Genomic DNA, 115343 nt, shown 5'->3' with positions numbered 1-115343 from the left:
CGCCAACACTGGTCAAAAGGATGATAGGAATGGCTTGCCTTTTAAGAATCTTCATGATTTGGATCAACCGAGGCGTCTCTCCTGAGTATGAAATGATGATAGCACAGCTATTTTTCTTCGCCAAATAAGCGTTGAACATAACTTCACCTTGTAATTGATGAATCCGAACATCTTTTTGAATTCGAGACATTTGCAGTGCAAATTCTTGAGCATTCAAGAGATTGTTGCTGACAGCAAAGATATGGGTGGTCTCGGCTTGAGACAGTGTTTTGATACAGGCTGATAAGGTTTCTTGTTTATTTAAGGAGAGGGTATCGTCAATGGCTTCTTTTTTCAGGCTAGCTAGCCTTGCGAGAATGGTTCCAACATCATCCTTAGACTCAAAGGGGAGATTAGCATCGATTCCTTTTTGGTGTTGATCTAGGTAGGCCAATTCCTCCAGAAAGGCTTCTTTAAAGTCCACCCAACCTGTAAAGTCCATTTTTTTAGCAAAGCGTACCAAAGCTGATTTGGATGCAAAGACTGCCTCTGCAATATCAGCTGTGGATTTCTTTCGAATGGCATATTTTTCTCTCATAAGATAGTCAGCAAGCACCTTCTCGTTGGGTGAGAAGGGGTATAGCTCCATTTTTTCAATTAAAAACACGATGACGCTCCCTGAAACGATGTTTTAATATTTTATCTGAATTGGTAGCAAATCATAAAATACCAGACCAAATTTGATAAATCTCTTTTATGTCATTATAGCAAATGGTAGAATATATTCAATCAGAGAAGTTTGGTTCAAATAAATCGTTGAAATATGAGAGGAATGCCATGCTCTTTATAAGAGACAAGGTATCTATGCCTTTGTTAAACTGTTCAGAGGCATTGCATCTCAGACTCATCATCCTCATCTACTGTCAGCTTTCCTTAGGGAGGAATTCTGCCAGGATGGATACTTTCATTTTTGTAAAAAATAAACATACATAAAGGAGAACGTTTATGACATTTCCGAAGAATTTTTTGTGGGGTGGAGCTTTGGCTGCCCACCAATTTGAGGGTGGAGTCTTGGAAACTTCTAAGGGTCTATCTGTAGCCGATGTCATGACTGCTGGTGCCCACGGTGTGCCCCGTGTTATTACAGATGGTGTGGTAGAGGGAAATTATTACCCGAACCATGTGGGGATTGATTTTTACCACCGCTATAAGGAAGACATAGCCATGTTTGCGGACCTTGGTTTTAAATGTTTCCGAACTTCTATCGCCTGGTCACGGATTTTCCCGACAGGATTTGAAGCAGAGCCAAATGAAGAGGGTTTGCAGTTCTATGATGATGTCTTTGATGAGCTTTTGAAATATGGTATCGAGCCTGTCATCACCCTATCACACTTTGAGATGCCTTATGAGCTAGCCAAGAAAAATGGTGGTTTCATGAGTCGTGATACGGTTGATGCCTTCGTCAAGTTTGCAGAAGTTGTCTTCAAGCGTTATAAAAATAAGGTCAAATACTGGATGACCTTTAATGAAATTAACAATCAGATGAACTATTCCAATGACATCTTTGGCTGGACCAACTCTGGTGCACATTTCGGAGACTATGACAATCCAGAAGAGGCCATGTACATCTGTGGTCATCATACCTTGGTTGCATCTGCTCTAGCCGTTAAGATTGGTAAGGCTATCAATCCAGACTTCAAAATTGGTAATATGATTGCTATGGTGCCGATTTATCCTTACTCTTGCCGTCCAGAAGATGTTCTTTTGGCCAATCAAGCCATGCACGATCGCTGGTTCTTCTGTGATGTGCAGGTACGTGGTCACTACCCAGCCTATGCCCTCAAAATGTTTGAGCGCAAAGGATTTAAGATTCCAATTACGGAAGAAGACCAGCAAATCTTGGCAGAGGGGACTGTGGATTACATCGGCTTTAGCTACTACATGAGTAATGTGGTGGATTCGCAAGCCTTCCGTGATGTGTCAGAAGTCATTGAAGCCTCCAGTCCTTATTCTGTAAAAAATCCTTATATCAAGGAATCTGACTGGGGTTGGGCCATTGACCCTGTTGGTCTCCGTTATGCTTTAAATGCCTTCTATGAGCGCTATGAGTTGCCACTCTTTATCGTAGAAAATGGCTTTGGTGCCATCGATGTCAAGGAGGAAGATGGCTCAGTCCACGACCAATACCGCATCGACTACCTGCGTAGCCATATTCAAGAAATGGAAAAAGCCATCAATGAGGACGGCGTCGAGCTTTGGGGCTATACTCCTTGGGGTTGTATCGACTGTGTATCCTTTACGACTGGCGAGATGAAGAAGCGCTACGGCTTTATCTATGTGGACCGTGACAATGAAGGTAATGGTACGCTGGAGCGTTCTAAGAAAGACTCTTACGATTGGTACAAGCAGGTTACTGCTTCAAATGGAGCTATTCTCTAAGACAATTTGGTCATCAAAGTGAACTTTTCTAAGCTTGCTTTGATGAATTCTTGTTCAAGCTTCGATTTTTTGTTCATAACTACATTGATTGTTTATGGCATAGAGATGAACAACAAAAAGCAGTATTATTGAGAAAAAGAAGCCGCTTTGTCGGCTTTCTTTGCTATTCTAAATGAATAGGGGAGAAAAGGTCTGTCACACCATCGATCAGATTATTTCTTATTTTGGAATGCCAGATCATGTGCACTATGATGTCCGACAATTACTGGGACCAAATAGGAGGAACGCCTACTTTTATTTAGCTTTTTATTATGCTATCACCAAGGACCGGCAAGAAGAAGATTTGAAAAAGTTCTATATGCCAAATCAGCTGGATTTCGGGCGAGATTTGCCAGAGCATTATGGTGTCTTGACCTATCTAGATGACCAAGGTATTTATCATGAAGAAAAGGTTGTGTCGGAAGTGGGAGATTATAGTCGAGTGTATCAAGCCATCCATGATTCTATCATCCGCGGCGCTGAAAAAATGATAAAAGATGAAGAGACCATCCGTCAGATAGAAATTCTGGAAGAAGGTATTCGTCGTATGAAAGAAAGTCAAGCATAATATTTTCTGATGAGGCTCCCTTTGAGGAGCTTTTTTCGAATAATCAAGTAGGAGGATATTATGGTTGAAGAATTGATTCGTTTATTTAAAAAATACAAGTTGACAATGTCGGTTATTTCGGCTTTGATTCTACTTCTTGGAACCTTCTTTTTCTTGCAGAAAAAACCAGAGGAGATTGCAGATTTTCCAGAGTTGTCGACCACGACAGTAACAGAAAAAAATCTCGAAGAAACTACCGTTGAAAGTCCAGAAGTCATCCAGATTGTAGTCGATGTCAAGGGGGCGGTTAAAAACGAGGGACTCTATGAATTGGATGCGTCGGCCCGCGTTCATGATGCGATTCAGGCGGCTGGTGGTTTCTCCGAACAAGCTGATAAAAAATCGGTCAATCTAGCTCAGAAACTGAATGATGAAGCAGTAGTCTATGTAGCCAGTCAGGGAGAAAATGTCAGTGTCATTCAGGCTGTCACAAGCAACTCAGCTACTGAAGGCACAAGTGGTGATGCTACAAAAAAAATCAATCTTAACACTGCAACGGTCGCAGACTTGACCACCATTTCTGGTATCGGGGAAAAGAGGGCCAATGACATTTTGGCCTATCGAGATAGTAATGGCGGTTTCAGCTCCGTTGATGACCTCAACAATGTTTCTGGCATCGGCGACAAGACATTAGAAAATATTCGTCCTTATGTCACAGTGGATTAAGAAAAGTCCTATTCCAGCTATTCAGTTGGCCATTCTGGTCTTAGCTAGTTATTTCCTTATCTACCGCCTATCAGTCTTGACAGGGCTCATCTTTTTTTTCTTATGGTTTCGATTGTTTCATCAGTATGGGAAAAAAGTAGCACTGAAAATACTGCCGATCTTACTGATGTTTCTAGTACTTTTTGTGGGCCATGTCATCAAAACTAGATTGGATGAGAAGAGTATACCATCCAACATTTCCAAGTTGGAGCTCATTCCAGACAGCCTTCGTATCAAGGGAGATAGGCTATCCTTTCAGGCTACATCAGATGGTAGAAAGTATCAGGCCTTTTATCAGCTTAAAAGTCAGGAAGAGCAGAACTATTTTCAAAAAATGGATGACTTGGTCGTATTGACTGTGAAAGCGGAAGTGAGCCAAGCTGAGACAGCTCGAAACTTCAACGGTTTTGACTATCGAGCTTATTTGCAGACAAGAGAAATTTATGCCTTAGTGGAGATTTCTGACATCCTATCGATTCAGGTCCGTCAGAGTAGGTATCCTATGGACTGGATTTTGCTAGCTAGACGCAAGTCACTTTTATATATTGCCAATACTTTTCCTGCCCCCATGCGGCATTATATGAGCGGTTTACTTTTTGGAGAGTTGGATACGGATTTTGAGGAGATGGAGGATATTTATTCCAGTTTGGGGATTATTCATCTCTTTGCTCTGTCAGGTATGCAGGTTGGTTTTTTTATTGACAAGCTACGTTATCTCTTGCTTCGCTTTGGCCTCAAGCGGGAAACGGTGGATAAGATCCAAATTCTGTTTTCCATCTTTTACGCTGGTATGACAGGTTTGTCTATTTCGGTCATTCGCTCCTTGGTCCAGAAGATTCTGGGCAACATGGGCTTACGGGGACTGGACAATATGGCCATGACCCTAGCTGTTTGCTATGTCCTTATGCCACATTTTCTTCTGTCAGCTGGCGGTATGCTCAGTTTTGCCTATGCCTTTTTACTGTCGGTCTTTGACTTTGAAAAACTGACAATGAGCAAGAGGATTCTGGTTGAAAGTTTGGCTATTTCTTTTGGAATTTTCCCCGTTCTGATTTTTTATTTTTATAGTTTTCAACCCTTATCTATTCTCTTGACTCTTGCTTTTTCTATCATTTTTGATGTGGTATTGTTACCTCTCTTATCTGTCCTCTTTCTCCTTTCGCCCATCGTGGCAGTGACTCAGGTCAATGTTCTTTTTGTGTGGCTGGAAAAAGTGATTGTCTGGATTTCAGACAGAAGCAATTTTTCGCTGGTTTTTGGTAAACCAGAAGCTGTCGTTTTGTTAGGGTTGATGGTGATTTTTGCACTTATCTATGATTTTTTTCATCGAAAGAAGATAGTTATTGGCTTATCTTGTCTGTCGATTTTGTTACTCTTTTTGACCAAGCAGCCTCTGACCAATGAGGTGACGGTGGTGGATGTAGGACAGGGAGATAGCATCCTCTTGCGGGATGCACAAGGCAAGACCATCCTTATTGATGTCGGAGGTCGGCCTGAATTCGGAGCCAAGGAACAATGGCAGAAACGAAGGTATGAGGCCAATGCCAAACGAACTCTGATTCCCTATCTCAAAAGCCGTGGTATAGGCAAGATTGACCAATTGGTCCTGACCCACACCGATACGGACCATGTCGGTGATATGGAGGTTGTGGCGCGTGAAATCCATATTGGAGAAATCCTAGTTAGCCCAGGTAGTCTGACCGATAGAACTTTTGTCCAACGGCTCAGGGACTTGCGAGTGCCTGTTAGGGCCATACAGGCAGGTGAACAGTTAACCATTATGGGCAGTCGACTCCATGTCCTTTATCCTTTTGGTCCTGGCGATGGGGGAAACAATGATTCCATCATCCTCTATGGCCAACTCCTCAACAAAAACTTTCTCTTTACAGGTGACTTAGAGGAAGCAGGCGAGGAAGCCTTGATAGTCACTTATCCCAAACTACCTGTCGATGTCCTCAAGGCGGGACACCATGGATCAAAGGGCTCTTCCACTGAAGTTTTTTTGGACCATATCCAACCCAAACTAGCCCTCTTATCAGCTGGACGTGGCAATCGATACAAACACCCTCATCAGGAAACGCTGGATCGCTTGAGTGAGCGCAAGATTGCCAGTCTTAGAACAGATCAGCAAGGCGCAATACGATTTATAGGTTGGAAGAACTGGAGAGTAGAGACTGTGAAGTGAGGTTACCAATTTTCATTTTGGAAAAAATCTGCTATGCTAGAAATAAATACAGCAAGGAGACCCTCTATGCAAACTGTTTTTGAATATGAAAAGATTGGTAAAAAGGGAAAAATCGAGAACTTTGTTCTTTTATCAACTTCGCCACGTCGCAAAGATTTATTGGCCTTTTTAAAGCCTATTATCACGAGGGTGGAGGTGGATGAGCGTTCTTTGGAAGAGCGTTATATGGAAACTTTCAAGCAGGATGATTTCCTGACACGGGCTGCCAAGGTTTGCTGCGAGATCTCCAAGGCCAAATCAGATCAGATACTAGATGAAGATACCCTCTACATTTCTGCGGACACCATCGTCGTGGCTGATAACCAGATTTTCAACAAACCAGAGAATCCGACAGAAGCCAAAGAAATGCTTTTATCTTATTTTGGTAAAAGCCACTATGTCGTGACCTCTGTTTGCTTGCGGATGCGAGGATATCTGGAAGTCTTCTACACTGTGGCTCAGATTGATTTTGTTGATTTTTACCCAGAGCTAGCCCAGGTGGTAGATGATTACATCACGTTCAAGCAACCTCTGGACAAGGCTGGCGCCTATGGTTTTCAAGAATTGGACCCCCGCCTCATTAGATCTGTTACAGGCGATATCCATACCATCATTGGTCTTCCCGTTGCTGAAGTTTCAGAGAGAATCTTCAGAAAACAGTAGAGAGCTTGCATTTCGCAAGCTCTCTTTTAGTGTAGTTTGAATTTAGCATACAGATAGGCCATGCCTGACATGGTCAGGATTCCCAATCCAATGACTGCAAAGGTTAGGATGTGGATAGAAAAAGACAAAGTTGTCATCAGTGTTGTAGCCAAAGGCATGAAGAGAACAGCTACAGTAAAAATAGAACTGAAAACTCGGCCTAATAATTCATTTGGTACTTTCTTTTGAACCATGGAAAAGAAATGAATATTAAAAATAGTCAGGAAAAACTCGAAAATAAGATTGCCAGATGTGATAAGGATGACTGGCAGGCCAAAGAATGACAGTGGAGTGATAAGAGTTAATCCAACACCACTTAGCGCCAGCGATAGGAGAATGCTGAAATGGGAATGCTTGAAAAGGTGTTTGGCAAAAACGGCTCCTAAGATAGAACCTGTTGCTCCCATGGATAAGAGCATGGCATAGCTAGAATTATCTGCAAAGAGTTGATTGCTAAAAGGCAGAAGGTAATTAAAGGCTGCGATAAAAAAATTGACTAAGGCTGCGATAGCTAGCAAAAAGAAGACCTCTTTTTCATGAAGAATAAAGTCCAACCCTACCTTGATATCCCTGAAAATAGTCGAAATACTAGCCGGTTCTTTTTGAACACTAACATGTTGCTCTTCTTGTCGGATAGAAAAAAGTAGAATAAAGGATAGGAAGAAGGTTAGACTATCCAGTAGTAAGGTTGGTTTGAGTCCAAAACGATCGACAAATAAAAAAGCCAGAAGTGGTGATGATATGCTGATAACCCGTGAAATGATTTCCAGTTTGGCATTAAAATCTACTAAAGACTCCTTGTCAACCAAGGTCACTACATAGGATCGAAATGATGTCCCTGAGAAGACATGGGAGATTGCTAGGACAGCATTGACAGTGATAAGTCCATACAGCATCATCTGGTCTGTTCCGATTAAGGCTAAAAGTAAACACATGAAGCCTCCTATAAAGTCTGTCAACAGCAAAATTTTTCGTCGCTTAAAACGATCTGCCACAGCTCCACCAATGGGATTGAGTAGAAGGGAGATCAGGTTTTCAGCTAGCTGGTAATATCCCAGATAGTGCTGTCCCATGGCTCCGAGACTGACAATCCAACTACTATTCCCATAATCATAGACGACATTCCCAATTTTATTGACCGCTCGACTAGTTAGCAGTTTGATTTCATTTTTTTTCATAAAAAACCTCCAAGATTTGATGAAATATAGGATACATCAAATTCTTAAAGATTTATAAAGTTTTGCAAATATGCTTTTATTTAACAAATTTTTCAAAATCTATTTTGAAGTTTTTGGCGATATGGGGCGAATCCAGCCAGTCACAGATTTGGATAGCTTGTTTCATCTCATCAATACCAGTCAAGATCTGTCCTGACTTGTAGGCCTGCAGGCCTTTGAGAAAGAGGAAGATGGTCTTTTCATAGAGTTTCGTTTCATTCTTGATAAGTTTTTGTACTTCCTGTTGGTAATAGTCTGCTACTTCCAGAGCATTGCGGTGGAGACAAGTTTCCCATATATTGAGCATGGTCATGAGAACTAGATGGCGATGAGTGGCAATTTCTTTGTAAAAATGTCTACGTTTGAGAATTTCCTGTCCCATCAAATGAAGAAGCGGAATTTCAATGAAGAGGTAGAGATTCCCAATCAGAATCAGTTCATAAATATTCCAATCGTCAGTAGCAAATAGGTAGTCGATCACCAGCTCTAAATCTTCCTTTGGGAAGGGAATGGTATCATCACATTTGCAGATGAAACCTTGCAGTAAAATACTGTTGAGCTGGTAGCGTTGGCGGTCAGGATATTCCTTGAACTTTTGATTTTCTTCCGCCTGCATCTGACGAAAGCCTTCAATATCACGAAGGTATTCCAAGTCAATGAGCTTACTCATAAAGGCAATCTGCTCTGAATGTTGGTATCCAGAAAGGGCATCCATAAATTCCTTGACTTCCACATGGATGTTTTCAAGGGCAACTAAAAATTTTGAAATCGAAAGTTCTGACTCACCTCTCTCAAAACGGGATAACTGAGATAGAGAAACCTGGTGATTGGCTACTTGTTTGAGAGGGATATGGCGGTTTTTCCGCAAAATTTTAAAGGTTTGACCAAGATGTTTACTATTCATAAATTGATTATAGCATAGTCAGCAAAAAGCAGGAGATATTCCCATATACGGGAAATGAAAAACTTAGAAAATAACAAAATAGTCTTTTTTCAAGACCCTATCTTATGGTATAATGGTACAGATCATGTTAAAAGGATGGTAAAATGAAAAAGTTTCTCTTAAGTTTGTCTAGTATTCTTCTGGTTTTGTTTGGTGGTAGTTGGTCAGTGGTAGCAGAGGATGATTTGTTGACGATGGCACAAAAAGCAGGCTATCCAGCAACAGCAGATATGCTTCCAAAGGCTTCTATCGTGATTGATGCGGATTCTGGTCAGGTTCTTTGGGGTGAAAATATTGACTTGAAATGGGATCCAGCTAGTACGACCAAAACTATGGTCATCTATTTGACCTTTGAAGCAATCAGTCAAGGAAAGATTTCACTGGATACAGAAGTAGTAGCGACAGAGACAGATCAAGCTATCGCAGGTATTTATGCCCTCAGTAATAACAAGATTGTAGCTGGTGAGACCTATACTGTGAGTGAGCTTTTGACCATGACGCTCGTTCCTTCTTCCAATGTTGCAACCCTAATGTTGGCTAATTTAATCCACGATGGAGATGCTGCATCTTTCTTGCAACTGATGAATGATACAGCTAAGGGCCTCGGCATGAGTAATACTCATTTTTATAATGCAACGGGTGCTGTATTTGGAGCCTTTGAAGGTTACTATTCACCAGCTGGTTCAGATCCAACAGCCAGCAATGAAGTAACAGCGAAAGATTTGGCCATTTTAGCCTATCATCTCATCAAGAAACATCCAGAAGTTTTGGAATTTACAAAAGATACTGAGGTTACTGTTAAGGCTGGAACTCTTCTTGAAGAAACCTTTAAAGCCTATAATTACTCCTTGCCAGGAGGCAAGTATGGTATTGAAGGTGTAGATGGCCTCAAAACTGGTTCTAGTCCTCAGGCTGGTTTCAATTCAATCATAACGGCTAAACGTGGAGATACTCGCTTGATTACAGTTGTGTTGGGTGTAGGAAACTGGGCAGACCAAGATGGAGAATACTACCGTCATTATTTTGTCAATACGCTCTTAGAGCATACCTTTGCGAACTATCAACGTCAAGTAGTAGCTCCCGCGGGCAAACAAGAAATCGATGGGCAAAAGTGGACTACAGAACAAGACCTTTATGCTATGGTCAAAGATGGCATTATTCCTCAACTGACAGTGGCCAATGACCGTTTACAAGTGGCTGGCAGTATTGATCCCATGAGTGGGGTTCTTGTCAAGACAGGGTTTACTGCTACCGATCACTCTAGCGGTCTCCTTATTCCTAAAGGTTCTGATCATTCTAAAAAGACTTCTTTCTTTTCAAGTGTTCCCATGATAATCTACCTCCTCGTGCCAGTCCTTCTTGTACTGGTGATTGGAGCGGTCATCCTAAGCCGTGGTGGTCAAAGAAGAGTAAATCATAGAACAGAAGCTACCGGGACATACAGTCGCAGTCGTCGTAGACGCAAATAAGAAATTCAACTGCTAGAAATTTTCTAGCAGTTTTTCTGCGCAAACATGGTATAATAGGCCTATGTTAGCAATCGAAGAAATTCAAAAACTAAAAAAGGACCAATTGGGTTTAGTCACAGTCTTATCAGGCGAGGATACTGGTCAATACCAGATAGCTAAAGAAGTTTTGTTAGAACAAATTGGCTTTGAATCGGCTGATTTGAACTTTGCCTATTTTGATATGTCAGAGGTAGACTATGCTCAGGTCGATTTGGATCTAGTATCTCTTCCCTTTTTTGCGGATGAAAAAATTGTCATTCTAGATTATTTTTCGGATCTTTCAACAGATAAAAAACGGTATTTAACTGATGAAGAACTCAAGCAATTTGAAGCATATTTGTCCAATCCTAGTGAGACGACCCGCTTGATTATCTTGGTTCCAGGTAAGCTAGATAGCAAGCGTCGACTGGTCAAACTTCTCAAACGTGATGCACTCAATCTGGAGACCAATTCCCTCAAGGAAGCGGATATCCGTCTTTATTTCAAGAAAGTCTTAGCTCAAGAAGGATTGCAGATGGGAGATGCGGCCTATGAGGAACTTTTGCTCAAATCGAATTTTGACTTTTCTGAGATGACCAAGAATCTAGCCTTTCTCAAATCATACAAAGCATCTGGTCAGATCGAGATGCAGGATGTTGAAGTGGCTATTCCAAAGTCCTTGCAAGATAATGTCTTTGACCTCTCTAAGCTAATCTTGTCTGGTCAGATAGATGCAGCCAATAGTTTGGTGCGTGACTTGAGGCTTCAGGGCGAGGACGAGATTAAGCTTATTGCCATCCTTTTGACTCAGTTTCGAATGTTTTTACAGGTCAAAGTTCTCTACAGTCAAGGACGGTCGGAAAGTCAGATTGTCACTGATTTATCGGATATCCTAGGACGAAAGGTCAATCCCTATCAGGTGAAGTTTGCCCTAAGGGATTCGAGAAACCTTCCTCTTTCTTATCTCAAAAAAATAGTTTCACTACTGATTGAAACAGATTACCAAATCAAGACAGGGCGTATGGACAAGGCTTATCTCTTTGATGTAGCCTTGCTCAAGATGGTCAGTTTTCTATAAGACAAAAAACTTGAAATCGGTTTTATTTTCAGATAGAATATAGGAAAACAAAGGAAAAGAGGGACTACTAATGGCAATTATTTTACCAGAACTTCCATATGCTTATGATGCACTTGAGCCACATATTGATGCGGAGACTATGACACTTCACCATGACAAGCACCATGCAGCCTATGTTGCAAATGCCAATGCAGCATTGGAAAAACACCCTGAAATTGGTGAGGACTTGGAAAGCCTCTTGGCTGATGTGGAAAAAATTCCAACTGATATTCGTCAAGCCTTGATTAACAATGGTGGCGGTCACCTTAATCATGCCCTTTTCTGGGAATTGCTTTCAACTGAACAATCTGAAATTTCTCCTGAGTTGGCAGCGGACATCGATGCAACATTTGGTTCGTTTGAAGCCTTTAAGGATGCCTTTACAGCAGCAGCAACGACTCGTTTTGGCTCAGGATGGGCTTGGCTGGTTGTCAACAAGGAAGGTCAATTGGAAGTCATCTCAACAGCTAACCAAGATTCACCACTTATGCAAGGTTTGAAACCAATTTTAGCCTTAGATGTATGGGAACACGCTTACTATCTCAACTACCGCAACGTTCGTCCAAACTACATCAAAGCCTTCTTTGAAATCATTAACTGGAATAAGGTAAACGAGCTTTATGCAGCAGCAAAATAAAAATAGAAAGGTCTGATTTGTCAGGCCTTTTTCTGTGTAGAAAAGGGGCTATCATTCAGAAATGCCGAACAACAATAAAATATATTTGGATTTTCATTGAATTCTTCCACAAATAAGATAGAATAGAACTATGCGGAGATTAAAAAAGAAAAAAGAAAGAAATAAACAGTATCTTTATAGTCTAGGAATGATTGCCCTGCTGGCAGTTCCTTTTTTAGTCTATTTTGTAGCTAGGTCCTTATATGGCAGTCAAAATGTGGAAGACAAGCCTTCCAAGTCGTCTACTGTAGCCAAGAAGATGTCCGATATTAGCCCAGAAAAGGCAGAAATCTCACCTTCTCTTCCCAAAGAACTCCTTAAGTCGGAAGAGGCAAAACAAGCTGTAATGGAGGCCGATCGGCCTTCGATGGAAGCCATGGGTTTAGCCTATGACTATGCTCATATGAGTCTAGTGCAGGTTGTGGAAGCCTATCTAGCAGATGCTGGCATCGACCCATCACAAGTAGCTTTTTCTTATAAAAATCCAGCTACCGGTCACACATTTTCTATAAATGAAACCCAGCCGATGACAGCTGGTTCTACCTACAAGTTGCCTCTCAACATGCTGGTAGTGGATGCGGTCGTTGAAGGACAATTTACCTTGACAGAACGATTTGATATTACTAAAACAGATTATGAATATAAGTTTGAACATGATGCCTATGTCAATCAATTTGGTGGAGCGATGACCATACCTGATATGCAGGAATATTCTCTAGTTTATTCAGAAAATACACCTGCTTATGCCTTAGCAGAGCGTCTGGGTGGTCTAGACGCAGCTTTTGCTATGATGGACAAGTATGGTCAATCCAAGGGAGAAATTCCGACTATTCGGAGCGAGGACAATAAAACCACAACAGATTTTTACATCCAGGTATTAGAACATCTCTATCGCAATCAAGAAAAGTATGCGGACATCATCTACTATATGGACATGTCGTTTCCTGGGAAATACTATGAGACTTATCTGACTCATCTGCGTGTAGTGCAAAAACCTGGCTATGTCGGTGAGGCTCTCAATGTAGATGCTATGGTCTTTGAGGAGAGTCCCTATCTGATTGCTCTTTATACCCGCTATCTGGGCGGTTCAACCGAGTATAGTAATGAGGTCAATGGTTATGGTTATATGCAGCTAACAGGCTTGACCTATGTCATTAATCAGTGGCATCGAGTCAATGAAAATGGCTTGGCCTAGCTATGGCAAATATCGAATATCCATTTCCCAGTTCTTGCTGGGAATTTTTTTAGTCTAAAACAGTTTTTCCTTGTGATTTATGGAGCATTGATTTACAATATAGAAAAGCGCTTACATTGTTTTAGAAAAAGGAGGTTGCCTATGAAAATGTTTCTCTATCTGATTGCTAGTCTACTCTTGTTAACGGCTTGCAGTAGCCCAGCAAAGACAAGTCAGTCATCGTCCTCCACTACGGAACAGAGTCAGGAAAGCAAGTCTTTGGACAAAGCCTATCAAGACATTGTTTCGCAGTATGAAAAAGCTATTCAGGTGACGGATGTTAAGGAATCTGATTTTCCACTGGTCAACCCAGTTAGTCTGGATATGGCTCAGCGCTATAGTGGAGAGGGGAATGTCCAGATGACCTCCAAAGTGCTTGATTTGAACCAGGACAAGCAAGATGAGCTGTTGATTGGAACAACAAGCCCAACAGGAGACGGTGATCTGACTGTTTATGTGGCTATTTATGGTCTAGTTGATGGAAAGGTTGTTGACTTGACCAAGGATATTTTAAAAAAGGACAGCGATTCCTTCCTTGCGCTCTATAAAAATAATCGCCTTCGTCTGGATCAGGCTAGTTATGATGGTAAAATGGTCAATGCTGTTTATGAATTGACTGCATCAGGTTTTAAGGAGTTGCTTTATCTGACATTGGATGCGAATCAGTCTTCTGATGTTGACGATATCTTGATTACGGACCGCGATGGTAAGATTTATCGGAAAACAGAAGTGGAGCCTAAGTTAGCTGAAGTCATTGAGCATCCCTTGGATGAACAGTTGGTGGATTAGGTAATAAAATGAAGGAGTGAAGGGCTTCTTCATTTTTTATGGAAAGTCTTGTGGGTTCCAGCAACCGTTTTCCTTTTTGGACTAGTATGATATAATAATATAAAAAGGAAATGAGATGAGGAGGAGTGATGATTAGCAAGGAACAGTACTATTTTCTAAGAAACCAGTCTGCCTTTTGCCAATTTACGATTGAGCAGTTCGACCAATTGGCACAAGCGGCTCGTTTTCGGAAAATTCCCAAGGATCAGCTCTTTTTCTTTGCTGGCGATCGCAGGGAATATCTCTTTGTTCTGCAAAAGGGGTATGCTAGGATTGAGCAATTTGACCAAACAGATACCTATTCCTATTTAGATTATATTCGAGAAGGAACGGCCTTTCCTTTTGGGGGGATGTTTGTCGATCCTCTCTATCATTATTCGGCTATAGCAGTGACAGATCTTTCCTATATCATGGTTCCTATGGATCTGTACGAATCGCTCTCTAAAAAAAATAGTAACCAGATGCTTTTTCTGAATCAAAAATTGACACGAATTTTAAAATTTCAGGAGCTTCGACTGCGCAATGCGATGATTTCTTCTGCCAGTGAGCGAGTAGTCCAAGTCTTGGCTCTCCTTTACTGGGATTTGTGCCAACAAGATCAACTGACGGCTATTCCTTTTTGTATTCATATTCAGGAGATTTCTCGTCTGGCAGCAACAACCAGAGAGACAACAAGTCATGTCCTTAAAAAGTTAAGACAGGATAAGCGGATTAACTATTCTCATAAAAAATTGACCTTTTTGGATATCGACTTTTTCTTAGAAAATCTAACAGAGGCCCACTGAGGGTCTTTTAAAATTTTTTTACTAAAATAATAAAAAAATATTTATTCGTAAAATGGCTATAACCTACAAAATATTTATAGAAAGCGCTTAAATATCAATAAATATTTATTTCTCGGGTGTAAAATGTGAAATTTTTGGCATAACAGATGTCGATTTTTTCATGAAAGGGATTTCATAGAATGATATACTAAGTTCAAGAATAAGAGGTAGGTTTCCTACTCCAAAGAAAAATTAAGGAGGTATTGTGATGTCACAACATCCAATTCAAGTCTTTTCAGAAATCGGCAAACTAAAAAAAGTTATGCTGCATCGTCCGGGCAAAGAAATTGAAAACTTGATGCCTGACTATCTTGAACGTCTCTTGTTTGATGACATTCCATTTTTGGAAGAAGCACAAAGAGAGCATGATGCTTTTGCTCAGGCTTTACGTGATGAAGGAGTTGAAGTACTGTACTTAGAGAAACTAGCAGCTGAATCCCTCACCACTCCTGAAATTCGAGAAGCTTTCGTTGATGAATATCTATCAGAAGCAAATATTCGTGGTCGTGCAACCAAGAAAGCTATTCGTAAGCTCTTGTTAGAAATCGAAGACAATCAAGAAATGATTGAGAAAACAATGGCTGGTGTACAAAAGAGTGAAATTCCAGCAATTTCAGAGCAGGAAAAAGGTTTGACAGACTTGGTGGAATCCAGTTATCCATTCGCCATTGATCCAATGCCGAATCTCTACTTTACACGAGATCCATTTGCTACCGTCGGAAATGCAGTTTCCCTCAACCGGATGTATGCAGAAACCCGTAACCGCGAAACAATCTATGGCAAATATATCTTTAAATACCATCCAGACTATGCTGGCAAAGTTCCTTTGGTCTATGATCGTGATGAAACCACTCGCATTGAAGGTGGTGATGAGCTGATTTTGTCAAAAGATGTGTTGGCTGTAGGAATTTCTCAACGGACAGATGCAGCGTCTATTGAAAAGCTTTTGGTCAATATTTTCGAAAAAAATATCGGTTTCAAAAAAGTTTTGGCTTTCGAATTTGCAAACAATCGTAAATTCATGCACCTAGACACTGTCTTTACCATGGTGGATTATGACAAATTCACTATTCATCCAGAAATTGAAAGTGGTCTGCGTGTCTTCTCAGTGACCTATGAAAATCAAGAATTGCGCATTGTGGAAGAACTTGGTGATTTAGCAGAGCTATTGGCAGCTAACCTCGGTTTGGAAAAAGTTGAGCTTATCCGATGCGGTGGTGACAATATTGTTGCTTCTGGTCGGGAGCAGTGGAATGACGGTTCCAACACCTTGACTATCTCACCTGGTGTGGTAGTTGTTTACAAACGAAATACCATCACGAACGCTATTTTGGAATCCAAAGGATTGCGTTTGATTAAGATTGATGGTAGTGAATTGGTTCGTGGCCGTGGTGGACCACGTTGCATGTCCATGCCGTTTGAGCGTGAAGAAATTTAAGAAAAAGAAAGAGGAGAAAATAATGACACAAGTATTTCAGGGACGTAGTTTTCTTGCAGAAAAAGATTTTAGCCGAGCTGAATTAGAATACCTGATTGATTTTTCAGCTCATTTGAAAGATTTGAAAAAACGTGGTGTTCCTCACCACTACTTAGAAGGCAAAAATATCGCTCTTCTTTTTGAAAAAACATCAACCAGAACACGGGCTGCTTTCACAACTGCTGCGATTGATTTGGGAGCTCATCCAGAATACCTTGGAGCTAACGATATTCAGCTTGGTAAGAAAGAATCTACCGAAGATACTGCAAAAGTGTTGGGTCGCATGTTTGATGGAATTGAGTTTCGTGGTTTTAGCCAACGCATGGTAGAAGAATTGGCAGAACATTCAGGTGTACCTGTGTGGAATGGCTTGACTGATGAATGGCATCCAACTCAAATGCTAGCAGACTATCTGACTGTCAAGGAAAACTTTGGTAAGTTAGAAGGATTAACTCTTGTCTACTGTGGTGATGGTCGCAATAACGTAGCCAACTCACTCTTAGTTACAGGTGCAATCTTGGGTGTCAATGTTCATATCTTCTCACCAAAAGAACTCTTCCCAGCAGATGATATTGTAGCTTTGGCTGAAGGCTATGCTAAAGAATCAGGTGCTCATGTCCTCATCACTGACAATGCTGATGAAGCTGTGAAAGGCGCAGATGTACTTTACACAGACGTTTGGGTATCGATGGGAGAAGAAGATAAATTTGAAGAACGTGTGAAAATGCTGACACCATTCCAAGTCAATATGGATTTGGTTAAGAAAGCTGGAAATGACAACTTGATTTTCCTTCACTGCTTGCCTGCCTTCCATGATACCAATACAGTTTATGGTAAAGATGTTGCAGAAAAATTTGGTGTTGAAGAAATGGAAGTAACAGACGAAGTATTCCGCAGTAAGTATGCTCGTCACTTTGACCAAGCTGAAAACCGCATGCACACCATCAAAGCTGTCATGGCAGCGACATTAGGCAATCTCTTTATTCCAAAAGTTTAAACTCTTTGAAAAGATACTATTTCTTTGAGTTCGATATTCGCTCCTTTTATAAGTTTGTGAGGGCTGAGCCAAAACACTTGGCCGGCCCTCCATTTTTTGAGTAAAGATAGAATGAGAAAAAAAGATAGAAAAAGAAGGTAGGAAGTATGTCCAATCGTAAAATTGTAGTAGCTTTGGGTGGCAATGCCATCCTCTCCTCGGATCCATCCGCAAAAGCCCAAAAGGCAGCCTTGGTAGAAACAGCCAAGCATCTGGTCAAACTGATTAAAAATGGAGATGATTTGATTATCACCCATGGTAATGGTCCACAGGTTGGTAACTTGCTCTTGCAAAATTTGGCTGCGGATTCTGAAAAAAATCCAGCCTTTCCATTGGACTCACTCGTAGCTATGACAGAAGGCTCTATCGGCTTCTGGTTGAAAAATGCTCTCGAAAATGAATTGGTAAAAGAGGGAATTGATAAGGAAGTCGCTTCTCTCGTAACTCAAGTTATCGTGGATAAGGACGATGCAGCCTTTGAAAACCTCAGCAAGCCAATCGGTCCATTTTATACAGAAGAAGAAGCTAAGATTGAAAGTGAAAAAACAGGAGCGACCTTTAAAGAAGATGCTGGCCGTGGCTGGCGTAAGGTAGTTGCTTCTCCAAAACCAATTGGTATCAAGGAAATAGGTACTATCCGCAATCTTCTTCATTCCGGTACTATCGTAGTAGCGGCTGGAGGCGGTGGTATCCCTGTTTTCCAAGAAGCAGATGGTACCTTGACAGGTGTGGAAGCTGTGATCGACAAAGATTTCGCTTCTCAAACTCTAGCTGAGTTGGTGGATGCTGATCTCTTTATCGTCTTGACAGGTGTAGACTATGTTTACATCAATTATAATAAGCCAAATCAACAGAAGTTGGAAACCGTCACAGTGTCTGAATTGAAAGACTATATTCAGCAGAATCAATTTGCTCCAGGCTCTATGTTACCAAAAGTTGAGGCTGCGATGGCCTTTGTCAACCACAAGTCAGACTCACAGGCAGTTATTACATCGCTTGAAAATTTGGGTGCCTTGATTGAATCCAATAGCGGAACAATTATTGTAAAAGAGTAAGAGCTTTCGCTTCACTATTATTTATTTTCGGAGAAAAGTTTGTTTCTGTGGTAGGAAATAGAAACAACAATACATTTAGGAGGTTTTATTATGGACCAAAAAACAAAAAAAGGCTTTAAATTGCCTTCGTCTTATACTATATTGATGCTTATTATTGCCTTTATGGCAGTGATGACATGGGTTATCCCAGCTGGACAATACCAAGTTGATGATGCTGGGAATTTAATAGCTGGTACTTATGAAAAAGTATCACAAAACCCACAAGGTATCTACGATGTCTTTATGGCGCCAGTCCGTGCGATGCTAGGTCATGGTGCGACAGATGCAGCGATTAGTGTGGCATTCTTTATCATCATGGTTGGTGCCTTCTTGGGCGTTGTAAATGAAACAGGTGCACTTGATGTAGGAATTGCTTCTATCGTAAAAAGATTCAAGGGTCGTGAAAAATGGTTGATTTATGTCCTCATGTTCCTCTTTGCCCTAGGTGGTTCTACCTATGGTATGGGTGAGGAAACCATGGCTTTCTTCCCACTCATTGTACCTGTTATGATGGCAGTGGGATATGACAGTATTACTGGTGTAGCTATTATCTTGCTTGGTTCTCAAATCGGATGTTTGGCTTCAACAGTAAACCCATTTGCGACAGTAGTGGCTTCTGATGCGGCTGGTGTCAGTGTGGCAGATGGTATGGTTTGGCGCTTGGTCTTCTTTGTTGTAATATTAGCAATGGGAATGGCCTATGTCGCTAGCTATGCTGAAAAAGTTAAAAAAGATCCAACTAAATCCTTGGTATACAAACAACGTGAAGCGGATATGGAGCACTTTAATGTAGCTGCAACTCAGGAAGTAAAAGCAGAATTGTCACCAGCACAAAAACGTGTCCTTTGGGTCTTTGTGTTAACCTTTGTTCTCATGATTTGTAGTTTCATTCCATGGGAAGACTTAGGTATTACAGTATTCGCCCAGTTTAACGAAGCTATCTTGGGTATTCCAGTTGTAGGAAATATTATTGGTTCATCTACTGCTGCACTAGGTACTTGGTACTTCCCAGAAGGTGCGATGCTCTTTGGTATTGCAGCGATTGTAATCGGCTTGGTATATGGCATGAGCGAAGAGCGTCTAGTGAAATCCTTCATGTTTGGTGCAGCTGATATCTTTAGCGTAGCGTTGATTTGTGCTATTGCGCGTGGTATTCAAGTTATCATGAATGATGGTATGATTACAGCAACCATTCTTCATATGGGTGAAGAAGGATTGAAAGGTCTCTCTTCTCAAGTATTTATCGTATTAACCTATCTCTTCTACTTGCCAATGTCCTTCTTGATCCCATCAACCTCAGGACTTGCTGGAGCATCTATGGGTATCATGGCTCCTCTTGGCGAATTTGTTAACGTACCAGCTAGCTTGGTTATCACAGCCTTTCAAGCAGCGTCTGGTCTCTTGAACTTGGTAGCTCCAACATCAGGTATTGTTATGGGTGCTTTGGCACTTGGTCGTGTTGAGATTGGTACTTGGTACAAGTTTGTAGGTAAATTGATTGTAGGCATTCTGCTTGCTTCTATTGCTATCTTGGTCATTGCAACATTCTTCTAAGAAATAGCTGTAAAGAAGTGATTCCTTTTTGAAAAGGAGAAACGATGATGGTAAAAACATTTATCACAGAGGAACACAAAAGGGATTGTGTGGCAGCCATTCAAGAGTTGGTCTCCTTTCCTTCTGTATTGAATGAAAATCAGGGGGTGACCCCTTTTGGACAAGCTATTCAAGATGTTCTGGAACATACTTTAAAATTGACAGAAAAACTTGGTTTTTCAACTTATTTGGATCCAGAAGGTTACTATGGATACGCAGAAATTGGTCAGGGAGAGAGATTGCTAGCTGTTCTCTGTCATTTGGATGTGGTCCCAGCTGGTGATTTGGCCAACTGGGAGACCCCTCCCTTTGAAGCAGTTATCAAGGATGGACACTTACATGGCCGAGGAGTTCAGGATGATAAAGGGCCTTCTATGATGGCGCTCTTTGCCCTCAAAGCTTTACTTGATGCTGGTCTAAGTCTCCGTAAAAGGGTGCGTTTCATTTTTGGAACGGATGAAGAAACACTCTGGCGTTGCATGGGTCGCTACAATCAACTAGAAGAAGTAGCGGACATGGGATTTGCGCCTGATTCAAGTTTTCCATTGACTTATGCAGAAAAAGGTCTTTTGCAAGCCAAACTTATTGGAATAGGTGATAAGGAGCTAAAACTAGAAGCAGGTCAGGCTTACAATGTCGTTCCTGCCAAGGCTAGCTACCAAGGGCCACTTTTGGCAGATATACAAGTGGAGCTTGAGAAGCTTGGCTTTGATTACGAATTAGCAGATGATTCCTTGACAGTATTAGGGCTTTCTCGCCATGCAAAGGATGCTGCTAAAGGTGTCAATGCTATTGTCCGTTTAACCAAGGCTTTGAGAAAATACTCTGATCATCCAACCCTACGCTTTATTGCAGATGTTGTGGGAGAAGATGCGACGGGCTCTAGTCTTTTTGGTCCTATCACAGACGAACCTTCAGGTGATTTGAGCTTCAATATTGCCGGTCTGACTCTCAACCAAGATTTTTCTGAAATTCGGTTAGATATTCGGATTCCAGTTTTAGCCAACAAAGAAGAACTGGTGCAACAGCTGTCCAAGAAAGCAGAAGCTTATCATCTCCATTATGAAGAATTTGACTACTTAGCTTCCCTTTATGTTCCACTAGATAGTGAGTTGGTTTCAACCTTGATGAGTGTTTATCAAGACAAAACTGGGGATATGACTCCAGCTAAATCATCAGGTGGTGCCACCTTTGCTAGAACCATGCCCAACTGTGTAGCCTTTGGTGCTTGCTTCCCAGGCTCTCTCCAAACTGAGCATCAGGAAAACGAACGGATTTCCCTAGATGATCTTTACAAGGCTATGGACATTTATGCAGAGGCTCTCTATCGTTTAGCAGTTGTAGAATAACTAAATGCAAGCCTGTTATCGGACTGAAAGAATCTCAGGCTGATAGAGGCTTTTTAAACTATTATCACAAATAGGAGGATCTATATGAGAAAAAAATGTTTAGCACTTTTTCTATTGATGTGTGCCAGTCTATTTGTTCTTGAGCCAACTGTCATGGCTTGTACAGGCTTCATCATTGGGAAAGACTTGACTCAGGATGGTTCCTGGCTTTATGGACGTACAGAAGATTTGGAACCAGATCATAATAAAACCTTTGTTGTCTACCCTCGGACTGACAATCCAGAAGGTGCAACATGGAAGGATCAGTCAAATGGATTTGAATATCCCCTTCCAGCAACTTCTCACAAATATACAGCTGTTCCAGATGTGACACCTGAGTACGGTGTATACGATGAGGCTGGTTTCAATGAGCATGGACTATCTATTTCAGCTACCGTTTCAGCTACTGCCAATGATAAGATTTTGGAACTAGACCCTTATGTTGAAAATGGACTAGCAGAGTCTTCAATGACTAGCGTTGTCTTGCAAAATGCAAAAACAGCGCGTGAGGGAGTTGATTTACTAGGAAAAATCGTAACTGAAAAAGGTTCGGCAGAAGGAAATATCGTGATTCTAGCTGATAAGGAAGGAATCTGGTATATGGAAATCCTATCTGGCCACCAGTATGTAGCGATTAAGTTCCCAGCAGATAAATTCGCTGTTTTTCCAAATACCTTCTACCTAGGTCATGTAGATTTTACAGATACTAATAATGTTATCGCATCTAGTGGAGTGATGGATTTGGCTAAAAAAGCTGGAACCTATCAGGAAGTAGATGGAGCCTTCCACGTTGCACAATCCTATAATCCACCTCAATCAGATGGCAATCGTTCCCGTTATTTCTCAGGTGTAAAGGCACTCAAACCAGATGCCGATATCACCTATGAGGACGAATATTATGAACTATTGCATTCAAGTGATAAAAAATATAGCCTAGCAGATGCGATGGCCCTTCAACGGAATCGCTTTGAAGGTTTGGATTTAAAACCTCTTGACCAAATGGAATTGGATGGAAAAGGCAAACCAGATGGTAAGAAAGCTGTCGATGGCTATGCTTATCCTATCTCCAATCAGAATGTCATGGAAGCTCATATCTTCCAACTAAAAGACAATCTACCAAAGGAAATAGGTGGAGGTATTATGTGGCTGGCTATGGGTAGCCCACGCAATGCTCCATATTTACCTTACTATGGTAATATTACAGATACTTATAAAGCTTATCAAGATAAGAGTACAGAGTATAGCCCTGATTCTTGGTACTGGGTCATCTCCCATATCAATGACATGGTAGCTCAGCATCCAGAAGAATTTGGAACAGAGGTTATCGATGAAGTGAAAAGTTTGGAGGCTGAGTGGATGAAGCAGCAAGAAACTGTGGACGAGGAAATGATCAGTTTAGTTGCCAGTGATCCAGAAAAAGCAAGCCAAAAAGCAACACAAGATAGCATGAAACGGGCAGAAGAAACCTTTGCTCGTCTCAAAGAAATTGAAGCTTCCTTGGAAGAAAGAGTAGAAGCATTATCAGCAGATGATAAATCAGATGATAAAAAAGCTGATACAACTACTTCCTCCAGCAATAACCTCCTTATTTTTGGATTGGGGGCAATCGTTGTCCTTGGTTTAGCAGGTTTTATTTATTCCCAAAAGAAATCAAAAGCTGACCAATAATCACCCCATGACTCACATTTCGCAAAACCAGTAGGAATGAGAATATTGCCTAGAGTGTCCTACCCACTCTAGGCTTTGTGCTATACTAAGATTAAAAGAATAGACAAAGGAGGAATTGTATGGAATGGACCATCAAGTCATTTAACGAACTAGGTATAGATGAGCTTTATACTATTTTATATCTTAGAACAGCGATCTTTGTTGTGGAGCAAGAATGCCCCTATCAAGAAGTGGATCATAAGGATCAGGTGTCTTATCATCTGTTCGGTCAAGACAATGGAGAAATTGTCGCCTATGCTCGGATTTTGCCTGCAGGAATTAGTTTTCCAGAAGCTTCTATTGGCCGAGTCTTAGTGGCTAAATCCCATCGGGGTCAAGGATTGGCCCAACAACTCATGGCCCGCTCCCTGGCCTTTTTGGTGGAAGAACAAGGAGAAAAACGAATCCAATTATCTGGTCAAACTTATCTGGAAGATTTTTACAAATCCTTTGGCTTCCAACCTGTATCAGAAATGTATTTGGAGGACAATATCCCACATAAAGATATGCTTTTGGAAATAAAAGATTAATCAAACAAAATGAAACACATCCTGCGGGGTGTGTTTTTTTGTAAATAGATGTGTATGATTCCTAGGAGGGGAAGAAAAAGGTTGAGGAAAACAGTCATAGTTAAACAGAATTTTTAGGTTGAAATCAGTATTTTGCCTATCTTACAAAACTGTAAGTTGACAGCTTATCCTTGTAAGGTTACCAAGTCATGTTTTCGTTATACTAAGAGTATAAAGAAATTCAGACAACTTTGGATAAAGTAGAAGGAGGGAAGTTCATGAGAGTATTCAAAAGTATCTTGGCCATTCTGGTTTTGGGAACAATGGCTATCATCAGTGTTCTCGTCTATCTGTTTTCACAACTCGTTATAAAAGGAGGTTTTGATCATGTCAAGTCTTAATCTATATAGCCTTGTGACTATCTTCTTACTCTTTGTCGGTGGCATAGCTAGTCTAGCGTTCTGGTATTGGATAGGAAGAAGACCTCTTAAACAACCTGCGTTGTCTGGCCAACCCACTATGGCAAAACCATATTTTAAGTTATAATAAAAACAGGAGTTTAACATGTTATTAGAAATCAATCATTTGGAAAAAGTTTACCGCACTCGCTTTTCAAAAGAAGTGACCAATGCCCTACAAGATGTCGATTTTAAGGTAGATAAGGGTGAGTTTATTGCCATCATGGGAGAATCTGGTTCTGGTAAAACAACCCTTCTCAATATTTTGGCAACCTTGGACAAACCCAGCAATGGTTCAGTCATTTTGGATGGAAAAGACATTACGAAGATCAAGGAAAAGGATCTAGCAAGCTTTCGTCTGAAAAACTTGGGATTTGTTTTCCAGGACTTCAATCTCCTTGATACCCTCAATGTCCGAGACAATATCTTTTTACCGTTGGTGCTGGATCGAAAAAAATATCAGGAAATGGAAAGTCGACTGACAAGTGTTGCCAAGAAGTTGCGGATTGAAAACTTGCTCAATAAGCGCCCGTTCGAGTTGTCAGGTGGACAAAAGCAGCGCGTGGCCATTGCCCGTAGTCTGATTACCCACCCTCAAATCCTACTAGCAGATGAACCGACTGCAGCTCTCGATTATCGAAATTCAGAAGATTTACTTAACCTCTTTGAGGATATCAATCTGGATGGACAAACGATTCTCATGGTAACTCACTCTGCTAATGCAGCCAGTCATGCCAATCGTGTTCTCTTTATTAAGGATGGTCGGATTTTCCACCAGCTTTACCGTGGAAATAAGTCCAATGGTGAGTTTAGTAAGGATATCTCTCTTAGCATGAGTGCCTTGTTGGGAGGTGAATAGGATGTTTTATCTCAAACTCGCTTGGAACAATATCAAAACAGCCAAAAAAGATTATGCTCCTTTTGTCCTCGCCAGCTTTATCCTTTATAGTTTGACTTGTTCGATTTTGCTAATCTTACTTAGTCCATTGCGCGAGGGAATGAGCACTGGTGCCATGGTCTTACCCCTTGGTTTGTTCGTACTAGCTATCTTGTCTCTGATTATGGAGATTTATAGCTACAGGGTCCTGCTCAAGCAACGCAGTCGTGAGTTCGGTCTCTACAATATTTTGGGGATGAATAAGCAGCAAGTGGGCTTTGTATCCACTCTGGAATTAACCCTTATCTTTCTTATCCTGATTGTATTGGGTTCTGCTTTTTCATCTATTTTTGCGAATTTTCTATATTTGATTTTTGTCAATGTCATTAACTATGATCAGTTGATTCTGACCATATCACCCTTAGCTTTTATCCTTAATGCTTTGATTTTTTCTGGGATTTTCCTAGTGCTTGCCTTAGTTGGCCTGCATCAGGTTGGAAAAACCTCACCTTTGAGTCTCTTTAGGAGTCAAGAAAAAGGTGAAAAAGAGCCACGAGGTAATCTCGTTCTCGCTTTTCTTAGTCTAATCTTTATTGGAGGAGGCTATGGCATTTCTATCTATTCAAAAGATTTATCCGCTATCACAGTGCTCCTTTATTTCTTTATCGCTGTTTTACTAGTGATTATGGGGACCTATCTTTTTTACGTTAGCTTTATAGCTTGGTATTTGAAGAAACGACGTTCCAATAAGAATTATTTTTACCAGCCCAAGCATTTTATAACGACATCCCAGATGATTTTCCGTATGAAGCAGCATGCTACAGGTTTGGCTAGTATTACTCTTTTAGCAGTCATGGCTTTTGTGTCAATTGGAACAACCTCGGCTCTTTATTTAAATACGCAAAATCATGCGGATCTAAACTTTCCGATGAATACAAAACTCACTGGGATGACAGAAAGTTTTGCTACAGGAAGTCAACAGGTTGAAGACTATCTGCACCAGCAATTAGGAGCGGATCATGAACTGTATGGCTATACGACTAGCCTTATCAATTTACCACTTGATTTAGTAGATGAAATCACTGTTACCAAGGAATCCATGCCAACGGTAAATCTTGATTCCGGTTTTGTCTATATCATCACCCAAGATGATTTCCGAGGATTGGGTAACGAGCTTCCTCAGTTGCAGGACAACCAAGTCGCTTTTTACAAGCAAAAAGGGAACAGTCATTTTAAGCGGATGAATATTCTAGGAAAAGAATTCCAGGTAATCGAAAACCTTAAGTCAGTTCGCATGCCTGAAATTGATATTACCTACAATGGAGCAGCTCTGGTTGTGGCTAATGCCCAAGTAGCAGATGATTTGCGAATGGCTTTTTCTGAAACGATGGGTGAACATGTGACTTTCGCTCCGACAAGTTTTACCATCAACATTGATTTGACGGAGGCAGAGCAAGAAAAATTAGGTGTGACCCACAATAACCTCCTCAGCGATGAATCGGGAATGGAGATTGGTTTTGTCCAACTTCGTCAGGGCTTTTTCGAAGAAGCCTATGCCATGTATGGTGGTCTTCTCTTCACAGGTGTTCTCCTAGGTCTCAGTTTTCTACTCGGAGCAGCACTCATCATCTATTACAAGCAATATTCTGAAGGACAGGAGGATAAAAAATCCTATAAGATTCTGCAGGAAGTCGGAATGTCAAAAGAACAGGTCAAAAAGACTATCTCTTCTCAAACATTATTGGTCTTCTTTATGCCCTTGGGAATTGCAGCCCTCCATTATCTAGTTGCTATTCCTATGCTAAGACAGATGCTTCTTTTCTTTGGTGTATCTAGTAGTAACCTTGTCTATCTGGTAGCAGGGGGAACTATGGTTGTGATTAGTATTTTGTACTACGGCATTTACCGTTTGACTAGCCGGGCTTATTACCGGATGATTGAGCGCTAATAGTTTCCAAGAACATAAAATACTTATTTTCTAACTCCAAGTAGCGATTTTCGCTACTTTTTTTGATAAAATAAGAGTATGAAAAAAGAGATAATCTATATTGTGGAGGATGACCAGACCATCGTCAACCTCTTGAAAAATCATCTTAGTCATTCTTATCAAGTGGTCAGTGTGACCAATTTCAGGGCTGTAGCCCAAGAAGTGGCAGAGCTCAAGCCAGCAGTTATTCTCATGGATATCACTCTACCTTATTTTAATGGTTTTTACTGGACGACAGAAATCCGTAAGCAGCTGACAGTGCCTATCATTTTTATTTCTTCTAGTGATGATGAGATGGATGCGGTGATGGCCCTCAATATGGGAGGTGATGACTTTATTTCCAAACCTTTTTCCCTCCCACTTTTGGATGCTAAGATTGCCGCTTTTTTGCGCCGGAGTCATCAGTTTAGTCAGGACGATTTTCAGTTGGATCATTTTACTCTGACCCGAGATGGTATGTTGTCAAATGGGTCCGAACAAATTTCCTTAACACCGACAGAAAACAAGATTTTGATGGTTCTCTTTAGTCACCATAATCAAGTAGTATCTAAGGAAGAGCTACTTGAGAGATTATGGGAAAATGAGAGTTTCATTGACCAAAACACTCTTAATGTCAATATGACTCGTCTGCGCAAGAAAATTTTACCGTTGGGTTTTGATCGTATTCATACAGTGAGAGGAGTTGGTTATTTACTGAAATGATTGGAGCATATTTTAAAGAATATGGCAGGTGGTATCTGCTCTATGTCTGCATGTCAGCCCTCTATTTTCTCAGTTTTTTCCTTTTTCATTTACCGGCAGCTTATTTTTTGACTAGTCTGAGTTTCAATCTATCCTTGTTGTTAGGGGCGACTATTTGGTTTTACCTTGATTTTCGAAGAAAGATGCGTCTATGGCAAGACATTATATCACTAGAAGAGTTGGAGGGTCTAAATTCACCTTCGGAGTTAGCTTTTCGTTCTGTTCTAGAAGAGATACAAATCAATGAGGCAGAGCGTTTATTAGACTTAAAAAGTCAGAATCAAGATTTGCAGGACTTGGTCAAGATGTGGAGTCACCAGATGAAGGTTCCCTTATCAGCCCTCTCACTGATGGCCCAGACGGACCAACTTGAACGACAGGAAGTCCGTCAGCAATTACTGCGTGTGGAAAATTATCTAGATACCTTACTAACCTATCTTAAGTTTTCGGATAAGAAGGATGATTTTCGCTTTGAGTTTTGCTCAGTCCGGGAAATTGTATCGGAACTGGTCAAGAAATATCGTATCTCCTTTCTCACTAAAGGCTTGTCAGTGAATCTAACAGGTGACTGGCAACTCAAATCCGATAAAAAATGGCTTTCTTTTGCCATATCTCAAGTTTTAGACAATGCCATCAAGTATTCTAGAGAAGGGGGGAGCATCCATATTCAGTTGGATGAGAAAGGATTGACCATTTCGGATACAGGAATCGGGATTTTACCAGAAGATCTGCCTCGGCTCTTTGAAGAAGGTTTCACTGGCTATAATGGCCATGAACATAAGAAAGCAACAGGTCTCGGTCTTTACATGACCAAGCAAGTCCTAGATAAGCTGGATTTGGCTATCAGTGTGGACAGTGAGGTCGAACAAGGGACCCAAGTTTCGATTTATAAACAAAAAAGAGACTGACAGCCATTCACTATATAGAACAATACTTGACAAACAAGTATTCAAAAAGGCCTGGAACCATGTTTCTAAGAAATAGTGGTTCCAAGCCTTTTATCATTTATGACCTTCTTTTCTAGCATCAATAGGAAATTATGTTACCGTTTGCTAAAGAAGAAGGGTGGTGTGAATTGTTTGAGGGTTTCAAAGCAGTCTAGGGCTGCCTCCTTATCTTCGCAGATAATCAGGCAGACATCGTCTCCGCAGACAGTTGCGACAACCTGTGGGATTTCTAGGGCATCTAGGATGGATCCAAAAGACTGAGCCAGACCAGGTAGGGTTTTGAGAACGACTTGGTGTTGGACGGGCTTGAGCATGACTAGGGCATCTTCCATGTAGAAGCGTAGGCGTTTCTCCCAGCGTGAAGGAGCGATGCTGTTGATGACATAGTAGCTAGTACCAGCCTCACTAATCTTGACCAGATTAAGCAGTTTAATATCCCGGGACAGGGTAGACTGGGTCACTTCAACCCCATTGAGTTGGAGCAATTCCTGTAGCTCTTGTTGGGTATGGATTTTATTTTCCATGACCAGCGAGCGGATAAGTTGGTGACGGCTTTCAATTTTATTCATAGTTTAACCTTCTAAGAAAGAAACATGGCATCGCCAAAGCTGAAGAAGCGGTAACGTTCTTCCACAGCATGACGGTAGGCTTCTAAGACGAATTCACGCCCGGCAAAGGCAGCTACAAGCATGACGAGGGTTGATTTGGGTAGATGAAAGTTAGTAGAAAAAGCATCCACTACTTTGAACTCATAACCTGGCTTGATAAAGATATTGGTCCAGCCGCTATCGGCTTCTAGTTGACCATCAAATTTATTGCCAATGGTCTCTAAGGTGCGGATAGAAGTCGTACCGACAGCTACCACTCGTCCTCCATTTTTCTTGACGTGGTTGAGGGTATCGGCAGCTTCTTGGCTGAGTTGGTAATATTCAGAATGCATCTCATGTTCCTCCACATTGTCTACTGACACAGGGCGGAAGGTTCCTAGGCCGACATGAAGGGTTAAGTAAACCAAATGAACTCCTTTGGCTTCGATTTGCTCCAACAACTCTTTTGTGAAATGAAGGCCGGCAGTCGGAGCAGCGGCAGAGCCGTTTTCTTTAGCGTAGACAGTCTGGTATCGCTCGCGGTCCTCTAGCTTTTCATGAATGTAGGGTGGCAAAGGCATCTCGCCTAGACTTTCCAAGACTTCAAGAAAAATTCCATCATAGCTAAATTCAACAATTCTTCCGCCATGCTCTAGTTCCTCTAAAACAGTAGCCATGAGACGACCATCTCCAAAGGAAATCCTGGCACCAACACGTAGGCGCTTAGCAGGTTTGGCTAAGACTTCCCACTGATCAGCTTGGGTATTTTTCAACAGAAGCAATTCTACATGTCCATGTGTGTCTGGTTTTTCGCCATAGAGACGAGCAGGTAATACTCGGGTGTTATTCATGACCAGTGCATCACCGGGCTTTAGCTGGTCCAAGATAGCATCGAAATGGCTGTCTGTCAGAGTCTTTTGTTTTTTGTCCAAGATGAGTAGGCGGGAGGAATCACGTACTTCCAAAGGGGTTTGAGCAATCAGCTCTTCAGGTAAATCAAAGTCAAAATCTGTAGTATTCATAGTTGTCCTTAGTGAGAAAAAATAATAAATAAAAAGTAAATGAGTAGAGCAAAGGGAGTGGCCATAAGAAGACCTCCGATAAGGGTCAGGGTGTACTTGAGGCCTTTTTGACTGCGGAGAAAGTAGGCACTCAGACACAGTCCAAAACCGATAAAAAACAGAATCAATAATTGGTACAACATGCTTTTATTATACCATACTTTTTCTTGGCATTAGGGGAAAGGGGTTGACAAAAATTGGTATATACCATATAATGAATATGACAACTCTAGGAGGACAACAATATGAAAATCATAACTGTAAAAGATGCCCAAGCGGGTGGAAAAGTAGCCTTTGAAATTCTGTCAGAAAAGCTGGCAGCTGGTGCCAAGGTTCTTGGTCTAGCTACTGGTAGCACCCCTATTCCACTCTACCAAGAGATTGTCAAGAGTAATCTTGATTTTTCCGATGTAACCAGCGTAAATCTGGATGAATATGTGGGTTTACCGGTGGAAAATGAGCAGAGCTATGATTATTTTATGAGAGAGCATTTATTTAATGCCAAGCCTTTCAAGCAGAGTTTTTTGCCAAATGGTTTAGCGGAGGATTTGCAGGAAGAGATCAAACGCTATGACGCAGTTATTGATAGCCATCCTGTTGACCTGCAGATTTTGGGGATTGGTCGCAATGGTCATATTGGCTTTAACGAGCCAGGAACATCCTTTGATATTACTACTCATGTTGTAGACTTGGCTCAGGATACCATTCAAGCCAATAGTCGCTTCTTTGATACTATTGATGATGTGCCAAAACAAGCTATTTCCATGGGGATTGCTTCTATCATGAACTCCAAAACCATTCTCTTGTTGGCTTTTGGAGAGGAGAAGTCCGATGCAATAGCCCAGATGGTCAATGGTCCTATTACAGAAGAACTGCCAGCTAGCGTATTGCAACAGCATGCTGATGTTATCGTTATCGCTGATGAAGCTGCTGCTTCAAAACTATAACCTCCCCTCCTTTGAACCCTGATTGCCTCGGGGTTCTTTTTCTTTTTATGATACAATAAAGACATGAGACTAGATAATGCAATCATCAGTACTGGCTTGGCCAGTCGCAAACAAGTGAGACGCTTATTGCGAAGCAAACAAATCACAGTTGATGGGCAAACTGTCACAAAGCCGGGCTTAATTATTGATAGCCATCTACAGGATATTCGAGTAGCAGGAGAGAGGTTGCGGACAGAAAAGGAACGGTATTTTATTCTTAATAAACCAGCTGGTGTTCTATCTGCTTGTGTTGATCATCAGCATCAGACGGTTTTGGATCTGTTGCAAGAAACAGATAGAGTTGCTGGTGTGTATCCTATCGGACGATTGGACCGAGATACCGAGGGACTACTCCTCCTGACTAATAATGGACCACTTGGATTTCGTATGTTGCATCCTAAGCATCATGTGAACAAAGTCTACTACGTAGAGGTGAATGATGTTTTAGATTCTGATGCACCAGACTTTTTTCAACAAGGAGTGACTTTTTTAGATGGAACGACTTGCAAACCTGCCCAGCTGGAAGTTCTCTCGCGTCAAAAAGGTCATAGTAAGGCACGCATCACTATTTCAGAAGGGAAGTTTCATCAGGTTAAAAAGATGTTTTTAGCCTACGGAGTCAAGGTTACGTATCTCAAACGAATCTCATTTGGAGGCTTTATCTTAGAAGATTCTCTATCATCAGGAACTTATCGGGAGCTAACAGATGATGAGATTCCGATTTTGATGACGTATTTTGATTAGGAGATAGAAAGAGCCCAGTTGGTACTCAACTGGGCTGTGTTTGTTTCAAAAGATAGAGGAAGTAGGGAGCTCCGATAAGGGAGACGATAATACCGGTTGGGATCCCAGTTCCTACTAGGAGTACACGACCGATAGTATCTGCTAAGAGTAGGAGGCTACTACCAATTAGCATACTAGCTGGGAGACTAATTCGGTGGTCATTACCTAACCAATGACGAGTGATATGCCCTGCAATCAGACCGACAAAAGTGATGTTTCCAACTAAGACGACACTCAATGCTGCAAGAGCAGTCGCCAACATTAGGACAATCATTCGCTCCTTTTGTAGCTGAAGTCCAAGAGCCATGGCTGTTTGGTCATTTAGATTCATGATATTGAGAGCACGACTGCGACTAAACGAAAGTACCCAAATCAAAACCAGAAGAGGAGCATAGATAGCTAAAGTTGTCCAGTCACCACCATTGACCCTACCACTGAGCCACTGTACTATATACTCCATTTTGAAGTCGTTCAAGCGACTGATGATACTGACCATGATTCCAGCAAGCATACTGGAAATCCCTACGCCTGTGATAATCAATCGGGTTGGGTGGATACCATAATGCTTCTTTTTTGCAATGAGGTAAACTATTAAAGTGGTCAAAGCTCCACCCAGCATAGCAAAGAGGGGCATAAAGGCCAAGAGAGTAGGATGGATATGATTAGATAAGCCAACTAGAATGGCCACTGCCAATCCAGCACCAGTATTGATCCCCAAGATGCCTGAATCTGCTAGAGGATTGCGCGTCAGAGTTTGTAAGAGAAAGCCAGCTAGAGCTAGAGAAGCCCCACCAACAACTGTCGCTAAAATACGTGGCAAACGAATCTGACTGACAATGAATAAAGTAGATTGATTCGAACGTCCTGCTACCATATCTAGAATATCTAAAAAAGAGGAATGAGAATAACCAGTAGATAGAGAAAGTGTCCCACCAACTAAGAGTAGAATAATCAGAAAAGAGAAGATACCTAGGAAATGCTTCTTCTTCATCATATGTGTTCCCCCTTTCGGATGAGCCAGAGGAAGCAGGGTAGACCAATGATACTGATGATGGCACTGATAGGAGTTTCTACCGGTGGATTGATAATCCGACAAATCAAGTCTACCCAGAGAAGGAAGCTAGCTCCTGCAAAAGCTGTTAGAGGGAGAAGTAGCCGATAGTTTTTTCCAATAAACATACGAATAAAGTGAGGGATAATCAGACCGACAAATGAAAGCGATCCTACTAAGGCTACTGCCGCAGCTGATTGTAAAAGAACAATTCCTAGCAAAACTAGCGTCATCAACAGGGTTCTTTGTCCCAAGTTCTTTGCCACTGTTTCATTGAGATTGAGAATGGTCAACTGATGAGCAAATATTTGGGCTAAAATGAGACCTAGTATGATAAAAGGAGAAATAATAGTTATCATTTTCCAGTTGACTTGTACTAGTCCTCCCGCCTGCCAGCCGATGACTGTAGTCGATAGGTCAAAGTAGATGGTTATAGCCTGACCAATGGCTGAAAAAAGGGTAGCAACCATAGCACCAGATAGGATTAAACGCAGCTGATGATAGCCCTTTTGAGATTGGTATGAGAGACCAAAAACGAGAATAGCTGATAGAAAAGAGCCGAGTAGACAGATCAACAAAATCTGACTGTAATGCAAATTTCCCACAGTGGCATAAGCCAAGATGAGAGCCAGACCTGCTCCCGCATTGATACCTAGCAAGCCAGGATCAGCAATAGCATTGCGCGTGATACCTTGCATCATAGCCCCAGCTTGGGCCATAGAAGCTCCAATCATGATGGCAGCTATTATTCTAGGAAAACGAAGATCGAAGATAACATCTTGGACCGCAGAATCTCTCAATGGGTGCTGAAGTACAGTCATGAGTTGTTCATGGCTATAAGAGACAGCACCAAACCGCAGGCCCAAGTAGCAGCCCAGCAGAAAGAATGAGGCGATGGTTAAAAAAACAAGCCAAATTTTCTTTGGCTTCGTTAATCGATAAAGAAGAAGTTCTTCTTGGTTCATGTGTTTATTTCCTTTTTACTTGACCTCTTTTACAGCCTTAATAAAGGCTTCAATTTGTTGGTCTAGGGACATAGGGTCAGAGAAGTAGAAAAGGTTATAGTCTACTTCGATGATATGGTTCGCTTGAACAGCAGGTAAATTCTTCCAGATGTCACTTTCTTTAAGGGAAGCAGCAGCCTCTGTCGTTTTCGAATTCACATTGACTAGAGCATAGTCTCCAATATAATCAGGCAAGGCTTCTTGTGATACACCAAACCAGCCATCTTTACTGATGATATCTTCTTGAACCTTGGCAGGAGCTGCAAAGCCAAGTGATTTGTAGACCAACTCTCCACCGCGACCAAAGTTATCACCGTACAGATAGATATTCTTATCAAAGAAATCCATCACAGTGAAAGTTGTCTTTTCATCGATAAGTCCGCTTAGCTCATTCTTAGCCAAATCTACTTTTTCTTCCCACTGACTTAACCATGCTTGAGCTTCTTTTTCTTTACCAAAGATTTGTCCCAAATCGCTCAGCATTTGTAGGTAGTCACTCTTGCCATAAGTAATCTCAATGACAGGAGCAATTTTTTTCAAGGTCTCCAAGTTCTCATCGCCTGCAAAAACTAGAATCAGATCTGGTTCTTGAGCTGCGATAGCCTCAGTATCAGCAGTAGTCAGTTGTATAGCATCTTTAAGTTTGTTGCCAAAAGCAGGGCTATCCTTTTCCAAATCTAGGCTATAGCTAGCTACATCAATTCCCAACTGTAGCAAATAACCAGTGTAAGAATAGGTAAAATTAACAACTTTTTTAGGGTTTTTCGGAATATCACCATGATAAGCGATGCCTTCTATCGTGGGCATGCTCGATAGCTCCGCTTTTTTTGCGCTTTGTCCAGCTGAGCAAGCTACTAAAAAGACAACGGCAACGAATAAACTGAGTGATGTTAGAAACTTTTTCATTTTTTCTCCTTTTACTGTAATAAATCATAGGTGAGCAAAATGGGGTAATCTTTTCCCGGAGCCTGTACCAGTTGCCCCTCAATATCAAAGATTTCCTTGAGGATGTCGGCTGTCATAATATCAGAAACAGACCCATGATGATAAATCTGCCCCTTTTTCATGGCAATCATATAATCTGAAAAACGAGCTGACAAATTGACATCATGTAGCACCATAACAATGGTTTTCTGTTTAGTCTCATTTAAATGTTTCAAGAGTTCTAAGACTTCTAACTGGTGGTTGAGGTCTAAGTAGGTGGTTGGTTCATCCAGAAAAATGATATCTGTATCTTGAGCCAAAGCCATGGCAATCCAGACTCGCTGCCTCTGTCCGCCGGACAAGTCATCCACAGGTAGCCGAGCATAAGATGTAGTTTGAGTCACTTCCATAGCCCAGTTGATTTTTTCTCGGTCCTGATTGGAGAGATGTCCCAAGCCATTTTGATGAGGAAAGCGACCGTAGGATACCAACTCATAGACGGAAATCCCTTCGGTTGCTTCTAAGACTTGGGGAAGAAGAGCCAACTTTTTAGCCACCTTTTTGGTAGGGAGTTGGTTGATAGCTAGGCCATCCAAGTAGACCATTCCCTTTTGAATAGGAAGAATCCTTGTTAAGGCTTTGAGTAAAGTCGACTTACCACAACCGTTAGAACCAATAATCGTAGTAATTTTTCCCTTGGGAATCGTTGTCGACAGTTCATCAATAATAGTCTGGCTCTCATAAGCGACTCGAATGGCTTCAGCTCGAATGGATGTCACAAAAGTCCTCCTTTCCTATCGATACACAATCCATAGGATGTGTCTAACTTCTAGAGTTTTCAATTATTATTATATCAAAACTTTCTCATAAAACAATAGTTTTCTGACAATTTGGCAAAAATTAAAACCAGGAAAACCTGGTTCAAACTTATAAATAAAGGGAAGCTACTTGACGATCTCCCGGATAAGCTACCTTTTCATCGTGAACGATTTGATAGGCATCAGCACCTTTTCCAGCAATGATGACTGCATCAGAAGGTGCAGTAGTCAAGGATAAGGCCTTCCTGATTGCTTGTTCTCGATCGACAATGATTGTCAACTGGCGGTCAACATAAGAAGCGATTTCCTCAGCAATGTGCTGTGGATCTTCACGGTTTGGGTCATCTGCAGTCAAAATTACCTGCAAGTCAGGCCTATTTTGAATGACACGACCAAAATCAGCTCGCCGGCTCTCTGCCTTATTGCCAGTTGATCCAAGAACGAGAATATTCTTTCCTGTTTGATGCTCGGATACGACGGACAACAGTTTCTCTAGGCTGTCCCCGTTATGAGCGTAATCCACAAAGACCTTGGCCCCATTTTTCTGGGTCAATACTTCCATGCGACCCGGTACAGAAGTCTGGGCAATACCTGCCTGAATATCTGTATGACTAGCTCCTAGACGGAGACAAGCAAGTCCTGCTGCTGTAGCATTTTCCTGATTGAAATACCCAATCAGCTGAATATCATAATGACCGGCCATTTTTCCAGATACCTCAAAAGAAAAAGCACGACTGGAGAGAATCTCATTTTCCGTATGGGTCCCATAAAAATCATGGTCTTTTTGAGCAACCTGCTCCGCCACGACCTCGAAGTTATCCATACCTGCATTGACTATGACAGCTTGACTATTGTCCATCAAGAGTCTTTTATGATAGAAATAATCTTCGAAATTAGGGTGTTCTATCGGTCCGATATGATCAGGGCTGATATTGAGAAAGACACCAACATCAAAAGTTAAGCCATAGACTCGCTTGACTAGGTAAGCTTGGCTGGAGACTTCCATGATGAGATGGGTCATGCCATTCCCTACAGCCTCCGCCATCATCTTGAAGAGGTCTAGACTTTCAGGTGTGGTCAAATTGGATTTGAAAAAGGTCTGACCATCTAGGGTAGTATTCATAGTGGATAGCATAGCTGGTTTGTGGCTTTGTTTTAATATATGGTAGGCAAAATAAGCAGCCGTTGTCTTGCCCTTGGTTCCTGTAAAAGCTAGGAGTTTTAGTTTTCGTTCAGGGTGATCGTAAAATTCCATAGCAATTAGGCTCATGGCTTGCTTGACATCCTTCACTAAAATTACTGGGATACCCACCTGATAGTCGATTTGACTAACATAGACCTGTAAGCCAGTAGCCACTGCCTTTTCTAAAAACTCTTTTTTAAAGGCTGCCCCCTTGACGAAAAAGAGTGTATCAGAGGTAGCTTGACGGCTATCATAGCTGATGTGTCTAAAACTGAGCTTGCTAAGGCCTCCAGCTTCGTTCAAGAGATTATCATCTTCCCTTAAAATACTTAATACAGTTTCTATTTTTATCATATCTCTATTGTAAACCGATTAGAACAGAATGACAAGTGAAAATAGCCATTTATCATCTGACTGATAGACTATAACTAAGATTCTCTTTTGAAAATTATATAGGAAAAAGCAAAGAAAAGACTTTGGAAAAATGATAAAATGAAAGAAATACTATGGAGGATGAGATATGTCAGATTACAAATTGGATACAATTCTAGCCCATGCCGGTATTAATACGGATGAAAAAACAGGTGCTTTGATTGCTCCTATCTACCTATCAACTACCTACCAGCATCCAGAGTTTGGTCAATCAACTGGTTTTGACTATACGCGAACCAGAAATCCGACCCGTCTGACTTTGGAAAAGACTCTAGCCAAGATTGAAAAGGCTGACTACGCCCTAGTCACAAGTTCTGGTATGGCTGCTCTTGTCCTCTTATTCAATAGTTTTCCAGAAAAATCTAAGATTGTTGCTACTCGTGATCTTTACGGAGGGTCTTTTCGCTGGTTCAACGAGCAGGAAAAAAAGGGGCGCTATTTCTTCACCTATCCCCATACTGAGGAAGCACTACTAGCAGCTATCACAGATGAAATAGACTATGTCTTCATCGAAACCCCCACCAACCCTCTGATGGTGGAGTTTGACATTGCCAAGATTGCAGATAAGGCCCACGCTCATGGGGCAAAACTTATTGTAGACAATACCTTCTATAGCCCGATTTATCAAAATCCCATTTCTTTAGGAGCAGACATTGTTTTGCATTCGGCAACCAAGTATCTTTCTGGGCACAATGATGTACTGGCCGGCGTTCTCATAACCAATGATCAAGCCATCTACGATAAGCTTTTCTACGACCAAAATACGACAGGTCCAAGCTTGTCTCCATTAGATAGTTATCTTCTGATGCGCGGACTCAAAACCTTGTCTCTACGTATGGGGCGCTCCACGCAAAATGCGCTACAAATTGTCCGTTTCCTCAACGAACACTCGGCTGTCAAGGAAGTGTTTTATACAGGAAAGGGTGGCATGATTTCCTTTAAGGTAGTGGATGCAAGCAAGATCCCTTTCATCATCAATAAGCTAAAAGTCTTCACCTTTGCAGAAAGTCTGGGTGGAGTGGAATCCCTTATTACTTATCCGTCTACTCAGACTCATCTAGATATTCCCGCAGTCATTCGACAATCGTATGGCTTGACTGATGATCTATTGCGATTGTCCATTGGTATCGAAGATGTGAGTGATTTAATAGTTGATTTACAGAGAGCTTTGGAGGTGTAACATGACTCAATATGATTTTACCACTCGGCCCCATCGTCTGGGTCAAGGGAGCCTAAAGTGGCAGACTAGCAAAGAAGACCCAGAGCTTCTACAGATGTGGGTGGCAGATATGGATTTTGTACCACATCCCGATATTCAAGCAGCTTTGCTAGCTTATGTCCAAGACCATGTCTATGGTTATGCCACAGCGAGCCATAGCCTTTATCAGTCCATTATTGACTGGGAGAAAAATCAGCATGGCTATACCATCAATAAGGAAGCGATTGTCCTGATTGAGGGAGTCGTACCAGCTATTTCAGTAGCCATTCAAGCTCTAACCAAGGAAGGGGATGCCATTCTTATCAATACACCAGTCTATCCGCCCTTTGCTCGTACGGTTCGTCTTCAAAAGAGAAAACTTGTCAGCAATTCTTTGCAAGAAAAGGATGGACAATTTGTCATTAATCTTGAACAGTTAGAGAAAGATATTGTAGAACATCAGGTTAAGCTTTATATTTTATGTAGTCCTCACAATCCAGGAGGTCGTGTTTGGACCAAGGATGAACTCTTAAAAATTGGTCGTATTTGTCAAAAATATGGTGTTATCCTAGTTTCGGATGAAATCCACCAAGATCTAGCTCTCTTTGGCAACAAGCACCATAGTTTCAACACGCTTTCTCCAGATTTCAAGGATTTTACTATTATCCTCACTTCAGCCACCAAGACTTTTAATATTGCAGGGACTAAAAATAGCTTTGCGATTATTGAAAATCCGAATCTACGCAAGGCTTTCAGCCAACAACAGTTAGCCGATAACCATTCTGAAATTCCAACGGTTGGTCTCATTGCAACAGAAGCAGCTCTTCGACATGGCAAGGAGTGGTTGTGCCAACTCAAGCAAGTTTTAGAAGAAAATATCAACTACACAGTAGATTTTTTGACAGAACACACCAACATTAAGGTGATGAAACCCCAAGGTACCTATCTGGTTTGGCTGGATTTTTCTGCCTATGGACTGAGCCATAAGCAAATCCAAGAAAAACTCATCAAGGAGGCCAAAGTGGTTCTCAATGACGGTGCTAGCTTTGGTAAGGAGGGGCTTTTTCATGCCCGTTTCAATACCGCGGCACCATTGTCTACAGTACAAGAAGCTTGTCAGCGAATAGCACGTGTATTTGGAAAATAAGAAGAAAAGATTGAGACACTCAGCGGTCTCAATCTTTTTAAAATCCTTTTTCATTATAAAACTTTGAGTGTAAGAGATAAGGTGGCTGGTAGGTCTCTATCAGCTCTAACAAGAAAGGGCCTAGACAGTCATCTTCGGGTGTTACCTGAGAGATGAGTAGCTTGTAGCGCTCTTTTTCTGAATCAGTTGCCCTTTTTTTAAAATAGCCCCACATGTGTTGGTAGCTAGTAGTCAAGGTTGCCTTGCTAGGACGAATGGTTCCTGCTTCATCAAGAAGTTGTTGGTAGCGCTGTGTTTTTTCTTCTGACCAATCATTACCCTTAAAGAGTAGACGTAGCGCATTGTAGTGAGCCTGTGAGTGCCCCATCACCCAATACTTATGATAAGCCCAATCTTTTTGAAGATTTCGCATTGTAGTTCTCCTTTACCTTTTCATTATCTCATATATCCATGATATAATAAACCAAAAGGAGAACGCTATGACAGAAAAAGAAAAAATGTTAGCTGGTCAGCTGTATGACGCGTCAGATCCAGAATTAGTCACCTTACGACAGCAAGCCCGTATCTATCGTGAAAAAGTCAATCAGGAGATGGATAGTACCAAGCGCAGTCAGCTCATGAAAGAATGGCTGGGAAAAACAGGAGACCAGATCTATATCGAGACACCCGTTACTCTGGACTACGGATGCCATATCTCAGTGGGAGAAAAGTTTTTTGCTAACTTTAACTGGACAGTTCTGGATACCTGCCCAGTTACCATTGGTGACAATGCTATGCTGGGACCAAATGTCCAATTTTATACTGCCCTCCATCCGATTAGGGCCGAAGAGAGGATTGCTGGTCCAGAATACGGAGCTCCCATTACCATTGGAGACAATGTCTGGATTGGTGGCGGTGCTATGATTTTGGCAGGAGTCACTCTGGGCAATAACGTTGTGGTCGGTGCCGGATCTGTCGTCACTAAGTCTTTTGGCGATAATGTGGTTATTGCCGGCAATCCTGCACGGATTATTAAGGAAATAGAATAAAAGATATTTTCACAAGCAATTTTTCTATTTTTCTGGTAAAATAGAGAAAATTAATTAAGAGAGGTTTCATCATGGGAAAATTCCAAGTCATTTCACATCCACTCATTCAGCATAAATTGTCCATTTTACGTCGCAAAGATACTTCAACCAAAGATTTTCGCGAGTTGGTGGACGAGATTGCTCTTCTCATGGGCTATGAAGTCTTACGTGATTTACCGCTTGAAGATGTAGAAATCGAAACACCAATTACCAAAACTGTGCAAAAACAAATTGCTGGTAAAAAATTGGCTATCGTTCCTATCCTTCGTGCGGGTATCGGCCTTGTAGATGGACTGTTGAGCTTGGTGCCTTCTGCTAAGGTTGGCCATATTGGTATGTACCGTGACGAAGAAACATTGACACCAGTGGAATACTTGGTCAAATTGCCAGATGATATTGACCGTCGTCATATCTTTGTAGTGGACCCTATGTTGGCGACAGGGGGGTCAGCTATCTTGGCTATCGATTCTTTGAAAAAACGTGGTGCTTCAAATATCAAGTTTGTAGCTCTCGTTTCTGCACCAGAAGGGGTCAAAGCTTTACAAGAAGCTCACCCAGACATTGATATCTACACAGCTGCCCTAGATGACCACCTCAATGAGCAAGGTTACATTGTACCAGGTCTTGGTGATGCAGGAGATCGCCTCTTTGGAACCAAATAAAGAAAAGATAGAGGAGCTTTCGAGCTACCTCTTTCTATTTGAACTTTTTATTTGACCTTTTTTGACCAAAACACTATAATAGATTCAGTAGAAAAAATCAAATGAAATGGAGACTCTTATGATTCCAGTAGTTATTGAACAAACTAGTCGAGGCGAGCGTTCTTACGATATTTACTCTCGCCTATTAAAGGACCGTATCGTGATGTTGACAGGTCCTGTTGAAGACAACATGGCTAACTCTATCATCGCTCAATTACTTTTCTTAGACGCCCAAGATCCGACCAAAGACATCTACCTCTATGTCAACACACCTGGTGGCTCTGTTTCTGCAGGTTTAGCGATCGTTGATACTATGAACTTTATCAAGGCAGATGTGCAAACCATCGTTATGGGAACAGCAGCATCTATGGGAACGATTATTGCTTCCTCTGGTGCTAAGGGCAAACGTTTCATGTTGCCAAATGCAGAATACATGATTCACCAACCGATGGGTGGTACAGGTGGTGGCACCCAGCAGACTGATATGGCTATTGCAGCAGAACACTTGCTCAAAACCCGTAACAAGTTAGAGCAAATCCTGGCAGATAATTCTGGCAAGACAGTCAAACAAGTTCACAAAGATGCGGAACGTGATTATTGGATGACTGCTGAAGAAACTCTAGCCTATGGATTTATCGATAAAATCATGGATCCAAATAAGAAGTAAGTATGAAGAGAGCCCCTAAGGCTCTCTTTTTTTACTATAAAGCTATCAACATGACTCAAAATTTGCTATAATGGAAAAAGAAAAAATCTTGAGATGAAAGAGAAAAACTATGTTTGAGAAAAAAGAACGTCTCTGTTTGACAATTTACCTACACTATAATCGCGATGCCCGAAAGTTAAATAAATACGGGGATATGATTTACCATTCTCGCCGTATGCGTTATGTCCTTCTTTATGTGGACCAACCACAGAGTACAGATATTATGAGCAACCTGAAAAAAGAGCGTTTTGTAAAGGATGTTGTCCCTTCCTATATGAAGGATATTGACCAAAATTTTGTAGGTAGCTTATGGCGTGAAGCTGAAAAAGAGATTTACTGAAAAAAAGTAATTCTTTTTTGTTGACAATTTTCAGATAATTCAGTATATTACTAACATATCATTTTTTTAGTTTGTTTTAAGGAGATATTATGAAACATAAAAAAATCGCACTCGCCATTGTTAGTATGGCCTCAGCAGCTCTTTTAGCAGCCTGTGGATCAGCTCCAGTAAGTAATGGTTCAGCAGCAACTGGGAATGAAATTGGTAAAACCATCAAACTTGGCTACAACTTAGAATTATCCGGACCTGTAGCGGCTTACGGTCAAGCAGAGAAAAACGGTGCCGACCTAGCGGTAGAGGAAATCAATGCAGCCGGCGGTGTTGATGGTAAGAAAATCGAAGTTGTTTCAAAAGACAACAAGTCAGACAACTCTGAGGCAGCGACCGTTTCAACAAACCTTGGAACGGAAGAGAAAGTTGCAGCCATCATTGGCCCAGCGACCTCTGGTGCTGTAGCAGCTGCTACACCAAGTGCAACTCAGGCAGGTGTTCCATTGATTACACCTTCTGGAACACAAGATGACTTGACAGTGAAAAATGGGCAAGTAGAAGAGTTTATCTTCCGTTCAACCTTCCAAGATAGCTTCCAAGGCCAAGTACTTGCAACCTATGTCAGCGATAGTCTGTCTGCTAAGAAAGTCGTTCTGTACTCAGATAACTCAAGTGAATATGCAAAAGGAATCACAAAATCCTTCAAAGAAGCATATAAAGGCGACATCGTAGTAGAAGAAACATATCAATCTGGTGATAAAGATTTCCAAGCTGCCTTGACGAAGCTCAAAGATAAGGAATTTGATGTTATTGTTATCCCAGGTTATTACACTGAAGCTGGCTTGATTACCAAGCAAGCACGTGAAATGGGTCTGGATAAGCCAATCCTAGGTCCTGATGGTTTTGCAGATGCTAAGTTTATCGAAGGTGCTGGTGCAAAGAACGCTTCAAATGTTTATTATGTATCAGGTTACTCAACAAAAGTAGCTTTGTCAGAAAAAGCTACAGCCTTTGTTGAAGCTTATACCAAGAAGTATGGTGAAGAACCAAACATGTTTGCTGCCCTGTCTTACGATGCAGTTTACATGGCAGCAGCAGCAGCTAAGGATGCAAAAACTTCAAAAGATGTTGCTGCCAACCTTGCTAACTTGAAAGATTTCGAAGGTGTGACTGGTCCAATCTCTATCGATAAAGACCACAACCCTGTTAAATCTGCTATTATCGTGAAACTGGACAATGGACAGGAAGTTTCAGCAGAAGCTGTTACTGCAAAATAAATTTTAACATCTACATGAAATGAATCTGGGGAGGCAGATACCTTCCCAGATATTATTATGTTATAGAAAGTTTGGTGATTTTATGCTCCAACAGTTGGTGAATGGTCTCATTTTAGGGAGTGTCTATGCTTTGATTGCTCTAGGTTATACCATGGTTTATGGTATTATCAAGTTGATTAACTTTGCCCACGGAGACCTTTATATGATGGGGGCTTTTATTGGTTATTATTTAATCAATAACTTCCAACTCAATTTCTTTGTCGCTCTGATTTTAACGATGATTTTGACAGCGTGTCTAGGTGTGTTGATTGAATTTTTGGCCTATCGTCCACTTCGTCATTCTACGAAAATTGCAGCATTGATTACTGCTATCGGAGTATCCTTCTTCCTTGAGTATGGTATGGTATACCTATTTGGTGCTAATACCCGTGCCTTTCCTCAAGCTCTTGAAACCGTCAAATACAATCTTGGTCCCATTACAGTAACAAATGTTCAGCTTACTATTCTAGGGGTTTCTATTTTCCTAATGGTTGCTCTTCAGTTTATCGTTCAAAAAACAAAGATGGGGAAAGCCATGCGGGCAGTATCGGTTGATAGTGATGCAGCTCAGCTCATGGGAATCAATGTAAATTCGACCATCAGCTTTACCTTTGCCTTAGGGTCAGCCTTGGCAGGTGCAGCTGGTGTTCTGATTGGTCTTTACTACAATTCGGTTGAACCCCTTATGGGGATGGCGCCAGGTATTAAGGCCTTTGTCGCTGCAGTATTGGGTGGTATCGGTATTATTCCTGGTGCAGCTCTAGGTGGCTTTATCATCGGTCTTTTGGAAACATTGGCCGTTACTATTGGCCTCTCTAGCTACCGAGATGCGGTCGTTTACGGAATTTTGATTGTTATCCTTCTAGTTCGACCAGCCGGTATTTTAGGTAAAAATGTAAAGGAGAAAGTGTAAGCATATGAAACATAATATGAAATCCATTTTAGCTTGGCTTGCTCTAGTCCTTATTGTTTTTGGTATTTTATCCACTCTAATCAACTCAGGTATGATTGGCCTCTACTATGTCCAAATCCTGATGGGGATTGGGATTGCCATTATCATGGCCCTAGGAACGAACTTGATTCTTGGTTTTTCAGGTCAATTTTCTCTAGGTCAGGCCGGTTTTATGGCTATCGGAGCTTATGCAACAGCTATCATGACCAAATCCAATCCAACTTACGGTGGTTTCTATCTCTCCATTATTGTTGGTTGCTTGGTAGCAGCTTTGGTCGCTCTGGTGGTTGGGATTCCGACTCTTCGTCTCAAGGGAGATTACTTGGCTATTGCAACTCTGGGTGTTTCTGAAATCATCCGTATTGCTATTATCAATGGTGGAGACTTGACCAATGGCGCAGCTGGTTTGACGGGTATTTTACCTTATACAACCTGGAGTCTCGTTTTCTTCTTTGTTGTGGCAATAACCATTTTGCTTCTCAATTTTTTACGCAGTTCTTTTGGTCGTCAGGTCATTGCTGTGCGTGAAAATGAAATTGCAGCTGAATCCATGGGTGTTAATACTACTCAAATCAAGGTAACTGTTTTTGTTATTGGAGCTATTGTGTCGAGTATCGCAGGTTCTCTTTATGTAGGTTATATTGGAACTGTTGTACCAAAAGATTTTACGATTATGCGCTCGATTGATTATCTGATTATCGCTGTGTTGGGTGGTTTGGGCTCTATGACTGGAACGATTTTGGCAGCTATTGCCCTAGGTTTCCTCAATATGTTCCTACAAAATTTTTCAGATCTACGAATGATTATCTATTCTCTGGCCCTCATTTTGGTCATGGTCTTCCGCCCGGGTGGACTTTTGGGGACCTGGGAGTTGACTTTCTCATCATTCTTTAAGAAAAAAATGAAGGAGGGCAAGTAATGGCACTTCTTGAAGTAAAAAAATTGACCAAACACTTTGGTGGTTTGACTGCTGTTGGTGATGTCACAATGGAACTCCATGAAGGAGAGTTGGTCGGCTTGATTGGACCAAATGGTGCAGGTAAGACAACCCTTTTCAATCTTTTGACGGGTGTTTATGAGCCTAGTGAAGGGACTGTCACTCTGGATAGTAATCTTCTCAATGGCAAGGCACCTTACAAGATTGCCTCGCTTGGACTGTCTCGTACTTTCCAAAATATCCGTCTATTTAAGGATATGACAGTGTTGGAAAATGTACTAGTAGGATTTGCCAATTGGCACAAAAACCATCTCTTTGCATCTTTTTTCCGACTACCAACATTTTATCAGAGTGAAGCTGACTTAAAAGCTAAAGCTTTGGAGTTGTTGGCTATTTTCAATCTAGAAAAGGATGCAGACACCCTCGCTAAGAATCTTCCTTATGGCCAACAACGCCGTTTGGAAATCGTTCGGGCTTTAGCCACTGAACCTAAAATTCTCTTCTTAGATGAACCAGCAGCGGGCATGAATCCTCAAGAAACAGCTGAGTTGACTCAGTTGATTCGCCAAATTAAGCAACAATTTAACATTACCATCATGTTGATTGAACATGATATGAGTTTGGTCATGGATGTCACTGAACGAATCTATGTCTTAGAGTATGGTCGCTTGATTGCCCATGGTACTCCAGAAGAGATAAAAAATAATAAACGGGTCATTGAAGCCTATCTTGGAGGTGAAGCCTAATGACAAGTATGTTAAAAGTGGATGATTTGTCCGTTCATTATGGCATCATCCAAGCTGTGAAAAATGTTTCTTTTGAGGTCAATGAAGGAGAAGTTGTTTCCCTTATCGGGGCCAATGGTGCTGGAAAGACATCTATTCTTCGAACTATTTCTGGCTTGGTCCGCCCAAGTGGTGGTAAAATAGAGTTTCTTGGTCAAGAAATTCAAAAAGCCCCTGCTCGAAAGATTGTGGCTAGTGGATTATCTCAAGTACCGGAAGGGCGTCATGTCTTTTCAGGTCTGACTGTGATGGAAAACTTGGAAATGGGAGCCTTTCTTCACAGGAATCGCGATGAGAATCAAAAAAACCTTAAACGGGTGTTTGAACGATTCCCACGTCTAGAAGAGCGCAAGAATCAGGATGCTGCAACGCTTTCAGGTGGTGAGCAGCAGATGTTGGCTATGGGTCGTGCGTTGATGAGTAAGCCAAAACTCTTACTCTTGGATGAGCCCTCTATGGGCTTGGCTCCAATTTTTATTCAGGAAATTTTTGACATCATTCAAGATATCCAAAAGCAAGGTACAACCGTGCTCTTGATTGAGCAAAATGCCAAGAAAGCTCTCTCTATCGCAGACCGTGGCTACGTCCTTGAAACAGGAAAAATCGTTCTCTCAGGTACAGGGCAAGAGCTCCTTGAATCTGATGAAGTCAGAAAAGCTTACCTAGGTGGATAATTAAAAACTTATTGATGAATTAGAAACTGCCACAAGGCAGTTTTCTTTATCTCTTCTGTAGCTAGTCGAAATCAAAAATGGTGGGATATGTTTAAGCGTTTTGCTTTATAAAGAAGATTAAAAAACTTTTACATGCTTTCATTCTTTTTTTGGAAGCATTTTCAGATAAATATGTTATAATAATAGTATTAAATATAGGAGGCAGATGGATGGCAGTTAAAGATTTTATGACCCGCAAGGTTGTGTATATTTCACCAGATACGACGATAGCTCATGCGGCGGATATCATGCGAGAGCAGGACTTGCATCGTTTGCCAGTCATTGAAAATGATAAGTTAGTGGGATTGGTGACAGAAGGAACGATAGCAGAGGCTAGTCCTTCAAAGGCGACCAGTTTGTCGATTTATGAAATGAATTATTTGCTCAATAAGACCAAGGTAAAGGATGTTATGATTCGCGATGTCATCACAGTTTCTCAGTTTGCCAGTCTTGAAGATGCGGTTTATCTCATGTTCAAAAATAAGGTTGGGATTTTACCTGTAATAGATTTTGGGCAGCTATTTGGTGTTATCACAGATCGTGATGTTTTTAAGGCTTTCCTCCATATTTCAGGGTATGGGGAAAATGGAGTCCGCGTTCGTTGCTTAGTTAAGGACGAGGTGGGTATCCTCAGTAAGGTTCTCCAGATTATCACTAATCAAGGCTGTAATGTAGCACATACGGTACAAATTGAAGCTGAGCCTGGTTTTGCAATCATTGAAGTTCAAATTGATGGACAGGTAAATATGGAAGATTTACAAGAAAAGTTAGAAGTAGCAGGTATTGAGGTAGAAAGTATTCTCCCAACAGTGGCTAAGAAAATTTAAAAGACTTGGATATTATCCAAGTCTTTTTAGTTCTCAATAGGTTGTTTATTTTTGTCTAGAGTAAAACCTTCACCGAGAACCTCATGGGCATCGGTGATTGTAATGAAAGCGTGGGGGTCGATACGGTGGATCAGGTCCTTGGTTTCTTGGAGTTGACTTTTATAGATTACTGAATAGATCATATTGACATCAGCTCTAGTATAAAAGCCTTGGGCCTTGATAAGTGTGACACCACGCTCGATTTGACTATCAATAGCTGTAGCAATTTCTTCAGATTTTTGGCTAATAATCATCAGTCCTTTACTACCATATCCACCATCACTGATGATATCAATGACCCGTGAAGCAACAGTTACCTGCAGCATAGTGTAGAGTACAACCCGCAAGTCTTGGGAAACGATAGCTGTCAGTACCAAGACTAGGATGTCAATAGCCAAAATGATTTGACCGATACTATAGTGAGTGTACTGGTGTCCAATACGAGCGACAATATCACTCCCACCTGTTGTACCTCCAGCTTTGAAGATGATGCCTAGGCCCATTCCAGATAGGATACCCGCAAACATGGATACAATCATCAGGTCATGGTCTAGGTCAATCACCAAGGGTACTCTTTCAAAAATGGCCAGCCAGAAAGTCACTGCAAAAGTCCCCAAAAGGCTGAGATGCAGCATGCGTTTTCCTAAAATCTTCCATCCCAAGATAAACAGCGGAATGTTGATAATGATATTCATCACCCAGGGCTGAATTTTAAATAGGTAATAGAGAATGAGGGTCAGACCAGTTGCCCCACCTTCATAGAGTCCATTAGGCATAACCAAATAATTCAGTCCAAATGAAAATAAACCAGCTCCTATGATAATCATAAGAATATTCTTTAAGCGCATCAATTCTCTCCTTGAAAATTTCTCTTAAACATTCTAACACAGTCAGAAGAGAAAATAAAATAAAGGGTGCTTTTTTACCCAGTTTTTGGTAAAATGAAGGGAAGTATGAGAAATGAGGAATGACATGAAAAAGGGACTCTTTATCAGTTTTGAAGGACCAGACGGAGCTGGAAAAACATCGGTTTTGCAGGGGCTATTGCCTAAGTTGGCTACATTTGGAATGGATTTGGAGACGACACGGGAGCCTGGTGGAGTAGCTATTGCAGAGAGTATTCGCTCCCTTATATTGAATCCTGAAAATACAACCATGGACGATAAGACAGAGTTGCTCCTTTACATAGCAGCACGTCGTCAGCATCTGAAAGAGAGGATTTTGCCAGCCTTGGAAGATGGAAAGTTGTTATTAGTAGACCGCTTCATCGACTCTTCTGTTGCCTATCAAGGATTTGGTCGTGGTCTTAATGTGGAAGATATCAACTGGCTCAATACTTACGCGACTGACGGCTTGGTGCCTGATTTGACTCTTTACTTTGATATCGAAGTTGAAGAGGGCTTGGCTCGTATTGCAAAAAATCGTCACCATGATGTGGACCGCCTTGATATGGAGACGGTTGACATGCATGAGCGCGTTCGTCAGGGCTACCTCTCCATGTTGGATCGGTATCCTGATCGTATTGTCAAGGTAGATGCTAGCCAAGAATTGGAACTTGTCATCGCAGATGCTTTAGCTATCATTACTGAGCGATTTTTTAAGAACTAAGAAAAGATGAATTATCAAGTACTACAAGAATTACAACCGACTGTTTTTAGTCGATTTAAGAAAATCTTAGCCCAGAATAAGTTGGCACATGCCTATCTGTTTTCAGGTGATGCTGCTAGTTTTGATATGGCTATCTTTCTCAGTCAGGCCCGTTTTTGTGAGAATGAGCAAGCTGGTTTACCTTGCGGCATTTGCCGAAATTGCCGTCTGATTGCTCAGGAAGAATTTTCTGATGTATCCATCATTCGTCCCAGAGGTAACCTGATTAAGATAGAAACGGTGCGTGAGCTAGTCAGGGATTTTTCCCAATCAGGCTTTGAATCCTCTAAGCAGGTCTTTATTATTTGCGATGCAGAAAAAATGCATGTCAATGCTGCCAATTCACTACTTAAAGTTATTGAGGAACCGCAGTCAGATGTAACAGTATTTCTTCTTACCAATCACGAGGAGGCTATGTTATCTACTATCAAAAGTCGGACTCAGATAGTGCATTTTCCAAAGAATAGGGAGGTGCTAAGTCGGCAACTGGAGAAAGAAGGTATCCTCAAGTCTCATGCCCAGATTTTGGTTGACTTGGTATCGAGCAAAGAGGCAGCAGTGGAGCTCCTAAAAACTAAGTCTTTTCAAGAATTATTGACCTTGGGTCCCAAGTTTCTGGCAGCTCTCTTGGTAGAAACAGAACGGGCCTACCTGATGGTGCCCCAGTTGGTCAACTTAACCACTGAGAAAGCAGAACAGGAACGTTTGTTGGACTTGCTGACACTTCTTTTGGCCGCAAAAAAAGAAGAGCCAAAAGCCTTGCAGAGATTGGAAGATTTGTTAGAGGTGAGGCAGATGTGGCAAAGCAATGTCAGTTTGCAAAATGCTCTTGAGTACATGATTTTAAAAGAGAAATGAGATAAAAGAGATGGATAAGAGAGAAATTTTTGATGCACTAGATGGCTTCTCGCAAAATTTGTTGATGACTTTGGCAGAAGTGGATGCTATCAAGAAGCATTTACAAGGGGTTATTGATGAAAATACGGCTCTGCGTCTTGAAAATTCGAAATTACGAGATCGTTTATCGCGAGAGGAAAAAGAGGATGCTAAAACATCCAACTATGGTAAGGAAAATCTGGAAAATATTTATGAAGATGGTTTTCATATCTGTACTTTTTCCTATGGTCAGCGTCGTGATAATGACGAACCCTGCATGTTTTGCCTAGAATTATTGAATCGAGATTAGAATGCACGTACAAAAATCATTTAAGGGAGAGATAAAGACAGGTACCCTTTACTTAGTTGCAACTCCCATAGGCAATTTACAAGATATGACTTTTCGCGCGATAGATATTCTGAAGTCAGTAGATGCTATCTGTGCGGAAGATACGCGCAATACAGGTTTGTTGTTGAAGCACTTTAACATTGATACGAAGCAGATTTCCTTCCATGAGCACAATGCTTTTGAAAAAATTCCTGGTTTGATTGACCTCTTACTCTCAGGACAGTCCTTAGCTCAGGTATCGGATGCAGGTTTGCCATCTATTTCTGACCCCGGCCATGATTTGGTCAAGGCTGCTATTGCGTCAGGTATCCCTGTAGTATCAACACCTGGAGCTTCGGCTGGTATTACAGCTTTGATTGCATCAGGGTTAGCGGCTCAGCCTCATGTTTTCTATGGTTTTCTCCCTCGAAAGGCAGGTCAGCAAAGAGAGTTTTTTGAGAGTAAGAAAAGTTATCCAGAAACGCAAATTTTTTATGAATCCCCTTATCGGGTAGCAGATACGCTGAAGAATATGTTACCTGTTTATGGAGATCGTCAGGTAGTAGTGGTGAGGGAGTTGACCAAGCTTTATGAGGAATACCAACGAGGTCTAATTTCAGAAATTTTGGCCTATATCGCTGACCACCCACTCAAGGGAGAATGCCTCATTATTGTATCCGGTTTTGATGGGCAGTCTTCCATTGAAGAGCATGTAAATCAGAATCCGTTGGATCGAGTACAAGAACTTCTTGATGCAGGCTATAAGCCCAATCAGGCTATCAAAAAAGTAGCCAAGGAGAGCGGTCTCAATCGTCAAGAATTATATAATGCTTATCACGGACTGGGATGAGAAACCAGTTGGTTAAGTGACAGTATATCATAAAAATGATGCTCTATTCGGGCATCATTTTTATCTCATAATCTTCGTTCCATGCACAATATTGGTACCTGTTAGACTAGCGAGTTTTTGACAGTTATCAGCCGTGACACCACCGCCAATCATGATTTCGATGCGACCTGCGGCATAATCAATTAAGTCTTTGATATGATTGACATTATCAAAGATATCGTGCCGCTCAGCTGATCCATGCAGGAGAATGCGAACAAAACCATAGTCAATCAACTGGTCCATGGCTGCCTTTTGTTGGTCTGCTGGAATCAAGTCAAAAGCCATGTGAAAGACTAGCGGGAGGCCCTGAGTGGCAGGTAGAAGCTGTTCGATAGCTTCTGTATCTAGTTGGTTATCTGGAGTCAGAAGTCCCAAAACCAAGCTATCCGATTCTAATTCTACAGCCCTTAAAATATCTTCTTCCATGGCACGTAGTTCAATATCGTTGTACACAAAGTTGCCCCCTCGTGGGCGAATCATAGTAGCTAGACTAATCCCTTTATCATGTAGATAGCTGGCTGCTTCTTTGAGAACTCCATAGGATGGCGTAGTGCCACCAGCCGCTAAGTTATCGCACAGTTCTACGCGGCTAATTTCTGGAGCAGTAAGACTGGCTAGATCGGTTAGATTTTCAGCACAAAATTCTTTGATTAACATGATGTACCCCTTTTTTTCTTTTATTATATCATGGAAAATCTTACTTGCAAAATCTGTCAAAACTATGTCCTAATCTATGGTAAATAGTTGCGAAAGTTTTTGTAAACAGATACAATAAACAGGGAATGAATGGAGAGCAGAAAATATGCAGGATTTAACACAAGGTAAACCACTTAAGGTCATATTGCAGTTTACACTTCCATTGGTGATTGGAAGTTTTTTTCAGCTGGCCTATAATTTTGCAGATGCCATGATTGTAGGACAAACTCTAGGACAGTCAGCATTTGCCAGCGTTGGAGCAACAGGGAGCATTATCTTTTTAATTCTAGGCTTTGCCCAAGGGATGACAACTGGGCTTTCTATCATTATTTCTCAGCGTTTTGGGGCAGATGACGCAGAAGGGATAGGGCGGAGTTTTATCCATGGTCTTTTTTACTCTCTTTTGATAAGTCTGGTCTTGAGTGTCTCCTCCCTACTTTTCTTGCGGACCTTACTTGAAGTCATGCAGATGCCATCAGAGCTAATTGATAGTTCTCAACGGTTTCTGACTGCTATTTTTGGGGGAATGGTGTTTACGGTTCTTTATAATTATTTTTCCAGTGCCATTAGGGCTTTAGGAGATTCCAAGACTCCCCTTTATGCGTTGATTGTAGCTAGTATCATCAATGTTCTGCTGGATTTTTTCTTTATTTTAAATCTAAAAATGGGGGTATTCGGAGCTGGGCTTGCAACCATCATTGCTCAGGCTTTTTCTGTCCTTTATTTGGGGCTGTATAGTCAGCAGAAAATCCCTTATTTCAAACTCTACAAGAGTCGTCTTCATCTGGATAAAAAAGAACTATGGGTCCATGCCAAACTTGCTTTTCCCATGGGATTTCAGGCCAGTATCATTGCTATTGGAGCTATCACTTTACAGGTTGTTCTCAACCAGCTCGGAACAGATGCAATCGCAGCTCAGTCTATCGCTAGTAAAACAGACCAGTTAGCTATGCTACCAATGGTTAATCTTGGGCTTGCTATTTCTACTTTTACTGCTCAGAATTATGGAGCAAGGAAAGTTCGTCGTTTATTAGAGGGATTAAAGCAGACCTTGGTATTGACAGTTGTATGGGCTCTTTTCTTTGCAGGGATTTTGATTGTCTTCCATACTCAATTTTCAACCCTCTTTTTGATGAAGCCCTCTCAGCAGGTGCTTGATTTAGCGCTTGTTTACTATATCATCAACGGTCTTTGTTATTGGATCTTATCTATTCTCTTTGTGACGAGGTCCTTTATCCAAGGACTGGGAAATGGCTTTATACCGACCTTGGCTGGTTTTGCAGAGTTGATCATGCGGGCTTTTGTAGCCATCGTAGGTGCTCACTTGTATGGTTATGCAGGTGTCGCAGCAGCTAATCCAGCAGCTTGGATTGGGAGTGTTGCTATTTTGATACCTAGTTTGTTGATTTTTATCCGCTCGATGAAAAAAGATGGGTAATAAACTATTTATACATGCTAAAAATGACGGTGATAGACTTTATCCCGTCTTTCTTTTGGTGAAATGTTCGCTATAAACATGTAAATAATTTTTAAATTAGGTCAACGTTCGTTTTTTAATCTAGATAAGTCGGCTAATGACACTCAATCTTTACAAAATTCAGAAAATTATGCTATAATTCACTTAAACTATTTTGGAGGTGTCACTGATGACAATTTATAATTTTTCAGCAGGTCCTGCTACCTTGCCTAAAGCTGTGCTAGAAACAGCTCGTGATGAAATGCTGGATTACCAAGGTTCTGGCATGTCCGTGCTGGAAATGTCCCATCGCTCTCCAGAATTTGACAAGATCATCAAGGATGCAGAAAAAACGTTACGTGAATTGATGGCCATTCCAGAGAATTACAAGGTTCTCTTTTTGCAAGGCGGAGCTTCCTTGCAATTTACCATGGTGCCACTGAATCTGGCACAAGGGAAAAAAGCCTATTATTTGGTGGCTGGCTCCTGGGGTAAAAAAGCTTATACAGAAGCAGTTAAGTTGTCCGAGACGGTTCCTTTTGAACCGATTCTTCTAGCTTCTTCAGAAGAAACAGTTTACGACCATATTCCTTCCTTTGACCCGTCTACCATTGACCCAGAAGCGGCCTATGTTCATCTGACGACAAATAATACCATTGAAGGAACAGCCATCTATGATTTGCCAGATACTAATGGCGTGCCAATCGTAGCAGATATGTCTTCAAATATCTTGGCAGCTCGTTATAATGTAGAAGATTTTGCTCTTATCTATGCTGGTGCGCAGAAAAATATCGGACCAGCGGGTGTGACTGTTGTGATTATCCGTGAGGACTTTCTCAATGATCAGCCTCAATTATCTGCTATGTTGGATTACCGTATCCATGCTGATAATGATTCCCTCTACAATACTCCTCCAGCATACAATATTTATATTTCAAAACTTGTCTTTGACTGGGTTAAAAATGATATTGGTGGTGTAGACAAGATGGCAGCAATGGAACGTGAAAAATCAGGTCTGCTCTATGATTTTATTGAACAATCTAATTTTTATACTAGTCCTGTAAAATTTGCTAAAGATCGCTCTGTTTGCAACATTCCCTTTGTTACACCAAGTAAGGATTTGGATGCTAAGTTTGTTAAAGAAGCAGATGAGATTGGTTTTAAAAATATCAAAGGTCACCGCTCAGTAGGTGGCATGCGGGCTAGTCTCTACAATGCCTTCCCGATTCAGGGAGTCCTAGATCTCATTGACTTCATGAAGAAGTTTGAAGCAGAAAATAAATCATAACATCTTGATTAGAAAGGTATGCAATGGAAATTCGTCTCGCACATCCCAATGAAGTGGGACAAATCACATGTATCTTGGAGGAAGCTAAGGCATTCTTAGCAGATTCTGGTTCTAATCAGTGGCAGGGAGAAAATGGTTATCCTAATCAGGATGATGTCATTGACGACATTCTAGAAAATCGGGCTTATGTTGGTCTAGTGGATGGGAAAATTGTCGCTTATACAGCTGTCTATCTAGGGAATCAACCCGAGTACAGTGCAATTTATGATGGCAAGTGGAAACATGACAATTACCTCTATGTGACTTTCCATCGGATTGCTATAGCAGCGGAGTTTCGTGGTCAGAAGTTGATTCAGACCTTTCTCCAAGGATTGATTGAGGGTCACAAGGGACCAGATTTTCGCTGTGATACACATGAGAAAAATCAAGTCATGCAACATATTTTGGAAAAGTTGGGCTTTGTGTATTGTGGCAAGGTTCCGATTGATGGAGAACGTCTAGCTTATCAGAAAATCAAGCATCAGTCTGAAACCAGTCTCTATCAAGAAATTTAGTAGATTTTAGCATTATTTTTTCAAAAGATATAGAAAGGGGCGGCAGGGCTGCCTTTGTGTACAATATGGTATATAGTGTAAAAACCTTTAATAATATTAACCAGATCGGCTTGAAGGAGCTGGGCAATCAGTTTCAAATAGATGGGGATAAGGCAGACAATCCAGATGCCTACATTATCCGGAGCCAAAATTTGCATGGAGTAGATTTTCCTGCAAACTTGAAAGCCATTGCGCGTGCCGGTGCAGGAACCAATAATATTCCAATTGATGCTGCATCTGCTGCTGGAGTTGTTGTTTTCAATACTCCAGGTGCTAATGCTAATGCCGTAAAAGAAGCTGTGATTACCTCTATCTTGTTGTCAGCGCGTGATTATTTTGCAGCAGCTAACTGGGCTAGTACCCTTTCGGGCGAGGATGTTCCCAAGCAGATTGAGGCAGGAAAATCACAATTTGCAGGGACAGAGATTTCTGGCAAGACCCTCGGTGTGATTGGTCTAGGTGCTATTGGTGCTCGAATTGCAAATGATGCTCGTCGTTTGGGTATGCATGTACTGGGTTATGACCCTTATGTTTCTATTGAGGCAGCGTGGAGTATTTCAAGCCATGTCAAGCGGGTCAATGATTTGAAAGAAATCTTTGCCACTTGTGATTACATTACTGTACATGTACCTCTGACACCAGATACAAAAGAGACCTTTAATGCGGAAGCATTTGCACTCATGCCAAAGGGAACAACCTTGATTAACTTTGCTCGAGCAGAGCTGGTAGACAATGAAGCTCTCTTTGACGCCATTGAAGCAGGAGTGATTAAGCGCTATGTGACAGATTTTGGTACAGAGGAATTGCTCAATAAGAAAGGTATTACAGTCTTCCCACACGTAGGTGGTTCAACAGAGGAAGCAGAGTTGAATTGTGCTATTATGGCCAGTCAAACGATTCGTCGTTTTTTAAAGACAGGGGAAATTACCAACTCCGTCAATTTTCCCAACATGCATCAGGTCTTAGATGCACCTTACCGCATTACTCTCATCAATAAGAATGTACCCAATATCGTGGCGGCTATTTCCACGGCTGTCTCCGATTTGGATATCAATATCGCTAATATCTTGAACCGTTCTAAAGGGGACTATGCTTATACCCTTCTTGATTTAGATGAAACGGACCGAACAAAAATTGATCAGCTTGTTCGGCTATTTGACAGTAGCGATCAGATTGTCAAGGTTCGTCTCATTACTGGTAAACAATAAGAAAGATAGGTCGGTCGAGTAGATTGACCTTTTTCATGGAGGAAGGCATGGGAGAAGTTTTATATTGTCAGCAGTATGTTAGTCCGCTAGGTACGATACATCTCGTTACAGATCAAGATTCCCTTCTGGGTGCTTGGTTTGAAGGACAAAAATATGAAAAAAGAGGCTTTGAAAAAGCTACTTTTCTAACTGAACATCAGCCAGTTTTAGAGGAAGCGTTCCGTTGGCTGGATGCTTATTTTTCAGGCCAGAAATTACTGATAATTCCGCCACTAGCTCCGAGGGGAACGACTTTTCAAAAGCGGGTCTGGCAAGAACTGTTAAAAATTCCGTTTGGTCAAACTAGCACCTATGGCCAGCTGGCTAAGGATTTGCGCTGTCTATCGGCACAGGCGGTGGGTGGAGCTGTTGGAAAAAATCCCCTATCTATCTTTATCCCCTGTCATCGTATCCTAGGAGTAGATGGTAGTCTGACAGGCTATGCCGGAGGACTGGAGCGAAAAAGTTGGTTGTTAGATCATGAAAGAAAAAGGAGAAAATAAATGTATACTTTCTATGAATATCCAAAGTGTAGCACCTGTAAACAAGCCAAGGCAGAGTTGAAAGACTTGGGTCTGGACTTTGAGGCTATTGATATCAAGACCAATCCCCCTCAAGTTGAAATACTGCGTGACTTGATGGAAAAATCGAATCTGGATTTGAAAAAGTTTTTTAACACCTCGGGGAATTCCTACCGAGCTCTAGGATTGAAAGATAAGTTTGATCAGTTGACGGTTGACGAGGCTTTGGCACTTTTATCAGCGGATGGCATGTTGATCAAACGTCCTATCCTAATCAAGGATGGCAAAATCTTACAAATTGGTTACCGCACAGCTTATAAAGATTTAAAGTTATAGTCTTTTACTCAAAAGTAAAATACAGGCTGATGATTCAGACCTGTATTTTTAATTTTTTATTTAAAATGAAAACTCAAGACTACAGTGGTCAAACTCTTGAGCCAGAAGGTCGGCAAATTCACTTTTCTTGGAGGCTAGAGTATCAACTAGCTGCAAATCTTCTGGTGTTAGTATGTGGATTTTAACTTTGATATACATACCTTGTTTGAAAATGAGGATATCCAACTTGTCTGCTTGGGAATTGAGGACCTGATGGAAAATCTCTAAAACGGTATCATAGATATCGTCGCTTTGAACAGTTGAGCGAGCAAATTCTTTAAAGGAATAAGAAAGAACTGTGAGGGGATCTTTTAGAGAAATAGCAACTAAAACTAGGGTGATAAAGAAGTCTCCTGTGTAATGGAGAAATCCTAGTGGACCGTTGATATCGACTAATGATAGGGCAATAATAGCGACCCCAACACCAGCAGAAATAAGACCATCGATATAATTTCCGCGACTTTCTGCTGCTAACATAGTGCTCATATTATTGATTTTTTTATTTTGAGCACTGTTATAGGTGCCGAGTCCAAAACAGAGGATAACCATAGCAATAGTATAGGGGAGGACAGGTCCTGTAACCATGGCTTGTCCCTCATTGTGAATAAAGTAGGCATAAGCTGAAGCACTTGTTTCCAACAAGGTAATAATTAAAAGTAGTAGGGTTGCAATTGATTTTAGAATACCATAGAGGGGCTCTAAAAAGTACATGCCATTTGGGAAACTCTCTGTTGTCCGATGACTATTTCTAGAAATAAAGAGAGCAGCTAATGAAGAAACAAAAGCAATGAGGGAAAAAACACCATCCAGTAGGAGGGCGTTTAGGTTGGTGACGATGTAGATTAGTAGCCCAGATATACCAATGATGAAATTCACAGCAACAGATACAATGAGCGACTGACGTTCGATAATTTTTCTATTCATCTTTCCTCCTGAAACAATTTATATTTATATTATACCAGAAAATGACATCGTTTTCAAATTGCCCATCCATGGCCATAGTATGTAAGAGACTGGATCAAAAACATCTCAATAGCGTACTAGCTATTGAGATGATGAATAGGATTATAGATTGATTTCTAAGACAATAGGAGTATGGTCTTGGCGACTGCCAGAATCGATCATGTCTGACTTGCTGACCTTGTCAGCCAAGCGTTCAGAAGTGAGCCAGTAGTCAATTCTCCAGCCTGTATTGTTGATTTTACTCGTTTTGCTCCGTTGTGCCCACCAAGTATAAGCATGTGGAACATCTCCGTGCAGGTGGCGGAAGGTATCTGTGAAGCCTTTTGCTAAGAGATTGGTGAATCCTTGGCGTTCCTCATCTGTGAAGCCTGGTGACTGGCGGTTGCTAGCTGGGTTGGCCAAGTCGATTTCCTTGTGGGCAACATTGTAATCACCTGTGGCAAGAACTGGTTTTTGACTGTCCAACTGAGCCAAGTAGAGGGCATATTTTTCATCCCAGCCTTGGCGTTCGGCGAGGCGTTTGAGCCCATCGCCAGCATTTGGGGTGTAAACTTGGGTGACAAAAAAATGTTCAAATTCTAAGGTGATGATACGGCCTTCGCTATCCATAGTAGATGGTGCACCAATCTCTGGATAGGTAATCTGTGGTTCTGGTAAGGTCTTCTTATAGAGAAACATGGTTCCAGCATAGCCCTTACGAGCTGGTTCGACAGATGAGCGCCAAGTTGTGAGGTAATCAGGGAAGTAGCTATGAAGAACTTCCAGATGTTTTTTGGTCGGACCAGTAGCAGATAACTTGGTCTCTTGAATGGCAATAATATCTGCATCTTCAGCAACCAAGGTATCAATCACTGCACGGGATAAAAGGGCACGTGGAGATTCGCTGGTTAAGGCAGCGTTGAGAGAATCAATGTTCCAAGAAATGAGTTTCATGTAGTAGTAGTAACCTTTCCTATTCGTTCTTATAACTCTATTTTATCAAAAATATAGTCCCTTCGCGACTTTGGGGTTTTAAATCTATTTAGAAAAAAATCTAAATAGCTCTTGAAAGATATGTCAAGAAATGGTAGAATCTATTTAGAAAGTTATCTAAATAGAAACAGGTGAGAGCAATGAGTACAATAAGAAACTATATCCTTCTTAGTTATGGTTTGACTTGGTGGATCTGGCTGGTCATCTGGTTGTTTGGTATTCAGTTGGGCGAGCCAATCAGTCAAATCGGTACGGTTGTGGCTATGTGGATACCTGCCCTATCTTACTTTATTGTAAAAAAATGGCAACCTGAGCAATATCAATTGAGGGCAGATTTCAGACTACATTTTAAGAAAAATTGGAAATATTACCTCCTAGCCATGTGGGGACCAACTATCCTAACATGTTTCGGTGCGAGTCTTTATTTTTTGATTTTTAAAAACCAGTTCAGCCTTCATTTTAAAGGTTTAGAACAAATGTTGCCGAATACTGGACAAAAACTTATTGCTGTCCCTTTAAAAGTAGTAGCTATGGTACAAATCATTTCATCTATGACGTTCGCCCCCTTATTAAACACCTTCTTTGCTTTGGGTGAAGAAATCGGCTGGCGAGGCTATTTGTATCCAGCGCTGAGAACAAAGTTTCCTACTTTGCAGAGTCATCTCCTCACAGGTATCATCTGGAGTTTTTGGCACTTTCCGCTCAACCTTCAGGGCTACAATTTTGGTTTGGCTTATTGGGGAGCACCTTGGCTTGGACTTGTAGCTATGTTTGTTTTTTGTTTCAGCATTGGAGTGTTTCTAAGTTTTGTAATGGAAAAGACGGGCTCCCTTTGGGCGCCTGCTCTCCTGCATGGTGCTGTTAATGCTAGTGCAGGTATTGGGATTTTATTTCAAGTACCATCTGACCAAGCACTAGCAATGAGGTTTCTTGGCCCTTCTCCAGTCGGACTATTGGCGGGATTGCCTATCTTGATGGTGGCATTTCTCATTCTCTTTAAAAGAAAGGACAGTCAACGATGACTTTTGCTGATACCTTCAAGGCCTTGTCGCATCCTGTACGACGAGAGATACTGAATTTGCTTAAAAATAGTCGAATGTCAGCGGGTGAGATTGCTGGTCAGTTTGAGATGACAGCCGCCACCATTTCTCATCATCTTAGTATTTTAAAGAAGGCTGAGTTGATTATGGAAACAAGGGAAAAAAATTATATCTATTATGATTTAAACGCCTCAGTTTTAGAGGAGATAATGGTCTGGTTTGCAGATCTACGAGGTAGCAATGATGAAAAAAATAAATGTTAAATTACTGGTCTTCACATCTGTGTTGACGCTTGTACCCATGCTAATAGGAGCTATTCTCTTTAAGGAATTACCAGCAACCTTACCTAGTCATTTTGGTCTAGATGGTCAGGCTGATGGTTTTTCTAACAAGGGGGAAGTGGTCTTTCTGTTTCCACTACTGATGTTGCTGATTCATATCTTTACGATTGTTGTCACCACTTTGGATCCGAAAGCTCGCAATGTACACACCAAGATGAAGCAGTTGGTATATTGGATTATTCCGATTATCAACGGTCTTGTCCAACTATCTATCTATGGGGTGGCTTTTGGATTTATCAGTAACACCACTCGTATCGGACTGGGGATAATGGGAAGTGTTTTTCTCATTGTAGGCAATTACCTACCTAAGACCAAGCAAAACTATACCATCGGTCTTCGTCTACCTTGGACTTTGGACAATGAAGAAAATTGGAATAAAACCCATCGTCTGGCGGGGAAACTCTGGGTTATAGGGGGTATTGTGATTATTTTTAATAGCTTTTTTGCTGGTCCTATCGTCTATATATCTCTTGGAGTCTTATTCATCATGACTTTGGCACCAGTCGTTTATTCATACTGGATTAGCCGTTTGGAATAAAGATGTAGCGAGAAGATAAAGTTCTCGCTTTTTTTATTGGAAGAAGCAGTTCTATGATATAATAGGATATAGTTCATATAGTGATGGATTAGAAGGAGGTTTTTCATGAAAAAGATGATTAGGCGATTTTTGGTGCTATTATGGTTTGTGGCAATGGTCAGTAGCTACTGGGTATTTTTACCGCCTCTCAATCCGTTGGATGTAGGCTTTTGGATGTTTGTCTTAGAGGGGTTGATTCTCGTTTTCTTTGCTGTTTTCATCCTTGCTATGGCAGACTCGGTGGAGGGCCAAACTGGTAGCACATTTCGTGGTCGTAAAGAAGTTACGCCCTTGAAAGTGGTTGATGCACAGAACATCAGACGTTTGGGTGGAGGAATCTTGTTGATTCTTGTCTTATTATTTGGATTGAACCTGCTTAATTCGCGTATCTTTCGTGCTAAGAGCTACGCGAATGTTATCTCGGTCAAAGAAGCAGATTTTAACAAGGATTTCCCAGAGACAAATATTTCCACTCTAGCTCTTTTGGACCGGGCTTCAGCAGAAAAAATCGGTGATACCTATTTGGGTACGATTGATAAGGTTTCTCAATTTGGGATTTCTAATGATTACCGCCAGATTACCATTGGCCAGCAACCGTATCGAGTTTCTCCACTTGAGTACAAAAACTTCTGGAAATGGTTGTCGAATCGGAAAGATGGGATTAGCTATTATGTTAAGGTCAACCAAACTACGGGCAAGGCTGAATTGGTCCGTCTATCTGAGCCGATGAAGTATTCTGATTCAGAGTTTTTATTCCGTGATACTCTTCGATACTTGCGCTTTCAGTATCCTTTTACTATTTTTGGCGATCCTTCTTTTGAAGTTGATGACGAAGGCAATCCTTATTATGTAGCGACCATTTATCAGCCAAAATTCATGCTGGCATCCAAGGATCCTGTCGGTGTTATCTTGCTCAATGCCGCTACTGGCGAGACCAAGGAATATGCTTTAGATGATATTCCTGAATGGGTAGACCGTGTCTTTTCTGCCAACAATGTCATCACTCGTGTTGACGATTATTATACCTATCAAGATGGTTTCTGGAATACAGTTTTTAGCCAGACAGGTGTTAAGAAAACAACTGACAGCTATAATTATATTTCCATCGGTTCAGATATCTACCTTTATACGGGGATTACATCGGCGACTGCTGATTCTTCCAATCTTGGCTTTATCTTGGTCAATATGCGAACGCGTGAAGTGACTAACTATAAGCTAGCTTCTGCTACCGAATCAGCTGCTATGGCCTCCGCAGAAGGAGAGGTCCAAGAGAAGAAATACCGAGCTACTGCCCCAACTCTAGCAAAACTCAATGACAAAGCTTATTATATCGTTTCTCTCAAGGATGACGCTGGTCTGGTCAAATCCTATGCAGCCGTGGATGCGGAAGACTACCAGCAGGTAACCGTCAATAATGACATCGAAACTCTGATTTCGCAGTTTACAGACTTGGATACCTCTGTCCTATCTGGTTCTGGCTCTGGATCACCTCAGACAGACCAAGATATAGAGATCATCAAAGGTGTCGTGGAACAACTGGGTAGCCAGATGATTTCAGGGTCTACAGTGTACTATATTTCTTCCTCAGGAAAGATTTACAAGGTCAAGGCGACAGAAGATTCCACAGATCAGCTACCGTTCCTAAAAGTAGGAGATCGATTCTCTGGTGAATTGAATAAGAACAACTACCTCAAAAATTTTAAGATTGAAGTAGAAAAATCGGAATAAAGAAAAACAAACTGGGTGTTAAGTAATCCAGTTTGTTTTTAAATCCATCCATTTTCTTGGGCAATGTTAATGGCTTCGACACGGTTGTTGGCGTTGATCTTGTTGAAGATGGAAGTTGTATAGTTGCGCACAGTACCATCGGACAAGAAGAGCTGCTGAGCGATTTCCTTACTGGTTTTTCCAAGTGCAATCAATTCTAATACTTTTTGTTCCTGAGGGCTGAGAGGATTTTCGTGAGCGAGGATTGTTTCCATGAGCTCAGGCGAATACTCCTTGCCACCAGAAAGGACTATATGAATGGTGCTCATGAGATCGGAGATGGAGCGATCTTTGAGGACATAGGCATCTACGCCAGACTTGACAGCTCGCTGGAAGTAACCAAGTCTCTTAAAGGTGGTCACGATGACAATCTTGACTGTTAGATGGTGGGCGCGTACCCATTCTAGGACATCTAGACCAGTTTTTTGAGGCATTTCGATATCTAGGATGGCCACGTCAATCTCCTTTTCTTGTAAGAGGTCAATGGCTTCCTGCCCATTGTTGGCCTGGTAAATCTCCTCAACGTCCTCTTCCATGAGAAGGAGTTGACACATGGCATCACGTAGCATGGATTGGTCTTCAGCAACTAATAATTTCATGGCATTTCTCCTTCTTTTAGTACAACACGAATGGTTGTCGGATTTGCTGGGGATAGGATGTCCACTTCGCCTTTCACCAACTGCAACCGTTCCTTGATGGAATGTAGTTCTTGACCTGTCAATGGTGGAAATCCTTGGCCATTATCACTGACTAGGATGGTAATCTTGTTATTCTGTTTTAAGCTAATCTTGCAATAGTTGGCCTTGGCATGCTTGATGATGTTGGTAGTTAATTCTCGTAGAATCATGGTTATACTGGACTGGATGACGGGAGATAGTTGGTCGGTATTGACGGTGTTTTCAATTTCTAACAAAATATCGGATAACGCAAACATATCACGGATATTTTCCAATTCTTCTGTAACCGTTCGATACTTGAGGTTGTTGACTAGTTGACGAACATCCTTCATGGATTTTTGACTGATTTGATTGAGCTCGTTCAGTTCCTTTCGGACGGCTGTTAGATTTTCTTTGTCCAACTGTTTGAGGGCCAATTCCGTCTTTAGGGTTATCATGGCAAAAGTGTGTCCTAGCGTATCATGCAAATCACGTCCAATCCGATTGCGCTCATTTTCCGCAGCCAGCAGGTTGATTGTTTTATTTTGTTGGTAGAGTTTCTGCTGTATCCGGTCCTCCATCAAGGATTTGCGCTGGAAATAAACCATAGCAAGGATAAACAAGCAAATAACAATACTCATTAGCTTGACTGTCAGAATATCTACAAAGAAAATGCCAAATGAAGCCGTTCCAAATAAGCCGATTAGAAAAGAAATAAAGCGGTAGCTTCTGTTAGAATCTTCAAATCGGTAGGTCACGAGATTTCCCAAATAAAAGAAGAACCACATCATACTTCCTTCTATGGTTGTCGATATCCAGATGATGTAAAAAAGCAGATAAAACCAAAGTAGAGCGATGGTTTTACGGTAATTCTCCTTGAGGTGAATGATAGCGATATAGGCTATGACAAATAGAAAGGAAGGTAGAAGGCTATAAGTTGGATAGCCAAACCAGGCCACGCCACCTAGAGGAAACACCATAAAGACGAGACCAACATAATAAAGAGGATCCGTTTTTTGAAAAGCACGAAACATTAGTTTACCTCAAGTTTTTTTCCGATTGCTAGAGCTATTACTAAAACTATGATAGCATATCCGAGAAGAATTAGCAGGGATTGGCTGGAAAAATCCTTTTCAAAATAAGAAATTAAAAGGTTGTTGAAATGATAAGTTGGAGTTAGCTTGGCTATTTTTTGCATGATATCAGGAAAGGTTTGAACTGGCATCCAAAGCCCACCTAACACAGCCATTCCCATATAAAAAATATTGGCAATAACGGAAAGGGTCTGACTTGATTTAATATGGGCAAAGAGGGCGCCAAAAGGCATGAAGCAGATAGCACCAGCAAATAAGATGAATCCACTTATCAACCAGTCAGCAGCAGGCATTTCCACTCCTTTTAGGAAATACCCAACAGCAAAAACAACTAAGATGGCCAGAAGAAAGTGGACCAAAATGCCGAGAATTTTGCTGACATAGTACTGCCAGATAGGGATGGGACTGTGTTGAATGGTCCGCAGGCGATTGCCATTCCTGTCTTCTTGAAAGGCAAATGGTAGAGAGAAGAAAGCAAAACTGAGACTAGAAAAGGCTGTCATCTGCATCATATACTGACGAATCCAGATTTTGGCCACTTCGGCAGGCATGGTTTCATCACTGGCCCAGATAGTAGTGAAGAGTAAGAAAAAAGCAACAGGCATACCGATGGCCATCAGTAAATTGGAAATTGACCGCTTGTTGATTAAGTACTCTTGTTTCAAAATCGCTTGAAATGTTTTCATGATAGGTCTCCTTTATGATGAAGTGAATGTGGAAAAGGAATGAAGCAACTAGGTTGCTTTATTTTTTCAAGTAGCATTACTGTTTTCCATCTCTTTTTCATTTTCAAAAATAGTATCCAAGAGCGTCCGATTGGTCATCTCAATATCTTCGATCGGACAATGGGCTTCTACTAACAAGTCCCAAATCATCTGTGGTTTTTTGCTGCTAAAGGAAACTGTATCTGCCTTGCTTTGCAAATTTTCGATTTCTAGGTCTTCAAAGAAAGGCAAGTAATCCACTGGCAAGGTAAAGACCTTAACCTTTTCCTCGGATCGCATAAGGTAAGGAGTAGTGTCCCGCAAAAGCTGTCCTTGGTGGAGGACTAAAATCCGATCAGCTGTATGCTCGACTTCCTCGATATAGTGGCTAGAGTAGATAATAGTTTTACCAGCCTTTTTTAAATCCCCGACAATTTCCCAGAAACGAATCCGAGTGGATGTGTCCATTCCAGCAGTCGGCTCATCAAGGAAAATAATATCTGGTTGCCCAATCAAGACTTGCACAAAGGCCAAGAGACGGCGTTGGCCACCTGACAATTTTTCTGCAAATTGGTTTTTCTGCTGGTCACTAAATTGCAGGAGATTATCAATTTGCTGGTCAGTCAAGGGGTTGGGATAGATGGCCTTCTGAAAATCCAAGAGTTCCTTGACCTTCATTTTTTGCTCGGTCACATTTTCCTGAAAGAGTATGCCTACCTTTTTCTTGAGTTCTGCCGAGCGTGCCTCCATACCTAGTAGGGCAATATCCCCAGTACTGGGATGGTAGTCACCCAACAGGCAGTTAAAGAGGGTTGTTTTTCCCGAACCATTTGGTCCAATCAAGGCCAGACAGTCTCCCTGATAGACCTCAAAGGATATGCCAGACAAGGCTTTTTTATCCTTGAAATGCTTACTGAGGTTCTTAACTTCAATCACTTTGGTCATGGTGTGACTCCTTTCTTAACGAGTGGTATCTTTGCAAATCTCCCTATAGGTCAAGATACCAATGATGACACTGGCTGGCAATGACCAAGAGAGGTATTGGAAGCTTGTAGTTGCTAGATTCTGACTGGCAGGACCAAAGAGGATACAAGTAGCGTAGATGAAGACGAAGCTCATGATTCCAGATGTGAGTGCTTTTTTCATACAGTTTCTCCATTTCTTTATTTCTGCATTCATTATACAGAAAGCGCTCAAAAAGCATTAGCCCAGAATGTCATGACATAGCGTGACATTTGTCATTTTGTATGTATGTTGTATAAATTAGGGTAGTCCGTACAGGCAATGAGGTGGCAGTTGAGAAGATATTGGGAAACATTTACGATGGTGCTCTCTATCAGATTGACCTAGAAGAGGAATTACTGAAACTTGTCCGATAGGAATGTTTGCATTGCAAGCAAAAAGGAAACAGCCTTGAAACTGTTTCCTTATTTTTTATTCTTCTTCTGAAAAAACCAAGACCATAATCTGGATAAAGGTGAAGCCTAGGATAAAGGGCAGGGCTGACCAAGAGATGACCTCCAACATTTCTTGGATGACGACCATGGGTCTGGTGAAAATATCCCAGGAGTTGAGTCTGGCGTAGCGACCGATATGGATGGCAAAACTAGAGAGTAAGGATAAGCCACTAATGATGAAGAGTCTTAACCAATACGGCTTAATGTCAAAACCTGCAAAAATTTGACGTAGACTCTCCACACCAGCCATAACTCCGAAGAAAATGCTAGGAACATAAAGCATGAAGAGAATCATACTTTCGCGCTCCCAGAGAACGGTGCTGGTAAAGTGCATATGGACAATATCTGTCACCATGTAAAAGGTATTGGGATAAAAGAAGAGCCAAAGTAAGCCAGCTAAGATTTTGATAGTCCAATTTTTACTAGAGCGGACCAAGATTGCGAAATCTAAGGCTACCAAGGCCAAAAACATGTTCCAAACCAAATCGGGCTGTCTCAAGTTATAGTAGTACAAGCCAGCGGAAATGGTCAGGAAAAACAGATGAATCAAGATATTTTTCTTTGTAAACATCGGGCACCTCTTTCTTTCAAATCGTTACATGCTAGTATACCACAAACTTTGAGACCAAGGAAAAATGAAGGGAAGAAATCTAATTTTGAGAAAATACTTGACATCGGATTTCAAAAGCGCTACAATCTGAATGAATAAAATACTATATTCATTCACTATCAAAAAGAAAGGAGAATCCAATGACAGAAGATAAGAAAGCAGCTCTCAAAGCCGCAGCCCTGGATATTTTTGGTCAAAAGGGTTACAAGGCAACAGGGATTTCTGAAATTGCTCGGCAGGCCAAGGTGGCCGTTGGTTCTTTTTATAACTACTATGATTCCAAGGAAGCCATTTTTCTGGATGTTTACATAGAGGAGAACAAGCGGACTCGCCAGAAGATGATGGAGGAGATCGATTGGCAGGGGGAAGCCGTTGACCTAGTGACGCAGCTCTTTGCCTGGTCTAGGAGGCTGATTTCCCCCAATAAAATCCTGTCGGAATGGTACAACCCATCCATCTCGGGCTATCTACGTACCTATTATACCTCCGAAAACGGCAAGAAGGAGAACACCTTTCATCAGTTTTTGATCCAGCATTTTACAGAGCGTATGCTGGCTGAAGGCTTTTCCCAAGAAAAAATCCAGGAAATCCTGCAGGTTTACCAACTATTCTATTACATGGATATGCGCATCACGGAAAATGATTTTCCGGCCATTGGCCAGACCATTGAGACTCTGGCGACCAACTTTGTCAAAGGAATTTTTAAATAAAGAAGCTTTATTCTTTATTTTTTAAGCAAAAATGAATGAATTACAAATTATATTCATTCAAAATATAATAAAGGAGAACGATTATGAACACACAGAAAGGACATCAAATGAGTGGATTAACGATTGCCGGAATGGCGCTTGCAGTTACAGGAATCTTAGTGGTAATTTGGGGAATGAACTTATATCCTGTCCATTTGCTGAGCCCTGATTTTATGACATTTGCGACTGGCGGCTTGTTCTTAGTGGCCATGGGACTTTGTATGGTGACTGGCCTGCCCGCTATCGTGCAGATTGTAGGAATTTGGCTAGCAGCGGTGGCGACCATGCTCTACATTTACAGCCTGCCTGACACGGACCTGATGATCAAGCTGATTGGTTTTGTGCCAGTCCTTGGGCTTGCGCTATGGCTGAGCCTAAAGTTTTGGCGCTAGAGTGACGAAAGGAGACAGTTATGCTCATCCTTATTCTATCCATTCTTGCAGTGGGGCTTTTTGCCTGCTGGGGAGTCTATGCCTATCTTGACCGAAGCCTTGATTTGTCGGTCAAATCCATTGAGAATCTGATTGACGACCTTTTTCTCATTCACCTGACAAAACCTGAAAATCTGGTCTGGGATCCAGGTTCCTATGCCAAGTTTACCTTGCCTGACAGCAAGGAGAGCCGCTGGCTGACCATCGCCTCAACGCCTGATGAGAATGAAATGTTGATTCTCACTCACACTAGCGGCAGTGCTTTCAAGAAAGCCCTGACTTCTTTGCATAAGGGGGAGAAAATCCAGATGAGCTGGCTGTCCTCAACCTTAAAAGTGAAAGAGGATGCTAGTCCGCTGGTCTGCTTTTCCTCTGATGTTGGCATCGCTGCTATACGCCCCATTATCACAGAATGGGCTGGTAAGCGCGAGCTTGTCCTCAGTCACCTAGATAAAGGGGTGCTGGTTTTTGATGGGGAACTGGCAGAGCTGGTTGCTAACCAAGAGCTGCTGACTTACCAAACTAGCGCCAGCTTTTCCCAAAGCCAAGAACAGTTAGCGCAAGCTATTGACCATTATGGGACTCAAGCCACTTACCTTCTGGCCGGACAGCCCGATGATGTGGAAGGCTTGAAAGTCTTTCTTTCAGCCAAGGGAATAGACAGCAGTCGAATTCAAGTTGAGGTGTTTAGGGGCCTGTCATGATACTTGAAACCTCCATTGAAAGCTGAATACCAAAAAACATGCGCCAAGCATGTTTTTTTGGTATAATAAACTGTTATCAAAAACGCGTTCCATTAGCGCGGAAAGGAAATAGAATGACAAAGAAACAACCCTTTTACATTACCACCCCGATTTATTATCCATCTGGTAAACTCCATATCGGTTCTGCTTACACGACTATTGCCTGTGATGTACTGGCCCGCTACAAGCGACTGATGGGGCATGAAGTGTATTATCTGACTGGTCTTGATGAGCATGGTCAAAAGATTGAAACCAAGGCCAAGGAAGCTGGTTTGACGCCACAAGCCTATGTCGATGGGATGGCAGTTGGGGTTAAGGAACTCTGGCAACTGCTGGATATTTCCTATGACAAATTTATCCGGACGACCGATGCTTACCATGAAGAAGTCGTTGCAGCAGTTTTTGAAAAATTGCTGGCTCAGGATGATATTTACCTGGGAGAATATTCTGGTTGGTACTCGGTTTCGGATGAGGAATTTTTCACAGAGAGCCAGCTTGAAGAAGTCTTCCGAGATGAAAACGGCAAGGTAACAGGTGGTATCGCTCCGAGCGGTCATGAGGTTGCCTGGGTATCAGAAGAATCCTACTTCCTTCGCCTTAGCAAATACCAGGACAAGCTGGTGGACTTTTTCAAGGCGCATCCTGATTTTATCCAGCCAGATGGTCGAATGAATGAAATTATGAGAAACTTTATCGAACCTGGCTTGGAGGATTTGGCTGTTTCACGGACTTCCTTTACATGGGGAGTACCAGTACCATCCAACCCTAAGCACGTTATCTATGTCTGGATTGATGCTCTTCTCAATTATGCAACAGCACTTGGCTACGGTCAAGAAGACCATGCCAATTATGATACATTCTGGAACGGAACAGTCTTTCACATGGTAGGAAAAGACATTCTGCGTTTCCACTCCATCTACTGGCCAATCATGCTCATGATGCTGGATATGAAGTTGCCAGACCGCCTTATTGCTCATGGTTGGTTTGTCATGAAAGACGGTAAGATGTCCAAATCTAAGGGCAATGTGGTCTATCCAGAAATGCTGGTGGAGCGCTTTGGATTGGATCCGCTTCGCTACTATCTCATGCGTAGTCTTCCAGTGGGTTCTGACGGGACCTTTACACCAGAAGACTATGTAGGCCGTATCAACTATGAATTGGCCAATGACCTTGGCAATCTCCTCAATCGTACCGTTGCCATGATCAATAAGTACTTTGGAGGTCAAGTACCAACTTTTGCTCAAGCAACTGATTTTGATGCAGACTTGGCCGAGGTAGTTGCTAAAAATATTGCTGAGTACCAGAAGCAGATGGAGGCGGTGGATTATCCACGAGCGCTAGAATCAGTCTGGAACATTATTTCTCGTACCAACAAGTACATTGATGAAACAGCACCTTGGATTTTGGCAAAAGAAGAAGGAGACCGAGACAAGTTAGCAGCTGTGATGGCACACTTGGCTGCAGGTTTGCGTGTAGTAGCTCATCTCATCCAACCGTTCATGATGACTACTTCAGATGCCATCATGGCGCAATTGGGCATGGAAAAGGTCTCTTCTCTGGAGGGCTTGAACTTTGCTGCATTGCCAACTGGTTTGAAGGTTGTGGAAAAAGGTACCCCTATCTTCCCACGTTTAGATATGGAAGAGGAAATCACCTATATAAAAGACCAAATGGGTGGTCATGTGGCTCTTTCCCAAGAGGAAGAAAAAGAATGGAATCCTGCTGACGTTGAACTCAAAAATGAAAAGGCAGCTATCAAATTTGAAGCCTTTGATGCTGTAGAAATCCGTGTGGCAGAAGTGAAGGCAGTTAAAAAGGTAGAGGGGTCTGATAAGTTGCTCCAGTTCCGACTGGATGCTGGTGATGGAAAGGACCGTCAAATCCTCTCTGGTATTGCCAACTATTATCCAAACGAGCAGGAATTGGTCGGGCTCAAAGTTCAAATCGTGGCAAACCTCAAACCCCGCAAGATGATGGGCTTGCTTAGTCAGGGTATGATTCTCTCAGCAGAACACCAAGGAAACTTAACTCTTTTAACAGTTGACCCTTCTGTACCAAATGGCAGTCAGATTGGCTAATAGAATTAGATTAGAATCAGCAGATTTTTCCTGCTGATTTTTTTGTATAAAATAGGACCTGTACAGATTTTATCGTACATTTTTGCAGAACTTATTTATGATGAAACTAAAAAAGTGGCATCTGATAGCATTGATTGAAGAATCTATTATTGAATTCTCAGCAAATGTTTATCAAAACGCTAAGTTTATCACTATTTCAAATGAAGATTTGCCAGAGAAATGTTCTATGTATCATTTCCATAGTTTCAGGGGCCACTGTAGCCCTTTGAGCCTTTGATTATCTAATTCGTTAGTAGTAACAAAATACCCAACCGATTTGCTGGTTAGATTCATTGCTTTCCTTTTTGCGAATTACTATGTTAGAAGGAGAAGTGATGTTAACAGCCTTAAATCAGGACCATAAACTAATCAATCTTGTGACAGAAAGGCCAGATAAAAAGGACACATTTATCTGCCCATGTTGCTTTGGCAAAGTTCGACTCAAACAAGGAAGAGTCATGCGTAGCCACTTTGCCCATGTGAGTCTCAAAAATTGTAGGTACTTTCATGAAAATGAATCAGCTCAACACTTGGAACTGAAGGCTAATCTCTACCGTTGGTTAAAACAAGAAACTACCGTAGAGATTGAAGCTAGTTTATCCGAACTAGGACAGATTGCGGATGTGCTCGTCAATGAGACATTAGCTCTGGAAATCCAGTGTTCCAGTCTTCCCATCCAGCGCCTACAGGAACGCACCAAGGCTTATCATGAAAAGGGATTTGAAGTTCTGTGGCTACTAGGTAAAAAACTTTGGCTCAAGGAACGATTGACCTCTTTGCAAAAGCAATTTTTGCGCTTCAGTCAAAATATGGGCTTTTATCTCTGGGAGCTAGATTTAGACAAGCAGATGGTACGGTTGCGCTACCTGATCCATGAAGATTGGCATGGACGGGTTCAATGCTTGACCAAGGTGTATCCTTTTGGTCAAGGCAACCTTTTAGAGATTTTTCGTCAACCCTATACTCAGCAAAGGGTAGCCTCTTTTCAAGGAAAGCTAGACTCTCATTTAAAGTCCTACATCGCTCAACAACTCTATTATCAGTCTCCCAAGTGGATGGACATGCAAGGTCAGGCTTATGAAAAAGGAGAAAACCTCCTAACCAAGTCCATACATGATTTTTATCCCCAGATCCACTTACCCGAGTCATCCATCGGGTTTGCACAGATACGAGAAAACCTCGAGTGCTACTATCAAGACTTTTCCAATTATTACAAGCTTCAGAAAAATAAGCAGGTTCAAAAACTTTATTCACCTGCTTTTTACAAGGAAGCGACCCAATCCATTATTGGAAAAAAAGCGCTTTTATGATAGAATAGGAGGCATGGAGGAACGATTATGTCTAAACAACGAAATGAAATCGAAGAAAAATACCAGTGGGATTTGACCACAATTTTCCCGACAGATGAAGCTTGGGAAGCCGAGTTGGCTGACCTCACATCTGAAATAGAAAAATCCAAGGAGTTTGCTGGCCATCTTTTAGACTCAGCTAAGACATTCTTGGAAATCAGCGAAACTCAATTGGCTTTAAGCCAGCGTGTGGAGAAGCTCTATGTCTACGCTTCGATGAAAAATGACCAAGATACCCGTGAGGGACTTTATCAGGAATTTCAAGCTAAGGCTATTGCTCTTTATTCCCTTTTTTCACAGGTCTTCTCATTCTATGAACCAGAATTTTTGGCCATCACAGATGAGCAATTAGTAGCTTTCTACGAAGAAGAACCAAGCTTGAAACAGTATAGCTTCCAGTTGCAAAAACTCTTAGCAACTCGTGAGCATATCCTCTCTCAGGAATTAGAAGAAGTTTTGGCTGCAGCCAGTGAGGTGTTTGAAGCACCATCTGAGACATTTTCTATCTTGGACAATGCCAGCCTGCGTTTCCCTGAAATCACGGATGAGGATGGGCACTTGGTTCCCCTATCGCACGGAAATTATATCTCATTTATGGAATCTAAAAACCGTGAAGTTCGCCAAGAAGCTTATGAAGCTATGTATAGTACTTATGAACAATTTCAACATACCTATGCTAAAACCCTGCAATCAAATGTCAAAGTCAATAACTTGCAGGCCCGTTTGCGTAAATACAATAGTGCGCGTGATGCAGCTCTATCTAAGAACTTTGTCCCTGAAGCTGTCTATGACACCCTAGTATCAGCAGTCAATAAGCATTTGCCACTCTTGCATCGCTATATCAAACTCCGTAAGCAGATTTTGGGTATTGATGACCTCAAAATGTACGATATGTATACACCATTATCTTCAACAGACTATAAATTCAGCTATGAGGAGGCTCTTGACAAAGCAGCCGAAACACTGACAATCTTTGGAGATGATTATAGTCAGAAAGTAAAACGTGCCTTTTCTGAGCGATGGATTGATGTTCACGAAAATGAGGGCAAACGTTCTGGCGCATATTCAGGTGGTTCGTACGATACCAATGCCTTTATGCTCCTCAACTGGCAAGATACCCTAGATAACCTCTACACCCTAATCCATGAGACTGGTCATTCCATGCACTCTATGTATACACGAGAAAATCAACCGTATGTCTATGGACATTATCCTATTTTTCTAGCTGAAATTGCTTCTACTACCAATGAAAATCTCCTAACAGAGAAGCTCTTGTCAGAAGTCAAAGACGAAAAGGTTCGCTTCGCTATCCTCAATCATTACCTAGATGGTTTCCGTGGTACAGTCTTCCGTCAAACCCAGTTTGCCGAGTTTGAGCATGCCATGTACCAAGCAGATCAGGAAGGTCAAGTCTTGACAGCAGACTTCCTCAACAGCCTCTACGCTAGTATCAATGAGAAATATTACGGTCTCTCAGCTGAGGACAATTATTTTATCCAGTTTGAATGGGCTCGTATCCCACATTTTTACTATAATTACTATGTCTTCCAGTATGCAACTGGTTTTGCGGCTGCTTCAGCCTTGGCAGATAAGATTATCAATGGTAGTGCAGAAGATAAAGAAAAATACCTCGATTACCTCAAGGCAGGTAGCTCTGACTATCCGCTAGAAGTGATGAAAAAAGCTGGTGTTGATATGGCTAAGGAAGACTATCTCAACGATGCCTTCAAGGTCTTTGAAGCCCGCTTGACAGAGCTAGAATCCCTGGTTGAAAAGGGTGTTCATATGTAAAAAAATCAGCACGCATAGTGCTGATTTTCTATTTGATTGAGAAATGGATGCCAACCCTATGAGATAAAAAGCGAAAAAGGTATAAGGCTAGGTAAAAGTCAATCAAACCATGAACGATAGTACCAAGTCCAACCAGACCAAACAGCGACCAGATGTAGCTAGCTTCTGTCGCAGGGCCTACAGTCATCAAATAAACAACGATAAACTCTGCCACGCCATGAAGGATATTGATACTTAGAGCAAAGATAGCAGTAGTACTAGGTTGTTCCAATAGTCCAGGAGATTTTTTCAAAATCAGCCCACCTACTAAGGCAAAAACCAGATGACTCAGAGCTCTAAGAACAATGACAATTGGAAAACCAGCTAAGAGAAAACCCAGTGTTGTCCCCAAAGCTACTAGGAGACCAACAGGGAGGGAAATAAACATAGCTATAAAGATTGGCACATGGCTAGCCAAGGTGTAAGAAGCTGGTCCAATGACCAGTTTGATAGGCATAATCATCGGAATCAAGATACCAAAAGCAACTAGTATAGCTGTATATGCTAGGGATTTAGTTTGTTTCTTTTTCATCATAGCCTCCTTTTGTGTTTCTTATTATAAAAGAAAACATTACAGGTGTCAAGACACCTGTAATGTTTGTTCGCCTTTAGCGGCAATACTTATTTAGACTGGAATAGAAAGCCATGCTTACCTAAATCTTCCTTGATTTCTTCAAATGCTTCCTTGGAAGGACAAGAGATGGTATGGAGATGAACGCCTTGGGTCAGAGTAGAGAGTAGACTAGCTTGATAATGTTGCATCTTCTCTATAAAATTAGCCACATCATCGCTATTTTTTATATTGAGGTTTGCTGTTAGCATACCGTAAACTGGGTGCTCAATTTCGACATCTAGAATCATCCCTCCCTTGTTGGTAATCAAGAGAAGTTCAGTCTCTGTATCTTTGGCACTATGACAGCAAGCTAACTTTCCTTTGAAGTAGTGAGATCCGAGGTTATCAGATAGGAGATAGCCTCTTGGAGTAGAGAGGATATCGTGGTTACTAGCTCGTAAGAGGGCCACATCTCCGACAATGACCTGTCGACTAACAGATAGCTGATTAGCCAGTTGGCTAGCTGAAATTGGCTGATTGGTTCGACTTAAAATATTTAAAATACTTTTCCTACGTTGGCTTGCGTTCATAGTAGTCTCCTTCTTTGCTACCATCATATCATAAATCAATCAAATTCGCATGTAGAGTGAAAAGTGCTGTATGGGGAGAAAATATTTTGAAAAAGAAAAGAAATCGGGTTATAATAGTAAGCATGGTTGAATCATATAGTCAAAACGCAAACCACAATATGCGCCGTCCTGTTGTTAAGGAAGATATTGTAGAGATGATGCGAACACGTCAGGCGCAAAATAAGGGATTTTTAAAAGAATTAGAAGATTTTGCCCGCAGGGAAAATATTCCCATCATCCCTCATGAGACAGTAGCTTATTTTCGCTTACTGATGCAGACCTTGCAACCTCAGCATATCCTCGAAATTGGAGCTGCCATCGGTTATTCTGCTCTTCTAATGGCTGAAAATAGCCCTCATTCTCAGATTTCTACTATTGAGCGCAATCCAGAAATGTTGAGTTTGGCCAGAGAAAATTTGAAACAGTTTGACAGACGTAAACAAATTAATCTCTTAGAAGGAGAGGCGTTGGAAATCCTACCGGAACTACCAGATGACCATTTCGATTTTGTTTTTATGGATTCTGCTAAATCCAAGTATATCGTTTTCTTACCGGAGGTATTGAAAAAGGTCAAGGTGGGTGGTTTGATAGTGATAGATGATGTTTTCCAAGGTGGGGATGTGGTCAAGGATATTAGCGAGATCCGTCGTGGTCAAAGAACGATTTATCGCGGTTTACAAAAACTTTTTGATGCAACACTGGACAATCCTCATCTGACGGCCAGTTTACTTTCCATCAGTGATGGCCTGCTGATGCTGCGGAAAAATGTAGAAAATGTTCACTTAGAAATAGAAGAAATTTAAGCAAGTTTTAAGTTTTTGTGATATAATAAGAAAGTTAAAGTTAATGAAAAAGGAGTCCTATCTTAAAATGAAGACTAAAAAAATCATTGCAGGAGCAGTAACCCTCCTAGCAGCAGCAACTCTGGCAGCTTGTTCAAATGCAGCTGATAAAGATATCATCTCGATGAAGGGTGGTACCATTACTGTTTCTGAATTTTACAAAGAAGTAAAAACCAATACCGCTGCACAGCAAGTTTTGCTTCAGATGGTTATCAAGGATGTTTTTGAAGCAAAATATGGCAAGAAAGTGACTGCCAAGGAAGTGGACGAAGCCTATAATAAGATGGCTGACCAATATGGCAATTCATTTGACCAAGCTCTATCTTCAGCAGGCTTGACCAAAGAAACCTATAAGGATCAAATTCGTACTAATAAATTGGTTGAGTATGCTGTAGCGCAAGCAGCTAAGAAAGAGTTGACCGATGAAGCTTATAAGGCAGCCTATGAAAGCTATACACCAGAAGTAACTGCGCAAGTTATCAAGATGGCTGATGAAGCTAAGGCCAAAGAAGTTCTTGCCAGCGCTCAGGCTGATGGTGCAGACTTTGCAAAATTGGCCAAAGAAAACTCAACAGATGCGACAGCTGAAGACGGTGGTAAAGTTACCTTTGATTCAACATCTGCACAAGTACCAGCAGAAGTCCAAGCGGCTATCTTTGCCTTGGATGAAGGTCAAGTTGGCGCAGCTCTCGTACCTGTAGTGGATATGTCAACCTACACTTCTAACTATTACATCGTGAAGTTGAATACTAAGACTAAGAAGTCTGACAAGTGGGAAGACTACAAAGATGTTTTGAAAGAATCAATCTTATCAGCTAAACAAAACGATGCTGCCTTTATCACAGGTGTTGTTTCTAAAGCTCTCCAAGATGCCAATGTAAAAGTGAAAGACGAAGCCTTCCAAAATGTGCTTTCTCAATATATCACAACTACAAGCTCATCTGATACAACAGAACAAGTGACAACAGAGACTGCCACAACAGAAAAATCTGACAAGTAAGACTTGACCTAGATTTTAAAAATCAGTATAATAAAGTGTTGAGATGTGTTTTTCGAGGATTGGATACAGGAAAATGGCGGTTGATGCGAGCCATGGACAATCAGAAAAACCGGCTACTCAATGGTTACAATCAAATAGATTAAACGAGAATGACAAGTTCATGAAATGAAGGTGGTACCGCGGTTCAAATCGCCCTTCGTTGATTGGGCTTGTCTTTGTTTTTTGGAGGTGGATGTGAAGACTTTTCAACTGAAACAGGAATTGTGGTCACTTGGTGGCCGGTTCAATATTAGTGATGAAACAGGAATGCCCTACTATCAGTGTGAGGGAAGCTTATTTCGCGTCCCTAAACGATTTACAATTACAGATATGCAGGGAAATCTGGTTAGTCAGATTGAAAAGGAGTTTTTAACTTTTTTACCCAAATTCAAGGTAAACTTAGCTTGTGGAGAATCGTTTTTTGTTCGTAAAGAATGGACGCTCTTCAAGCCCCGTTACCGAATAGACAATCTGAACATGGTGATTCAGGGCGATTTTTGGGATATGGACTTTGATTTGGTGCGAGACGGTCAACTGGTAGCACGAATCTCTCAAGAATGGTTCCGTCTGACCTCTACTTATAATATTGAAGTCTACGATGACAGTTATGCTGATTTGGTCATCTCCTTAGTAGTGGCTATCGACTATGTCAAGGCTATGGAAGCTAGCTCTACCAATGGCAGTTAGTTGATACTAATAAAAACAACCTAATACGGAAAAGGAATTGCATTCTTCCTATGATAGAATGAGTGGATTCTGAATTCCTATATTTACTATTTAATCTAAAAGAAAGGAAAGGGTTCAAGTTTTCCCAACTGAACCTGAGCAAAATGTCTAGTGAAAAGATAGCATTCTTTGAGTTCCAGTAGCTTACTATTCTCTCCTTGTCACAAGCTATATCTTCGCTACAGCTTGTGTTTTGAGATACTGAACTCTTGATAGCACTATCCTCATTTTTACTTTGCGCTTCATGCTCTAATATCTTATACTATGAAACAAATGTCTTCTGCCCAAATCCGCCAAATGTGGTTGGATTTCTGGAAATCAAAAGGTCACTCTGTGGAACCTTCTGCCAATCTTGTTCCTGTCAATGATCCAACTCTCTTGTGGATCAATTCTGGGGTTGCGACCCTCAAGAAATATTTCGATGGATCTGTTATTCCTGAAAATCCACGGATTACCAATGCACAAAAGTCGATTCGTACCAATGATATTGAGAATGTTGGTAAAACGGCTCGCCACCATACCATGTTTGAAATGCTGGGAAATTTCTCCATCGGAGATTATTTCCGTGATGAGGCTATTGAGTGGGGCTACGAGCTTTTGACCAGCCCAGACTGGTTTGCCTTTCCAAAAGACAAACTCTATATGACCTACTATCCAGATGACACAGAGTCCTATAACCGCTGGATTGCTTGTGGTGTAGATCCAAGTCATCTCATTCCTTTAGAAGGGAATTTCTGGGAAATCGGTGCGGGTCCTTCTGGTCCAGATACAGAAATCTTTTTTGACCGAGGTCCAGAATTTGACCCTGAAAATATTGGTATCCGCCTTCTAGAAGAAGATTTGGAAAATGACCGCTATATCGAAATTTGGAATATTGTCTTATCCCAGTTCAATGCTGATCCAGCAGTTCCACGTTCGGAGTACAAGGAATTACCAAATAAGAACATCGATACGGGAGCCGGTTTGGAACGTTTTGCTGCCGTTATCCAAGGGGCAAAAACCAATTTTGAAACAGATCTGTTCATGCCTATCATTCGGGAAGTAGAAAAAATCTCTGGCAAGACCTATGACCCAGACGGTGACAATATGAGCTTCAAGGTCATTGCAGACCATATCCGTGCTCTCTCCTTTGCCATCGGTGACGGAGCCTTACCAGGAAATGAGGGACGTGGCTATGTTCTCCGTCGTCTTTTGCGTCGAGCAGTCATGCATGGCCGTCGCTTGGGTGTCAATGAGACCTTCCTTTACAAGCTAGTTGCGACTGTTGGTCAAATTATGGAATCTTACTATCCAGAAGTTCTTGAAAAACGTGCATTTATCGAGAAAATCATCAAGCGCGAGGAAGAAACTTTTGAGCGTACCATCGATGCGGGTTCAGGTCATTTGGATCATCTGTTGGCTCAGTTGAAGGAAGCAGGAAAAGATACCTTAGAAGGCAAAGATATTTTCAAACTCTATGATACATATGGCTTCCCAGTCGAATTGACAGAAGAAATGGCAGAAGATCAGGGCTTCAAGATTGACCACGAAGGCTTCAAGGTTGCTATGAAGGAACAGCAAGAACGCGCCCGTGCCAGTGTGGTCAAGGGTGGTTCTATGGGTATGCAAAATGAAACCTTAGCTGGAATTGTTGAGCCATCTACTTTTGATTATGAAAACGAGGTTCTGGATAGTACCCTTTCAGTTATCATCACGGATAATGAGCGTTCAGAAGTAGTTTCAGAAGGTCAAGCTCTTCTCGTTTTTGCTCAAACACCATTCTATGCTGAAATGGGTGGACAAGTTGCTGACCACGGAGTAATCAAGAATACCAAGGGTGATATTGTGGCGCGTGTTACTGATGTGCAAAAAGCACCAAATGGACAAGCTTTGCATACGGTAGAGGTCCTTGCAAGTTTGGCAGTTGGAACAAACTATACTCTTGAAATTGACAGCCAACGCCGTCGCTCTGTTGAGAAAAACCACACAGCGACTCATTTGCTACATGCCGCTCTTCACAATATCATTGGTGAACATGCAACACAAGCTGGTTCCCTCAATGATGAGGAAGTTCTACGCTTTGACTTTACTCATTTTGAAGCAGTGACTGCTGATGAGCTTCGTCAGATCGAAGAAGAAGTCAACCAACAAATTTGGAATGCCATCCCAATTGAGACAGTGGAAACTGACATTGAAACTGCAAAAGCTATGGGGGCAATGGCTCTCTTTGGCGAAAAATACGGCAAGCATGTTCGTGTTGTCAAAATTGGGGATTACTCAATCGAACTCTGTGGTGGCACTCACTTAGCCAATACCTCTGAAATTGGACTCTTTAAGATTGTTAAGGAAGAAGGGATTGGTTCAGGTACCCGTCGTCTGTTTGCAGTGACTGGAAAACAAGCCTTCGAAGCTTATCGAACCCAAGAGGATGCACTTAAGGAAGTTGCTAAGGCTGTTAAGTCTCCACAGCTAAAGGATGCCCCTGGCAAGGTGGTAGCCTTAGTGGAGCAAGTACGTGACCTACAAAAAGAAGTTGCTGAACTGAAAGAAAAAGCGGCTGCGGCTGCAGCTGGCGATCTCTTCAAGGATATTAAGGAGGCAAATGGTCTTCGCTACATCGCAAGCCAAGTATCAGTATCGGATGCTGGTGCCCTTCGCACCTTTGCAGATAATTGGAAACAAAAAGACTATTCGGATGTCTTGGTTCTGGTTGCGACTATCGGAGAGAAAGTAAATGTCCTAGTAGCAAGCAAATCCAAGGATGCACATGCAGGAAATATTATCAAAAATCTAGCACCAATCGTTTCAGGCCGTGGAGGCGGTAAGCCAGATATGGCTATGGCTGGCGGTTCGGATGCGAGCAAGATTCAAGAGTTACTAGTAGCAGTAGCTGAATATGTGTAAATGAAAAAACCAAACTCAAGAAGAGTTTGGTTTTTTATCTGATTTGTGGTAGGATAGAGACATTATAAAAGGAGATAAGTGAAATGAATCTATTATTTGTGATTGATGATGCTTATGTGGAGCAATTTAAGGTTGTGCTCTACTCCATTGTGCAACAGATGCCAAATCAAGCTTTTCAGGTTTATCTGATGCAAAAGGTCCTTTTGAAGAAAGATGCTGAAATTAGGTATTTTGTTGAAAAATTAGGCATGGTCTATCATCCAGTGGTGGTGGGAGAGGATGCTTTTGCTACTGCTCCAACAACAGACCGCTATCCAGATACTATTTATTACAGACTCTTGGCACATGAATATTTACCAGCAACAGTCGATAAAATCCTCTATCTTGATGCTGACATCCTCTGTCTAAACGACTTTAAGAAATTCTATCATATGGAGATGGGGCAAAAACTGTACGCTGCTGCTAGTCACAACGAAGATGGTCGTCTCTTGGATTATGTCAATAAACTTCGTCTCAAGAACTTTGAAATGGATTCTTCCTATTTCAACACAGGAATCTTATTGATGAATCTTGAAGCCATCCGTCTACAAGTTAAGCGGGAGGATATTTTAGACTTTATCGAAAAGAATCGAAATTGGTTGATTTTACCAGACCAGGATGTCCTCAATGGACTCTATGCTGATCAAGTTATCTCTATTCCAGATGAAATTTACAATTATGATGCCCGTTATAGTCTGATTTATCAAGCTAAGAGTCAAGGTAAATGGAATTTGGATTGGGTGATTGATCATACTGTCTTTCTGCATTTTGCTGGACGGGACAAGCCTTGGAAGACCAATTATCGTGGACGTTATTCGGGACTCTATAAATTTATTGCTAAATTGACTTGTAAGTTTGAAGGAAAATCATAGGAGGGATCATGATGAAAACACTTGGCAATATAATCTGGTTTATTTTTGCAGGTTTCTGGGCCTGGCTCAGCTGGAGCTTGGTGGGGATTTTACTTTGTATCACCGTGATTGGGATTCCCTTTGGTCTTCAGTGCTTTAAAATAGGTAGTTTCGGACTCTTTCCCTTTGGTAAGCAAATCGAAAGTGGAGGCAGTCTGGGAAGTCTTTTACTGAATATCATCTGGATTATTCTCTTTGGCTGGGAGCTAGCTCTGATGCATCTAGCTAGTGCTCTTCTTCTGTGTATCACGATTATCGGAATTCCCTTTGCCTTCCAAGCAATAAAGCTGGCAGGTATCAGTCTCTTTCCTTTTGGAGCAAAAATTTATTATGATTAGGTTATCTAACCAGCCTCGGAGTAAGATATCCGGGGCTTTTTTGTACAACAGGAACCAATTATATATATATTTAAAATAGAACTTGCATGGATATGGTGGTTTAAAAAGGGCAAATACAATTGATATCAAGTACAAGGAAGCTACTTTTTATAGGAAACACTCATGTTTTATATCAATGAATAAGGAATATTGAAATTTCTTCTTTTCATATTGCCGATTACTATTGGAAAATTGACAAAGTTTATAAACATTTTGACAACAAATGTATCTTTTTTGACAATAATAGTTGTCAAAAAGAAAAAGAAGTGTTACAATAAAGGTGAAAAAAATACTCAGTGCAAGGAGGTTTATTATGAAAAAAATATATGAAATCAATATTTTAGAGAATAAAAAGCTTATTTGGAGGCTTAATCTAGGTGCTTTTATATTGCTGATTCTTTTTGTACCACTGTTTACTTTTATGACCAATCTGGTTTTAGCAGGTCAACTGACTTCCGCTACGATAGAATTACAATGGATCCTCTATTTCCCGCTGTTCTATATTCTCTTGCTATTTATCCACGAAGGTATCCATGGTTTCTTCTTCAAACGTTTCAGTCCAGAAAATCCTGTCAAGTATGGTTTTAAGTGGGATGCAATGATGGCATACGCGACGAGTCCAGGCTCTCTCTATCATCGGAAACAATTTATAGTCATTGGGTTGGCTCCCTTTGTTTTGATTAGCTTGGCTTTGACTTTGGGATTGATGATTGGGTGGATATCAGCTCCTTTCTATATTCTACTGGCCTCTACTCATGCTGCAAGTTGTGTGGGAGATTTCTATTACGCTTATCTTCTCTTGGTCAAATTTGCCAAAGTTGATATTCGCGTTGAAGATACAGAGACAGGAATTCTTATTTATCAAGCATAGAAAGGCAGTGATGAAAATGGAATTTTTTGGTGTAATGGCGTTCATCATGGCTATCTTCAATATAGGCCTATCGAGTAAGGTAGAAACATTGCATTTTCGGATGAAAAAATTAGAGAAAATAAATAGAAAAAAAGGAGAGAGCATGATGTCCAAGATGATTCAAGACTTGATGGGAAGTAAATGTCAGCTCATGTTTGAAAGTGGAGTGACCGAAGAATATGAGATTGTTGATGTGGATGAAGAATGGCTCAAACTCAGTAGAGTCGATAAAAAACAGCAGACAGAGATTCGGATTGTTCGCATTGATAGTATTAGAGAATTAAAACCAATCCAATAAGAAAGGACTATACTATGGTAAAAATGATAGAAGTAAAGAATGTGGTCAAGCATTTTGGTAAACAGGTAGCACTGAATGGGATTGCATTTGATATTGAGGAGGGAGAAATCTTTGGTTTTTTAGGTCCTTCAGGATCTGGTAAAACTACTACCATCAATATTTTGACAGGTCAACTTTTGGCAACAGAAGGAACGAGTAAGATTTTTGGCAAGGAAGCGACTACTCTGAACAGTGATGATTTTGCTCAGATTGGTATAGTCAGTGATACCAGTGGCTTTTATGAAAAAATGAGCCTGTATAAAAACATCCAAGTTTATAGCAAATGGTTTGGGGTGTCCAATCAGCAGGTAGATGCTATTCTCAAACGTGTTGGTCTCTATGATAGTCGACACAAACCAGCTGAAAAATTATCCACTGGGATGAAGCAGCGGATGCTTCTAGCACGTGCTCTCATCCATCAACCTAAATTTCTCTTTTTGGATGAGCCAACTAGTGGATTAGACCCGTCGACTTCTCGTATGATTCACAAGTTATTGTTAGAACTAAAAGAGCAAGGAATCACCATTTTCTTAACAACTCATGATATGCAGGAAGCAACACTTCTTTGTGACCGCGTGGCGCTACTCTATCAAGGAAAAATAGTAGAGACAGGCCAACCAGCTGAGCTTATGAAGAAGTATTACACAGATAAGCGGGTTCGCATTTGCTACCAGAATGGACGGGAGAAAGAACTAGCCTATGATGAATTGACTCGGCTAGACCACATGGAAGAAATCGAGACCATCCACTCTTGTGAACCCACTTTGGAAGATATCTTTATCTCACTGACAGGAGGAACTTTACATGTTTAGACGAATCAATGCGCTTCTCTGGAGCCGAATGCAAATGATTTTGGCCAATAAAATGATTTCTATCTATCTTGTCATGCCTATCTTGATGGTTGTTCTTTACCAGTACATGTTCAAGGGACGAGAAGGGATGGAAAATATGATTCTCTTCATGGTTTTGCCGATGGTACCTGCTTTTCTGGGTTATCTTTTGCCGACTGTATTAGGAGAAGAAGCAGAAAAAAACAACCAGCGCAGCCTGCGTTTGGCTGGTGTTAAGAGTTGGGAATATGTTCTGGCAAGTCTAATGATTCCTTTTCTGGTAAACTTGGTCTATCTAATTGTTCTACCTTTCTACTTGCAAGTTGATTGGGATAAACTAGGCTGGCAATATATCCCAGTCATGTTAGCCACCACCTTGGTAGTATTCTTCATCTTCATGGGCTTTGCTCTCGTATCTGATACCCAAGCACGTGCGACTATTGGAGCCATGCCTATTATGATGGTGACGATGCTTTTACCTATGTTTTCGATGTTGGATAAGACAGTTGAGAAGATTATCGGCTTTACCTACCTCGGTTCCTATTTTATTTATAGTCAAAAATTAGCTGATTATCAACTCTCGGATAAATCATTCCTTTTCTTGCTTCTATGGTTAGTGGCTTCTATCTTGGCTGTTGTCTGGTTGACACGTCAAAAGCAAGTCATTCGATAAGGAGGGAGAAGTATGGCTTTGGTATTAAAAAATCGTCTGAAAGAATTGCGGGCCAGAGATGGGGTAAATCAGACAGAGATGGCTAAGTTGGCGGGAGTTTCGCGTCAGACCATTAGTTTGATCGAGCGAGGAGAGTATACTCCATCTGTCGTCATTGCTATGAAAATTGCTCAAGTTTTTCACGAGCCCTTGGAAAATGTCTTTCGATTAGTGGAGGTAGAAGAATGAAAAATGGGAAACAAATAAGCACACCAAAAAGGGTCTTACGCTTCCTTGCTTGGATGATGCTAGGTGGTCTGGTCGGTGGTGTGATTGGATTTGTTATGGGTTCTTATGACTTCAAAGGCTTACTTAGGGGTATTCCAGTAGATACTATTTTCTGGTTTACGAGACCTGTTTTGATTTTACTCAGTATTCTGACTGCCTATTTTCTATGGCAAACTAGGCGTTCTCATGCTCAGTTTATAGCAGCGGAAGCGATGGATGATGACTTGGTGGATGAACTCTATCCTAAAACCTTTCGATACTTGGAATACGCTACTATTTTATACAATATTGTAGCTAGTATGATAGTCTTTAATCTTCTGCTTGGCATTAGATTTATCATTGGTAGGGAGAGTGCAGCCTTAGTGTTTTCTATGTTTGATTTACTCTTTGTTCCCATTATGGTCGTTGAACAGATTGTTATATTCAAAACCACACAGAAGCTTCGCAATTATAAATTATCAGCTTTTCCAACGGTCAATGAAGTGAAGGATTATATGTATTCCTTAGATGAGGGTGAAAAGCAAGCTAATTTTGAACAGGCCTTTGTCATCCAATTTAATCTGAATCAGCGCCTCTTACCAGCTCTCTATATTGTGGTATTTTTCATCGAAATAGTGACACAGACCCAGCAGCTAGTAGCATACGCTGTGATTTTGACGATTCATGTCTTTATCAATCTGATGCAGTACCAGATGGTTCGGCGCTATTTTAAATAGAAAGTTGTCACTTTGGCTGATAGACTGTTAACTTGTCTGGTTTGGTATTATTTGTGCAACTAGCATGTCTTTTGACTAGCTAGATAAGTGAAAGGCTATGCTAATTATTATTTATATAGGCAGCGTCATTTATAGAACTTACTAATAGAAGGAGGTTGGAGGTATGTCACTACAAAAATATAAGGAAATCAATCTTTCTAGAAATAAGTTTGTCTTGCTGTTTCTCAATCTTTTTGGATTGGGTCTGCTGTTTATCAGTCTTCCGCTTTTTTCCAAACTGGCAGGATTTATTATGGAACTGCGCCTTGGAGTAGTCCCTGAGAAGGTAGTGTTTACCATCACAGTAGAAGAAATCTTGTTCTTTTTATTGGCAATAGTTGCAACGTTCCTTATTCATGAGCTGATTCATGGTCTATTTTTCAAGGTTTTTGCGCCAGATAGACCTGTTAAGTATGGCTTTCATTGGTATGCCTTATCCGCGTCTAGCCCAGGTACTAAGTACAGTAAGGGAAAGTTTATCTGGATTGGCATGGCACCTTTTGTCCTTATTACCTTTACTTTGACTTTGCTATTTGCTCTTGGATGGCTGAGTATTCCTTCTTACATATTTTTGACAAGTATGCATGCAGCGGGTTGTGTGGGTGATTTCTATTTTGGTTTTCTTATCCTTTTGGCCCCATCGGATACTCTCGTAGAGGATACAGGCGTTGGCATGATTTTTTATCAAAAAATACCAGCATAAGACTCCAAATAAAAAGCAGGGACCAATCGGCCTCTGCTTTTTTATAAACCATAGTTGTAGTCATCTTCCTGCATAGCTTCAACGGTACCAAGGAGATAACCATTGCCTACCTGACTGAAGAAGTCATGGTTGGAGGTACCAGTCGAGATACCATTCATGACGATGGGATTGACATCATCGGCTGAGTCTGGGAAGAGTGGATCTTGCCCTAGATTCATGAGGGCTTTGTTGGCATTGTAGCGTAAGAAAGTCAAAACTTCCTCGGTCCAGCCAACTGGGTCATAGAGGGACTTGGTATAGCCTTCTTCATTTTCGTAAAGTTGGTAGAGAAGATCATACATCCAGTCACGGAATTCGTCTTGCTCTTCTTCGGACAATTCATTAAAGCCAAGCTGGAACTTATAACCGATGTAGGTACCATGAACGGATTCGTCACGGATAATCAACTTGATAATCTCAGCCACGTTAGCCAACTTGTTATTGCCTAGGTAGTAAAGTGGCGTAAAGAAGCCAGAGTAGAAGAGGAATGTTTCCAGGTAAGTAGAAGCCACTTTCTTTTGCAAGGCGTTACCATTTAGGTAGATCTCGTTGATAATCTCAGCCTTTTTCTGGAGATATTCGTTGCTGTTGGTCCATTCAAAAATATCTTCGATTTCTTTTTTTGTATTGAGAGTGGAGAAGATAGAAGAGTAAGACTTGGCATGGACGGATTCCATAAATTGGATGTTGTTGAGGACCGCTTCCTCGTGTGGTGTCCGGACATCGGCACGAATGGCTTCGATACCGGATTCGGATTGCATAGTATCCAATAACGTCAGTCCGCCAAAGACCTTACCAACCAAATCTTTTTCGGCAGCAGATAGCTTGCGCCAGTCATCTAAGTCATTGGATAAGGGGATACGGGTATCCAACCAGAATTGTTCCGTCAACTTTTCCCAAGTTGACTTGTCAATCACATCTTCAATTTCATTCCAGTTTATGGCTTTGTAGTAGGTTGTCATGAGTTATTCCATTCTAAAAGTTTCTTTGACAATTATAGCATAATTTGACAGGATAAGCGAAAAGGAGTAGCAAAATGGAATCATCTTGGAAATGCTAGCAGAGCTAGTTTTCGTTGGTTCAATAGTGTTTGTTGATACTCTGTTGCTAGGGAAAGAATTTCTTGGCAAACAGGTTTAGAGTAAACCTATGACTGTTCTCCAAAGTTTCTTTTGCATCCTTTGGTTGGTCAGCACTTTGTTGATTTCTTATCTGACATTTTTAACTTTTTGGAAAGTTTTTCTAGGAGAAATCACTCTTGCCTTGTTGATTGTTGCACTAGTTGACCTTGGTGTGATCATTTTTCTCTTTAGACGCTTTTATCGCAAGACTAGCTATTTATATTTCAGAAAATGAGTCTGGGACATGTTGGATCCTAGACTCGTTTTTTTATCATTGTGGATATTCGTGCGGATTTGACTGATTAAATCACACAGCTCTCACATTGGTTTGCTCCAACTTCTTCGCCATCATCCGTAAAGGTGCGGACGTAGTAGATGGACTTGATGCCCTTGTTATAAGCATAATTGCGCAGGATAGAGAGGTCACGTGTGGTTTGCTTGTTCTCTGTTTTCCATTCGTAGAGGGCTTTTGGCAATTCGCTACGAAGGAAGAGAGTTAATGATAGACCTTGGTCTACGTGCTCTGTAGCAGCAGCATAAACATCAATGACCTTGCGCATATCCATGTCATAAGCAGATTTGTAGAAAGGAATAGTTTCGGTAGCCAATCCAGCTGCTGGATAGTAAATCTTACCGATTTTCTTTTCTTGGCGCTCTTCAATCCGTTGGGTAATCGGATGGATAGATGCAGATACGTCATTGATATAGGAGATGGAGCCGTTAGGCGCAACAGCTAGACGGTTTTGGTGATAGAGACCATCTGTCATGACCTTGTCACGAAGGTCTGCCCAATCTTGACCGTTCGGGATAAAGATACCTTCAAAGAGTTTCTTCACTTTGTCTGAACTTGGTTGGTAGGTACCGGTTATATACTTTTCAAAGTATGTTCCATCTGCGTATGCTGACTTTTCAAAGTGATGGAAGGTAGTCTTGCGCTCACGGGCGATATTATTTGATTCTACCAAGGTCCAGTAGTTGAGAAGCATGAAGTAGATGTTGGTAAATTCAACCGCTGTTTTTGAGCCGTACTCAATCAAATTCTGAGCTAAGTATGAGTGCAGTCCCATGGCACCAAGACCGATAGAGTGCGCACGTTCATTACCAACTTCGATAGAAGGTACAGCAGAGATATGCGAATGATCAGTGACGTATGTCAAGGCGCGTGTCATGGTTCGTACAGAACGGCCGAAATCTGGTGATTTCATGAGGTTGACAATGTTGGTTGAACCTAGATTACAAGATACATCTGTTCCCATTTTGACATATTCTTGTGAATCGTTAATTTTGCTTGGTGTTTGAACCTGAAGGATTTCCGAACAGAGGTTAGACATGATGATTTTGCCATCAACTGGGTTGTGACGGTTCACTGTGTCAATGTTAATCACGTAAGGATAGCCAGATTCTTGCTGGAGTTTGGAAATCTCTGTCTCTAAATCACGGGCTTTAATCTTGCTTTTGCGGATGTTGGGATTCGCTACTAATTCGTCATATTTTTCAGTGATATCAATGTAGCTAAATGGTACACCATACTCCAATTCTACAGAGTAAGGGCTGAAAAGGTACATATCTTCATTGTTACGAGCTAGCTCGTAGAATTTATCTGGAATAGTCACACCTAATGAGAGAGTCTTCACGCGAACTTTTTCATCCGCATTTTCCTTCTTGGTGGAAAGAAAAGCAATGATATCCGGATGGAAGACATCCAGATAGACCACGCCTGCCCCTTGACGCTGTCCTAGCTGATTGGAGTAGGAGAAGCTATCCTCAAAGAGCTTCATAACAGGTACGACTCCAGATGCAGCCCCTTCGTAGCCCTTGATAGGAGCACCAGCCTCACGGAGGTTGCTCAGGGAAATCCCTACACCACCACCGATACGAGATAGCTGCAGGGCAGAGTTGATTGAACGACCGATCGAGTTCATATCATCTGTCACTTGGAGAAGAAAACAAGAAACCAGTTCACCACGACGAGCACGACCGGCATTCAAGAAACTCGGTGTCGCAGGTTGGTAGCGAAGGTGGATCATTTCGTTGGCCAAATCAAGTGCAAGTTGCTCGTTGCCTTCTGCAAAGTAGAGGGCATTGAAGAAGACACGATCTTCCATGCTTTCTAAATAATAAGCACCGTCATTGGTTTTCAGTGCATATTGTTGGTAGAACTTGTAGGCAGCCATGAAAGATTTAAATTGGAAGTTTTGGTCTTTCAAGAATTGAGCCAATTTCTCAATAAACTCTGGGCTATATTGCTCCAAAAATTCTTTTTCAATATAGTTTTCTTCCACTAAGTAGTTGATTTTATCAACCATGCTATCGAATTGCATGGTATTTGGGAAGACATTTTCCTTGAAAAAGGCTTGTAGGGCTTCTTGGTCCTTGTGGAGCGGAATTTGTCCATTCACTGGACGGTTGATTTCATTATTTAGGCGGAAATAAGAAACATCACCTAATTCTTTCAAACTCATAGTTCTCTTCTCTCTTAATATAGTCGTTTAGGGGTGTAAAAAATTAAAAGTCCTATACCAAGGTCTTCAATTTAGCTGGTTGGAAACCCGAGAAAGTCTCAGAAATTGTTTCTATAACAGGTGCTGCGGAGAACCCCAAACCTTTTACATATTCGATAAATTCTGGTTGTTCATCCAAATTAATTTCCTTAAAATCGACTTGGTGCTGCTCTAAAAAGCGTTTCGTCATTTTACATTGAACACAGTTATTCTTTGAATAGATGGTTACCATTTTCATCTCCTTTATAAAATATAATCACTCCAATAGAATACAATGAAATGAAGCAAAAGTCAATTGAAGAGCCCAATATTTTGTGTCTAATCTTTTCCTTAGATACCATATATTGTGCAAAGCCTTGATGTGATGAGGTTTGTCAACCTTTCTGAAACAAAATGAAAAACGAAAGCTTTGTTATCAAAAGAATGGAAAAAAGTAGCGATGTTATAAAATGTTACATGAATTACATTAGAGCTTGATTTGTCAGAAAATTTAATGTATAATATTCAACAAAAAGATGAGGTGCCTGTATGGAACAACTACATAGTCAATCGTATGCGTTTAAAAATCAAGTCTATCGGTATTTTGATATTGCAGCAGCCTGTGAAAGTGAGTCGGTTTTAGTTCATACACTTCCCTACACTATTCGTATTTTATTGGAGAGTCTTCTGCGTAAATATGATGGTTTGGATGTCACGAAAAATCACATTAAAGATTTGGTTAACTATTCTGCAACCAAACCAAGAGGTGAAGTTCCTTTCAAACCAAGTCGAGTGATATTACAAGATTTTACAGGTGTACCAGTAGTAGTTGACCTAGCTTCCATGCGAGATGCAATTGTAAAAAATGGTGGTAACCCAGAACTAATCAATCCAGAAATCCCGGTTGATTTGGTCATTGACCATTCTGTTCAGGTTGATTTTTACGGGACAGATTCTGCGCTAGAGGATAATATTGACCTAGAGTTTCAACGCAACAATGAGCGTTATGAGTTTCTCAAATGGGCAGAAAAGTCCTTTGATAATTATCGAGCTGTTCCACCAGCGACTGGGATTATTCATCAGGTTAATATTGAGTTTCTTAGTGATGTTATCATCGAAAAGGATGGACTTCTCTATCCTGATTCCATGTTTGGTACGGATAGCCATACGACGATGATTAATGGTATCGGTGTTCTAGGTTGGGGAGTTGGTGGTATTGAGGCAGAGGCAGCCATGCTGGGAGAAGCCTCGTATTTTCCTATTCCTGAGGTAATTGGTGTCCGCCTGACTGGTCAGTTACCAAAAATTGCGACCGCCACAGATCTGGCTTTAAAAGTCACTCAAGTTTTGCGTCAGGAAAAAGTGGTTGGTAAGTTTGTTGAGTTCTTTGGTGACGGTTTAGCTAATCTTAGTTTGGCTGACCGTGCTACTGTAGCCAATATGGCACCAGAATATGGTGCAACCTGTGGTTATTTTCCTATCGATGCTGAAACCCTTAACTATATGCGCCTGACCAACCGTCCAGAAGAACATATCGCTCTGACCGAAGCCTATGCAAAAAGAAATCATCTCTTTTATGATCCAAATCAGCAGGCTCATTATAGCAAGATTGTCGAATTGGATCTTTCTACCATTACCCCGTCTATTTCTGGACCAAAACGCCCTCAGGACTTGATTAATTTAGCTGATGCAAAGCAGACCTTCCAAGATTCTCTGGTTCGTGAAGCTGGTGTTCAAGGGTTTGGGCTTTCTAAAGATGAAGTTACCAAAACAGCCACTGTTCATTTTGATGACCATGACGAAGAAATTAAAACGGGGCACGTAGCTATTGCTGCCATTACTTCTTGTACCAACACCTCCAATCCCTATGTGCTCATGTCGGCAGGACTCTTGGCCAAAAATGCTGTGGAGCGAGGATTGAAAGTTTCTCCAACTGTGAAAACTTCTCTAGCGCCAGGTTCCAAGGTCGTTACGGGCTATTTAGAAAATTCTGGGCTCCAAACCTATTTAGACCAGTTGGGTTTCAACTTAGTTGGTTATGGTTGTACCACCTGTATCGGTAACTCAGGCAATCTTCGCCCAGAAATGGCGCAAGCTATTGTAGAATCTGATCTCTTGGTATCAGGTGTTCTATCTGGGAACCGTAACTTTGAAGGGCGTATCAATCCACTGGTCAAAGCCAATTTTCTTGCGAGTCCACCCTTAGTCGTAGCCTATGCTCTTGCGGGCAATACAAATGTTGATTTGACTACAGAGCCACTGGGGTTTGATCAAGAAGGTCAGCCAGTTTATCTAAACGATATCATGCCAACTAGTGACCAAGTATCCCAGTACGTAGACAAGTATGTAACCCGCGAACTTTTTGAAAGAGAGTATGAGCACGTCTTTACCGATAGTGAGAAATGGAATCTGATTCCGACTGAAGACAGCAAGATATACAAGTGGAATGAGGCTTCAACCTACATTCAAAATCCACCTTATTTTGATGTTTTGGGGGATGACCTAGCCATCAAACCTCTGAGAAATTTGCAGGTATTGGCCAAGTTTGGTGATTCGGTGACAACAGACCATATTTCTCCAGCAGGAAATATAGCAAAAAGCAGTCCAGCTGCTCGCTATTTAGATGAACATGGTGTAGACTATGCGGATTTTAATTCTTATGGAAGTCGTCGCGGCAATCACGAAGTCATGATGCGAGGAACCTTTGCCAATATCCGTATAAACAATCAGTTAGCTGCTGGTAAAATTGGTGGATATACCTATTATAAAGGGGAAATTATGCCGATTTACGATGCTGCTATGCGCTACAAGGATGAAAACATTGGTACCTTAGTGATTGCAGGTAAGGACTACGGTATGGGGTCCAGTCGTGATTGGGCAGCCAAAGGTTCAAATCTGCTTGGAGTCAAGGCTGTCTTGGCAGAAAGTTTCGAGCGTATTCACCGTTCAAATCTTGTCATGATGGGTCTCTTGCCCCTCCAATTTCTAGAGGGACAAACAGCTGAAAGTCTTGGCTTGACAGGGTTTGAGACCTATGATATTAACCTGTCAGAAAACCCAGGTATCAATGACATCGTGGATATTATCGCCCGTGATGAGGCAGGTGAAAAACACTTCCAAGCTCTGGTTCGCTTTGATGCGGATGCAGATATTCGTTACTATAAAAACGGTGGTATTTTACCAATGGTTGTTCGCAAAAAGTTAGAAGGAGCTTAATATGGCAGAAGAAAGTGGATTGAAAGATTTAATCGCCTGTAATACTCGCATCAGCTCGATTGTGGATGATGACTTGGCTTATGCAGGTTATAATATATCTGAACTCATGGAAAATAATGCTAGTTTTGAGGAAGTTATTTATCTTCTTTGGAATCTTCATTTGCCAACAGCAATAGAATTGAAGAATTTTATCAAGGAATTGCGTTCAGAGTATCCGATTAGCGATGCAGTAGAGCAATGTATCCTGATCCAATCTCGCCGTCACCTTCATCCTATGAGCGTACTGCGTTCGACGGTTAGCTTGTTGGGAGTCTACAATGTCAATGCAGAAGACAATTCAGTTGAAGCGACTTATGAGCAGTCTATTCAGTTAATGGCCAAAATGCCGACTATTATTGCGACTTTTGCAAGGTTGAGAAGTGGGCAAACACCAATTGAGCCACGTGATGACCTAGGTTTTGCAGCCAATTTTCTCTATATGCTGAATGGGCAGGAGCCAACAGAGTTAGAAGTCAAGGCTCTGAATAAGGCTCTTATTCTCCATGCAGACCATGAGCTCAATGCTTCCACTTTTGCGGCACGTGTCTGTGCATCAACCCTATCGGATATTTATTCCTGTGTTACTACAGCTATTGGAACTCTCAAGGGACCGCTTCATGGTGGTGCCAATGAAAAAGTCTTCGACATGTTGCAGGAAATTCGAGAATATGGGGATACCAAGGCCTATTTGCAGGAAAAATTGGACTCTCAAGAAAAAATCATGGGCTTTGGCCACCGAGTCTATAAGACCCAGGATCCGCGAGAAAAATACCTGCGCCAGATGGCAGAGGAGTTAACAGTCGGAACTGAAAACGAAATCTGGTTCCAGCTGTCTCGTGAAATTGAAGACTATATGAAACACACCAAAGGTTTGATTCCCAATGTTGACTTCTATTCGGCAACTGTTTACCATGTGCTGGGTATTGATTCATCCATCTTTACCCTTATCTTTGCGATGAGTCGAGTTTCAGGATGGATTGCCCATATTCAAGAACAGCAGAAGAACAATAAATTGATTCGTCCACGTTCTAATTACCTTGGACAATGTAACTTGGAATATCTACCGATTGGAAAACGTTAAGGAGTAAGTATGACAGAAACGATTGTATTAGAAAAAGGCCGTTTGAGAGTACCAGATTGTCCCATCATTCCTTTTATTGAAGGAGATGGTATTGGCAAGGACATTTGGCAGAATGCGCAAGCTGTATTTGATGCAGCGGTGGAAAAAGCCTTCTCAGGTCAGAAAAAAGTGACTTGGCTAGAAGTGTTGGCCGGAAAAAAATCTTTTGATCAGACAGGTAACTGGTTACCAGATGAAACCCTAGATATCATTCAGAAACACTTAGTTGCTATCAAGGGGCCTTTGGAAACACCAGTGGGTGGAGGGATTCGTTCTCTCAATGTAGCCTTACGTCAAGAGCTGGACCTTTATGCCTGTGTTCGTCCTGTTCGCTATTTCAAAGGGATTGACAGTCCACTCAAGCATCCAGAAAAAACTGATATTATTATTTTTCGTGAAAATACTGAAGATATATATGCAGGTATCGAGTGGCAAGCTGGCAGTGCTGATGTGAAAAAAATCATCCAGTTTTTGCAGGCAGATATGGGTGTTAAAAAAATCCGTTTCCCAGAAAGCAGTAGTATCGGCATCAAGCCTATCTCAGTTGAAGGGAGTGAGCGTCTGATTCGTGCAGCTATCGAATACGCTTTAGAAAATAACCTAAATAAGGTTACTCTTGTCCATAAAGGCAACATCCAGAAATTTACAGAAGGTGGTTTTCGTCAATGGGGCTACGAATTGGCTCAGCGTGAATACGCAAATGAGTTAGCATCAGGTCGATTGGTTGTTTCAGACCTTATTGCAGATAACTTCCTCCAGCAGATTCTTCTTAAGCCTGAGCAGTTTGATGTTGTCGCCCTAACAAACTTAAATGGAGACTATGCTAGCGATGCTCTAGCAGCACAGGTTGGTGGAATCGGGATTTCACCTGGTGCTAATATCAATTACCTGACAGGACATGCCATTTTTGAAGCTACTCATGGAACCGCCCCGGACATAGCTGGACAAGACAAAGCTAACCCATGCTCTGTCCTCCTCTCAGGTTGTATGCTTTTTGATTATATCGGTTGGCATCAGGTTGCTTCTATGATTACAAAAGCCATTGAGAACAATTTTGCCAATGGTTGGTTTACGGCAGATTTAGCTGGTGAAAAAGGTCTCCAAGCGGTCTCAACTAGCCAATTTACTCAGAATATAATTGATTTTATTCAAAAAAGTTAGGAATTTCCTAACTTTTTTGAATTTTCACCGAGATTTTGAAAGTATCACAAAAAAATCTTGAAAATGATTTCAAGAAATGGTATAATGCTTCTTGTAAGGGTTATCACTAACCCGCAATTTTGAAAAAACAAAGGAGAATCCAACTATGGCTTCAAAAGAATTCCACATTGTGGCAGAAACAGGTATCCACGCACGTCCAGCAACTTTGCTTGTGCAAACAGCTAGCAAGTTCGCTTCAGATATCACTTTGAACTATAAAGACAAGTCTGTGAACTTGAAATCAATCATGGGCGTGATGAGCCTTGGAGTTGGTCAAGGTGCAGATGTAACCATCACTGCTGAAGGTGCTGACGCTGACGACGCTATCGCAGCTATCACTGAAACAATGGACAAGGAAGGATTGGCGTAAGAATATGACAGATATGCTTAAAGGAATTGCTGCATCTGATGGTGTCGCTGTTGCTAAGGCATACCTACTTGTTCAGCCGGATTTGTCATTTGAAACTATAACAGTAGAAGATACAAATGCAGAAGAGGCTCGCCTTGATGTTGCGTTACAAGCATCACAAGACGAGCTTTCTGTTATCCGCGAGAACGCTGTAGCTAGCCTTGGGGAAGAAGCGGCGGCCGTGTTTGATGCTCATTTGATGGTATTGGCTGACCCTGAAATGGTCGGTCAAATTAAAGAAACGATTCGTGCTAAGAAAACCAATGCGGAAACTGGTTTGAAAGAAGTCACCGATATGTTCATCGCAATCTTTGAAGGTATGGATGATAATCCTTACATGCAAGAGCGTGCAGCAGATATCCGTGATGTGACCAAACGTGTCTTGGCACACTTGCTTGGTGTTCGTCTACCGAACCCAGCTGCTATTTCAGAAGAAGCGATTGTGATTGCACATGATTTGACTCCTTCTGATACTGCACAATTAAACAAAGAATACGTGAAAGCATTTGTAACCAACATTGGTGGTCGTACCAGCCACTCAGCTATTATGGCACGTACCCTTGAGATTGCTGCTGTTCTTGGTACAAACAATATTACTGAAATCGTAAAAGATGGCGACTTACTTGCTGTTAACGGGATTACAGGTGAAGTGGTAATCAATCCTTCTGATGATGTTATTGCTGATTTCAAGGCAGCAGGTAAGGCTTATGCGAAACAAAAAGCTGAATGGGCTCTTCTGAAAGACGCGAAGACTGTTACTGCTGATGGCAAACATTTTGAATTGGCTGCTAATATTGGTACTCCAAAAGATGTCGAAGGTGTCAATGATAATGGTGCGGAAGCAGTCGGCCTTTATCGTACCGAGTTCCTCTACATGGATTCACAAGACTTCCCAACAGAAGATGAACAATATGAAGCTTATAAGGCCGTTCTTGAAGGGATGAATGGTAAACCAGTTGTCGTTCGGACAATGGATATCGGTGGAGATAAAGAACTTCCTTACTTTGATCTTCCACATGAAATGAACCCATTCCTTGGATTCCGTGCCCTTCGTATCTCCATCTCTGAGACTGGTGATGCGATGTTCCGTACGCAAATTCGTGCCCTTCTTCGTGCATCAGTTCATGGTCAATTGCGTATCATGTTCCCGATGGTTGCTCTGTTGAAAGAATTCCGTGCAGCTAAGAAAGTTTTCGAGGAAGAAAAAGCTAACTTGCTCGCTGAAGGTGTAGCTGTTGCCGATGACATCCAAGTGGGTATCATGATTGAAATTCCAGCAGCAGCAATGCTCGCTGACCAGTTTGCAAAAGAAGTTGACTTCTTCTCAATTGGAACCAACGACCTTATCCAATACACAATGGCTGCAGACCGTATGAACGAACAAGTTTCATACCTGTATCAACCATATAACCCATCCATCCTTCGTTTGATTAACAATGTTATCAAAGCAGCACATGCAGAAGGTAAATGGGCTGGTATGTGTGGTGAGATGGCCGGTGACCAACAAGCTGTTCCTCTTCTTGTCGGAATGGGCTTGGATGAATTCTCAATGTCAGCTACATCAGTACTTCGCACACGTAGCTTGATGAAGACTCTTGACACAGCTAAGATGGAAGAGTACGCAAACCGTGCCCTTACAGAATGCTCAACAGCTGAAGAAGTACTTGAACTTCAAAAGCAATATGTAGATTTTGATTAATCTTTTATCGGAACAGGAAATTTTCCTGTTCTTTTTATTTTTATTAAAATATGAAAGAATATTAGGAATATGATACAAAATGTTACAAAAACCTATTTTGAATAACACAGGTCTTCATATTTTGGAAAAGGTAGATAGATAAGTATAGCATCGAAGCCATGACAAAAGTGAAATCAGTTGTGTTTGATATTCCATAAGCTGATTGTTGAGTGACAACAGGGAAAGGTCATTTTGGGTTTCTACTATTTCTTATCAGAAAAGAAAACATCCATTGCGAGCCTCTTTAAACGATCCGATTTTCTTTAGTATTTTAATGTATTTCAAAGGAAATTTTGATAAAATAGAGTTAGAGAAGAAGTACACTAAGGAGGTGCTGTTATGAGCAAAGGTTTTGAAGCTTTCAAGAATACCTTGAGCCCACAGAGTTTAAAATCAATCTATGATGAAACCAAGCTAGAAATAGCTGATGACCATGCAGAAGGGACAGAAGCTTTCTCTGTAGCCTTGGCAAGTCAGATGGCCATCAACCTCATCGAAGCCTACCAGCGCTGGTTAGCCGAGCAAGAAAAGGAAGAAGGCTGAGGTGGAAACAGACAAGTTATTTCCGCTTCAATAATTTTATTTGTATCTAAAAAAGTCAGGGACTTTATTTTGTCCCTGACTTTTTTATGTCTAACAACATAGATAAATCTTGTAATTGTTCCATGATATAAGTGGCACCAGCTTTCTCCAATTCTTCCTGGTTGCCAAAGCCATAAAGGACTCCCACGGCATCTATCTGGTTTGCTTGTGCACCATGGATATCATGTTCACGGTCACCGACCATAAGGCAAATCCTAGTATCCTGAATATCTGCTTGATCCAGAGCGTAGCGTATTACATCAGCTTTCTTGCTACGTTGGCCATCCAAACTAGCACCAGCAATAACTGAGAAGTAGTGATGAATATCAAAATGCTCTAAGATTTGATTAGCAAAAATCTCTGGTTTAGATGTGGCAAGGATTAACTCTTTACCAGCTGATTTGAGATTTTTCAAAACTTCTACAACGTCGGGATAGAGTTGGTTTTCAAAAATGCCTTTTTGAGAAAAGTATTGGCGGTATAAACTCACAGCTACTTGGCAATCCTTTGGAGATAACTGAAAGTATTTAGCAAAAGATTCTTGCAGTGGTGGACCAATAAACTCCAACAGATCGTTCCTATCAGGAAGAGGAATAGTCATTTTTTCTAATGCATAACAAATGGAATTGACAATGCCTAAACTAGAATCAGTCAGTGTTCCATCAAGGTCAAATAAAATCGTTTGGTACACGCGAAACCAGCCTTTCTACAGTCGAAACTCGAATTCTCTTACTATTAAACTACCTTCAAACAAAAAATATCACTAGAGAACTTTCTCTTATCATTTTATCCTCCGAAGATTTTTTGCCAGAATCCCTTTTTTTCAGGGATTGTTGATGGTGATGCTTTCAATATATTTGGAAAATTTTCTTTCAGAGAAATATTTTGCATGTCCACTGCATGGTCAGTGTGAAAGAGGAGTGCAAAGGGACTATCGGCAATTTTTTCATCAACAATCGTAGTAGGAATGCTAAAGGATTGTGCTGTTTTCATCAGGGAAATTTGGAGAGCATCCGATAGTTTGGGAGAAATTTTTAAAAATAACTGGGAATGCTTGTTTTTCAGATTTTGGCAAATGGACGAGAAAGCATTTTGACATTCTGGTGTAGTTGCTTCAGAAAAGGAGAGAACAAGGAGGACTCGCTCTCGAAATGTCCCCATATAGCGTCTTTGTTGGTCAGGATCGATGCGGCTTTCGCCACTAGCTTTTTGTAAAATCGTTTTTTGTAAATCTGTCATAGATAAATTGTACCATAAAAATGAAAAAAACACGGAAAAAGCAAACGTTTTCTTTTTGAGAACTCGCATTTTTCCTTGAAAAAAAAACGTTTTTGAAGTATGATAGTATTGTAATAAATTTAAACCCAAAAGGAGAGTAATAACATGTCAATTATTACTGATGTTTACGCTCGCGAAGTCCTTGACTCACGCGGTAACCCAACACTTGAAGTAGAAGTTTACACTGAATCAGGTGCTTTCGGACGTGGTATGGTTCCATCAGGAGCATCTACTGGTGAGCATGAAGCAGTAGAACTTCGCGACGGTGACAAATCTCGTTACCTTGGTCTTGGTACTCAAAAAGCTGTTGACAATGTAAACAACATCATCGCTGAAGCAATCATCGGTTTTGATGTTACACAACAACAAGCTATTGACCGTGCTATGATCGAATTGGACGGAACTCCTAACAAAGGTAAATTGGGTGCAAACGCAATTCTTGGTGTATCTATCGCCGTTGCTCGTGCAGCTGCTGATTTCCTTGAAGTGCCACTTTACACTTACCTTGGTGGATTCAACACTAAATTGCTCCCAACTCCAATGATGAACATCATCAATGGTGGTTCTCACTCAGACGCTCCTATTGCTTTCCAAGAATTTATGATTTTGCCAGTTGGTGCACCATCATTCAAAGAAGGTCTTCGTTGGGGTGCTGAAGTTTTCCATGCTTTGAAGAAAATCCTTAAATCACGTGGCTTGGTAACAGCTGTTGGTGACGAAGGTGGTTTCGCTCCTAAGTTTGAAGGAACTGAAGATGGTGTTGAAACAATCATCGCTGCAATCGAAGCTGCTGGTTACGAAGCTGGTGAAAACGGCATTATGATTGGTTTTGACTGTGCGTCATCTGAATTCTACGACAAAGAGCGCAAAGTGTATGACTACACTAAATTTGAAGGTGAAGGTGCTGCTGTCCGTACTTCTGCAGAGCAAATCGACTACCTTGAAGAGTTGGTAAATAAATATCCAATCATCACTATCGAAGATGGTATGGATGAAAATGACTGGGATGGCTGGAAAGCTCTTACAGCTCGTCTTGGTAAACGTGTACAGTTAGTTGGTGACGACTTCTTCGTAACAAACACTGACTACCTTGCTCGCGGTATCAAAGAAAATGCTGCTAACTCAATCCTTATCAAGGTAAACCAAATCGGTACTTTGACTGAAACATTCGAAGCAATCGAAATGGCAAAAGAAGCTGGTTATACAGCTGTCGTATCACACCGTTCAGGTGAAACTGAAGATTCAACAATCGCTGACATCGCAGTAGCAACAAACGCTGGTCAAATCAAGACAGGTTCATTGTCTCGTACAGACCGTATTGCAAAATACAACCAATTGCTTCGCATTGAAGATCAACTTGGTGAAGTTGCTCAATACAAAGGTCTTCAAGCTTTCTATAACTTGAAAAAATAAAACACTGTATTAAAAGCAACTCCTTTGGGAGTTGCTTTTTGTATATCGTAGAAGTACAATAAAGTATACAAGTGTGTTAGAAGCATGGAGGATTTGTATTGATAGAATGGTTATTTTTTGATATTGGCTCCACACTGGTTGATGAAGGAGAAGCTTTAGATAATTTTGTAAATCATTGTATCGACAAATTAGCTCAAGAAGGGATTTTGGTTTCCCATAGATATTACTATGAGAAACTACTTTATATTGCTAAGCTGGGTGGAAATCCCATTTATGAAACTTGGAGCTATTTTGCACCAAGTCATTTGAAACGTCCCAGATGGTCCCATGAAAATGAGCGATTATACCCTTATGTAACTTCTGTTTTGAGGAGTTTGCGAAAGAAATACCATTTAGGAATTATTGCTAATCAAGGCAAAGACTTGCATGGACGATTAGAGAGATTTGGTATTTTGGATAACTTTGAAGTTATCAAGAGTTCTTTTGACAGTGGCGTATCCAAACCAGATATGGAGATATTTAGACTTCCTCTTGAGCAGGCTAACATTGAGCCTAGTCGGTCTATTTATATAGGTGATCGGGTAGATAATGATATGGTTCCGGCTAAGAAACTGGGTATGAAAACAATTCGAATGAAACAAGGTCTGGGTCAATATAGTCCAGAAGATAGATTTTACCCCAGTGATTGGCAAGTAGCTAGTATACAGGAATTGTTAGAAATAGTATAAAAAGAGGATTTCATCGAATCCTCTTAATTTTTATTTTTCTTCTTTGATAGCTGGGGCAGCAGTGTCTTCATGAAACCATTTTTGGGATATTTCTTGGAACTTGCCTTCTTTGTAGAGTTTCTTGAAACCTTCGTTTATTTTTTTTACAAGAGTGACATCTGCTTTTCTCGCGCCAACTGCAAAATCTCCACTTTCCAAATCCGCTGAAAGCATACGGTAGTGTTGAGTTTCATTCTTTTGGGCTAGATAATAGTTTGCGTAAACTTTATCTACTAGAAGAGCATCGATACGGTCATTCTCCAAGTCAATAAAGGCTTGAGTAAAGGTTGAGTATTGAACAGCGTCCTTATCTTTAACAATGTCCTTTAGTACTTCGGGATTACTGATAAAGGCTTCATAGCCAGATGATGCGGCCTGTGCACCGATGACTTTGTCGGCCATATCTGATAACTTCGCAATACCTGAGTCCTTCTTGACAATCAAGACTTCCTCAGTTTCCATATAGATGTCTGAAAAGAGGACTTTTTGCTTTCGCTCGTCTGTTACTGAGTAACCATTCCAAATCAAGTCGATAGTGCCATTTTCTAATTCCGCTTCTTTCATAGACCAAGTGATGGGTTTCCAATCAACTTTGATGCCATATTCGGCGAAGACTGCGTTGGCAAGATCTATATCAAATCCGACATTTTCACCTTCCTCGTTTTTGAATCCCATGGGAACAAAGGTATTATCAAATCCAATCACAATTTTTTTATTGTTTACAAAAGTATCCCACTGGTCACTATTTTTCTCTTTGGTGGTCTGTGCACAAGCAACCAAGATGAGCCCTGCTAGGATGATTGACAATGCTATAATCAATTTTTTTAGTTGTTTCATTATTTTCATTTTCTCCTTTTATTTTGGATTGATTTTGATAATTTGATCAGATATGTTTTCTGCAAATTGAAGATCATGGGTTACAATGATTTGTGTCATGCCAGCTTCCTTATTTTGTAGAATCAGTTTCTCCACTTCCTGTCGTAGCGCCAAGTCAAGAGCAGAAGTAGGTTCATCATAACCGATAATTTGTGGATCAATCATCATAGCACGGGCTAAGGCTACGCGTTGTTTTTGCCCACCTGATAGAGAGTAAGGATAGGCATTAGCAAATCCTGTTAAACCGAGACGCTCTAATAAATGAAGTGCTTTTTCTTTGGCCTCATCCTTGCTTATATGGAGTGTCTTGGTTGGGGATAGGATAAGATTGTCTAAGACGGATAGATGAGGAAAAAGTTGAAAGTCTTGGAACACAAAGCCAAGAAGATTGGCGTCCTCTAAATGGTTAATGGAAACCGATTTGCCATTATAGATGATTTCACCACTATCCAATTTTTCAAGTCCAGCTAACATGCGTAGTAGCGTTGTTTTGCCTCCGCCGGAAGGACCGACCAGCGAAAGTGTTTTTCCTTCTTCAACTGTCAGGTTGAATTGGTCGAAAATTTGCTTATTGCCAAAGCGTTTTGAAATATTTTTTAATTCTAACATAATCCCCTCTTACTTATAGTAGCTAAATTTCTTTTCAACTTTTTTCGATAAAACAGTTACCAATCCAATCAGTATCAAGTAAATGGTGCCAGCAAAGAACATTGGAATAAGGCTAGCATCACGATTTGAAGCAATCTGACTTTCTTGTAACAAATCGCTGATTCCTAGTACGTATACAAGGGATGAGTCCTTAACTAAGTTAATGACTTCGTTGAAGACACTGGGAAGGACAATTTTAAAGACTTGAGGCAAGATGATGTAGCGGATGGTCTGCAATTGTGTCATCTTTAGTACCTTTGCTGCCTCGTATTGACCAGTTGGTATAGCTTCAATCCCACCACGGAAAATTTCTGCATAGTAAGCTGCATAGTTAAGGGTGAAAGCAATGATTGCTGCAGGCATTCGCTCGAAGGAGATGCCCACACTTGGCAGTACATAGTAGAGGAAAATCAGTTGCAAGAGCAAGGGAGTTCCCCGCATAATCCAGATATAGATGGTTAAGAGCCATTGAAGAGGTTTGAAATGAACTTGCATGAGAAAGGCCAAAATCGCTCCTAAAGGAATCGAAAGGACTAGAACAATGAAGAAAACTTGCAAGGTCACAATACTTCCATTTAACAAACTGGGTAAAATCCTTGAAATATAATCCATAATATCTCCTCAAAAATAACTAATCAATTGGAATTATACCAAATTTTTGAAGAAAAAGGGAGAAGTTTAGTTGAAATATTCAAAATATTCGTATTTTTATGGAGAATATAGACACAAGTGAGATGAACATGTTATGTTATACTATTATAATAAGTAGGATATTTGCTATATATTTTGGTTAGGAGATGATGATGGATATCAGAGATTATGTACCTGAATTTGAAAAATCTTGGGTTTATACCAAAGCTTTGAGTTACTTATTTTCACCATTCTTTGATGATCGCAGTTCTAAAAAAGATACTTTTGATCCTGAAATTTATTCTTCAACGATTGAATTGATTGCTGTGGAAGATGATAAAGTGGTAGGTCTATTGGATATTGGTATTTACAATCAGGAGTTTAGTCTTTCCTACAAGTATCATCCAGCTGATAAGGTAGCTTATTTTGCTAATTTGGCTGTGCATCCCGACTACCAAGGTCGGGGGATAGCCTCTAAACTTTTTGCGGTAGCTGATAAACGCTTAATTGAAGAAGGGGTAGATGTTTTGGCTATTTTTACTCGAGAGGGCGAGGTAGCAAATCATCTCTATCAAAAGTGGGGTGGCCAGTTGGTAGCAACAGACTATCTAGTCGTCGGCAATCTCAAATCAGAAAAACCATTTAATTTTGAAGTTCTGAAAAATCAAGGTTGCCTGCGTTTCTCACGGCAGGGGAAGGAGATTCCTTTTTATCAACGGGAGGGAGTCTATATTTTGTCTGATAAGGCAGCCCTAGAGCAATTTGATATTGAGCAGGTTTATAAAGAGATGACCTATATCAAGACATACAAAAAGACAGGTAACAAATAATTCTTACCTGTCTTTTATTTATTTTTCATTAAATAAGTCTTTTACCTTTTTGATGATGCCATCAAATCCGCCAGCATCATCAAGAAGTTTCTTAGCCTGATCGAAGTATTTACCCAGTTGATCTTTGTTTTCTTCGATAAGTTTTTGAGCAGCTGAGAAATCCTTTTTCTGAATCATTTTTTTGACTTGTTCAAATAGTTCTTTTTGGTTCATAGCTTGAGGAGCCTTTCATTTTTACATTTGTTATGAAGTGGTCAGAACTTATTAAAAGAGGACACAGACAGCTTCTGGGACTTGAAAATCATGACTGATTTCAGTTAGTTTGCCGGTTTCAGCATTACGGGAGAAGACAGTCACGTTGTCGGAGTCTTGATGAGCCACAATGAGGAACTGGTTGTCTGGTGAAAGGATAAAGTCTCGTGGAGTCTTGCCATGGCTGGATACGATTTCTATTAACTCAAGAGTATCATCCCCCAGTACCTTGTAAACAGCGATTGAATCATGACCACGGTTTGATGCATAGACAAACCGTGCATCCTTTGAAATACGGATAGCAGCAGTACCATTGAAATCAGTGTAATCACTTGGCAGAGTCGAGATAGTTTGCAATAGTTCAAAGTGACCTAAGCCATCGTAAATGAGAACTTCGATAGTTGAGTTGAGTTCGCACATCAGATAGGCTATTTTTGTAGTTGGATGGAAAGTGAGATGGCGTGGGCCTGCTCCAGGTGTGCTTTGATAACTCGCCAAGGCTTCAAGTTTACCATCTGGATTGACCTGATAGGTAAAGACCTTATCGCATCCCAAGTCACAGGCAACTAAATACTTATCTGGTGTCAAATCAGCATAATGGGCGTGAGCAGAAGTCTGGTTTTCATGAGGACCAGACCCTGTATGAGTTACTTGGTCAGCAAGGATAAGGCTGCCATCAGAATGGCGCTTATAGACCAGAACTTGGCCTTTGTGATAGTTGGCACCATATACTAACCCGCGGTCTTCATCAACAGAAACATAACATAAAGGTGCCCCTTCTTCCACAACGTGGTTGAGAAGTTGGGCATTAGCATCATAAGCTGCGATACCACCACCTGCTTCGGTTGCGCCAACTGTATAAAGAGAGCCATCTTTTGCAAATGCAAGATAGGTTGGATTGTTTTCCTTTGCTAGGAGTTCTAAGTTGCTGAGTTGCCCTGTTTGAGCATCAAAGTCGGCGACGTAAATACCTTCTGAGCTGCGTTTTGTGTAGGTACCAAAATAAATTTTCATGCGGACTTACCTCTTTTTTAAAATTTTAATCATTATATCATAAAAATATAGAAAATATCGTTTTTAGTAAGGGCTTTCTTGTAAAAGTTTCCTCAATCTGGCCAGAAAATGGTACAATAGAGAAAAATGATGAAAGAGGTTTCCTATGCGAGAGAAAACAAATAAATTCTTTACTTCTTGGTTTTATAAGTGGTTTGTGAACAATCAGGTCGCTACTTTTTTGTTAGTCGTTCTTCTAATATTGATTAACCTTTTCCTTTTTACCAAGGTGGGCTATGTCATAAAACCGATAGTCAGCTTTGTTGAAATCATTCTCTTGCCCATGATTTTAACCGGTTTGCTCTATTATCTGCTAAATCCTATTGTTGATTGGTTGGAAAGACTCAAGGTCTCTCGGACAGTTGCCATTTCCATTGTGTTTGTCCTTATTATCATCCTTTTAGTGTGGGGACTTGGTGTAGCCATTCCTAATATGCAGGAGCAGATTGTTTCCTTTGCACGAAATGTTCCGATTTATATCCAAAATATTGAGAAGCAAGTTTCTACCTTACTTCAGGATGAGCGCTTTGAGCAGTTCCGCCCAGCGGTTATCGAAATGATGGATCGTTTGAATGAGCAGGTGGTATCTTTTGCACAAAAATTGTCATCCAGTGCAGTAGGATGGGCTGGCAATCTGATTTCAACAGCCTCTCAAATCATTGTGGCTATTTTGATTATGCCTTTTATTCTCTTTTATCTATTGCGGGATGGCAAGGATTTGAAGGGGCATATTACCAAGTTTCTTCCAACAGATTGGCGTCAACCAGTAGGGACTGTCTTATCAGATATGAATAGTCAGTTGTCTAATTATGTTCGAGGTCAGGTAACAGTGGCAGTTATTGTTGCCCTCATGTTCTCGATTTTCTTTTCTATCATCGGTCTGAATTATCCTATTACCTTGGGAATTTTGGCAGGTTTTTTAAACTTGATTCCTTATCTTGGCTCCTTCCTAGCCATGATTCCTGCTGTTATTTTAGGATTGGTAGCTGGACCGTTCATGTTGGTCAAGGTTTTAATTGTCTTTATGATTGAGCAGACTATAGAGGGGCGGTTTGTCACTCCCTTGATTATTGGTAGTTCGTTAAGTATTCATCCTATTACTATTTTGTTTGTCTTGTTGACATCCGGTCAGATGTATGGGGTGCTGGGTGTGCTACTTGGAATTCCTATCTATGCTTCTATTAAGGTTGTGCTCAAGGCTATTTTTGAGTGGTATAAGCAATACAGTGGCTTGTACGAAGAGGACTTTTCTCAAGAGATAGATAAGACTGAGGTGACGAGTGAACAATAGTGAGAAGATGCTCTATGCTTTGGAGCAACAAGATTTGGAACGTTCTGAAAAATATTTTAGAAGAGCCTTGCGTGAGGATGATGGAGAGACCTTGTTTGATTTAGGGAATTACCTAGAATCAATTGGTTTTTATCCTCAGGCTAAGGAAATTTATCTGCAGCTGGTAGATGATTTTCCAGAATTATCTTTGAATCTGGCTCAGATTGCTAATGAAGACGGTGATGTAGAAGAGGCATTCGCCTACCTTGAAAATATTCGTGAAGGTAGCCCTTATTATTTAGAGTCTCTCGTAGTGAAGGCTGATCTGTACCAGTCAGAAGGTTTGGCAGATGTAGCACGTGAGAAGTTATTAGAAGCTACTGACTTGTCAGATGAACCTATTTTGATTTTTGGTCTGGCAGAGTTGGACATGGAGTTGGGGTATTTTCAAGAAGCTATCCAAGGCTATGCCCAACTAGATAATCGCGAGATGTATGAATTGACAGGTGTATCAACCTACCAGCGGATAGGTTTGGCTTATGCTAGTCTGGGTAAGTTTGAAGTAGCTGTGGAATTTTTGGAGAAGGCTGTTGAGTTGGAATATGATGACCAGACCGTCTATGAATTGGCCACTCTCTTGTTTGACCAAGGAGAGCACCAGAAGGCCAATCTTTATTTCAAGCAGCTGGATGCAATCAATCCTGACTTTGAAGGCTATGAATACGCCTATGCACAGTCCCTCCACGCAGAACACAGACTAGAAGAAGCTCTGGCTATGGTGCAAAAAGGTTTGGCTCGAAATGAATTTGACCAGGTTCTCTTGCTCCTAGCTTCACAATATGCCTATGAGAGCCATGATAACCAGACTGCTGAAGCCTATCTGCTGAAAGCTAAGGAAAATGCAGAAGACCTTAATGATATCAGCTTGCGACTGACCAATCTCTATTTGGAGCAGGAACGATTTGAGGATGTTGTGGCTTTGGCATCGGAAGACTTAGATAATGTTTTAGCCCGCTGGAATATCGCTAAGGCCCATCAGGCCTTGGAAAATATCGAACAGGCCTTACAGCTCTTTGATGAACTCAAAGAAGATTTGGCAAACAATCCAGAATTTCTGGCTGATTTGATTGAGCTACTTCGTCAAGAAGGTATGCTTTCAGAGGCCAAAAAATGGGCTCGTCATTATTTGGCTTTAGTACCAGATGACATGACTATGCAGGAATTTTATCATCAAGAAGAATAGAAAAAATGGAAGCAAATAAATTATTTCAATACAATACCTTAGGCGCCCTGATGGCCGGTCTTTATGGAGGCTCCTTGACTGTTGGCGAACTCCTACAGCATGGTGATTTGGGGATTGGAACACTAGACTCTATCGATGGGGAGTTGATTGTGCTAGATGGCAAAGCCTATCAGGCTAAAGGCTCTAGTCAGCAGCCAGAAGTAATCGAGGTTGAACCAGATGTCATGGTTCCCTATGCAGCAGTTATTTTTCATCAGGCAGAAGTGATTTTCAAGCAACGTTTTGAGATGACTCACGAGGAGTTGCAAAAGCGGATTGAATCATACTACGATGGCGAAAATCTGTTTCGCTCCATCAAGATTCATGGACATTTTTCTAAGATGCATGTCCGTATGATTCCGAAATCTACATCGGATAAGAAATTTGCAGAAGTGGCTAGCCACCAGCCCGAATTTTCGATTGAAGATGTTACAGGGACTATTGTTGGTTTCTGGACACCTGAAATTTTTCACGGGGTCAGCGTGGCGGGTTATCATCTGCATTTTATCTCAGATGACCATAGCTTTGGTGGTCATGTCTTGGATTATGTCATCACTCAAGGTGTGGTCGAAGTAGGAGCTGTAGATCAGCTGGATCAACGGTTTCCAGTCCAAGATCGCCAGTATCTTTTTGCCAAATTCAATGCCAAAGAAGTCAGAGAAGATATTGATAAGGCAGAGTGAGATGGAAATGTTCATCAGAGATCTTCAACCCAGTCAATTTTACCTTTCTGAAAAGAAAATAGTTGCATGTAGGGAATGGATGCAGAGTATCGGTGTGAAAGATAAATTCTCCCCCTTACCAATCAAGCAAATTGGTCATCGGATCTTTTTGACGGATGGACACACAAGAGCCTATCTGGCTTATCAGGCTGGCTGGGAAAGGGTACCAGTTATCTGGGATGAGGATGAATTGGATTGGGAGGTGCTGTCGCATGAAAAATAAACTCTATCAACTGGAACAGGCTTTTCTGAACCCCAGCTGCCAGTCAAATCAAGACTGGCTAAACAGGACAATTCACGATGACTTTACTGAGATAGGTAAATCCGGCAAAATCTACAGCAAACAGGAGGTTATCTCCGCTTTTACTGCCCAAAAGAACGGGAAAATCACGGAAATACTAGGATTTGACTGTCGGCAGATTGACCTGCAGACCTGGTTGGTGCATTACCAGACAAGGCACAGCGGTCTTCTGGTCTATCGGACTTCTATTTGGCTGGAAAAGGAGGCCAGGCTTCAAATTTATCACCATCAGGCGACACCACTTTCAGCCAGTATCTTTTCGCCAAATTTAACTCCAAAGAAGTGAGAGAAGATATTGATAAGGCAGAATGAGATGGAAATGTTCATCAGAGATCTTCAACCCAGTCAATTCTACCTTTCTGAAAAGAAAATAGTTGCATGCAAGGAATGGATGCAGAGCATTGATGTGGAAGAACAATTCTCACCTCTGCCTATCAAGCAAATTGGTCATCGGATTTTTTTGACTGATGGCCATACAAGAGCCTATTTAGCTTATCAGGCTGGCTGGGAGAGGGTGCCAGTTATCTGGGATGAGGATGAGTTGGATTGGAAGGCCTACCTTATCTGTGTCCAAACAGCAGAAGCGAAAGGCATTCATACCGTAGCGGACCTAGCTACTAGGATTCTCTCAGAAGAAGAATATCAAGAAAAATGGCTGAATTGGTGTCAAGAAATTTTTCATGCCAACCAACCCAGTCAAAAAAATCCATGAATTAGATTTTCATGGATTTTATTTTTTCTTCTGTGGGGGTGACACGCAAAGTTTTTTGGCCACGGTAAGTGACAAATCCTGGTTTGCCACCAGTTGGTTTGTGCAGTTTTTTTGCCTCAATCATATCTACCTGAACAAGGTTGGAATGGCGAGCTTTAGAGAAGTAGGCTGCCAACTCTGCCGCATCTGTTTTGACTTCATCAGTTGGCTCTAGATTGTCAGTAATGATGACATGGCTTCCGGGAATATCCTTGGCATGAAACCACAACTCTCCTTTTTTTGCAATTTTAAAGGATAGTTCATCATTTTGCAAATTGTTTTTGCCAACTAGGATGATGGTCTTGCCATCACTAGCCAGATAGCGTTCAGGTTTTTGACGCTTAGCAATTTTCTCCCTTTGCCGGCGCTTGAGATATCCTGTCTCAATCAATTCTTCACGGAGTTCATCGATTTCAGTTAGACTAGCTTGGTTGAGCAAAGTGTCTACACTTTCCAAGTAAGCGATGCTGGCCTTGGTTTCTTCAATTAGGTTGGTCAGATGCTTGACTGCCTCCTTGAGTTTTTGGTATTTCTTGAAATAGCGCTGGGCATTCTGACTAGGAGTCAGGGAGACATCAAGGGAGATGGTGATGGGCTGGCTCGTATAGTAATTATCTAAGGTTACAGCTGGCTGGTCGTTAGGCACCTGATGGAGATAAGTGGTCAGGAGTTCTCCTTTTTGGCGAAACTCTTCCGCATTTTCAGTAGCCAGTAATTCCTCTTTCTGTTTGAGTAACTTTTTACGATTTTTCTCTAATTCGCTTGTTACCCGTTTAATTAACTCATTGGCTTGTTGAGCTACTCGGTCACGCTCTGCCTTATCTTGATAGTAGTAGTCTAAGAGTTCTGATAGGCTTTCAAATCTTTGTTGACTATCTCTGAAGACGACAGGAGCATAGGATTTTTCAGTCAAAGTTGCCTTTGTTTTTTGTTGGAAAAACTCGCGGAAATGCTTCAGCTTATCGTTGCTTAATTGAGTTGCCAACTCAGTTGCTGTATCCCGCCCCAATCCTTGAAAAAGTCTTTGTAGATTCTTGGGAGCTAGGTCCTCTGTGCTGAGGATTTCAAATAATTTCTCATCCCCAATAGTGAAAGGATTTCTGGCATCTGTTTTTGGTGGATAGATATAGGCAGACCCTGGCAGGATAGTTCGGTAAGAATTTTGCGAAAATCCAACGTGCTTGATAGCCTCGATAATCTTGTTTTCTGCCTTATCGACTAGGATAAGATTGCTATGCTTGCCCATGATTTCTACAATGAGAGTGACTTGTATCTGGTCACCAATCTCATCTTTATTGGATACTGCGATTTCCAGAATGCGGTCATTTTCCAGCTGCTCAATGCTTTCAATAATGGCTCCCTGTAGGTATTTACGCAGTATCATGGTAAAAGTATTAGGCGTCTTAGGATTGATAAATTCGGTCTGGGTCAGCTGAATCCGACCAAAAACTGAATGTACTGAAATCAGGAGCTTTTGACTCTGGCGATTGCTGCGGATATTAAGAACCAATTCTTGCTCAAAGGGTTGGTTAATTTTTTGGATTCGGCCACCTAGCAATTGTTCTTGCAATTCCTTGGCCATGTGGTGTAAAAAAAATCCATCAAAGGACATGTTTCTTCCTCAGTTTCTATTAGTGTTTTTATTATAACACAAGTAGAAGGGCGAATAGGATTTTTAAATTTTTTCTATTTGAAGATAAATCCTTGACTTATTTAATTAGAATTGTTATAATTAAGAAAAAAGGAGAATGATATATGACATTTGATTATTCAGATAAGGGCAAGCAACCTTTGGTTATTGACATGGAAGGTATGACCCTTGACAATGAAAACTACCGCACCACGCTTTGGACAGGGGATAAAATCCAGTTGACAGTCATGACGATTCAACCAGGAGATGATATTGGTTTGGAAGCCCATCATGGTATTGAGCAGTTTTTGCGCATCGAACAAGGAAAAGGTCTCTGCCAAATGGGACCAACTGAGGACAATCTTGATTTTGAGGTAGAAGTCGTTGCAGATGAAGCTATCTTTGTTCCAGCTGGTATCTGGCATAATATTACCAATACTGGTGAGGAGCCTTTAAAACTTTATACTATCTATGGTGGACCAGATCATGTAGCGGGTACAGTGCATCCAACCCATGATGATGCCCGTAATGACCCTAACGAGCACTAATAGAAGACGAGCATTCATCTCTCAAACAGTTTCATCTATTGTTTGTGAGAATGATATAAAATCCATAAAATATATAAACTAAATATGAACAAGCGGTAAATCGTGAGATTTATGCAGCCGGGTCCTCAAGTGTGAGGACAGCAGACCACTGCATCTAATTGTAGAGTGCGTGCCTGTGAGACAGTACAAAACTGTCCATAGGTGCGCATTTTTTATTGGTCAGTATCTATTCTATAACATGATTAAAAGATAATAGGAGCTATAGGATGTTAGAATATATCAAAACAAAACGAGCGACACAATTTTTAGCCATAGGTACCATGATGATGATTTTGGGCTTTTTTTATCACAATCGTATCCCATCTCTAGGTTATGCTTTCCTCTATCTGGCGGTTTTCTTCTTGGGCTATTTTGCATTAAAGAAGGCAATTTTAGATTCTATTCAGGAAAAATCTCCCAATGTTGACCTATTGATGATTTTGGCGGCTCTTGGGGCTTTGATGATTCAAGAAGAAAGAGAAGCGGTCATTTTACTCTTTATTTTTGCGACAGCAGAAGTTTTAGAGGCCTATGTGATGGAGAAATCAACCTCGGCTATCTCTAGTCTTATGTCTCAGGTGCCAGAGACTGCCCAAGTTTTGCAGGATGACGGCCAACTTGTAGAGCTTGCTACCAGTCAACTGAGGATTGGTGATCAGATTGTAGTAGCTAAAGGGAACCAAATTCCCATTGACAGTATAGCCATGAATTCGACAACCGTCAATGAAATGGCGCTGACGGGTGAGTCAATTCCTGTGGAAAAAGAGGTAGGAGATGAGGTCTTTGCGGGTACTCTCAATGAAGGTCACGCAGTCACTCTCAAGGTAACGAAGACTAGCGATGAGACAGTCTTTTCTAACATTATTCGTATGGTAGAACAGGCTCAGCAGCAACCTTCAAAAATTGGTCATGTGATTGCTCAATTCGAACGTTACT

At 41.2% G+C, this 115343-nt stretch carries 120 protein-coding genes and 1 pseudogene (2 of these 121 running past the window's edge); 87 read left to right on the top strand and 34 right to left on the bottom strand.

Annotated features, from left to right (window positions below):
* Positions 1–646 carry the 5' portion of a MurR/RpiR family transcriptional regulator gene (locus F602_RS0109150; protein WP_018167678.1) on the bottom strand. It extends 233 nt beyond the left edge of the window, so 646 of the gene's 879 nt are visible here — the first part of the coding sequence; it begins with the start codon at positions 644–646; its stop codon lies beyond the left edge, outside the window.
* Between the two features lie 338 nt (positions 647–984).
* Between F602_RS0109150 and F602_RS0109145 the strand changes: the two genes are divergently transcribed.
* The 5 genes and pseudogenes from F602_RS0109145 to F602_RS0109125 all read left to right on the top strand — a co-directional run bounded on the left by F602_RS0109145 (position 985) and on the right by F602_RS0109125 (position 6656).
* Complete coding sequence (locus tag F602_RS0109145; RefSeq protein ID WP_018167677.1) at positions 985–2418, top strand: 6-phospho-beta-glucosidase; 1434 nt, start codon at positions 985–987, stop codon at positions 2416–2418.
* A 193-nt stretch (positions 2419–2611) separates the two neighbouring features.
* Positions 2612–3025: pseudogene (locus F602_RS0109140) on the top strand (Gfo/Idh/MocA family oxidoreductase); the annotation flags it as partial.
* A 60-nt stretch (positions 3026–3085) separates the two neighbouring features.
* Positions 3086–3730, top strand: a complete 645-nt coding sequence (locus tag F602_RS0109135) for a helix-hairpin-helix domain-containing protein (RefSeq protein ID WP_018167675.1) — start codon at positions 3086–3088, stop codon at positions 3728–3730.
* The gene (locus F602_RS0109130; protein WP_018167674.1) at positions 3714–5954 is read left to right on the top strand and encodes a DNA internalization-related competence protein ComEC/Rec2; all 2241 of its coding nucleotides are present in this window, start codon (positions 3714–3716) and stop codon (positions 5952–5954) included. Before F602_RS0109135 ends, F602_RS0109130 begins: the two co-directional genes overlap by 17 nt.
* 66 nt (positions 5955–6020) lie before the next feature.
* The gene (locus F602_RS0109125) at positions 6021–6656 is read left to right on the top strand and encodes a Maf family protein (protein WP_018167673.1); all 636 of its coding nucleotides are present in this window, start codon (positions 6021–6023) and stop codon (positions 6654–6656) included.
* 26 nt (positions 6657–6682) lie between these two features.
* On the opposite strand, the gene F602_RS0109120 is transcribed toward F602_RS0109125, so the two are convergent.
* Both F602_RS0109120 and F602_RS0109115 read right to left on the bottom strand, forming a co-directional pair.
* Positions 6683–7873 (bottom strand): MFS transporter, encoded by a 1191-nt coding sequence (locus tag F602_RS0109120; RefSeq protein WP_018167672.1) that lies wholly within the window; start codon positions 7871–7873, stop codon positions 6683–6685.
* A 76-nt stretch (positions 7874–7949) separates the two neighbouring features.
* Positions 7950–8816, bottom strand: a complete 867-nt coding sequence (locus tag F602_RS0109115) for a helix-turn-helix domain-containing protein (protein ID WP_018167671.1) — start codon at positions 8814–8816, stop codon at positions 7950–7952.
* 143 nt (positions 8817–8959) lie between these two features.
* Here F602_RS0109115 and F602_RS0109105 point away from each other — a divergent pair, with 143 nt between their 5' ends.
* The 18 genes from F602_RS0109105 to F602_RS0109015 all read left to right on the top strand — a co-directional run bounded on the left by F602_RS0109105 (position 8960) and on the right by F602_RS0109015 (position 28796).
* Positions 8960–10324 carry a serine hydrolase gene (locus F602_RS0109105; protein WP_018167669.1) on the top strand — a complete coding sequence of 455 codons (1365 nt, stop codon included), beginning with the start codon at positions 8960–8962 and terminating at the stop codon, positions 10322–10324.
* 61 nt (positions 10325–10385) lie between these two features.
* Positions 10386–11420: a DNA polymerase III subunit delta gene (gene holA / locus F602_RS0109100; protein WP_018167668.1), complete on the top strand. Its 1035-nt coding sequence runs from the start codon at positions 10386–10388 to the stop codon at positions 11418–11420.
* Positions 11421–11490: 70 nt separating this feature from the next.
* Positions 11491–12096: a superoxide dismutase SodA gene (sodA, locus tag F602_RS0109095; protein WP_018167667.1), complete on the top strand. Its 606-nt coding sequence runs from the start codon at positions 11491–11493 to the stop codon at positions 12094–12096.
* 130 nt (positions 12097–12226) lie between these two features.
* Entirely contained in the window at positions 12227–13330 is a 1104-nt protein-coding gene (locus tag F602_RS0109090; RefSeq protein ID WP_245537571.1) for a serine hydrolase, read from the top strand.
* 141 nt (positions 13331–13471) lie between these two features.
* Positions 13472–14158 carry a hypothetical protein gene (locus F602_RS0109085; protein ID WP_018167665.1) on the top strand — a complete coding sequence of 229 codons (687 nt, stop codon included), beginning with the start codon at positions 13472–13474 and terminating at the stop codon, positions 14156–14158.
* A gap of 128 nt (positions 14159–14286) precedes the next feature.
* Positions 14287–14982 carry a Crp/Fnr family transcriptional regulator gene (locus F602_RS0109080; RefSeq protein ID WP_018167664.1) on the top strand — a complete coding sequence of 232 codons (696 nt, stop codon included), beginning with the start codon at positions 14287–14289 and terminating at the stop codon, positions 14980–14982.
* Positions 14983–15226: 244 nt separating this feature from the next.
* Positions 15227–16459, top strand: coding sequence for an arginine deiminase (gene arcA, locus F602_RS0109075; RefSeq protein WP_040840128.1), 1233 nt, complete (start codon positions 15227–15229; stop codon positions 16457–16459).
* Between the two features lie 22 nt (positions 16460–16481).
* A complete protein-coding gene (gene argF / locus F602_RS0109070) occupies positions 16482–17495 on the top strand; it encodes an ornithine carbamoyltransferase (RefSeq protein WP_018167662.1) in 1014 nt (337 codons plus the stop codon).
* Between the two features lie 146 nt (positions 17496–17641).
* Positions 17642–18589, top strand: a complete 948-nt coding sequence (gene arcC / locus F602_RS0109065; RefSeq protein WP_018167661.1) for a carbamate kinase — start codon at positions 17642–17644, stop codon at positions 18587–18589.
* Positions 18590–18679: 90 nt separating this feature from the next.
* Positions 18680–20182 carry a YfcC family protein gene (locus tag F602_RS0109060; RefSeq protein ID WP_018167660.1) on the top strand — a complete coding sequence of 501 codons (1503 nt, stop codon included), beginning with the start codon at positions 18680–18682 and terminating at the stop codon, positions 20180–20182.
* A 44-nt stretch (positions 20183–20226) separates the two neighbouring features.
* Positions 20227–21570 carry a dipeptidase gene (locus F602_RS0109055; RefSeq protein ID WP_018167659.1) on the top strand — a complete coding sequence of 448 codons (1344 nt, stop codon included), beginning with the start codon at positions 20227–20229 and terminating at the stop codon, positions 21568–21570.
* Positions 21571–21654: 84 nt separating this feature from the next.
* Positions 21655–23277 carry a C69 family dipeptidase gene (locus F602_RS0109050; protein ID WP_018167658.1) on the top strand — a complete coding sequence of 541 codons (1623 nt, stop codon included), beginning with the start codon at positions 21655–21657 and terminating at the stop codon, positions 23275–23277.
* Between the two features lie 119 nt (positions 23278–23396).
* Positions 23397–23846: a GNAT family N-acetyltransferase gene (locus tag F602_RS0109045; protein ID WP_018167657.1), complete on the top strand. Its 450-nt coding sequence runs from the start codon at positions 23397–23399 to the stop codon at positions 23844–23846.
* A gap of 257 nt (positions 23847–24103) precedes the next feature.
* Positions 24104–24226, top strand: coding sequence for a hypothetical protein (locus tag F602_RS11170; protein WP_018167656.1), 123 nt, complete (start codon positions 24104–24106; stop codon positions 24224–24226).
* Between the two features lie 163 nt (positions 24227–24389).
* Positions 24390–25142, top strand: coding sequence for an ABC transporter ATP-binding protein (locus F602_RS0109030; protein ID WP_018167654.1), 753 nt, complete (start codon positions 24390–24392; stop codon positions 25140–25142).
* A gap of 1 nt (position 25143) precedes the next feature.
* Positions 25144–27108, top strand: coding sequence for an ABC transporter permease (locus F602_RS0109025; protein WP_018167653.1), 1965 nt, complete (start codon positions 25144–25146; stop codon positions 27106–27108).
* 78 nt (positions 27109–27186) lie between these two features.
* On the top strand, positions 27187–27849 hold the full coding sequence (locus F602_RS0109020; protein ID WP_018167652.1) for a response regulator transcription factor: 663 nt from the start codon (positions 27187–27189) through the stop codon (positions 27847–27849).
* The gene (locus tag F602_RS0109015; RefSeq protein ID WP_018167651.1) at positions 27846–28796 is read left to right on the top strand and encodes a sensor histidine kinase; all 951 of its coding nucleotides are present in this window, start codon (positions 27846–27848) and stop codon (positions 28794–28796) included. The genes F602_RS0109020 and F602_RS0109015 overlap by 4 nt, the downstream gene beginning before the upstream one ends.
* Before the next feature lie 134 nt (positions 28797–28930).
* Here the strand turns inward: F602_RS0109015 and F602_RS0109010 are convergent, their stop codons facing one another.
* Positions 28931–29404, bottom strand: a complete 474-nt coding sequence (locus F602_RS0109010; protein WP_018167650.1) for an arginine repressor — start codon at positions 29402–29404, stop codon at positions 28931–28933.
* Positions 29405–29415: 11 nt separating this feature from the next.
* Positions 29416–30444 (bottom strand): tRNA preQ1(34) S-adenosylmethionine ribosyltransferase-isomerase QueA, encoded by a 1029-nt coding sequence (gene queA, locus F602_RS0109005; protein ID WP_018167649.1) that lies wholly within the window; start codon positions 30442–30444, stop codon positions 29416–29418.
* 284 nt (positions 30445–30728) lie between these two features.
* On the opposite strand from queA, the gene nagB reads away from it, so the two are divergent.
* Complete coding sequence (gene nagB, locus F602_RS0108995; protein ID WP_018167647.1) at positions 30729–31430, top strand: glucosamine-6-phosphate deaminase; 702 nt, start codon at positions 30729–30731, stop codon at positions 31428–31430.
* Positions 31431–31493: 63 nt separating this feature from the next.
* Positions 31494–32213 carry a pseudouridine synthase gene (locus F602_RS0108990; RefSeq protein WP_018167646.1) on the top strand — a complete coding sequence of 240 codons (720 nt, stop codon included), beginning with the start codon at positions 31494–31496 and terminating at the stop codon, positions 32211–32213.
* Between the two features lie 25 nt (positions 32214–32238).
* Here the strand turns inward: F602_RS0108990 and F602_RS0108985 are convergent, their stop codons facing one another.
* From F602_RS0108985 to F602_RS0108965, 5 genes are all read right to left on the bottom strand, one after another.
* Positions 32239–33246: a FecCD family ABC transporter permease gene (locus F602_RS0108985; RefSeq protein ID WP_018167645.1), complete on the bottom strand. Its 1008-nt coding sequence runs from the start codon at positions 33244–33246 to the stop codon at positions 32239–32241.
* Positions 33243–34268 carry a FecCD family ABC transporter permease gene (locus tag F602_RS0108980; protein ID WP_018167644.1) on the bottom strand — a complete coding sequence of 342 codons (1026 nt, stop codon included), beginning with the start codon at positions 34266–34268 and terminating at the stop codon, positions 33243–33245. The genes F602_RS0108985 and F602_RS0108980 overlap by 4 nt, the downstream gene beginning before the upstream one ends.
* Positions 34269–34283: 15 nt before the next feature.
* Complete coding sequence (locus F602_RS0108975) at positions 34284–35213, bottom strand: ABC transporter substrate-binding protein (protein ID WP_018167643.1); 930 nt, start codon at positions 35211–35213, stop codon at positions 34284–34286.
* 11 nt (positions 35214–35224) lie between these two features.
* Positions 35225–36010 (bottom strand): ABC transporter ATP-binding protein, encoded by a 786-nt coding sequence (locus tag F602_RS0108970; protein WP_018167642.1) that lies wholly within the window; start codon positions 36008–36010, stop codon positions 35225–35227.
* Positions 36011–36158: 148 nt separating this feature from the next.
* Positions 36159–37586, bottom strand: coding sequence for a UDP-N-acetylmuramoyl-L-alanyl-D-glutamate--L-lysine ligase (locus F602_RS0108965; RefSeq protein WP_018167641.1), 1428 nt, complete (start codon positions 37584–37586; stop codon positions 36159–36161).
* A gap of 166 nt (positions 37587–37752) precedes the next feature.
* Between F602_RS0108965 and F602_RS0108960 the strand changes: the two genes are divergently transcribed.
* Entirely contained in the window at positions 37753–38844 is a 1092-nt protein-coding gene (locus F602_RS0108960) for a cystathionine gamma-synthase (RefSeq protein ID WP_018167640.1), read from the top strand.
* A gap of 1 nt (position 38845) precedes the next feature.
* Positions 38846–40009: a MalY/PatB family protein gene (locus F602_RS0108955; protein ID WP_018167639.1), complete on the top strand. Its 1164-nt coding sequence runs from the start codon at positions 38846–38848 to the stop codon at positions 40007–40009.
* A 37-nt stretch (positions 40010–40046) separates the two neighbouring features.
* Here the strand turns inward: F602_RS0108955 and F602_RS0108950 are convergent, their stop codons facing one another.
* The gene (locus tag F602_RS0108950) at positions 40047–40421 is read right to left on the bottom strand and encodes a DUF1722 domain-containing protein (protein ID WP_018167638.1); all 375 of its coding nucleotides are present in this window, start codon (positions 40419–40421) and stop codon (positions 40047–40049) included.
* A 67-nt stretch (positions 40422–40488) separates the two neighbouring features.
* Between F602_RS0108950 and F602_RS0108945 the strand changes: the two genes are divergently transcribed.
* From F602_RS0108945 to F602_RS0108900, 10 genes are all read left to right on the top strand, one after another.
* Positions 40489–41037: a sugar O-acetyltransferase gene (locus F602_RS0108945; RefSeq protein WP_018167637.1), complete on the top strand. Its 549-nt coding sequence runs from the start codon at positions 40489–40491 to the stop codon at positions 41035–41037.
* Positions 41038–41108: 71 nt separating this feature from the next.
* Positions 41109–41738 (top strand): uracil phosphoribosyltransferase, encoded by a 630-nt coding sequence (upp, locus tag F602_RS0108940; protein WP_018167636.1) that lies wholly within the window; start codon positions 41109–41111, stop codon positions 41736–41738.
* 106 nt (positions 41739–41844) lie between these two features.
* The gene (locus tag F602_RS0108935) at positions 41845–42444 is read left to right on the top strand and encodes an ATP-dependent Clp protease proteolytic subunit (RefSeq protein ID WP_260424751.1); all 600 of its coding nucleotides are present in this window, start codon (positions 41845–41847) and stop codon (positions 42442–42444) included.
* 109 nt (positions 42445–42553) lie between these two features.
* Positions 42554–42823, top strand: a complete 270-nt coding sequence (locus F602_RS0108930; RefSeq protein WP_018167634.1) for a YlbG family protein — start codon at positions 42554–42556, stop codon at positions 42821–42823.
* Between the two features lie 89 nt (positions 42824–42912).
* Positions 42913–44091 (top strand): ABC transporter substrate-binding protein, encoded by a 1179-nt coding sequence (locus F602_RS0108925; RefSeq protein ID WP_018167633.1) that lies wholly within the window; start codon positions 42913–42915, stop codon positions 44089–44091.
* Between the two features lie 82 nt (positions 44092–44173).
* Positions 44174–45043, top strand: coding sequence for a branched-chain amino acid ABC transporter permease (locus tag F602_RS0108920; protein ID WP_018167632.1), 870 nt, complete (start codon positions 44174–44176; stop codon positions 45041–45043).
* Positions 45044–45047: 4 nt separating this feature from the next.
* Positions 45048–46001, top strand: a complete 954-nt coding sequence (locus F602_RS0108915; protein WP_018167631.1) for a branched-chain amino acid ABC transporter permease — start codon at positions 45048–45050, stop codon at positions 45999–46001.
* Positions 46001–46765 carry an ABC transporter ATP-binding protein gene (locus tag F602_RS0108910; protein ID WP_018167630.1) on the top strand — a complete coding sequence of 255 codons (765 nt, stop codon included), beginning with the start codon at positions 46001–46003 and terminating at the stop codon, positions 46763–46765. Before F602_RS0108915 ends, F602_RS0108910 begins: the two co-directional genes overlap by 1 nt.
* Before the next feature lie 8 nt (positions 46766–46773).
* Positions 46774–47478: an ABC transporter ATP-binding protein gene (locus F602_RS0108905; protein WP_026183396.1), complete on the top strand. Its 705-nt coding sequence runs from the start codon at positions 46774–46776 to the stop codon at positions 47476–47478.
* Between the two features lie 209 nt (positions 47479–47687).
* Complete coding sequence (locus F602_RS0108900; RefSeq protein WP_018167628.1) at positions 47688–48344, top strand: CBS domain-containing protein; 657 nt, start codon at positions 47688–47690, stop codon at positions 48342–48344.
* 26 nt (positions 48345–48370) lie between these two features.
* On the opposite strand, the gene F602_RS0108895 is transcribed toward F602_RS0108900, so the two are convergent.
* Positions 48371–49234, bottom strand: a complete 864-nt coding sequence (locus F602_RS0108895; protein WP_026183395.1) for a YitT family protein — start codon at positions 49232–49234, stop codon at positions 48371–48373.
* A gap of 121 nt (positions 49235–49355) precedes the next feature.
* Between F602_RS0108895 and tmk the strand changes: the two genes are divergently transcribed.
* Genes tmk through rsmI form a run of 4 tightly spaced genes read left to right on the top strand, consistent with a single transcriptional unit; the run spans position 49356 to position 52084 of the window.
* Positions 49356–49991, top strand: coding sequence for a dTMP kinase (gene tmk / locus F602_RS0108890; protein WP_018167626.1), 636 nt, complete (start codon positions 49356–49358; stop codon positions 49989–49991).
* 6 nt (positions 49992–49997) lie between these two features.
* A complete protein-coding gene (locus tag F602_RS0108885; protein WP_018167625.1) occupies positions 49998–50888 on the top strand; it encodes a DNA polymerase III subunit delta' in 891 nt (296 codons plus the stop codon).
* Positions 50889–50898: 10 nt separating this feature from the next.
* On the top strand, positions 50899–51216 hold the full coding sequence (gene yabA, locus F602_RS0108880; protein ID WP_018167624.1) for a DNA replication initiation control protein YabA: 318 nt from the start codon (positions 50899–50901) through the stop codon (positions 51214–51216).
* Position 51217: 1 nt separating this feature from the next.
* Positions 51218–52084: a 16S rRNA (cytidine(1402)-2'-O)-methyltransferase gene (gene rsmI / locus F602_RS0108875; RefSeq protein WP_018167623.1), complete on the top strand. Its 867-nt coding sequence runs from the start codon at positions 51218–51220 to the stop codon at positions 52082–52084.
* Positions 52085–52144: 60 nt separating this feature from the next.
* On the opposite strand, the gene F602_RS0108870 is transcribed toward rsmI, so the two are convergent.
* Positions 52145–52780: a copper homeostasis protein CutC gene (locus F602_RS0108870; protein ID WP_018167622.1), complete on the bottom strand. Its 636-nt coding sequence runs from the start codon at positions 52778–52780 to the stop codon at positions 52145–52147.
* 145 nt (positions 52781–52925) lie between these two features.
* On the opposite strand from F602_RS0108870, the gene F602_RS0108865 reads away from it, so the two are divergent.
* From F602_RS0108865 to F602_RS0108840, 6 genes are all read left to right on the top strand, one after another.
* Positions 52926–54257 (top strand): MATE family efflux transporter, encoded by a 1332-nt coding sequence (locus tag F602_RS0108865; protein WP_018167621.1) that lies wholly within the window; start codon positions 52926–52928, stop codon positions 54255–54257.
* Positions 54258–54465: 208 nt separating this feature from the next.
* Entirely contained in the window at positions 54466–55563 is a 1098-nt protein-coding gene (gene serC / locus F602_RS0108860) for a 3-phosphoserine/phosphohydroxythreonine transaminase (protein ID WP_018167620.1), read from the top strand.
* Positions 55564–55586: 23 nt separating this feature from the next.
* The gene (locus F602_RS0108855) at positions 55587–56117 is read left to right on the top strand and encodes a GNAT family N-acetyltransferase (protein WP_018167619.1); all 531 of its coding nucleotides are present in this window, start codon (positions 55587–55589) and stop codon (positions 56115–56117) included.
* A gap of 65 nt (positions 56118–56182) precedes the next feature.
* Complete coding sequence (locus F602_RS0108850; protein ID WP_018167618.1) at positions 56183–57364, top strand: 3-phosphoglycerate dehydrogenase family protein; 1182 nt, start codon at positions 56183–56185, stop codon at positions 57362–57364.
* 47 nt (positions 57365–57411) lie between these two features.
* Positions 57412–57906, top strand: coding sequence for a methylated-DNA--[protein]-cysteine S-methyltransferase (locus tag F602_RS0108845; RefSeq protein ID WP_018167617.1), 495 nt, complete (start codon positions 57412–57414; stop codon positions 57904–57906).
* Positions 57907–58260, top strand: a complete 354-nt coding sequence (locus tag F602_RS0108840; protein WP_018167616.1) for an arsenate reductase family protein — start codon at positions 57907–57909, stop codon at positions 58258–58260. It begins immediately after the preceding gene.
* A gap of 60 nt (positions 58261–58320) precedes the next feature.
* Here the strand turns inward: F602_RS0108840 and F602_RS0108835 are convergent, their stop codons facing one another.
* Together F602_RS0108835 and F602_RS0108830 are read right to left on the bottom strand one after the other, a co-directional pair.
* Positions 58321–59223, bottom strand: coding sequence for a cation transporter (locus F602_RS0108835; RefSeq protein WP_018167615.1), 903 nt, complete (start codon positions 59221–59223; stop codon positions 58321–58323).
* A gap of 141 nt (positions 59224–59364) precedes the next feature.
* Entirely contained in the window at positions 59365–60195 is an 831-nt protein-coding gene (locus F602_RS0108830) for an exodeoxyribonuclease III (protein ID WP_018167614.1), read from the bottom strand.
* A gap of 179 nt (positions 60196–60374) precedes the next feature.
* Here F602_RS0108830 and F602_RS0108825 point away from each other — a divergent pair, with 179 nt between their 5' ends.
* The 4 genes from F602_RS0108825 (at position 60375) to F602_RS0108810 (ending at position 63920) form a co-directional block, all read left to right on the top strand.
* A complete protein-coding gene (locus F602_RS0108825; protein ID WP_018167613.1) occupies positions 60375–61256 on the top strand; it encodes a CPBP family intramembrane glutamic endopeptidase in 882 nt (293 codons plus the stop codon).
* Positions 61253–61537, top strand: a complete 285-nt coding sequence (locus F602_RS0108820) for an autorepressor SdpR family transcription factor (RefSeq protein ID WP_018167612.1) — start codon at positions 61253–61255, stop codon at positions 61535–61537. Before F602_RS0108825 ends, F602_RS0108820 begins: the two co-directional genes overlap by 4 nt.
* Entirely contained in the window at positions 61515–62153 is a 639-nt protein-coding gene (locus F602_RS0108815; protein WP_018167611.1) for an SdpI family protein, read from the top strand. The genes F602_RS0108820 and F602_RS0108815 overlap by 23 nt, the downstream gene beginning before the upstream one ends.
* Before the next feature lie 105 nt (positions 62154–62258).
* A complete protein-coding gene (locus F602_RS0108810; RefSeq protein ID WP_018167610.1) occupies positions 62259–63920 on the top strand; it encodes a hypothetical protein in 1662 nt (553 codons plus the stop codon).
* A 38-nt stretch (positions 63921–63958) separates the two neighbouring features.
* Here the strand turns inward: F602_RS0108810 and F602_RS0108805 are convergent, their stop codons facing one another.
* The 6 genes from F602_RS0108805 to F602_RS0108780 all read right to left on the bottom strand — a co-directional run bounded on the left by F602_RS0108805 (position 63959) and on the right by F602_RS0108780 (position 68441).
* Positions 63959–64558 (bottom strand): response regulator transcription factor, encoded by a 600-nt coding sequence (locus F602_RS0108805; RefSeq protein ID WP_018167609.1) that lies wholly within the window; start codon positions 64556–64558, stop codon positions 63959–63961.
* Entirely contained in the window at positions 64555–65649 is a 1095-nt protein-coding gene (locus tag F602_RS0108800; protein WP_018167608.1) for a sensor histidine kinase, read from the bottom strand. The genes F602_RS0108805 and F602_RS0108800 overlap by 4 nt, the downstream gene beginning before the upstream one ends.
* Positions 65649–66395, bottom strand: a complete 747-nt coding sequence (locus F602_RS0108795; protein WP_018167607.1) for an ABC transporter permease — start codon at positions 66393–66395, stop codon at positions 65649–65651. The genes F602_RS0108800 and F602_RS0108795 overlap by 1 nt, the downstream gene beginning before the upstream one ends.
* Positions 66396–66461: 66 nt before the next feature.
* Complete coding sequence (locus tag F602_RS0108790; RefSeq protein ID WP_018167606.1) at positions 66462–67358, bottom strand: ABC transporter ATP-binding protein; 897 nt, start codon at positions 67356–67358, stop codon at positions 66462–66464.
* A gap of 15 nt (positions 67359–67373) precedes the next feature.
* The gene (locus tag F602_RS0108785) at positions 67374–67559 is read right to left on the bottom strand and encodes a hypothetical protein (RefSeq protein WP_018167605.1); all 186 of its coding nucleotides are present in this window, start codon (positions 67557–67559) and stop codon (positions 67374–67376) included.
* A gap of 288 nt (positions 67560–67847) precedes the next feature.
* Positions 67848–68441 (bottom strand): DUF1361 domain-containing protein, encoded by a 594-nt coding sequence (locus F602_RS0108780; protein ID WP_018167604.1) that lies wholly within the window; start codon positions 68439–68441, stop codon positions 67848–67850.
* Between the two features lie 179 nt (positions 68442–68620).
* Here F602_RS0108780 and F602_RS0108775 point away from each other — a divergent pair, with 179 nt between their 5' ends.
* From F602_RS0108775 to pepF, 6 genes are all read left to right on the top strand, one after another.
* Positions 68621–69190 (top strand): TetR/AcrR family transcriptional regulator, encoded by a 570-nt coding sequence (locus tag F602_RS0108775; protein WP_018167603.1) that lies wholly within the window; start codon positions 68621–68623, stop codon positions 69188–69190.
* A 107-nt stretch (positions 69191–69297) separates the two neighbouring features.
* The gene (locus F602_RS0108770) at positions 69298–69621 is read left to right on the top strand and encodes a hypothetical protein (protein WP_026183392.1); all 324 of its coding nucleotides are present in this window, start codon (positions 69298–69300) and stop codon (positions 69619–69621) included.
* A 20-nt stretch (positions 69622–69641) separates the two neighbouring features.
* Positions 69642–70364, top strand: a complete 723-nt coding sequence (locus F602_RS0108765; RefSeq protein ID WP_018167601.1) for a ferredoxin reductase domain-containing protein — start codon at positions 69642–69644, stop codon at positions 70362–70364.
* A 113-nt stretch (positions 70365–70477) separates the two neighbouring features.
* Complete coding sequence (gene metG, locus F602_RS0108760) at positions 70478–72481, top strand: methionine--tRNA ligase (protein WP_018167600.1); 2004 nt, start codon at positions 70478–70480, stop codon at positions 72479–72481.
* A 374-nt stretch (positions 72482–72855) separates the two neighbouring features.
* Complete coding sequence (locus tag F602_RS10490; RefSeq protein ID WP_018167598.1) at positions 72856–73830, top strand: competence protein CoiA; 975 nt, start codon at positions 72856–72858, stop codon at positions 73828–73830.
* 27 nt (positions 73831–73857) lie between these two features.
* Positions 73858–75660 carry an oligoendopeptidase F gene (gene pepF, locus F602_RS0108745; RefSeq protein ID WP_018167597.1) on the top strand — a complete coding sequence of 601 codons (1803 nt, stop codon included), beginning with the start codon at positions 73858–73860 and terminating at the stop codon, positions 75658–75660.
* Positions 75661–75688: 28 nt separating this feature from the next.
* On the opposite strand, the gene F602_RS0108740 is transcribed toward pepF, so the two are convergent.
* Together F602_RS0108740 and F602_RS0108735 are read right to left on the bottom strand one after the other, a co-directional pair.
* Complete coding sequence (locus F602_RS0108740; RefSeq protein ID WP_018167596.1) at positions 75689–76231, bottom strand: ECF transporter S component; 543 nt, start codon at positions 76229–76231, stop codon at positions 75689–75691.
* 89 nt (positions 76232–76320) lie between these two features.
* Positions 76321–76842: a transcription repressor NadR gene (locus F602_RS0108735; protein WP_018167595.1), complete on the bottom strand. Its 522-nt coding sequence runs from the start codon at positions 76840–76842 to the stop codon at positions 76321–76323.
* 122 nt (positions 76843–76964) lie between these two features.
* Here F602_RS0108735 and F602_RS0108730 point away from each other — a divergent pair, with 122 nt between their 5' ends.
* The 13 genes from F602_RS0108730 to F602_RS0108665 all read left to right on the top strand — a co-directional run bounded on the left by F602_RS0108730 (position 76965) and on the right by F602_RS0108665 (position 88173).
* The gene (locus tag F602_RS0108730; protein WP_018167594.1) at positions 76965–77684 is read left to right on the top strand and encodes an O-methyltransferase; all 720 of its coding nucleotides are present in this window, start codon (positions 76965–76967) and stop codon (positions 77682–77684) included.
* Between the two features lie 67 nt (positions 77685–77751).
* Positions 77752–78723 carry a peptidylprolyl isomerase gene (locus tag F602_RS0108725; protein WP_026183391.1) on the top strand — a complete coding sequence of 324 codons (972 nt, stop codon included), beginning with the start codon at positions 77752–77754 and terminating at the stop codon, positions 78721–78723.
* Between the two features lie 234 nt (positions 78724–78957).
* The gene (locus F602_RS0108720) at positions 78958–79449 is read left to right on the top strand and encodes an LURP-one-related/scramblase family protein (RefSeq protein ID WP_018167592.1); all 492 of its coding nucleotides are present in this window, start codon (positions 78958–78960) and stop codon (positions 79447–79449) included.
* A 303-nt stretch (positions 79450–79752) separates the two neighbouring features.
* Positions 79753–82371, top strand: coding sequence for an alanine--tRNA ligase (gene alaS / locus F602_RS0108715; RefSeq protein ID WP_026183390.1), 2619 nt, complete (start codon positions 79753–79755; stop codon positions 82369–82371).
* Positions 82372–82454: 83 nt separating this feature from the next.
* A complete protein-coding gene (locus F602_RS0108710) occupies positions 82455–83282 on the top strand; it encodes a glycosyltransferase family 8 protein (RefSeq protein ID WP_018167590.1) in 828 nt (275 codons plus the stop codon).
* A gap of 11 nt (positions 83283–83293) precedes the next feature.
* Positions 83294–83659, top strand: a complete 366-nt coding sequence (locus F602_RS0108705; RefSeq protein ID WP_018167589.1) for a YccF domain-containing protein — start codon at positions 83294–83296, stop codon at positions 83657–83659.
* Positions 83660–84011: 352 nt separating this feature from the next.
* On the top strand, positions 84012–84569 hold the full coding sequence (locus F602_RS0108695) for a DUF3267 domain-containing protein (protein ID WP_018167587.1): 558 nt from the start codon (positions 84012–84014) through the stop codon (positions 84567–84569).
* Positions 84570–84579: 10 nt separating this feature from the next.
* Positions 84580–84906, top strand: coding sequence for a hypothetical protein (locus tag F602_RS0108690; RefSeq protein WP_018167586.1), 327 nt, complete (start codon positions 84580–84582; stop codon positions 84904–84906).
* Between the two features lie 14 nt (positions 84907–84920).
* A complete protein-coding gene (locus F602_RS0108685) occupies positions 84921–85757 on the top strand; it encodes an ABC transporter ATP-binding protein (RefSeq protein WP_018167585.1) in 837 nt (278 codons plus the stop codon).
* A complete protein-coding gene (locus tag F602_RS0108680; protein WP_018167584.1) occupies positions 85750–86448 on the top strand; it encodes an ABC transporter permease in 699 nt (232 codons plus the stop codon). Before F602_RS0108685 ends, F602_RS0108680 begins: the two co-directional genes overlap by 8 nt.
* A gap of 12 nt (positions 86449–86460) precedes the next feature.
* A complete protein-coding gene (locus tag F602_RS0108675) occupies positions 86461–86676 on the top strand; it encodes a helix-turn-helix transcriptional regulator (RefSeq protein WP_018167583.1) in 216 nt (71 codons plus the stop codon).
* Positions 86673–87431 carry a DUF3169 family protein gene (locus F602_RS0108670; protein ID WP_018167582.1) on the top strand — a complete coding sequence of 253 codons (759 nt, stop codon included), beginning with the start codon at positions 86673–86675 and terminating at the stop codon, positions 87429–87431. Before F602_RS0108675 ends, F602_RS0108670 begins: the two co-directional genes overlap by 4 nt.
* A gap of 163 nt (positions 87432–87594) precedes the next feature.
* Positions 87595–88173 (top strand): DUF3267 domain-containing protein, encoded by a 579-nt coding sequence (locus F602_RS0108665; RefSeq protein WP_018167581.1) that lies wholly within the window; start codon positions 87595–87597, stop codon positions 88171–88173.
* A 41-nt stretch (positions 88174–88214) separates the two neighbouring features.
* Here F602_RS0108665 and nrdF read toward each other — a convergent pair whose 3' ends face one another.
* The 3 genes from nrdF to nrdH form a co-directional block, all read right to left on the bottom strand.
* Positions 88215–89174: a class 1b ribonucleoside-diphosphate reductase subunit beta gene (gene nrdF / locus F602_RS0108660; RefSeq protein WP_018167580.1), complete on the bottom strand. Its 960-nt coding sequence runs from the start codon at positions 89172–89174 to the stop codon at positions 88215–88217.
* A gap of 461 nt (positions 89175–89635) precedes the next feature.
* Positions 89636–91795 carry a class 1b ribonucleoside-diphosphate reductase subunit alpha gene (gene nrdE / locus F602_RS10480; RefSeq protein WP_018167578.1) on the bottom strand — a complete coding sequence of 720 codons (2160 nt, stop codon included), beginning with the start codon at positions 91793–91795 and terminating at the stop codon, positions 89636–89638.
* 52 nt (positions 91796–91847) lie between these two features.
* Positions 91848–92066 (bottom strand): glutaredoxin-like protein NrdH, encoded by a 219-nt coding sequence (nrdH, locus tag F602_RS0108635; RefSeq protein WP_018167577.1) that lies wholly within the window; start codon positions 92064–92066, stop codon positions 91848–91850.
* A gap of 296 nt (positions 92067–92362) precedes the next feature.
* Here nrdH and acnA point away from each other — a divergent pair, with 296 nt between their 5' ends.
* The 6 genes from acnA (at position 92363) to F602_RS0108605 (ending at position 100078) form a co-directional block, all read left to right on the top strand.
* Positions 92363–95029, top strand: a complete 2667-nt coding sequence (gene acnA, locus F602_RS0108630) for an aconitate hydratase AcnA (protein ID WP_018167576.1) — start codon at positions 92363–92365, stop codon at positions 95027–95029.
* 1 nt (position 95030) lies between these two features.
* Positions 95031–96149, top strand: a complete 1119-nt coding sequence (locus F602_RS0108625; RefSeq protein ID WP_018167575.1) for a citrate synthase — start codon at positions 95031–95033, stop codon at positions 96147–96149.
* Positions 96150–96158: 9 nt separating this feature from the next.
* Positions 96159–97349, top strand: coding sequence for an NADP-dependent isocitrate dehydrogenase (icd, locus tag F602_RS0108620; RefSeq protein ID WP_018167574.1), 1191 nt, complete (start codon positions 96159–96161; stop codon positions 97347–97349).
* A 145-nt stretch (positions 97350–97494) separates the two neighbouring features.
* Positions 97495–97758: a phosphocarrier protein HPr gene (locus tag F602_RS0108615; protein ID WP_018167573.1), complete on the top strand. Its 264-nt coding sequence runs from the start codon at positions 97495–97497 to the stop codon at positions 97756–97758.
* Positions 97759–97762: 4 nt separating this feature from the next.
* A complete protein-coding gene (gene ptsP, locus F602_RS0108610; protein ID WP_018167572.1) occupies positions 97763–99496 on the top strand; it encodes a phosphoenolpyruvate--protein phosphotransferase in 1734 nt (577 codons plus the stop codon).
* A gap of 378 nt (positions 99497–99874) precedes the next feature.
* Positions 99875–100078 carry a hypothetical protein gene (locus F602_RS0108605; protein WP_018167571.1) on the top strand — a complete coding sequence of 68 codons (204 nt, stop codon included), beginning with the start codon at positions 99875–99877 and terminating at the stop codon, positions 100076–100078.
* Positions 100079–100142: 64 nt separating this feature from the next.
* Here the strand turns inward: F602_RS0108605 and F602_RS0108600 are convergent, their stop codons facing one another.
* Positions 100143–100808: an HAD family hydrolase gene (locus F602_RS0108600; protein ID WP_018167570.1), complete on the bottom strand. Its 666-nt coding sequence runs from the start codon at positions 100806–100808 to the stop codon at positions 100143–100145.
* Positions 100809–100903: 95 nt separating this feature from the next.
* The gene (locus tag F602_RS0108595) at positions 100904–101485 is read right to left on the bottom strand and encodes a YueI family protein (RefSeq protein ID WP_245537570.1); all 582 of its coding nucleotides are present in this window, start codon (positions 101483–101485) and stop codon (positions 100904–100906) included.
* Between the two features lie 15 nt (positions 101486–101500).
* Here F602_RS0108595 and eno point away from each other — a divergent pair, with 15 nt between their 5' ends.
* Together eno and F602_RS0108585 are read left to right on the top strand one after the other, a co-directional pair.
* Positions 101501–102808, top strand: a complete 1308-nt coding sequence (gene eno / locus F602_RS0108590; protein WP_018167568.1) for a surface-displayed alpha-enolase — start codon at positions 101501–101503, stop codon at positions 102806–102808.
* Positions 102809–102906: 98 nt separating this feature from the next.
* The gene (locus F602_RS0108585; RefSeq protein WP_018167567.1) at positions 102907–103536 is read left to right on the top strand and encodes an HAD family hydrolase; all 630 of its coding nucleotides are present in this window, start codon (positions 102907–102909) and stop codon (positions 103534–103536) included.
* 30 nt (positions 103537–103566) lie between these two features.
* On the opposite strand, the gene F602_RS0108580 is transcribed toward F602_RS0108585, so the two are convergent.
* The 3 genes from F602_RS0108580 to F602_RS0108570 are packed head-to-tail and all read right to left on the bottom strand — an operon-like array spanning position 103567 to position 105711.
* Positions 103567–104412 (bottom strand): amino acid ABC transporter substrate-binding protein, encoded by an 846-nt coding sequence (locus tag F602_RS0108580; protein ID WP_018167566.1) that lies wholly within the window; start codon positions 104410–104412, stop codon positions 103567–103569.
* Between the two features lie 18 nt (positions 104413–104430).
* On the bottom strand, positions 104431–105060 hold the full coding sequence (locus F602_RS0108575) for an amino acid ABC transporter ATP-binding protein (RefSeq protein ID WP_018167565.1): 630 nt from the start codon (positions 105058–105060) through the stop codon (positions 104431–104433).
* Between the two features lie 9 nt (positions 105061–105069).
* Complete coding sequence (locus tag F602_RS0108570) at positions 105070–105711, bottom strand: amino acid ABC transporter permease (RefSeq protein ID WP_018167564.1); 642 nt, start codon at positions 105709–105711, stop codon at positions 105070–105072.
* A 191-nt stretch (positions 105712–105902) separates the two neighbouring features.
* On the opposite strand from F602_RS0108570, the gene F602_RS0108565 reads away from it, so the two are divergent.
* Positions 105903–106559, top strand: a complete 657-nt coding sequence (locus F602_RS0108565; RefSeq protein ID WP_018167563.1) for a GNAT family N-acetyltransferase — start codon at positions 105903–105905, stop codon at positions 106557–106559.
* Between the two features lie 18 nt (positions 106560–106577).
* On the opposite strand, the gene F602_RS0108560 is transcribed toward F602_RS0108565, so the two are convergent.
* Both F602_RS0108560 and F602_RS0108555 read right to left on the bottom strand, forming a co-directional pair.
* Positions 106578–106772, bottom strand: coding sequence for a hypothetical protein (locus F602_RS0108560; RefSeq protein WP_018167562.1), 195 nt, complete (start codon positions 106770–106772; stop codon positions 106578–106580).
* Positions 106773–106823: 51 nt separating this feature from the next.
* Positions 106824–107825: a lactonase family protein gene (locus F602_RS0108555; RefSeq protein WP_018167561.1), complete on the bottom strand. Its 1002-nt coding sequence runs from the start codon at positions 107823–107825 to the stop codon at positions 106824–106826.
* A gap of 145 nt (positions 107826–107970) precedes the next feature.
* Here F602_RS0108555 and F602_RS0108550 point away from each other — a divergent pair, with 145 nt between their 5' ends.
* The 6 genes from F602_RS0108550 to F602_RS0108525 are packed head-to-tail and all read left to right on the top strand — an operon-like array spanning position 107971 to position 112151.
* On the top strand, positions 107971–109155 hold the full coding sequence (locus tag F602_RS0108550) for an AI-2E family transporter (protein ID WP_018167560.1): 1185 nt from the start codon (positions 107971–107973) through the stop codon (positions 109153–109155).
* Complete coding sequence (locus F602_RS0108545) at positions 109145–110377, top strand: tetratricopeptide repeat protein (protein ID WP_018167559.1); 1233 nt, start codon at positions 109145–109147, stop codon at positions 110375–110377. The genes F602_RS0108550 and F602_RS0108545 overlap by 11 nt, the downstream gene beginning before the upstream one ends.
* A gap of 5 nt (positions 110378–110382) precedes the next feature.
* A complete protein-coding gene (gene budA, locus F602_RS0108540; RefSeq protein ID WP_018167558.1) occupies positions 110383–111099 on the top strand; it encodes an acetolactate decarboxylase in 717 nt (238 codons plus the stop codon).
* 7 nt (positions 111100–111106) lie between these two features.
* A complete protein-coding gene (locus F602_RS10475) occupies positions 111107–111361 on the top strand; it encodes a hypothetical protein (RefSeq protein WP_245537569.1) in 255 nt (84 codons plus the stop codon).
* Positions 111351–111725 carry a nuclear transport factor 2 family protein gene (locus tag F602_RS0108530; protein ID WP_018167556.1) on the top strand — a complete coding sequence of 125 codons (375 nt, stop codon included), beginning with the start codon at positions 111351–111353 and terminating at the stop codon, positions 111723–111725. Before F602_RS10475 ends, F602_RS0108530 begins: the two co-directional genes overlap by 11 nt.
* A gap of 33 nt (positions 111726–111758) precedes the next feature.
* On the top strand, positions 111759–112151 hold the full coding sequence (locus F602_RS0108525; protein ID WP_018167555.1) for a hypothetical protein: 393 nt from the start codon (positions 111759–111761) through the stop codon (positions 112149–112151).
* A 1-nt stretch (position 112152) separates the two neighbouring features.
* Here the strand turns inward: F602_RS0108525 and F602_RS0108520 are convergent, their stop codons facing one another.
* A complete protein-coding gene (locus F602_RS0108520) occupies positions 112153–113802 on the bottom strand; it encodes an Rqc2 family fibronectin-binding protein (RefSeq protein WP_018167554.1) in 1650 nt (549 codons plus the stop codon).
* A 143-nt stretch (positions 113803–113945) separates the two neighbouring features.
* Here F602_RS0108520 and F602_RS0108515 point away from each other — a divergent pair, with 143 nt between their 5' ends.
* A complete protein-coding gene (locus tag F602_RS0108515) occupies positions 113946–114368 on the top strand; it encodes a cupin domain-containing protein (protein WP_018167553.1) in 423 nt (140 codons plus the stop codon).
* A 266-nt stretch (positions 114369–114634) separates the two neighbouring features.
* Positions 114635–115343, top strand: partial view of a heavy metal translocating P-type ATPase gene (locus F602_RS0108510; RefSeq protein ID WP_018167552.1) — the beginning only. 1115 nt of this gene lie beyond the right edge of the window; 709 of the gene's 1824 nt are visible here — the first part of the coding sequence; it begins with the start codon at positions 114635–114637; its stop codon lies off the right edge, out of view.

This window comes from Streptococcus minor DSM 17118 (genome assembly GCF_000377005.1).
Taxonomy (GTDB): domain Bacteria; phylum Bacillota; class Bacilli; order Lactobacillales; family Streptococcaceae; genus Streptococcus; species Streptococcus minor.
The sequence above is the reverse complement of the archived record's forward strand: the minus strand, read 5'-3'. Positions and strand labels throughout refer to the sequence as shown.

Coding starts and splice junctions, on each gene's coding strand:
- F602_RS0109145 (WP_018167677.1), top strand. CDS start 985: ATGACATTTCCGAAGAATTTTTTGTGGGGTGGAGCTTTGGCTGCCCAC.
- F602_RS0109135 (WP_018167675.1), top strand. CDS start 3,086: ATGGTTGAAGAATTGATTCGTTTATTTAAAAAATACAAGTTGACAATG.
- F602_RS0109130 (WP_018167674.1), top strand. CDS start 3,714: ATGTCACAGTGGATTAAGAAAAGTCCTATTCCAGCTATTCAGTTGGCC.
- F602_RS0109125 (WP_018167673.1), top strand. CDS start 6,021: ATGCAAACTGTTTTTGAATATGAAAAGATTGGTAAAAAGGGAAAAATC.
- F602_RS0109120 (WP_018167672.1), bottom strand. CDS start 7,873: ATGAAAAAAAATGAAATCAAACTGCTAACTAGTCGAGCGGTCAATAAA.
- F602_RS0109115 (WP_018167671.1), bottom strand. CDS start 8,816: ATGAATAGTAAACATCTTGGTCAAACCTTTAAAATTTTGCGGAAAAAC.
- F602_RS0109105 (WP_018167669.1), top strand. CDS start 8,960: ATGAAAAAGTTTCTCTTAAGTTTGTCTAGTATTCTTCTGGTTTTGTTT.
- holA (WP_018167668.1), top strand. CDS start 10,386: ATGTTAGCAATCGAAGAAATTCAAAAACTAAAAAAGGACCAATTGGGT.
- sodA (WP_018167667.1), top strand. CDS start 11,491: ATGGCAATTATTTTACCAGAACTTCCATATGCTTATGATGCACTTGAG.
- F602_RS0109090 (WP_245537571.1), top strand. CDS start 12,227: ATGCGGAGATTAAAAAAGAAAAAAGAAAGAAATAAACAGTATCTTTAT.
- F602_RS0109085 (WP_018167665.1), top strand. CDS start 13,472: ATGAAAATGTTTCTCTATCTGATTGCTAGTCTACTCTTGTTAACGGCT.
- F602_RS0109080 (WP_018167664.1), top strand. CDS start 14,287: ATGATTAGCAAGGAACAGTACTATTTTCTAAGAAACCAGTCTGCCTTT.
- argF (WP_018167662.1), top strand. CDS start 16,482: ATGACACAAGTATTTCAGGGACGTAGTTTTCTTGCAGAAAAAGATTTT.
- arcC (WP_018167661.1), top strand. CDS start 17,642: ATGTCCAATCGTAAAATTGTAGTAGCTTTGGGTGGCAATGCCATCCTC.
- F602_RS0109060 (WP_018167660.1), top strand. CDS start 18,680: ATGGACCAAAAAACAAAAAAAGGCTTTAAATTGCCTTCGTCTTATACT.
- F602_RS0109055 (WP_018167659.1), top strand. CDS start 20,227: ATGATGGTAAAAACATTTATCACAGAGGAACACAAAAGGGATTGTGTG.
- F602_RS0109050 (WP_018167658.1), top strand. CDS start 21,655: ATGAGAAAAAAATGTTTAGCACTTTTTCTATTGATGTGTGCCAGTCTA.
- F602_RS0109045 (WP_018167657.1), top strand. CDS start 23,397: ATGGAATGGACCATCAAGTCATTTAACGAACTAGGTATAGATGAGCTT.
- F602_RS11170 (WP_018167656.1), top strand. CDS start 24,104: ATGAGAGTATTCAAAAGTATCTTGGCCATTCTGGTTTTGGGAACAATG.
- F602_RS0109030 (WP_018167654.1), top strand. CDS start 24,390: ATGTTATTAGAAATCAATCATTTGGAAAAAGTTTACCGCACTCGCTTT.
- F602_RS0109025 (WP_018167653.1), top strand. CDS start 25,144: ATGTTTTATCTCAAACTCGCTTGGAACAATATCAAAACAGCCAAAAAA.
- F602_RS0109020 (WP_018167652.1), top strand. CDS start 27,187: ATGAAAAAAGAGATAATCTATATTGTGGAGGATGACCAGACCATCGTC.
- F602_RS0109015 (WP_018167651.1), top strand. CDS start 27,846: ATGATTGGAGCATATTTTAAAGAATATGGCAGGTGGTATCTGCTCTAT.
- F602_RS0109010 (WP_018167650.1), bottom strand. CDS start 29,404: ATGAATAAAATTGAAAGCCGTCACCAACTTATCCGCTCGCTGGTCATG.
- queA (WP_018167649.1), bottom strand. CDS start 30,444: ATGAATACTACAGATTTTGACTTTGATTTACCTGAAGAGCTGATTGCT.
- nagB (WP_018167647.1), top strand. CDS start 30,729: ATGAAAATCATAACTGTAAAAGATGCCCAAGCGGGTGGAAAAGTAGCC.
- F602_RS0108990 (WP_018167646.1), top strand. CDS start 31,494: ATGAGACTAGATAATGCAATCATCAGTACTGGCTTGGCCAGTCGCAAA.
- F602_RS0108985 (WP_018167645.1), bottom strand. CDS start 33,246: ATGATGAAGAAGAAGCATTTCCTAGGTATCTTCTCTTTTCTGATTATT.
- F602_RS0108980 (WP_018167644.1), bottom strand. CDS start 34,268: ATGAACCAAGAAGAACTTCTTCTTTATCGATTAACGAAGCCAAAGAAA.
- F602_RS0108975 (WP_018167643.1), bottom strand. CDS start 35,213: ATGAAAAAGTTTCTAACATCACTCAGTTTATTCGTTGCCGTTGTCTTT.
- F602_RS0108965 (WP_018167641.1), bottom strand. CDS start 37,586: ATGATAAAAATAGAAACTGTATTAAGTATTTTAAGGGAAGATGATAAT.
- F602_RS0108960 (WP_018167640.1), top strand. CDS start 37,753: ATGTCAGATTACAAATTGGATACAATTCTAGCCCATGCCGGTATTAAT.
- F602_RS0108955 (WP_018167639.1), top strand. CDS start 38,846: ATGACTCAATATGATTTTACCACTCGGCCCCATCGTCTGGGTCAAGGG.
- F602_RS0108950 (WP_018167638.1), bottom strand. CDS start 40,421: ATGCGAAATCTTCAAAAAGATTGGGCTTATCATAAGTATTGGGTGATG.
- F602_RS0108945 (WP_018167637.1), top strand. CDS start 40,489: ATGACAGAAAAAGAAAAAATGTTAGCTGGTCAGCTGTATGACGCGTCA.
- upp (WP_018167636.1), top strand. CDS start 41,109: ATGGGAAAATTCCAAGTCATTTCACATCCACTCATTCAGCATAAATTG.
- F602_RS0108935 (WP_260424751.1), top strand. CDS start 41,845: ATGGAGACTCTTATGATTCCAGTAGTTATTGAACAAACTAGTCGAGGC.
- F602_RS0108930 (WP_018167634.1), top strand. CDS start 42,554: ATGTTTGAGAAAAAAGAACGTCTCTGTTTGACAATTTACCTACACTAT.
- F602_RS0108925 (WP_018167633.1), top strand. CDS start 42,913: ATGAAACATAAAAAAATCGCACTCGCCATTGTTAGTATGGCCTCAGCA.
- F602_RS0108920 (WP_018167632.1), top strand. CDS start 44,174: ATGCTCCAACAGTTGGTGAATGGTCTCATTTTAGGGAGTGTCTATGCT.
- F602_RS0108915 (WP_018167631.1), top strand. CDS start 45,048: ATGAAACATAATATGAAATCCATTTTAGCTTGGCTTGCTCTAGTCCTT.
- F602_RS0108910 (WP_018167630.1), top strand. CDS start 46,001: ATGGCACTTCTTGAAGTAAAAAAATTGACCAAACACTTTGGTGGTTTG.
- F602_RS0108905 (WP_026183396.1), top strand. CDS start 46,774: ATGTTAAAAGTGGATGATTTGTCCGTTCATTATGGCATCATCCAAGCT.
- F602_RS0108900 (WP_018167628.1), top strand. CDS start 47,688: ATGGCAGTTAAAGATTTTATGACCCGCAAGGTTGTGTATATTTCACCA.
- tmk (WP_018167626.1), top strand. CDS start 49,356: ATGAAAAAGGGACTCTTTATCAGTTTTGAAGGACCAGACGGAGCTGGA.
- F602_RS0108885 (WP_018167625.1), top strand. CDS start 49,998: ATGAATTATCAAGTACTACAAGAATTACAACCGACTGTTTTTAGTCGA.
- yabA (WP_018167624.1), top strand. CDS start 50,899: ATGGATAAGAGAGAAATTTTTGATGCACTAGATGGCTTCTCGCAAAAT.
- rsmI (WP_018167623.1), top strand. CDS start 51,218: ATGCACGTACAAAAATCATTTAAGGGAGAGATAAAGACAGGTACCCTT.
- F602_RS0108870 (WP_018167622.1), bottom strand. CDS start 52,780: ATGTTAATCAAAGAATTTTGTGCTGAAAATCTAACCGATCTAGCCAGT.
- F602_RS0108865 (WP_018167621.1), top strand. CDS start 52,926: ATGCAGGATTTAACACAAGGTAAACCACTTAAGGTCATATTGCAGTTT.
- serC (WP_018167620.1), top strand. CDS start 54,466: ATGACAATTTATAATTTTTCAGCAGGTCCTGCTACCTTGCCTAAAGCT.
- F602_RS0108855 (WP_018167619.1), top strand. CDS start 55,587: ATGGAAATTCGTCTCGCACATCCCAATGAAGTGGGACAAATCACATGT.
- F602_RS0108850 (WP_018167618.1), top strand. CDS start 56,183: ATGGTATATAGTGTAAAAACCTTTAATAATATTAACCAGATCGGCTTG.
- F602_RS0108845 (WP_018167617.1), top strand. CDS start 57,412: ATGGGAGAAGTTTTATATTGTCAGCAGTATGTTAGTCCGCTAGGTACG.
- F602_RS0108840 (WP_018167616.1), top strand. CDS start 57,907: ATGTATACTTTCTATGAATATCCAAAGTGTAGCACCTGTAAACAAGCC.
- F602_RS0108835 (WP_018167615.1), bottom strand. CDS start 59,223: ATGAATAGAAAAATTATCGAACGTCAGTCGCTCATTGTATCTGTTGCT.
- F602_RS0108830 (WP_018167614.1), bottom strand. CDS start 60,195: ATGAAACTCATTTCTTGGAACATTGATTCTCTCAACGCTGCCTTAACC.
- F602_RS0108825 (WP_018167613.1), top strand. CDS start 60,375: ATGAGTACAATAAGAAACTATATCCTTCTTAGTTATGGTTTGACTTGG.
- F602_RS0108820 (WP_018167612.1), top strand. CDS start 61,253: ATGACTTTTGCTGATACCTTCAAGGCCTTGTCGCATCCTGTACGACGA.
- F602_RS0108815 (WP_018167611.1), top strand. CDS start 61,515: ATGATGAAAAAAATAAATGTTAAATTACTGGTCTTCACATCTGTGTTG.
- F602_RS0108810 (WP_018167610.1), top strand. CDS start 62,259: ATGAAAAAGATGATTAGGCGATTTTTGGTGCTATTATGGTTTGTGGCA.
- F602_RS0108805 (WP_018167609.1), bottom strand. CDS start 64,558: ATGAAATTATTAGTTGCTGAAGACCAATCCATGCTACGTGATGCCATG.
- F602_RS0108800 (WP_018167608.1), bottom strand. CDS start 65,649: ATGTTTCGTGCTTTTCAAAAAACGGATCCTCTTTATTATGTTGGTCTC.
- F602_RS0108795 (WP_018167607.1), bottom strand. CDS start 66,395: ATGAAAACATTTCAAGCGATTTTGAAACAAGAGTACTTAATCAACAAG.
- F602_RS0108790 (WP_018167606.1), bottom strand. CDS start 67,358: ATGACCAAAGTGATTGAAGTTAAGAACCTCAGTAAGCATTTCAAGGAT.
- F602_RS0108785 (WP_018167605.1), bottom strand. CDS start 67,559: ATGAAAAAAGCACTCACATCTGGAATCATGAGCTTCGTCTTCATCTAC.
- F602_RS0108780 (WP_018167604.1), bottom strand. CDS start 68,441: ATGTTTACAAAGAAAAATATCTTGATTCATCTGTTTTTCCTGACCATT.
- F602_RS0108775 (WP_018167603.1), top strand. CDS start 68,621: ATGACAGAAGATAAGAAAGCAGCTCTCAAAGCCGCAGCCCTGGATATT.
- F602_RS0108770 (WP_026183392.1), top strand. CDS start 69,298: ATGAGTGGATTAACGATTGCCGGAATGGCGCTTGCAGTTACAGGAATC.
- F602_RS0108765 (WP_018167601.1), top strand. CDS start 69,642: ATGCTCATCCTTATTCTATCCATTCTTGCAGTGGGGCTTTTTGCCTGC.
- metG (WP_018167600.1), top strand. CDS start 70,478: ATGACAAAGAAACAACCCTTTTACATTACCACCCCGATTTATTATCCA.
- F602_RS10490 (WP_018167598.1), top strand. CDS start 72,856: ATGTTAACAGCCTTAAATCAGGACCATAAACTAATCAATCTTGTGACA.
- pepF (WP_018167597.1), top strand. CDS start 73,858: ATGTCTAAACAACGAAATGAAATCGAAGAAAAATACCAGTGGGATTTG.
- F602_RS0108740 (WP_018167596.1), bottom strand. CDS start 76,231: ATGAAAAAGAAACAAACTAAATCCCTAGCATATACAGCTATACTAGTT.
- F602_RS0108735 (WP_018167595.1), bottom strand. CDS start 76,842: ATGAACGCAAGCCAACGTAGGAAAAGTATTTTAAATATTTTAAGTCGA.
- F602_RS0108730 (WP_018167594.1), top strand. CDS start 76,965: ATGGTTGAATCATATAGTCAAAACGCAAACCACAATATGCGCCGTCCT.
- F602_RS0108725 (WP_026183391.1), top strand. CDS start 77,752: ATGAAGACTAAAAAAATCATTGCAGGAGCAGTAACCCTCCTAGCAGCA.
- alaS (WP_026183390.1), top strand. CDS start 79,753: ATGAAACAAATGTCTTCTGCCCAAATCCGCCAAATGTGGTTGGATTTC.
- F602_RS0108710 (WP_018167590.1), top strand. CDS start 82,455: ATGAATCTATTATTTGTGATTGATGATGCTTATGTGGAGCAATTTAAG.
- F602_RS0108705 (WP_018167589.1), top strand. CDS start 83,294: ATGAAAACACTTGGCAATATAATCTGGTTTATTTTTGCAGGTTTCTGG.
- F602_RS0108695 (WP_018167587.1), top strand. CDS start 84,012: ATGAAAAAAATATATGAAATCAATATTTTAGAGAATAAAAAGCTTATT.
- F602_RS0108690 (WP_018167586.1), top strand. CDS start 84,580: ATGAAAATGGAATTTTTTGGTGTAATGGCGTTCATCATGGCTATCTTC.
- F602_RS0108685 (WP_018167585.1), top strand. CDS start 84,921: ATGGTAAAAATGATAGAAGTAAAGAATGTGGTCAAGCATTTTGGTAAA.
- F602_RS0108680 (WP_018167584.1), top strand. CDS start 85,750: ATGTTTAGACGAATCAATGCGCTTCTCTGGAGCCGAATGCAAATGATT.
- F602_RS0108675 (WP_018167583.1), top strand. CDS start 86,461: ATGGCTTTGGTATTAAAAAATCGTCTGAAAGAATTGCGGGCCAGAGAT.
- F602_RS0108670 (WP_018167582.1), top strand. CDS start 86,673: ATGAAAAATGGGAAACAAATAAGCACACCAAAAAGGGTCTTACGCTTC.
- F602_RS0108665 (WP_018167581.1), top strand. CDS start 87,595: ATGTCACTACAAAAATATAAGGAAATCAATCTTTCTAGAAATAAGTTT.
- nrdF (WP_018167580.1), bottom strand. CDS start 89,174: ATGACAACCTACTACAAAGCCATAAACTGGAATGAAATTGAAGATGTG.
- nrdE (WP_018167578.1), bottom strand. CDS start 91,795: ATGAGTTTGAAAGAATTAGGTGATGTTTCTTATTTCCGCCTAAATAAT.
- nrdH (WP_018167577.1), bottom strand. CDS start 92,066: ATGGTAACCATCTATTCAAAGAATAACTGTGTTCAATGTAAAATGACG.
- acnA (WP_018167576.1), top strand. CDS start 92,363: ATGGAACAACTACATAGTCAATCGTATGCGTTTAAAAATCAAGTCTAT.
- F602_RS0108625 (WP_018167575.1), top strand. CDS start 95,031: ATGGCAGAAGAAAGTGGATTGAAAGATTTAATCGCCTGTAATACTCGC.
- icd (WP_018167574.1), top strand. CDS start 96,159: ATGACAGAAACGATTGTATTAGAAAAAGGCCGTTTGAGAGTACCAGAT.
- F602_RS0108615 (WP_018167573.1), top strand. CDS start 97,495: ATGGCTTCAAAAGAATTCCACATTGTGGCAGAAACAGGTATCCACGCA.
- ptsP (WP_018167572.1), top strand. CDS start 97,763: ATGACAGATATGCTTAAAGGAATTGCTGCATCTGATGGTGTCGCTGTT.
- F602_RS0108605 (WP_018167571.1), top strand. CDS start 99,875: ATGAGCAAAGGTTTTGAAGCTTTCAAGAATACCTTGAGCCCACAGAGT.
- eno (WP_018167568.1), top strand. CDS start 101,501: ATGTCAATTATTACTGATGTTTACGCTCGCGAAGTCCTTGACTCACGC.
- F602_RS0108580 (WP_018167566.1), bottom strand. CDS start 104,412: ATGAAACAACTAAAAAAATTGATTATAGCATTGTCAATCATCCTAGCA.
- F602_RS0108575 (WP_018167565.1), bottom strand. CDS start 105,060: ATGTTAGAATTAAAAAATATTTCAAAACGCTTTGGCAATAAGCAAATT.
- F602_RS0108570 (WP_018167564.1), bottom strand. CDS start 105,711: ATGGATTATATTTCAAGGATTTTACCCAGTTTGTTAAATGGAAGTATT.
- F602_RS0108565 (WP_018167563.1), top strand. CDS start 105,903: ATGGATATCAGAGATTATGTACCTGAATTTGAAAAATCTTGGGTTTAT.
- F602_RS0108560 (WP_018167562.1), bottom strand. CDS start 106,772: ATGAACCAAAAAGAACTATTTGAACAAGTCAAAAAAATGATTCAGAAA.
- F602_RS0108555 (WP_018167561.1), bottom strand. CDS start 107,825: ATGAAAATTTATTTTGGTACCTACACAAAACGCAGCTCAGAAGGTATT.
- F602_RS0108550 (WP_018167560.1), top strand. CDS start 107,971: ATGCGAGAGAAAACAAATAAATTCTTTACTTCTTGGTTTTATAAGTGG.
- budA (WP_018167558.1), top strand. CDS start 110,383: ATGGAAGCAAATAAATTATTTCAATACAATACCTTAGGCGCCCTGATG.
- F602_RS10475 (WP_245537569.1), top strand. CDS start 111,107: ATGTTCATCAGAGATCTTCAACCCAGTCAATTTTACCTTTCTGAAAAG.
- F602_RS0108530 (WP_018167556.1), top strand. CDS start 111,351: ATGAAAAATAAACTCTATCAACTGGAACAGGCTTTTCTGAACCCCAGC.
- F602_RS0108525 (WP_018167555.1), top strand. CDS start 111,759: ATGTTCATCAGAGATCTTCAACCCAGTCAATTCTACCTTTCTGAAAAG.
- F602_RS0108520 (WP_018167554.1), bottom strand. CDS start 113,802: ATGTCCTTTGATGGATTTTTTTTACACCACATGGCCAAGGAATTGCAA.
- F602_RS0108515 (WP_018167553.1), top strand. CDS start 113,946: ATGACATTTGATTATTCAGATAAGGGCAAGCAACCTTTGGTTATTGAC.